Source organism: Massilia sp. DJPM01, assembly GCF_030348125.1.
GTDB lineage: Bacteria > Pseudomonadota > Gammaproteobacteria > Burkholderiales > Burkholderiaceae_D > Telluria_A > Telluria_A frigida.
The window spans coordinates 57,672-171,433 of sequence record NZ_JAQOZV010000007.1; the positions used below are offsets into that span (position 1 = coordinate 57,672).

Sequence of the window (113,762 nt, forward strand, 5' to 3'; positions counted from 1 at the left end):
TGATGGGCAGCCTGGGCGCGGGGGCCGTGTGCGGCGCCTTCCTGCTGCCGTCGCTGCGCACGCGGGTCGGCAAGACGCGCTTGCTGAGCGGCTCGCTGCTGGTCTACGGCGCCATGCTGTGCCTGCTGCCATTCATCCGCTCGCTGGCCTTGCTGGTGCCGCTCATTGTCGCGGCCGGCATGGCATGGTCGGCGACGGTCTCGACCCTGAACGCGGCGGCGCAGCTGGCTTTTCCGGCCAGCATACGCGCGCGCACCCTGTCGATCTACCTGTTCGTGATGGCGGGCGGCTACACCGCCGGCAGCATGGTCTGGGGCGCGCTTGCGGACCGGGTCGGCGTGCAGGCCGCGCTGGCCATGGCCGGCGCTTGCGTAATCGTCAACGCCATCGCGCTCGCGACAGGAAAGCGGGAAACCGCCATCTGATCGTCGTTTTGGTGCGGCAAGTTTACCGATAAGCTGTCAGGATTGCCAAACACTGCGCCCAGCCCGATGACCACAGCCGCCCCCAGCCTGGATTTTGGCCCCTATCTCGACGTGTCGGTGCACTCCAGTGCGGGCGCCAACGCGCCGCCGCACCTGGAGAACCAGGATAATTACCTGGTGATCGACAGCACCGGCAGCGCCGTGTTCCTGCGCGAGCAAGCCGGGCAGCGCCAGCAGGTGGCCCACTGGCCCGCCGGCCACATGCGCGTGGCAGTGCTCGACGGCATGGGCGGCCATGGGCGCGGACGCGAGGCGGCCGAGGCGGTCGTGGCCGGCTTGCTGGAGCTTCCCGCGTGCCGTACGCTGGGCGAGCTGTCGGCCCGGCTCGACTTGCTGCACGGGCAATTGCAGCACCATTTCGGCTGCGATCCGAGCACCGGCAAGCGGCCCGGCACCACCCTCACCATGCTGGAACTGCGCCCCGGCAAGCCGGCGCTGCTGTACCACGTGGGCGATTCGCGCCTGTATGAAATGATCGATGCGCAGGTCACGCCGATGACGGTCGACCATGTTCCCGCGACCGCGTTTGCGATGGCCGGCTTGCTGGGCGAGCACGAATGGCAGCAGCAGGTGCATGGCGAACACCGTTCGCAGATTTCGCAAGCTTTCATTTTAGGCAATGCATTCGCCAATCCGGCCGAGCTGGCCGATGACTTGTATGAACTGTCGCCGCGCAACCTGCCCTCGTATCTGTACCACTTGCCGGACCGGCGCGCACTGGAACTCGATCCGCGCGCGGTGTACTTGCTGGCCAGCGACGGTTTCTGGGCGTGCGCCGACCCGCGCGCGTGGCTGGCCCGCTGGCCGCGGCTGTTCAAGGGGCACCACAGCGCACATGGCATGAGCGCGGCCCTGTTTGCGGAAATGAGCAGCAATCCACCACCCGAGTTGCACATCGATAACCTGACGGCCATCGTGCTGCGGCCCTTGTACAAGGACGAGACGGCGGCGCCGATATCGACCCAACAACTTTACCGAGGCGAGCCTTGATGCCCGGACAACACTCTGTTTCAAAACACAAATATTGTTGTATGGCATGGACGTTTGGCGTGCCACGCATCGTTAAAAGCGCGTAAGCTTTAACACTCATGAACGGCGAGTATTGCTATGAAAAAATGCAACAATCCCCTGCATCCGCATTGCACCTTCTGGGTCATGCCAGGGGAAAACGCCTGTTCGAACGGCCATGCCCAGTCGGCCATACCGGCCCCGGCGGGGCCCGCGAATTCCAGCTATGAACTGATCAGCGCCCTGCGCAGCTCGCGTCCGACCGCCAAGCCAGGGGCGGCGCCGTTCACCTACCCTGAGGAAGCGCCCGTGACGCAGCTGCGTCCGCACCTGCACATCTCCGGTTTCGATCCGCGCGCGGCGGGCGGACGCCAGGCCATCAAGGTCGAGCTGCGCGGCATGCCGCCCGATAGCGCGCCGCTGGTGACCATGCAATTGCAGTCGGCGCTGATCCCGCAGGGCAACGCGCGCCACTCCTTCGTGCGCACCTTGCGCGGCGACTGGCGGCCCCTGTTCATCGAATTTTCGTCGCGCGACAAGGAACACGGGCAGTACCGCATCGAGGTCGAGCTGTTCAACCTGCAGGACAACCGCATCCGCCATAAGTGGGTGTGCACGCTGGTCATCCTCGTACCGCGCCCCGATGCAACCCTCACCGAAATCCACCAAACCTTCCTGTCGACCCACAAAAACGTACGCGTGATGGCCGATGACGCCTCCATCGCCCGGGTCAACGCCCAGGCTGGCGGCGGACGCCTCGATATCGACGTGCACGCACGCAACGCCTCGATCGCCAACCTGAATCTCGACGCCAAGCCCGGCAAGGTCGACCTGGGCTTTTCGACCATCGCCTGGGACGAAGACCTGATCGAAATCGACGTGCCCGAGGATGCCGATCCGCATCCGCACCCGACCGCCTGCGCCTGCCTGGTCAACGCCGCGCCCGAAGCCGGATCGCAGCGCCAGGTGCGCCTGTTCGCCATGGCGGAGTGCGTGCTGGGCCGGTTTGAACTGTACGACCCCGAGGCGGACGTGCTGCTGACCCACTTTGGCGACGATGGCCAGGACCGTGACGGCCTCACGCGCCGTCTGTCGGGGCGCCACGCGCTGATTCGCCGGGGCCTGAACGGCTTTGAAATCGAAGATGTGTCGCGCTACGGCATCTTGCTCGACGGCGTGTGGCCGGGCAAGAACAAGCCGGTGCCGCTGCGGCTGGGCATGCGCATCGAGCTGTCGGCCAGCATCAAGGGGATCGTGGAACTGAATGTGACGGCGATCATGCCGCACGGCGTGATCGTGCACCGCATCGACCAGGGTGCGCATGCGGAGTGCTTTTATTTCCTGGAGCCGGGGCGGCATCCGGGTTTCCCGCTGGCGCCGTTCGGTGCGGCGCCGAGGGCGTCGGCGATGCCGGTTATATATCACCAGAATGGCGGTTTCTGGCACCTGGACCCGGCGACCGGCAAGGAAAGCGCGCTCAGTCCCGGCGCCGCGCTGGACCGGCTGGCCCAGTTTCCCCGCCATACGCGCTTTGCCAGCGAGTCCTATCCGGAATGCTGGATCGTGCGCTCGGCCTTGAAATCGACGCATGGCGCGGCGGAAATGCAGACCGCTTGACGCTAGCCGCGCTCCTGGATGCGGCGTAGCTGCGCCGCCTGATAGGCGCCGAATACATCGTTGAACAGGCAGCGGATCAAGGGATCGTCCACCAGTTCGGCGTCGAGCAGGTCGGCTTCGGTCTGCGCGTCGAATACCGCGTCATTCATCCGCAGATACATCGACGTCAGGGCCTCGCCCAGTTCCAGCGCCGCATACAGCCGCGCGAGCGGCACCTCGGTCGTCCACGACAGGACATCCGGCACGCCGGCCAACGGCGCGATATGGTCGCCTTCGATCCGGTAATGAAAATGCCGGCCCTGCCCTTCATGGTCGAATACCGATAAACGCCACACGCGCGGCGTTGCGAAAAAACTCTCTTCGGGCAGTTCCATGGCGCGGTATTTGTCCAGCAGGCCCGCTTCGCAGTAGCGCATCACGCGCTCGTGCTGCGCCGCCGTCAAGGGCGGAAAATGGCGCGCGATATCGGCCGTGCGCGGCGCCTGCGCGTGCCCCTGATACTGGTAATCGACATCCTGCTCGCCCACCGGCACCACCCAGCTCAAGGGCGGCGCGGCGCTGAGCGCATGCTGGCCCAGCACGAACGACACCGATGGATTCATCCTGACGATGCGCGCGTCCGGCAGGGCCGCGCCCATCTCTTCGCCGAACTGGCGGTACGTGACCGGGAAAAACGCGTGGTTATACCAGGACCATGGCTCCTGCACGAACTGGCAGGAACTGGGCACCACATAGCGCGGCTTGAGTGCGGCCAGCTGTTCGAACCACTCTTGCGGCAGGTGCACCGGCGCGGCCACGGCGCGCGATGGCGACAGGACTTCGATTTCGCGCATGGTCTGGAATGGCCACAGCACCATGTCCCACGGCGCAAAATGCGCCAATGCCGGCAGGGTCGCCGGATCGATCCACGAATCGACGACGTTGAGCACATTCAGGCCCGCGGCCTGGATATGGAACATCGAGTCGACGTCCGCATCCATGGCTTCGCGCGGGGTCACCGAGAAAGCGCCGATCGGCACCGGCACGTCGATGCGCAGCGGGTGAACGTGGACAAAGCCAAGCTCGCGCACCATGGCGAACAATTCGTCGAAAACGCAGTAGATATAGATGGGCGTGGCGCGGTCCAGCAAATCCAGGCTGTCGAACGAGCAGTGGTCGTCATGGAAATGCGAAATGAAGACGGCGTCGAAGCGCAGGTCGCGGATTTGCGCATGCTCGAAACGGACGTCGGGAAAGGCGTGGCAGTTGCGGCTGAAGGGATTTTCGAAGACCGGATCGCAAGCGATCAGCGTGCCCTCGCATGCGAATACATAGCCGGCGTGGAGAATCCTGGAGATTGTGAGCGTCATGCCGGCCATTATCTCACGCGGCCGGCCCACGCTAAACGCTTGCCCTGCCCCGCGATCGCCTATGATGGCGGTATTGGCCGCGCATCGCGGCCGCCGAACTCCTGTAAGTGGACAAACAATGACGATCATCGAACTGCCGTTTCGGGCGACAACAGAACAAGCCTGCGGGTGGATGGAACAGCAAACCGGTTCGCCCTGGACCCTGGCGCGCCTGATAGAACATGCGCTCACGCCTTATGTGTGGCTCGATTACGACGCCACGTATCCCGACCTGTTTGGCGACGCCAATGGCGGTTATGCGGCGCCGATCTTCTTTGAAGGCGATACCGCGCGCCTGGTGGCCGGCAGCGACGATGTGCTGATCACGATTACCAAGGACGCGTACAAGATCGTGGTGCAGCTGCCGGCGCCGGGTTTCCGGCGCGAGCTGCACGAACTGCGCTTTCTCAAGAAGGAGCTGGAAAAGCTGGTCGCCAAACTGAAACGCGATGCGGAACCGAAGCCGGTGGTGCTTGAAACGGCCCAGGAAGCGCGTGTTGGCATCAGCAAGGATGAAGCGATCGCCGCGTTTGCGGGCATGCTGCGGATCGATATCGGCAAGGCGCTCGATGAGGCCGGCGGCATCTTCGGCGATGAAGGCGCGCGCATCAAGGGCAGCGCCAGGAAATCGAAAAAGCACGCGATGTGGAACCCGGTGACCCTGGCGCTGGGAATGAACGACCTGTACCGGGTGCCGGTATCGCAGCTGAAACGGGCATTCCAGGGCCACGATTTCCTGCATCCGTGGCTGGGGCAATGGAATGCATCGCTTGCGCTGCTTGGCAAGTGAGCGATAGGTTAAACTACGGCTCTATCACCTACGACCATTAAGCACTGAATCTATGACCACGAAAAAACAGCCTTCGGTAAAACGCGTACCCGAGGAAGCAGTCGGCCGGCCTGAAAATCCGTTCATCAGTACCGAATTTTTCACCCGGATGCGCGATTACACCGAGCGCGATGCGGCCTTTTCCAAGGAAATCAAGGCGATCGGGGAACGCGGCGCGGGCAAGCTGTCGACCGATGCGCGCACGGCGCCGTCGCTCGAAGCGCTGCGCGGCGTGATCAAGAAAGGCTTGCCGCTCAATGATATGTTCGGCCGCATCGTGCAGGGCGTGGAATCGGGCCTGTGGGAGCCGTGGCTGAGCAGCTTCGGTTTTGAATTGCGCGGCGTGAATTACGCCAAAACGGGGGCGCGCAATGCCCGCCTGGCGCTCGATATCAGTCTCGCATCGAAGGCCACCACGGTGTTTGCCAACGCCGGCATTCCCAACTGGCGCAGCCTGGTCGCGGAAGACTGCGCCCAGGTCCAGATTGAAAAGCCGACCGAGAAAACGCCGGCCAAGGCCTACGCCATTTTCTGGCTCGACGCCGCCGAGTGAAGCCGCGGGTCGTCCGGTCCGGGCGACTCCCGCCGCTGTACCGGGCCTGCCGGCAACGCCCTGCGTGAGCACGGCGCTATTCCGGCACGCCGCCTCGCATGTCTATTTTTATGAAGGCTTCCAATTGAAAATCAACGCGAATCGTGCAGGCTTCCCCGTCATTGCCACATTACTGGGCCTGGCCTGTGTCATGGGAACGGGCAGCGCAGTTGCCGACAGCAGCAGCGCCAAGGCAAATTTGCAGGCGAACCTGCGCCGCGCCGGGGTGACCTTGCCGGACCTGGACGCGCCGGGCGTGGTCACCGTGCCGGCCATGGTGAAGGGCATGTATGGCATCTACACCGCCGACGGGAGAATCGTCAGCCTCACGAATGAGGCGGGAACCATCACCGGCAAAGGAACCGGCCTCAGTACCGTCGGGCTGCAACCCGGAAAACCGCGCCCGATGACCCCTGAGCAGCTGGCCGAGTTGCGTAACGAGATCATGGCCAATCTCGCGTACGACAAGCTGATCAAGGTCTCGTATGGAAATGGCGGAGGCCGCAAGATCCTGATGTTTACGGCTGTCGATTGCCCAGCCTGCAATCAGCTGGAAAAGGATCTGCGCAAGGCGGCACCGCTCATGAACACGACCTTCTACCTGGCGACTGGCTCATTGCGGGACAGTTCGGCGGGCGGCTTGCCTTTCCTGGACAAGGTTGCCCGGATACGATGCGACGACAATCCCGGCCAGGCATGGCAGACCTACTGGGCGAACCGGTCCGTCCCGCCAGCGCGCGCATGCGCGATCACCGCAGCGAGTGCTGAATATGACTTTTACTTGCTGTTCCGCATTATGCAAGCTGTGAAAGCCATCAAACCGGCTATTCCCATGCTGGTATCCGAGGATGGGACGGGGCTTCCCCTGTTTGCGGGGCTGACACCGGCCAAGGCGGCGGCGGCGTTTGGGCCGGAGCGCAAGACATCCGCACTTCAACCGACGACGCAATGGCTGGCCGCAGCCCAGGCTAGCAAGCCGGCCCAGCCAGCGCCGGGCGGCAAAGCCAGGTAAGCGGGGCAAGCCGTTCGCCCTCGCAGCAACCGCCCCTGGCGCGGTTGCGCAATGATTTTCCCGTATCGCTATTTTGTACGTTCAATTAAAAGAGGCAATCAAGTGAAATCACATGTGCATCGCGCGGCAATTGCCTCGTTCAAGGTGCCCGGTGGCACCACCCGCCCATCCATTGCCGCTTTGCTGGGACTGGCTGCGGTAATGGCATCGACCAGCGCATTCGCCGATGGCAACAGCGCCAAAGCCAAGCTCCAGGCAAACCTCCGCCGGGCGGGGATGACAGCGCCGGACCTCAATGCCCCGGGTATCACCGTATTACCGGCGCTGGTGAAGGGCATGTACGGCATCTACGCTGCCGACGGGACAGTGCTCACCGTCACCAACGAGGCGGGAACCATCACCGGCAAAAGCAAACCAGGCTATCACACAGTCGGGCTACAACCGGGCAAACCGCGCCTGATGACGCCCAGCCAGCTCGACGAGTTACGCGCCGAAGTCATGGCCAATATCGACTACGACAAGCTGATCAAGATTACTTATGGCAATGGCGGAGGACGCAAGATTCTCATGTTCTCCGCTGTCGATTGCCCAGCCTGCAACCAGTTTGAAAAAGGCTTGCAGAAGGCAGCAGCCGTCATGAACACGACCTTCTACCTCGTGCCCGGCACATTGCGGGACAGTGCGGATGGCGGCTTGCCCTTCCTCGAAAAAGTGATCCGGATAAAATGCGACGGCGATCCATCAAAGGCATGGCAATCCTACTGGGCCACACGGTCCGTGCCGCCGGCGCGCGCATGCGCACTGACGCCTCAACGCGCGGAGCAGGATTTTAACTTGCTATATGGAATCATGCTGGCTGTGAAATCGATCAAACCAGTCATCCCCATGCTGGTATCCGAAGATGGCAAGTGGCTTCCCCTGATTGCGGGGATGACACCGGCCAAGGCCGAAGCGGCCTTCGGTGCGGAACGCAAAGCGCCAGCGATTCAGCCAACGACGCAATGGCTGGCGGTAGCCCAGCCGGCGCCGTCCGGCAAGGCCAGGTAGACGGCACAGGGCGGTCGCAATCCGCGACCGCCCTGCTGTCTCCCTCGTACGCAATTACTTCATCGTGAAGCTTTGCAGGGCGGTGTCGACCGCATAGTTACGCGTGGTATCCCAGTACGTGAAGCTGTACTTGACCACATCGCCCGCCTTCAGGCCACCTGCCGAGTAGGTGTTATTGCCCGCGTCCTGGCGCATGCGCAGGTTTTGCTGTCCACCAGCGTTGACCGTGTAGTGCACGTCCGCCCAGCTTGACGTGCGCACTGCAAATTGCAGGGTTGTCGGGCCGGTCTGGGTGGCGCTGACCGAAACAGGGGTTGGTGTCGGCGTTGGCGTCGGCGTTGGCGTCGGGGTTGGTGTCGGGGTTGGGGTCGGTGTCGGGGTCGGGGTCGGCGTTGGGGTCGGCGTTGGGGTCGGGGTCGGCGTCGGCGTTGGCGTCGGTGTACCCGACTCCCACACAATATCGTCGATCGCCATCTGGAACGGCGCGCTCGGCAATTGCGTCGCCTCGCTCGAAAACTGGAACAGGTCCAGCATCGACTGCAACGCGACTTTCGGCCCGACCAGGGTCGATACCGGAATCGTCGCCGTCGCCCACTCACCGTTACGCACCAGGCCATACGTGGTCGCATTCGCCGGGAACTTGACCGCGTTCTGATTGGTGTAGGTATCCTGGATACTTACATTGAACGCCACATTGGCGGGAATCTTGATCCGGAACTTGAGATTGCCATTCCTGAAATTGCTCATGTCATGCGCCTGGCGCGACTGCACGCTGCCGCCGAACCACTGGTTGGGCGCGGTGTAGTTCAAGGCCATGACATTGCTACCCTCGTAAGGCGGAATATTACCGCCGGACATGGACGCGTTATTCCACACAAAGACGTCGGAACTGGTGCCGGCCACCTGCTTGTTATTGACTGCGGTGTTATCGGTGAACACGCCGAACTTGCCCACTTCCGGCGTGGTCTGGCTGCCCAGCTTGACCGCGCCCTTGCCATCGAGCTGATACACGCGCACGTAATCGACATACATCGTGCCCGGCAGCGGCGCGGTGACTTGTCCCGGCGAAGCGGCATCGGTAAAGTTACCGCCCACCGCCAGGTTCAGCAGCAGATAGAACGGCGCCTGCAAGGCGGTCGAATTGACCGGCAGCGGGTTATCGTACAAATTGTGCTCGACGCCGTTGTCGATCGCTGTGAAGCGCATCTGCGATTCGGTCCAGTACAGGCGGTAGGTAACGAAGCGATTGGCCATCGAGGTGGGGGCGATGTACCAGTTCTTGGTTTGCCACGCGGTCGACGCCGCGCAGCTTTCATTGCCCGGCACGCAGGCGGCCTGCTGATAGGTGATGACGTTCGAGCCAACGAAGTGATCGATCGGCGCATTGCCGGCGGCGGCGCGCGAACTGGCGCGGTGGCCCATCTCGACAATATCGATCTCGCCGTTGCGCGGCCAGCTTTGCGGGCTGGCACCGAGCAGCCACGCGGCCGGCCACAGGCCATTGCCAAGCTGCGGCGTGCTCACGCGAATCTCGACCATGCCGTACTGCACCTGCACCTTGCCTGCCGAGGTAATCTTGCCGGAGGTGAAGGAGTTGCTTCCAACCGTTTGTTGCAGGGCCTTGATCGCCAGGGCGCGCGAATTGGGCTCGAACGGCACATTGACGATGGACAGGTTGTTCGGGCTGTAGTACTGGAGTTCCTGGTTGCCGTAGCCGCACAGGTTGATCTGGCAACCGTTGCCGTCGTCCGCCGTCCAGACCGAGGTGTTGAGGCTGGGGCCGTTGAACTCTTCCGACCACAGCAACTGGCCGATCACGGGATTGGTCACGCTGGCGCTCGCACCGGCACCATAGATGCCCAGGATACTGCCCGCGATGGCGGACAGGACGAATTTGCGTTTCCGGCTGACCAGCTGCTTGTTTCGATTATTCACAATGTCTCCTCGTAACTACTCTTCATAAAATGCGGCACCGTGCCGGAAGCGATTTGGTAGCGCTTCCGTCAGCGTCGGCATCGCGCTGTGCCAGGCTACGCGAGCTGCATGCGCGGTCGGGCAAGATTCAGGTCGAACATGCAGCTGGCCCTCTGCGAAGTGCGCGGCCCGGGCTGCATCGGGCGGGACAATCGAGGCGCCGGGGCGCCTGTGGCGTGAACGGTTTCACGCCGGACATCGGTCTCCTTGGCGGCCAGGCCGCATGCCTGCGCACGCAGTTTTTTTGGATGTATTGGAGAGTGGAAACTTACCGCTCCCCTGATTATGGAAACGCTTCCAAATCAGGAATGTGAAATATATGCCGATTGAATTTTGATGTCAAGATAAAAAGATATGCATGTTGTGCCTCGCCTTGGCGCCTCGCCTTGGCGCCTCGCCTTGGTGCCTCGCCTTGGCGCCTCGCCTTGTGCCGGCCTCGGCGCGCCCGCGCTACGGCATCGCCCTGTGCCGGCAGGTCGACGCGCACGACAAGCATGTGCTCGTGAAAGAAGCCGCTGAGCTACTTCCGAAGGATCCCCCTTCCGAACCGCTGCAGTTCACGTTCTACCGGGGAAACAGTGTGCGGGTTCCTTCGCGATAGCTGAATTGAGACGAAAAATTTTCCTCTTTAACGCGAGCCCTGATATCGAACAAATTTTCAAGGTATCAGCAGCCTACTCTCGAACATGCAGCCAGGCGCGGTAACTGATCGATCGATTGGGCGCTTTGCAGCGTAGCAGTCGTAAAGATGTACTCGAAGCAGCACTTTTCAGGGGCAACATCATGAAACTCAGAATCAATCATCTTGCAAAAACGATGGCATTGTGCGGGGCGCTTTTAGGCGCAACTACCACCGTTTATGCGGCGAATCCCCATTTTGTCGGGCGAGTGACGTCGACGCTGGTCGGAACCAGTGTGCAGACGTGCTTTAAAATAGCAGGATTGGGCGATAATGCTACTATCACCGTTAACGCCAGCGCTAATGCAACAGCGACCTTCGTTTGTCAAACTAAAAATGGAAACTGCCCCAGCGCAGCAAATAAGACCACGGTTAACACGGCAGTCTCGACATCCGGGAATTTCGTCAGCGATAGAAACGGCAACGTGTCAGGCTGTCTTACTCTCAATGCTCCAGGTCCTGGCAACTTTACCTGCCCACCTGGACAGAACTTGGTCCTGGCGAACGTCACCTTCTCAAATATCACCGTCCAGTCCGGCCCGACGGGATCCGCGACTGCAAACCCACCGGTACAAAGCGCCGACTTCCGGGCCTGCACTCGCCGATAAGCAAGGTTTTTCACAGCACGCGACGCGCTCGCATTCGTCCTGCTTCCGGGTGGGACCGCCCTCGCGAAACGCGTAAGCGTCTTGCTCGCACCGTCTGGATGTAACCAGGCGCGCCCGTAAAGTAGTTCCCACTCCTTTTTGATGGGAACTACTTTCGACACAGAAGTAAAGCCGGGCAAGCGCAAGGGCAAGCCGAACCAGTCACGCCGAGGTGCGCTACCAGCGCGACGCGTGGTCTTCGGTCACCCCGGCCAGACGTGTCACGGTACGGCGCGGCCCATCCGCACTCGCCCTCACCCACCCGGAAAACGTACCGATCGGCTGCACATAGCGGCTGGCCGCCACCAGCAGGTTCTTGTCCTCGCGGCGCGCCCCTTCCGGCGTGAAATGCAGGTCGAGCAAGCCGTCGTCGGTGAACACGTGCCACGGTGCCATCGGATCGCCCTCGACGAACTCGAACGTGGCGGCGCCAAGTCCGATCAGGCGGCCATCCAGCCACAAGGCGTTCTCGTGCGAGCCGAAATAGCCGGCCTGCAAATTGAAGCCCAGTTCCAGGCTGTGCGCCGACGCCCAGCGCCACGCCGTATTGCGCGCCAGTAAACCGTTTGAATAGTCGAAGCTGGCAACGCCGCCACCGAGCTGGTACGCGCGCTCGCCGACGCGCACCGTGCCCGTGAGTGCAAGGCCCGATGATTTCTGCGTCGCATGCACCGCCCCGCCCTGCACCGGCCCCACGGCCAGCAACAGCGGCGCGCCCGCTGCGCCAAAGGCGGCATCGATCCGCACGTCCTTGCAGCGCAGCGACAGCGTGCTGGCCGACATGGCGATGCGGCTGCCGGCAAAACTGAAACGGCTCTGTTCACCCGCGTGACCGGCCAGGCGCGCCGTCAGCCCCGGAATACCGTCGCGCGAAAAGCCCGCGACCAGCGCGCCCTGCCCGCGCTCGAACACATACGCAAAGGCCGTGTTGGTCCAGCCGACATCGACGATGGCTATGCCGCAAAACAATTGATCGGTAGCGAGCGCGGTGTAGTGCCAGCGCTTGTGGTGGAAGCGGCGCCACCAGCGGCTGCGCGCGTGCGGCGCGGCCAGGCGAGCCCAGTCGAAGCACGTGGCGGCGCCGGCAAAGCGGCCGAAGACGGGCACGCCGTCCGGTGCGGGAACGGTCAGGGGGGCGGCGGGAAGTGGCGTCATCGGATGGGCGTGGTGAGCGGCATGCCGCGGTCGCCCAGCCTAGCAGATGCGCGCGTGCGGCGGCAAGTTTCTGCGCCGGAAACGACAAGGCCCTTGCCGCACAGCGCAAGGGCCTGGTACCTGTTCTTGCGCGGGCCGCTGACGCCCGCCGCTGCTTACTGCACCGTGAGAATGACTTTCACGGTATCGTCCACGGCCGACTTGTCGATGTAGCCGATCGCGCTCACATCCGCCGCGACCGCCTTCTTCACCTCGGCGGCCGAATGATATTCCTTCGGCGCCGTGCCCTTGCCGGTAAACACCAGCTTGGACCAGATGGCCTTGACCTGCGCCGGCTCCTTCTGCAGCACCTTGGTATAGAACTCGCTGCGGATGGCCGCGCCTTCATTGAACTCGATCGGGGTGAACAGGGTCGATTTGCCGATGAAGAACTGGGCCGCCTGTTCGCTGAACATGCGCGTGGCCGGGTTCTTGGGGTTGACGATGACCACGATTTCCGCCAGGGCGGGCACGGTGGCCGCGAACAAGCCAGCCGCAAGCAGCATCTTGCCGATGATAGTGTTCATGCTGCTCTCCTTAAAATACGAAATCGATGCCGGCGGCATACACGTTCACCGTGTCGTGAAAGCCTGGCTTGGCTCTCAGGAAGGTGCCGGCGCCATCGCGTGGCTTGATGCGGTCGACCTGCACCTTGAGCGAGGCGGACTTGCTGAAGTCCCAGCGCACGCCGACCGCATTGGTCGATTGCTGCGCCGCCTTGACCACGCCGTTCACGCCAGCGGTCAGCGGCGCCAGCGGGCCGCTGGTCGGCAAGCCGGCATACGTGCGGGCGCTGTCCTGCTTGGTGTCGCCGTAGTAGTAGTACGGCGTCACCTTGCCGAAGCGATAGCCGAACATGGCGTAGTAGGAATTGGTGTCCACGATGATGAGCGAATCGGTCCTGCGCATCGCATATTCGGCCTGCACCAGGATGTTCTTGTAATCCATGGTGAAGCCGGCCGAGGTGAAGGAGCCGTCGACATCGGTAATGCTGAGGTCTTGCGCGACCTGGGTCAAGCCAACCCGGCGCAAGGTGGCCAGCAAGCCGTCAAGCGCCTTGTTGTCTTCCACGGTGACCTTGGCATCGGCACGGCCGAAGCGCACCGTGAACGGCCCGTTTTCGGCCACGATGTGAATCGCCGTCGCCGGCTTGTACGTGACCTTGGCATCGTCGGTGCTCTTGGCCTTCATATTGCCGATACCAGCCTGCGCCGTCACCGTGGTGTCGCCGAAATTGTGCTGATACACCACATCGACGCCATCGAAGGAATCGCCGTTCACCTGGCGATACACTTCGGTGGGTGGACGGATCATGGTGTTGGCGTAGCCGACCTGGCGGAAATCCGAAATCATGTAGATCGGCATGCCGATGCGGCCGACGCGGATCGATATCTCTTCATTGACCTTGAACTTGGCGAACGCCCAGCTCAGGTCGGCGCCCCAGGCATCGCGCGCATTCTTGCGCGCCAGACCCTGCACCGTGAACGACAACCAGTCATTCATCTTGGCCGTGCCCTGGATGCCGACATTGGAATCGACACCCGGACGCGGGCTCTTGCCCACCCCTGCCTGCTGATTCGGGCGCGCGAATTCGACGTCGTCGGTATCGGTCGCGGTCAGGGCCGCGGTACCGAATCCGCTGATGGTGACGGTCGGGCCATCGGCCGCGTGCGACGACATGCTGAAGGCTGCCAGGATTGCAGAGACCAGGGCAAGACGCAATGGTTGATTCATACTTTCTCCTCAATGGTTCACTCGTACTGAGGCTTCAGTGTGGGCCACGAGTAACTATTTGTGTACCGCGCACGCGTTCAATTTCACGAAAGCGTTGTATCGAAGGAACACAGGCGGGCATTGATGCGCTTTAATCTAGCCTAAGACATAAGCTTCTTCTCGAAAGGTAATTTTATGACATGCCAAAGTGAAAAGTTCCAGGCCTGGGCAAGCGCCTGCGTGTGTTACGCACCGCAATCAATCGCGAGCCACTAGGAAATAAATGATGACGGGAGGGATGCAAGGAGGGGATGCGCCGGCCGCAAGGACCGGCGCGATGGTGACGCCGTGTGACTGCCAGCCGGGCGCAAGGGCCCGGGCCGCAATGGCTTACTGCACCGTGAGGATGACTTTCACGCTATCGTCCACGGCCGACTTGTCGATGTAGCCGATGGCGCTCACATCCGCCGCGACCGCCTTCTTCACCTCGGCGGCCGAATGATATTCCTTCGGCGCCGTGCCCTTGCCGGTGAACACCAGCTTGGACCAGATGGCCTTGACCTGCGCCGGTTCCTTCTGCAGCACCTTGCTGTAGAACTCGGTGCGGATGGCCGCGCCTTCGTTGAACTCGACCGGCGTGAACAGGGCCGATTTACCGACGAAGAACTGGGCCGCCTGTTCGCTGAACATGCGCGTGGCCGGATTCTTCGGGTTGACGATGACCACGATGTCCGCCAGGGCGGGGACGGTGGCCGCAAACAAGCCGGCTGCAAGCAGCATCTTGCCGATAGTTATCTTCATGCCGCTCTCCTTAAAATACGAAATCGATGCCGGCGGCGTACACGTTGACCGTGTCGCTGAAGCCTGGCTTGGCCCTGAGGAAGGTGCCGGCGCCATCGCGTGGCTTGATGCGGTCGACCTGGACCTTCAGTGCGGCGGACTTGTGGAAGTCCCAGCGCACGCCAAGCGCATTGCTCGTTTGCAGGCCAGCCTTGATGGCGACGTTGACGCCGGCGCCGAGCGCTGCCAGCGGGCCGCTGGCCGGCAAGCCGGTGTACGTGCGTGCGCTGTCCTGCTTCACCGTGCCGTAGTAGTAATACGGCGTCACCTTGCCGAAGCGGTAACCGAGCATCGCGTAATACGAGCTGGTGTCCGGCAGGGTGAGCGAATCGGTCTTGCGCACGGCATATTCGCCCTGCACCAGGATATTCTTGTAATCCATGGTGAAGCCGAGCGAGGTGAACGAACCGTCGACATCGGTGACCGACAGGTCGTTGGCGACCTTGCTCATCCCCACCTTGTGCAGCGTCGCGATCAGGCCGTCGATCGATTCGCTGTCTTCCACGCTGACCTTGGCGTCGGCACGGCCGAAACGCACGGTGAACGGGCCATTTTCAGCCACGATATTGACCGTCGTTGCCGGCTTGTACTTGATCCGGTTGTTGTCGGTAATCCTGGCCGACATCGTGCCGACGCCGATCTGGGCGGTCACGGTGGTATCGCCAAAGTTGTGCTGATACATGGCATCGACGCCGTCGTACGAGTCGCCGTAGATCTGGCCATACACTTCCTGCGACGGACGGATCATGGTGTTGGCGTAGCCCACCTGGCGGAAGTCGGAAATCATGTAGATCGGCATGCCGATGCGGCCGACGCGGATCGAGATCTCGTCGCTGACCTTGAACTTGGCGAATGCCCAGCTCAGTTCGGCGCCATAGGAATCGCGGGCGTTCTTGCGGGCCAGGCCCTGCGCGGTGAACGACAGCCAGTCATTCATCCTGGCCGTGCCCTGGATGCCGAAGTTGGAATCGACACCGGCGCGCGGGCTCTTGCCGACGCCGGCCGCCTGATTGAAACGCGCGTATTCGACATCATCCGTATCGGTGGCCGTCAGGGCGGCCGTGCCGAACCCGCTGATGGTGACGGTGGGCGCGTCGGCGGCGTGCGACGACAGGCTGAACGCTGCCAGGATCGCGGTCGCCAGGGTCAGGCGCAGTGGTTGGTTCATACTAGTTCCTCAATGGGTTGCTGAATGCTGGGGACGTATTATGTCCCATTGGCAACATATTGTGTATTGAGGAAACACTCAAATCCGCGATAACGTTGTATATCGGAAACATCACCGCGTGTGGGCGCTCTTGACGAGGGCCTGGCGACGCCGCCTTGTCATGAAGCCGGCGGCGGCAGGTGCCGCCGGCATGGCGGGCTCAGCCGCCGGGGAGAAGTACCAGGAACACCATCGCCACGCCGAACAGCAGCGCCGCCTGCAGCGTAAAGACGATAGCGGGAATTTGCAGCTCATCAGGAATCTTCATGACCGCCTCCACGGTTTGTTGACGTGAAAGTTTAGACCGCTGCCCCGCCGCAAAGTTCCCTGTCAGCGCTTCGGCAAGGGAATGAACTCGGTCTCGCCAGGCACCTTGTCGAAACGCTGCTGCTCCCAATCGTCGCAGGCGCGCGCGATGCGCTCCTTGCTCGATGACACGAAATTCCAGTACATGGTGCGCTGGCCGTCCAGCGGCGCGCCGCCGATGACCACGAACTGCGCGCCGGCGCTGGTGTACACGCTGGCGCCGCTGCCGGCGTCGAGATACGCCATCGTGTGCGGCGCCAGCAGATCGCCGTCGATCGCGATCTCGCCCGCTACCGGATAGATCGCCGCTTCGGGCGGCAAGTCATCGAGTTCGATGCTGCGGCCGGCGTCGAGCGCGATGTCGAGGTACAGCGTTTCGCTGAAGGTCGCCACCGGCGAGGTCTGGCCGAAGGCGCTGCCGATCAGCACCCGCACCAGCGCGCCGTCGAGCTGCGCCAGCGGGATGTCGCTCGCCGCTGTGTGCGCGAAGCTGGGCGCGTCTTCCTCGTGCGCGCGCGGCAGCGCGGCCCACAGTTGCAGGCCGTGCGAGCGGTGCGGCTTGCCGGCCAGGTCAGGCGGGGTGCGTTCGGAATGGACAATGCCGCTGCCGGCCGTCATCCAGTTGATCGCCCCCGGTTCGATGCGCTGCACCGAACCGACGCTGTCGCGGTGCTCGATCGCGCCTTCGTACAGATACGTCACCGTGGCCAGGCCGATGTGCGGATGCGGACGCACATCGTGATTGGCCTCGGCCGGCGCGTCGAGGGGACCGAAGTGGTCGAAGAAGATGAACGGCCCGACCGCCTGCTTGGCCGCGGCCGGCAGCACGCGGCGCACGCGAAAGCCGCCGCCGATATCCTTTTCGTGCGGCTTGAAAAAATAGGCGATGCTCATGGCTGCACCAGGGTGGTGGTGATTTCGGTGGTCACGCCGGTCATCAGCTTTTGAATCGGGCATTTCTCGGCGGCGGAAAGCAGGTCGGCGCGCTGGGCCTCGGACAGGTCGCCGCCGAATTGCAGCGCGGCCGAGAGGCGGTACACACCCTTGCGCTCGTCGCTGGCATCGCGCTCGATGGTCACTTCGATGTCCTCGACCGGAATGCCCTTGCGCTTCGCGTACCAGACCACGGTGAGGGCCTTGCAAGCGCCCAGGGCGGCATCGTACAGGTCATGCGGCGAGGGGCCGGCATCGGCGCCGCCTTCCTCGACCGAGCCATCGGCCGGGATCAGGTGGTTGCGCACGTGGACGATATGGCGCATCGGTTGCGACAGATCGCGCTTGACGGTAATGGACATGATGTTCCTTCTTGATGAGGGCGGGTGTTGGCGGAATTTACACCCTTTCACGGCATTGCGCATCCCACGGAATGGGGGGAAGGCCACCATTCACAGAATCGGATTCAGCAGGATTGAGCAATCAGCCCTGCCTTCATCTTGCTGGCGGCTGCGAACGGCTCCATCCATTCCTTCAGATAGGATATCCATTCGTCCGGCGACGGATACCAGTTGTTATACATGGATGCCGGTGCGATAGATCGCAGGTTCATCTTCTCGAATCGGGAGATCAGCGCCGACAGGGAATCGAGAAATGGATCAACACTTTCAGGGGCGAATGCAAACAACAAAAGACCGCAGTATCCGGTAAATCTCGGCGCATCGACCAAATCGTGATGAGAGTTCGCCTCGCCTTCGACCCCTGCCCAAAAAAATTCTTCAAAAACGCGGTCGGCGCAGGCCCGTTCCCCATCGTTCGTCATCAGGGGGCGGATCGCCTCCTCATAATAATCGCCTGCCCGATAAGCAGCCTTCCAATTACTTAAATGACGGCACTCCTCTTCCAGACGTTGGCACCAATGCGGTTTACTCACGCTCAATGGAATACCGCATTCGGCCTCGAAAAAATACGTCGTAGCGTCGTCAATGATGTCCATGACTTCGTCGCCTGATCTTGGCAGGGATAAATACGGCCAATCCGTCACGAAGAAAAGCCTAACCCCAATACCCATCGCATCTCCTGACTGTCGATTTTCCAAAGCCGCGCCACATGCCCTGTGCGCTCAAGACCTCATTCTACAGAATGATGTCCATGCCGGATCGAATAGACGGATGGGGCAGCGAGGCAATCCACCCAAGTTAAGAGAATTGTGTGCATTTATGTAATTTATTTTCAATATTACCAAGTCCGTACTTGACACCAAATTAAAAGCGCGGTCGTCAGTGTGAATTTTTATTTCCACTGTCTGCCATGTCCGTTCTGTCCATGCTGTTTCAAGATTTCGCTGCCCGACTATGCTCAACAGAATTTTTGCAGGAAGCGCTCCACGCCGGCCATCCAATGGCGTTCTCGCGCTGTCGCAAGCTTCCCTTGGGGACGCTGGTTGCCATCATGCTGACGGGCATGCGGATGAGTATCCAAGCCGAATTGGACACCTTCTTCGCCCATCTGCGCCAACAAGCCCAGCTCGTTCACGAGGTGTCCGAGCAGGCTTTCGCCCAGGCGCGCGCCAAACTATCCCTGACTGCCATTCCGGGTCTCAACGACTGGCTCATCAAGCGCGCCGAAACGGACGGTTTTGTGCCGCGCTGGCGCGGGTTGCGCCTGGTCGCCGCCGACGCCTCGACGGTGCGTTCGGGCTGCGGGCCAGCCATGTGAAGCGGGCCGCTCTGGCCGATCAAATCCTGTTCGGCCTGTTCTTGCCGGGGCCTGACCTGATGCTCGCCGCCGCCCTGCACAACGTCCATGAATGCGGCGAACGCCAGTTCCTGCTCGAACACCTGGACCTACTTTCCCCGGACGACCTGTTACTGCTCGATCGCGGCTACCCTTGCCGCTGGCTGGTCGCAGTGCTGAACCACCGCGCCATCAAGTTCTGCATGCGCGTCGACAATGCAAGCGGCTTCACCTGCGTGCGCACGTTTATGCACTCGAAGGCGCTTGAGCAGGTCGTCACGCTGCCTGCGCCGAACAAGCCGGACGCGCTCGACTACGAATGTCCGCGCAAACCGCAGCGTGTCCGATTGGTCCGCAACGTCTCTCCCAGCGGCGAGCAACGCGTTCTGATGACCAATCTCTTCGACGAAGAAATTTACCCGGCAGAATGCTTTGCCGAGCTCTACCATAAGCGCTGGGGCATCGAGGAAGCGTTCAAACGGCTCAAGCACCGGCTCAATCTGGAGCACGTCACCGGCTTGAGCCAGCAAGCTGTGGCCCAGGATGTCGCCGCCAAAATCGTCTGCGATAATCTGCAGGCCATCGTTGCCCTGACCGCTCATGCCGACGCGGATCGGCCCGAGAGCACGCGCGTCAATCATGCCTACGCCCACACCGCGCTCAAGCCATTAATGCCCATTTTTCTGCTTGGCGGACAGATCGGCAGAAAGGTCGCCAGGCTGCTGCGGGGACTGCTCGACTTGATTGCCGGCCGGACATATCGCCACCGGCCCAATCTTTCAAGGCCACGAAATCCGGGCCCAAAACCGCACAAAGCCATGAGTCAGAAAAATTGCTGAAATGTCTTAACTTGGGTGGATTGGGCAGCGAGGTGGCGCAATGACACGTACGCTGCGCAACTCGCATGCCGGAACCGTCCACGCCGCCGGGAGCCAGCTGCAGACATACGTCAGGTGAAAACGAATGGCTTGGTATAGGGTGTCCGGTAAGGCGGTCCAGAGACATCCTCGCCGTTTTTGTACACGTACCAGTTTCCCCAACTCCGATAAGGATGAATTGAAAGATAGCCGTCGCCAAGTTCCAGATGAATCGGAAAGGTATCATCCTCCTTATAAACGAATACCTGCACCGCATCGCCCGGTAACAATTCGAACTCTTGGGGCGCCAGCTCCAGATAAAGCGTGATTGGGGTCGAGAGTTTATTAACAAACTCGAAAACTGGAAGGAAATCGGGAGGTGGATTAGCAGGTAACATTATCTTTAAGGTGGTGAAGTGCCGCATGATGAACAGCATCTGGACATTGAAACGACCAGTATCGGGCTGGCGGCGCACCCGTGGCAAGGTAAACTGTCAGGGCGAGATGATATTGCGCGCTACGCGAAACCCGACAATATCGTTACTGAGCTGCGCCGAGAATCCATTGCGCAGCGCCGCGCGCAGATAGCGCGGGTTATACAGCCACGAGCCGCCGCGCAGGATGCGCCGGCTCTGGTCCCCGCCCTGCTCCCACGCCTCGCCGGTGTGCGGCGCGCCTTCATAATTGTCGTGCACCGTGTCCTGCACCCACTCCCACACATTGCCGTGCATGTCGTACAGCCCCCACGGATTGGGCGCAAACAGCCCGGCGCGCGTGGTGCCCTGGCGGTACTCGCCCTTGGGACTGCCGTTGTAGGTGTAGTTGCCGTCGTAGTTGGCCAGCGTGGTATCGATCTCGTCGCCGAAGCTGAATGCGGTTTTGGTGCCGGCGCGGCAGGCATACTCCCATTCCGCTTCGCTCGGCAGGCGGTAGGTCTGTCCGGTCTTCCCGCTCAGCCAGCGCACATACTTCTGCGCGTCGTGCCAGGTCACGCCCACCACCGGATGATCGTCGGTTTGGGCAAACCCCGGGTCGGCCCAATTAACCTCGCCATGCGGTTGCCAGCCGGTGGCGCGCACGAACTGGCGCCACTCGCCCACCGTGACGGGATAGCGCCCCATTGCCAGCGGATGCACGATGCCGACCCAGTGCTGCGGCGTTTCGCGCTCCACCCACGATTGCTGCGAACCGGCCCGCATCGCGACTTTCCGCTCATGCTCCGGTGACCCCATCTGGAAGCGCCCGGTCGGCAGCAATACCAGCTCCGGCCCCTTGCCCGTCCCGTCCAGAAAGCGGTCCCGCAGAACCCCTTCGTTGTCGGGCACTGGGCCGCCTGCTTCCGGCAGTTGGAGCGGGACTTCAGCTGTCTGTTCGGTCGGGCCGCGTTCGGTCGGGCCGCGTTCGGTCGGGCCGCGCTCGGCAGCGCTGCGTTCGGCCATCTCTTCGCGTGCACGCTGCTGCTCGGCGCGATACGCCGCCACGGCCTTGGCCTGCATGGCCTTGCGCTGCTGTTCCTCGCGCGCCTTGCGCTCCTTCTCGAAGTCGGCCTCGCGCCGCTCGCGCAACTGCTGGCGCAGCGCTTCCTTGCGTTCGCGCTTGGCCGCATCGGCTTCCGCGCGCTCGATCGCCTCCTGCTCCTTGCGCTGCTTTTCCTTGAGCAGGAGGGCTTCCGCCTCCGCCTTGCGCTGCACCGCGAGCTGCCGCGCGCGCTGTTCATCGTGCGCGCGCAACGCCGCCTGCTGCGCCGCTTGCGCCGCCTGCTCCTGCGCGTGCTGCGCGGCCTGCTCCTGCGCGTGCTGCGCGGCCTGCTGCACCGCCAGTTCCTGCGGCGACGGCCCCACCGCCCCACGCAAGGAGGCCAGCAGGTCCGGCACCGTGGCCGGCCGCTGGTCCGGATCGAAGGCAAAGCCACTGCGCAACGCATCCCACTCGCGCGCCGACAGCGCCTCGGGACGCGGCGGCTCGTGACTGGCGCTGCGCGGCCCGTCGAACGGCATGTGCCCTTCCACCATCTGGTAGATCATCACCGCCACCGCATACACGTCGAGCGCGCGGCTCGGCTGGCGTTGCAGGGTGCCAGCCTCCGGCGCGCGATAGCCGGCCGTACCCGAGTTGCCGGGCGCCTCCAGGCCGATGCTGCTTGCGCTGCTGCGCGCACGCGCGGCGATGCCGAAGTCGAGCAGCTTGACCTCGCCCTTTTTGGTGACGAATACATTGCCCGGCTTGATGTCGCGGTGAACCAGCTTGTGCTTCTGCCACGCGTACTGCAAGGCCTCCGCAATCGGCGCCAGCAACTCCTGCACGCGCGCCAGGCTCAGGGTGCCTTCGCGCGCCAGCAGGCTGTCGAGGTCCTCGCCTTCGAGGCATTCCATGATGATGAAGTAGCTCGACGTGGCCGGGTCCTGCGCCCACTCGTAGACCCGCACGATGTGTTCGTGCGCCAGGCGGCGCGCCTGCGTCGCTTCTTCGATCAGCAGCTTGGCGTGGGTGGCGCTCTGGGTCAGCTGCGGCGGCAGGATCTTGAGCGCGACCATCGCGCTGTGACCGAGTTCGGCGTGGGTCGCCAGGTCGGTCGCCTGCCACACCTGGCCCATGCCGCCCTGCGCGATCAGCTGTTCCAGCCGGTAGCGGCGGTTTTGCGGGCCGATCTCCTGGCCCGCCATCAGCCCGATCTCGGTGCCCTGGCGGATGTGAATCGCCGGCGGCGCCATGGGCGTGCCGCTGCCGCCGGGCGGGGCGTATTCCGCGTCCAGGATGGCATTCTTGCGGCTGTCGAACTCCTGCTGGCTTAACAGGCCATCTTCGTGCAGGCTGCGCAGTTCGCGAATCTTGTCTCTTGCCGTTTGCATCTGTCCTGTCAAGCTTGGATCGCCGCGCCGCACTCGGCGCAGAATTTATCGTTTGGACCGGCCCGGTGCCCGTTGGGACACATGCGCACCACGGGGCGCGGGGCCTGATCATAGCGTACCTGCGCGCCGCCCTGCGCCACGCCGGTGCCGAGCGCCGACTGCGAGGCCAGCGCCGCCTTGTTCACATCGTTCTGCATCCCCAGCAAGTCGAGCTGGTGGCGCCGGTCCTTGTCCACTTCGGCGTCGCGCAGCGCGCGTTCGCGGTCGACCCGTTCCTGCGCGCCGCGCGCCGCTTCCGCCGGCGTCACGCTGTAGGTCGCCGCCACCACCGACGCCAGCGCCGCCAATTGGTGCGGCGTCATGCTGGCGTGGACCTGGGTTTTCATCACGTCGGCCAGCGCTTGCGCGTTCGGGCCGGCCGCCAGCGCCACCTTGCCGGTGTCAGTCAGGCTACCGATGGTCGACACGCGCGAAATCTCGATGCGCGCCAGCTCCGCTTCGTGCGCCTGCTGCGCGAACTGCGTTTCGCGCTCGTGGCCAAGGCGCTTGAGTTCCTGCTGCCAGGCCGCCTCCTGTTCCTGCTGGCGCAGCGCGTGGCGCCGCTCTTGCGCTTCCAGTTCGATCTGCTGCGACTGGCGCGCATGGCGTCCGTCAGCCTCGATCGTGCGCAGCAGCTTTTCGTGCTGGGCGATGGAGTCCTGCTGCGCCCCGCCACGGCGCAGGGTCTCGATCTTCTGGTTGATCTGCTCGGCGTCCGCCTTGGCGCCCGTCTCCTTGAGCATGTCGGCGCGCAGCAGGTCGCGCTTGCGGTCCAGCGCCAGTTGGTCTTCCCATTCCGCGATGCGCTCGGCCTCGCGCTTGTGGGCCGCATTGGCCAGCGCCAGCGACTGCCAGCGGGCCTTGTGCTGCTCCGCTTCCATCGCCATCTCGCGCTCGTTGGCTGCTTGCTGCGCCTGGTGCAGGCGCGCCAGCTCGGCGCGTTTGCGCGATTCATCCTCGATCCCCAGCGCCTGCGCGATCTTGTTCTGGATCTGCTGCTGCAGCAACTGGTGCGAAAAGCGCTGCTGCGCGAGCTGGCGCATCTCCAGCGCGCCCTGCTGCGCCACTTCGAGTTCGGTGCGCATGCGAAGCTGCGCCAGGTGGCGCAGGTGCGCCCACTCGGTCGATTCGTCCTCGCGCGCCGCCCCCTTCTTGGCCAGTTCGTGTTCGAGTTCATTCACGATGTCACCCGCGCCCCGTTCCAGCGCCTGCTTGCGGCTCCTGGAGTCGACGATGCGTCCATACAGGTCGATCTCGCGCGCGCGCAGCGCTTGCAGGCGCTCGGCGTTCTGCAAGGTCAGCTCGGCTTTTTCGATGCTGTCGTCCTGGCGCAGTTCCTGGCGCCGGTAGCGCAGGCGGTTTTCCTGTTCTTCGACCCGCAGGCGCTGCCATTGCTCGTCGTTGTACAACTGGTCGAGCTGTTTCGCGTGCTCGAGTTTCACGTGACGCTCGTCGGCTACCAGCCACAAGGTGCCGATGCGCGCCTGGTGGGCGTCGAATTTATCGTGGCGCAGCGCCAGCGTGTCGACCTGCGCCACCGCCAGCCCGTACTGGGCCAGGCGCAGCTTGAGCGAACCTTGCAGGCGCTCGTCGAGCTGGGGCCGCAGGTCGCGGTTGCCAGACATGTCGCGGATCGACTGGCCGGCGATGAATTCGGCCGCCAGCTGGCGCACCGAGGGCGCCAGCAGCTCGCGCAACTGGCTTGAGGTAACCGCGCCCGGCATGGTCATGAAGTGCTGGGCAAAGGCGCTGACCTGTTCGATCCTGATGCTGACCGTGAAACGCGCCCCGATGGCCAGCTGTTCGGCGGTCAGCAAATCGTCGAACGAGAATTCAACCGGCATGGCGGCGGTGCGCGTGATGAGGATTTCGGCGTGCTGGTTGCGCAGCAGGTGATTGAGGCGCGTGAAAAAGCCCTCGATCTCGTACTCGCCCTGCGGCACCTCGGTCGCCTTGCCCGCCTGGAGGATGTAGGCGCGCGTGGTGGCAGGCACCCGCAAGGTCTTTACAAACAGGCCGGAAAGCTTTTCGACGCCGAAAAACACGGCCAGGTCGTCGGGGCCGGGAATCCAGCGGTTCTCGCGGAACACCGGCTCGTTGCGCGGCGCGCCCAAGGTCAGAGCGCACCTGGCGCAATAGCCGGAATCGCCGGCATTCTGATGCTCGCAACGCGGACAGGCCACACCGCCAAAACCAAACATCTGGAACATATCGACTCCTGGTTGTTCAACTTGCACTACTTTTCACCAAACCCACCCAGCCTGCCCGATTTTAGCAGGGGACGGGGCGCACGACCGTCGCGCACGCCGCTGGGCTAAACGCGTGTTCAGATAATCCCGATCCGCTCGACCAGCGCCACGCTGGCGCCCCGCGCGCGCACGGCATCGAGGAAATCCGGGGCCAGCGCGCCTTCCCATGCCTTGGGCAGCAAAATCCGGTCGCCGGCGACGGCCTGCTGCAACATCAGCGCGCATTTCGGCACGCAGCCTTCGACCGCATCGACCCGTCCCGCATGCCAGGCGCCCGAGCAGCCGCTCGCGATGACCCGCCCGCGCGCCAGGAATTCGCGTCCGCGCGCCATGCGGTCGGCCATCACCAGCGCCAGCTCGAACGAAGTGCCCTGGAAGCGCGCCTGGCCGAAGCGCACCACCGTGCGCCAGCGCCCCAGCGCACGGCCGTCGAAATGGCGCGCCCCGGCCAGCGCCTGGCGCACCGCCAGCAGCTGGACCGGATCGAGCCCGGGGGCGCTGATCGTCTCTTCCTCGTCAACACCCGCTTCGGCCAGCGGATACACATTCACCTCGACCCAGCACAAGCTGTCGTTGATGCCGCCGCTGTGCAGCGGAAACCAGGCGCGCGCCGAGGCCACGCTGGCGGCGCTGTCGGACTGCCCGGTCAGGGCGCCCAGCCAACCCAACCCCTGCGGCCCGCCCAGCAGCGCGTGCGCGGGGGCGTTGGCCACGTCATGGCCGCCGATGCGTCCCAGCTGCCACTGCTCCGACCAGCCGTTGGCCAGCACCGGACCGGTGGCCTGCCACACCCCGCGCACCATGCGGTCGGCCAGCACCACCGCCAGTTCCCAGTCGCGTTCATGGCGCCCGGGGGCGCGGTCGATGCTGATGACGACCTGGTCGCGGCTGTCGAAGCAGCCTTCGGTCAGGCGCGCCAGGCGCACCACCTGCTGCATGCGTTCGGCCAGGGCGGCGTCGCCGGCGCCGCTGCATTTGACGTCGGCGCGGCCGGCGCGCGGGCGCAAGGTGGCGCTGACGGTGAGCAGCGCGCCACCGGCCAGCACGCTGCGGCATTCGGCGCTGTGGCGCTTTTCGGTCGTGATGCTCATGCCGGCTCGCTTTCAAGTAGCGCCACGCGGCGCCCCGCGCATGCGTGTTCCAGGTTGGCGATGATGCGGTCGGCATCATCGAACAGCGGCGCCAGATCGGCATCCGCCGCCAGCCCCAGGCGCGCCAGCAAGGCCCAGGCATCATCGAGCGCCGCACTGGCGCGCAGGCTGTGGCGCGTGCGGGCGAGCTGGCGCTCGGCCGCCAGCGCTTCGCGCGGCGCGGACAGGGCCAAAGCCGGCATGGTATTGACCGACAGGCTCACGCTGTCGAGCCTTTGCAGCAGCGCCATGTGCTGCCGGAACAGCGCCTGGCCGGGTGGCAGCACCGCCATGCGCAAGCCATGCATCACGCAGGGTAGTTCCAGGAACAGGCGGCGCAGCGCCTTGGCATCGCTGGCATGGGCATCGAACGGCGCGGCGGCGGTCATTGGCACCGGCTGCGGCGCCGGCACTTCCGGCACGCCCACCGCGCGCGCCAGCAGCTGCGCGGCGTAGTCGACGCGCTCGCCCAGATCAACCGGCATGCAATCGTCGACACTGATGCCGAAGCGGGTATATAACAGTTGGTTGAAGCCGCCGCGAAAGGCATTCCACTCGTCCAGCGTGGTGCATGGCGGCAGCGCCAGGTGGCCCAGCGCCAGCTCCTGCTGGAGCGCGGCCTCGATGGCGGCGGAAAAGCCGTCCAGTCCGACCACATCGCCCGCTTCGCTGGCCAGGTACAGGTCGAAGCGCTGCTGCGCCACGCGTGGATCGGGACCATCGACCGCGAACGACAGGTGCAGCCCCAGTTCCGGCGCCGCCGCGAACGGCAGCAGGTCGACGCCGTACGGGCCGGGATGAAAGCAGAATGCGTTTTCAATGTCGGCCAGGACGATGCAGGTGTTTTCCGCAACGCGGCGGGTATGCCCGCCCTTGTCGGCCACCACGCCGATGCAGCCCTTCGGCACCGTGCCGCCGGGACCCATGCGCAGCGCCAGCGTGGCCGTGCCCAGCGCCGACGTATCGGACGGCGCGGCTTTGGCCTGGCGCTTGAACAGACCGATCATCGCATTCCTCACGCGGGCACCGGTTCGACCGCGAAGCGCGCGCCGAACCGCTGGAAATGCGGTGCCGGCGCGCCGTCGAAGGGCCAGCCGCATTCGACCTCGCCGTCGGCATCGAGCCGGCCTTGCAGCAGGATCGCGGCGCCGCCGTCGAGCACGCGCAGCATCGGCTGCTCGCGCAGCAGGCGCGCGGCGAATGGCGCGGCCGCGTCGAGAGACAGGATCAGGCGCCATCCGTCTTCGTGCATCACGAAATGCAGCGTCCAGTAGCCGTCGTCGGTCAGCAGGCGGGCCAGATCGGCGCCATCGGCGGCGGCGCGCAGCATGCCGGCGCTGCCGCTCCAGGCATCGTCATTGGCCGCGCGTGCGCTTGCGCGGCGCTCCAAGGCCAACTGGCGGAAGCGGCGCAGCGTCAGGGGCGAGCCGCGCAAGGCGGCCAGTTCGGCACCGTTCAAGGGATGATTGCCCTCGATCGCGGCGAGCAGCACGGCATCGGCCAGCATCAGGCGGTCGCCTTCCACGCGGCGCGACAGCAGCACGCGCTCGATCAGTTTGCGGTCGGTTTCCTGGTTCGTTTTCACATCATTCTCCTTCATGGAACTGCCTCCAGCAGGCTGGCGATGGCGCAATCGCGGCGCTTGCGCAGGGTCGGCAGCGATATCTGGTCCAGCAGCGCCAGTTGCTGCATGGTCGGCAGCTCGCCGGTGGCCGGGTCCAGCCATTCGCCGGGATAGCTGTCATCGAGCCCGCCCAGCATGTTCAGGTACACCGCCAGCCGCACCGGCAGCGAATATGCCGCAAGTACGCGCGCGCCCCAGCTGCCGTGGTCCTGCGCCGCCCACGCCAGTTCCATGAAGCGGGGGGGCAGGGAAAGGCTGGCGGCAATGGCACTGTCGTACGGTGCCGGTTCGGGCGCCTCCGGCGGGGCGGGATCGGGGGGCGGGTCATCGTCCTCGCTCTCCGGCGCCGGCAGGATGCGGCTGTCTTCCCCCTCGACGGCGGCGTCGGCGACGCGCCATAAATCTTCGAGCCAGTTGGCCGCTTCTCCGGCGTCGTGCAGCCAGTCGCAATCGCGGTTGGACGACAATTCTTCGTAGTCGCCGATTTCGGCGAGCATCTCGGCGATCTTTGCGACGTTGTCTTTCAGGTTGGCGAAGCGTTTGGATTTGGTATGCAGGGGCCCGGCGCCGCCGCCGAAGCGCACCAGCGACTCGCTCCAGCGCAGCACCCACTCCGCCTTGCAGGCGCCGATGGAACGCATCTGGCGCACCTCGATCGGCATGGCCGCCACCTCTCGCCCCAGGATGGCCGCCACCTGCTGCGCGTGCTCGCGCCAGGCACCGAAGATGCGCGCGATGTCGCTGTACGCCGTATCGAGCATGCGGTACGCATACATCTTGTTGGGACTACAACTGCGGCCGCACGCGGCCTGGAAATTATCCGAATCGACCTTGTCGCGCACGCCCGCGTACATATCGTTGACCTTCTTGCGCAGGATGGCGTCGCCGCCCGGCGTGGCCCAGAACGCGCCGATTTTCCGGTGTTCGTTGGCCACGGCGGCGCACAGCGCGGCCCAGTCGGCGGGACGCGCCTGCAACTCGTACAGCAGGCTCAGTGACAGTTCCAGCACGCTGTCGCCATAGCTGTTGGCGGGAGCCTCGGCGCGCGCCGAACGGGCGCACGCGCGCAGCGCCTGCGCCGTCAGGTCCACGTATTCGGACAGCGTGTCGGGCGCGTCCAGCAGGCGCGCGGGCGAACTGGCGGCGAACGCCTGCAAGGAACAGTGCCCAAGCAGCTTGCGCACCTGTTCCCAGCCCTGTTCCTGATACCGGGTTCCCGGCAAGCGCATACCATCCCCATCGTTGTGTCAGCATCAAAATGATGCCATAGACCGGGAATCGGCAAGGCGCGCTTGAAACCCCTGTTTACCCTTCTGTTCCGGATTCCGGGCCGCCATCGCCCCCAGCACCGCCGCCACGATGGGCGCCGCGTGCTCGCCGCCGGTCGCGTCGGAATGGCTGACAAAAGCCGCCACCGCCAGGCGCCGGGTCTGGCCCGGCAGGCTGCCCGGTTCCAGCCAGCCGGTGAACCACACCGTGGCCAGGTCGCGCCCATCGGCCACCGATGGCGAGGTGCCGGTCTTGCCGGACAGGCCACGCCGCACCGCGTCCAGCCCCGCTCCGCGAAAGGCACCGGCCGCCGTGCCGCTGTCGACCACGCCCTTCATCCCGGCCCGTACCCGGTCCAGGCGCACGCCCAGCGCCGGCCGCTCGCCCGCAAGCGCCTCGCGCCCGTCGAGCGAGAGCAGCAGGCGTGGCGCGATCACCCTGCCCTCGCCCACTGCCCCGGCCACCAGCGCCATTTGCAGCGGCGTGACCTGCATGCGCAGGCCAATCGCCATCTGGCGCAGCTCGTGACGGGTGTGAATCGGGTCGATGTGGGCGGGACTGGCCTGCAAGGCATCCCAGGCCGACCACGCAAAATCGGAGGGCAGCAAGCCGCCATCGAGGCGCGCGGCCTGCTCGAAGCCGAGGCGGTGCGCCATCGCCACGATGGGGCGCACGCTGTCCAGGGCGCCGCCGTCGAGTGCCTGGAGGTCCGGCGCGCCGCCATCAGGGCGGCCAAACAAGCTGCGGTCGCTCAGTTCAGCGGACCAGGCAAACCAGGTATTGAGGCTGTAGGTCAGCGCCTGCGACAGCCCCAGGCGGCCATCCTGGGCGCGCTTGTCGAGATGCTGGTCCTTGTAATTGGTGATGTGGGCCAGCCTGGTGTCGAGCGGATAGCTGGCCGCGTTGGTCTGGAAAGCGAAGCCTTTCGACTGCGCCATGCGGTTAATCGCCGGCAGCGGCAAGCCGGCCAGCAGCGCTTCGAGCTGCGGATCGCGTCTGGCCGCCAGTTCCAGGCCCAGCGCGCTGATCACCTTGAAGGTCGAGCCGGGACTGCGGTGGGCGCCGCCATCATGCTGGAACGCCGGCAGGCGCAAGGGACTGCGGGCCGGATTGGCGCGGTCGAAATCGCGTACCTCGTTCCAGTTGGCCGGGGTAACGGCGCCGCTGCCGGCGCCGGCCGCCGCCAGCACGTCGCCGGTGGCGGTGTCGAGGATGACCAGGCCCGCCTGGCGGCCCGCCACCACGGCTTGCGCGCCGCTGCACGTGCTGCCGTTCCAGTGGCCGCGCCGCAGGCCGATGCAGTCGAGCGCCTGCTGGCTGGCCGTTTGCAGGGCCAGGTCGAGCGTCAGGCGCGCGCTGTGCGACACGCCGTCCGGCGCCGGCACACGGGCCAGCATGCCGGCCACGCTGTTGGCGTGGGCCGCGCGGATGCCCAGCAGGGGCGCCAGGCCGGCATCGAGTGCCGCGCGGGTCGGCTCGCCGCCGCTCCACACCACCGTGCCATGGCGGTCGGCCAGCGTCACGCCCGTGCGCGGCGCGGCGCGCGCGGTGACGCTGTTGGCGGCCAGCGGCTGCCATGCGAGCTGGCCGCCGGCCATGCGCAGATGGCGGTATTGCTGGTCGCCCGCCAGCCCCGCCATGCGCAGGGGCGCGGCCGTGAGAGTGACGCTGCGCACGCCCGCTTGCAGGTCCAGCACCAGCGACTGGACCGATGCCGGCGACGGGCAATCGCGCCCGCTGCAAGCGTCGCGCGGCTGGCCGCGCAGCTGCGCGCCGTCGAGCGAGACCAGGCGTCCGACCAGCATCAGCTCGATCGCCTGGCCCGCTTGCGCCGCGCGCGGCAGGGCCAGGGTCAGGCGCGCGGGTGCGCCGGCGGCGGCATCCGGCCAGGCCTTGACGCGGCTCCACGGCGCCCAGCCTTGCGGCACATCGGCGAACAGGCGCGCGGCGGCGGGCGGCATCGACGCCGTGGTGGACGCCGGCGCCGCAGCGACGCTGGCCTGCCATTCGCCGCCCTGCTGCGGCTTGAGGCGCCATGCCAGCAGGCGCCGTTCGCTGTTGAACACCTGGACCTGCGCGCGCACGTAGTCGCCATCGGCCATGCGGTACAGGCGCTTGAGCAGCTTCAGGGACTGCGCATCGAGGCGCGCTCCGGGCCAGCCGGCCAGTTGCGCGGCGCGCGCGCCGTCGCCGGACGCCTGCCACGCCGCCAGGTCGCGCGGCGCCAGTTCAGCCAGGCCGCTGGCGCCAAGGCGCACCAGGCCATGCTGCTGCAAAGCCAGGAACAGCGCCTGGTCTTCCAGGCTGGCGCGCGGCACTGCCGGCACCTGATAGCGTCCGGGCGACAGCCATGCCGACAAGACCGGACCGTGAACCGGAAATGCCACCACCAGCGCCTTTGCGGCGGGCGTCGCGGCGCCGCTGCGAAACAGCTGGACCAGCAGCTCGCCCGCCTGCGGGCAGCGCTCGCTGGCGCGGCGCTGGAAGCGCAAGGCGGCATCGTTCCATACCAGCCAGCCCTCGCGGTGCAGCGCCACCGATCCGCGCGCGCCGCGTACGGCGCCGCTGGACTCGCCCAGCCAGTGCGCCCCCGCTTCGGCCCCGGCCCAGTCGAGCCGCAATGCCGAACCGCGCACGTCGGCGAAATCGGGCAGCGCCACGCCGCTCAGCTGGACTTGTGGCATACCCGCCACGTCGGGGCCAGCCAGGGCGATGTTACGCAGCGTGACCGGATTGGCCGACGCGTCATTGCGCGCGACCCAGCGCGCCACGTCGGCGAAGCGATAACCGATGCGCAGCGGGAGCAGGCGCGCGTTGCCGCTGTCGAGCATCTGTGTGCACAGATCGATGCGCACCGGCGGCGCGCTGCGCAGCCCTGATGCGATCAGCAAGGTCGCGCCGCCATGGATGGCCACGCCGATGCCGGGCTTGTGCGGCACGCTGAACTGCGCCCCGGGCGCGGCCGGCTGCAAGGCGTCGACCGACACCGGCAAGCCGGCGCCGTGCAGGACGGCGGCGCCGGGGTCGGACGACGCGCCCAGATGACGGGCGTGGACGGCGATCAGCAGCGCGCCCGCGCCAGCGGCGACACCCCCGGCGGCGCCGATCCAGTGCGCGCAGGCCGGCGCCCACGTCCGTGGTGACGAAAGCACGCGCGAACCCTGGCGCAAGTGGCGGGCCCGCCGCGCTGCCGTCCAGCGCCGTGACCACGTCTGCACAACCGTATCGAGCCAGCCTCTCATCACTTCTCCGCAAATCACGTGGCACGCCGCGCGCGTGGCCTGCCCAGCACTAGCGGGGGGCGCGGCAAAACCACGAAACGTTGCCAACTGCGCAAGATTGCCGCCCGACGTTACGGAACTTACGTGTTGCCCTGATTGTGTTTCATTTGTAAGCAGGTGAATCAAAGTTCCTGAAGCGCCACCTCGCTTGCTATATTCAATTCATAGGATTTCACAAGGAGAAGTAGAAATGAAGCGCACCCTGACCTTTGCAGCACTGATCACCCTTGGCGCCGCCGGTTTCATGCCTCTGCCGTCGGTCGCTCAAACGGATTTCCGTGTCATCATCAATACCGCTCCACCCGCACCGCGCTTCGAGAGCGTGCCGGCGCCACGCCGCGGCTATGTGTGGGCGCCAGGCTTCTGGAACTGGGAAAACAACCGCCACGTCTGGACTGCCGGCCGCTGGGAGAGCGCGCGCGACGGCTACACTTACCAGCGCAGCGAATGGATCCGCGATAACGACAGCTATCGCCTGAACCGCGGCGGCTGGCAGCAGGTGTCGCAGCGCGAGTACACCGTGGTGCAGGTCGCCCCGCCGGCGCCACGCCACGAACGCGTGCCGCGCCCCCGCGCCGGCCATATGTGGGTTCCCGGACACTGGGAATGGCGCGGCAACCGCCATGCATGGGTCGGCGGCGAGTGGGTGCGCGAACGTGCCGGTTATATGTATTCGCAGCCGACCTGGGTCCAGCGCGATGGCAGCTGGTACCTGGAACCGGCCCGCTGGAGCCGGCATGGCGAAGGCCGCGACCGCGACCGTGATGGCATTCCCGACCGCCTCGAAGGCCGCGACCGTGACCGCGATGGCATCCCGGACCGCCTGGAAGGCCGCGACCGCAATCGCGACGGCGTGCCCGATCGCATGGAACACCGCGACCGCGACCGTGATGGCGTGCCCGATGCCTATGACCGCGACCGCGATAACGACGGTGTCCCGAACCGCGTCGACCGTGACCGCGATGGCGACGGCGTACCGAACCGCCGCGACAGCCGTCCCGACAATCCACGCCGCGATTAACGTGTAGTCAAGCTTGACCAAGCGCCAGCCCGGCTCCCCCGGCTGGCGCCTTTTTCATGCGCCATCGGGCGCTATGCGCGCCAGATAGGCGGCCCTGCCCTCCTCCCCGCGCAGGTCGCAGGCGACTTTGCCTTCCTCAAGCACGATGATGCGTTCGGCCGAAAGGATGGTTTCGCGCCGGTGCGCCACGATGATGCGGGTCATCGGCAAGGCACGGATGGCGGCGTTGACGGCCTGCTCGCGCTTCACGTCCAGGTGGCTGGTGGCTTCGTCGAGCAGCAGCAGGACCGGCTCGCGGTACAGCGCGCGCGCAATCAGGATGCGCTGTTTCTGCCCGCCCGACAGCACCGTGCCCATGTCGCCGATCAGCGTATGGAAACCCATCGGCATCGCGTTAACATCCTCTTCCACCGCCGCGCGGCGGGCGCATGCGCGGATGCGCTCCATCGACGGCGCGTCGGCAAAGAAGCTGATGTTGTCGGCAATCGAGCCGGCGAACAGCTGGTCGTCCTGCAGCACCACGCCGATCTGCGCGCGGTATTCGCCAAGGCCGCCCCGGTTCAGCACGCGCCCGTCGACCTCGATCTCGCCCGAAACCGGTTCGAGCAAACTGGCCAGCAAGCGCAGCAAGGTGGTCTTGCCGCACCCGGAAGGACCGACGATGGCCACCGATTCGCCGGCCTCGATGCGCAGGTCGATCCCGTCGAGCACCCACGGGTCGCTGGCGCCGTAGCGAAAGCGCAGCTCGCGCAGGCGCAGCGCCATCGGCGCGTGCCGCGCGTCCGCGGCGAGCGCCAAATGGCACACCTCCGGCGGCGTCAGGGCGATATCGGCCAGGCGCTCGGCGTGCAGGCGCAGCATGAACAGGTCGAGCGTCTTGTTGATCAAGGCGCTCACGCGCCCCATGAACTGGTCCTTGTAGCTGATAAAGGCGAGCAGCATCCCGACCGAGAAGGTGTTATCGAGCACCCGCCCGGCCCCCAGCCACACCACCAGGATCGCAATGACGCCGATCAACAGCGCATTCACGGTGCTGAACATCAGTCCCATTTTTTGCGTCGTCACCTGGCGGTTGACGGTTTCCACCAGCAGGTTGAGCCAGTGCGCCTGGCGCGATGCCTGGGCGTTGAACAGTTTGATGGTGCGCATGCCGCGCAGCGTTTCGAGGAAATGGCTGTCGCGCTTCGCGCCCCACACGATCGCTTCGACCGACGCGTTGCGCAGCGCCGTGTAGGACGCCGCGCGCAGCAGCGCATACAGCACGCTGCCGCCGACGACCAGCGCCGCCAGTTCGGGCGCGTAAAACAGCATCACGCACAGGGTGATGGCCGCCATCAGGCCGTCGAGCAGGATTTCGACCATGTCGGTGGTGATCGCTTGCAGGATCACTTCCTGGGAGCCGAAGCGCGACATGATGTCGCCCAGGTGGCGGCTTTCAAAGTAGACCGCCGGCAGGCCGACCAGATGGCCGAACAGGCTGGCGCGCCCGGCCACCTTGATGGTGCTGGAGATGGCGATCAGGGTGGCGCCGCGCGCGGCCGTCAGCGCCACCCGGATCATCAGCAGGAACGCAAACCCCAGCGCGAGCGTGAGCAGCAGGTCGCGGTCGGCGCTGACCAGCGCTTCGTCGACCACCCACTGCATGAAGAACGGGCTGACCACGGCCAGCACTTCGATCGCCAGCGCCATGGCGGCCAGCGCCAGCAGCGACTGCTTGATTCCCGACATGCGTCCCAGCAGTGCACTGAGCCGCACGCGCGGGGCCGCCTGGCCCGCTTCGAACGACGCCGTGGGACTGAGTTCGAGCGCCACGCCGGTAAAGTGTTTGAGCACGGTGGCGCGCGGCAGGCGGCGCACGCCGACCGCCGGATCGTGGATCACGACGCCCGTGGCGCTGACCTGCTTGAGCACCACGAAGTGGTTCAGGTCCCAGTGCAGGATGCACGGGGTGGCCAGCAGGTCCAGTTCTTCGGGTTCGAGCCGCAGGGGACGCGAGGCCAGGCCGAGGTGGACCGCGATGCCGACCAGGTCCTTGAGCGTGGCGCCGCGCAGCGACATGCCGAAACGGCGCCGTAGCTGCGCCAGGTCGGTGCCGTTGCCGTGGTAGGCGGCGATCATGGCCAGGCAGGCAAGAGCGCACTCGGCGGCCTCGGTCTGCAGGATCGACGGCAGGCGCACGCCCAGGCCGGCGGCGGCGTCAAATGGTTTGCTCATCGTCCCAGCCTCCCGGTGATGGTGTAGACCGGATCGAGCACCCATTCATACAGGCGGCGCCGCTCCAGCAGGATGTCGGCATCGAGCTGCATGCCGGGGGCCAGCGGCATGCGTGCGCCGTAGGCCGTCACGTCCTGGCGCGCCAGGGTCACGGTAATGCGGTACAGCGCTTCGCCCGGCATGCCGGCGCCCGCCGCCGCCCGAAACTGGGCCGGCAGCTCGGCCGGCTCGATGCCGGTGCGCGAGATGCTCTTGATGGTGCCCTGGTAGTGACCGAATTTTTGATACGGGTAGGCCAGGTAGCGCAGCTGCACCGGCTGTTGCGGGCGCACGAAGCCGATCGCGCGGCTCGATGCGTACAGCTGGGCCTCCAGCGTGGCGCCGCGCGGCACGATGCTGAGCATCGCCGTGCCGGTGCCGACCGCCGCGCCGCGCGAGATATGGATCGCGGTCACGGTGCCGGCCTGCGGGGCCGTGACCAGCAGTTCGCGCTTGGCCGCCACCTCGGCCAGCTCGCGGTCGATGGCGCTGGTGTTGCGCGCCGCCAGCGCGTTCTGGGTGGCCAGCTTGAGCGGCATGTCGTTCAGTTCCGATTCCAGCGCCATGCGTTCGCGACCGAGCGAAGACAAGGCCCGTTCCAGGGAGCGCAGCTTGCCCGCCTGGTCGAGCGCCGCCTCGGACGTGGTCTGCACCTGCTGCGCGGAAATGAAGCCGCGCGCCCTGAGTTCGTCGAGCCGCTTTTCGGAAGTGCGGGCCAGCGCCACGCGGCGCTTTTGCAGGGCGATTTCCTGCACCATGTTGTCCTGTTCGGCGCGGGCGGCGGCGATGCGTTCGGCCAGCATGGCGCGCTGCTGGCCGAACGACTGCGCCGCGCGCGCCTGCTCGGCATCCAGGCTGGCGCGCTGGGCCTGCAGTTCGCGTGCCACCCTGGCATTGGTCTCGCCCACCGCCACGCTGCGCTCTTCGCCCGACAGCGCCACCAGCGCCTGGCCGGCGCTCACCGGATCGCCCTCGCGCACCATCAGGCGCGTGGCCACGCCGACGCGCGGCGAATGCACGCGGATCATGCCCTGCTCGGGCACCAGCCAGCCGGCCACGCGCGCCTTGCGGGTATAGCTGGCCATCAGCAGCGTGGCCGCGATGGCGGCGACGATCAGCAGCGAGAAGGCGGCGTACCAGCGGTGCGCCAGGCGCGGCTTGACCGCCACCGTGCCGAGCCAGCAGGTTTGCTGTTCGCTCAGCACCTGCGGCCGGAACAGCGCTTGCTCCGCCACCACGGCCGGGGCACCGGCCTCACTCTTCGATGAAGTAGTCTCGGACATCGTAAGTGACCTCGATCATGCGGGCGATCTTTTTGATGCGCAGGACTTTCCGGATGCGTGGATTGGCGAAGTCGCGCATCAGCGGCGGGCGTGGCGCGTTGAAGAAGTAGCCCGGATCGGTGGCGACGACCGACTTGGCCACCAGATCGAGTTCGTCGCGCGAGCTGACGGTCTGGATCACGCAGGGCGCGTGCGAGATGCCCAGTTCGAGCAAGGCGCAGGTGCGGTGATAGCCGTTATTGAGGACCAGGCGGCCGCTGTCGTCGTCACACACGGCGTTGAGAATGTTGGCGCTGTAGCCGACCACCAGGCCGACCACGCCGGCCACGGTACCGCAAGCGCGGTAATCGTTCAATTGGTCGGGGCGCAGCAGCACCGGCTCATGAAAGCGGAAATCGGTCGATTCGGAGCGGAATACATAGCGTTTCGAGCCTGCCTCGCGGATCTGGACCGGCGCGCGCACTTCGTCGGGCGGGAAGCAGAAGCGAAACAGTGCCTGCGGATCGGGATGGGGACCGAGTTGCGCCTTGAGTTGATCGACGAAGCTGCGCGTGACGTGATTCTGGCACACCACCATGCGCCCCAGGTCGACCATCGCAATCCGGGTCGGCAAGCTGTTGAAGGTGCGCGTGTACTGGGGGCTGGCGCACACCTGCGCGGCCAGCGGCAGCATGGCGGCGGGCAGCGCGGCGCAGTCCAGGTGGTCGGCCACGCCGGCCTCGGTGATGGCCAGTTGTTCGTAATACAGCTTGGCCGCGCCCCATTCGCGGATCAGCGCCGGGCGGATGGCTTCGGGCGATTCGGCGCACAGGTCGTCGGCGAAATCGAGATACTTCTGCAGCGGCGCCTGGCCGAGCAGCCATAATTCTTCATGGGTGGCACGTTCCGGCGCAGCGATCGCTGTTGATGTGTCGAGATTCTGCATTTTGCAACCTCATTGGAAAGTTCAGTCCGCCGCCGCGTCCGACGGCAAACTGAAGAAGCCAGTTGCGCCAGTTAGCGCAACGATGGCCCGGCACAGCGGTTAAGCAGGAAACGCATTACAGCAGCCATCCGAGCAGGCCGCCGCAGTTGTGCGACTTGCTGCCGCAACCCCGGCTTTTGCTCTTGCTTTTGCTTTTGCTCTTGCAACGGCTTTTGCTCTTGCTCTTGCTGTGGCACTTGGTATGGCAATCGGATTTGCCACCGCCATACACGTGTTGCAATTCAGTGCTGGTCAAGTTACGCATGACGTTCTCCTTTAATAAATTGAAACTGGTCGAGCGGCAATTCCCACTCGCCCTCGTGCGGACCGCTAAGGGCCATACTAGGCACTGTCGGGCTCTGCAGTTTGATGCGTCACAATCGTGCGGATGCGTGAGTTCGGCCGTCGCCAGGGAGTGATTTTGGCAATATGTTGCCGTTGCGGTTATGCTGTCGCCATGAGCGAACCGACCCACGCACTGGCCCAGTTAATCGCGGCGGCCTTCAAGGCCGAACGCGGCGCCGGCCGCAAGCTGGCCGCGCGCGACGGCATCAGTGAAGAACAAGCCTTGCGCGCCACGCTCGAACAGCGCGCCGGCGCGCGCGGCCTGGGCGCCCTGCTCGCCGAACGCGCCGCCCTGCTGGCGGCCGCCACGGCGCGCCTGGCCGCACGCGACGCCAAACGCGCACTGGCCCGCAGCGCCAGTGTGCACCGGCACGCTGGTCCGCCCGCGCCGTGGCGCGCCTGGTTCGACGGCTCGGCCCATCCTAATCCGGGACGCTGCGGCATCGGCGCCCTGCTCACCGGCCCGGATGGCGAACGCGTCGAAATCTCGCGCCCGGCCGGCTACGGCAACAGCAGCGAAGCCGAGTACCAGGCGCTGATCGCGGTCCTCGAAGCGGCCGTCGCGCAGGGTGCGCGCGGCCTGACCGTGCATGGCGACAGCCGCGTCGTGATCGACGACGTGAATGGGCCGGAGCTGGCGGGAGCGCCCTCGCTGCACGCCTACCGCGCACACGCCCAAACCCTGCTCGGCCGCATCGACGGCGCCTGCGTGCGCTGGCTGCCGCGCCAGAAAAACCAGGCGGCCGACGCCCTGTCGCAGCGCGCCGTGGCCGCTTTCGGGCCGGCCGGCATGGCATAATCGCGCTCCGACCAAGGAGCATGCAATGACCACCGACGAACTGACAGCATGGCAGCCACGCTTGCAGGCACTGGCCAGCGCCGCCTGCGGCGACGACGGCGCCCACGACATCAATCACCTGCACCGGGTCTGGCGTAATGCGCAGGCGCTGCTGGCCAGCCATCCGGAAGCGGATGCGCTGGCCGTGATGGCGGCATGCTATCTGCATGACCTGGTCAACCTGCCCAAGAATCATCCGCAGCGCAGCATGGCGTCGCGCCGCTCGGCCGAACTGGCGTGGCGCGAACTGGCCGCCATCGGGTTCCCGGCCGCGAAGCTGGACGCGGTGGCGCACGCCATCGAAACCCACAGCTTTTCGGCGGCGCTGCCACCCCACACCATCGAAGCGCAGCTGGTGCAGGATGCCGACCGCCTCGACGCCCTGGGCGCGGTGGGCCTGGCGCGCCTGTTCTATATCGCCGGCCAGATGGGCAGCGCGCTGGCCCACCCGAGCGACCCGCTGGCCGTGGACCGGGAGCGCGACGACCGCGCCTATGCGCTCGACCATATCGAGGTCAAGCTGGCCAGGCTGCCAGCCATGATGCAGACCGCCGCCGGACGCGCACTGGGCGAAGCGCGGCTGGCGCAGCTGACCACCTTCCGCGCCGCCTTCGCGCAGGAATGGACTTTGTAGGCACTGCCGCGTTCGCACAACTGCGCAGTGCGTTAAGATGTGGTTCCGCCCATTCGCGCCCGGACCCGGGCTATCCTCCATGAGCAGCAACCCCGCCGCCGCACCCGCCGCCCCGGCATCGCCTGGCAACCTCAATTTCGTGCTGGTGGCGGTCTTCATCGACATGCTCGGGATTGGCCTGATCATCCCGGTCATGCCGGCCCTGGTCGGCAAGTTCGTCGACGGGCGCGATGAACAGGCGTTCTGGTTCGGCGTGCTGGCGATGGTGTTCGGGCTGATGCAGTTCATTTTCATGCCAATGCTCGGCGCCATCAGCGACCGCGTGGGACGCCGTCCCGTGATGCTCTATTCGATGGCCGGCATGTTCCTCAATTTCCTCGCCACCGCGTGGGCCCCGAGCCTGGCGTTCCTGTTCATCGGGCGCGTGATCGGCGGCATGTCCTCGGCCAGCATGTCGGTCGCCTCGGCCTATGCATCCGACATATCGACCCACGAAACGCGCGCCAAAAGCTTCGGCAAGGTGGGCGCCGCCTTCGGCCTGGGTTTCATCTGCGGTCCGGCGCTGGGAGGCGCCCTGGGCGAAATCAACCTGCAACTGCCGTTCTACGTGGCCGCCGCGCTGTGCGCCGCCAACTTCGTCTACGGTTACATCGCGGTGCCCGAATCGCTGCCGCTGGCGCGCCGCTCGGCGTTTTCGATGACCAAGATCAATCCCTTCTCGTCCCTGCTCAAGCTGGTGCGGCGCACCGATATCCGCGCCGTGGTGATCGTGTACGCCCTCTCCACCTTCGCCCAGATGATGCTGCAGTCGACCTGGGTGCTGTACACCACCTTCCGTTTCAACTGGACCCCGGGCGACAACGGCAGCGCCCTGTTTTGCGTGGGCTTGTCGGCGGCGGTGGTTCAGGCCGGCCTGCTCGGCATGCTGATGAAGCGCTTCGGCGAAGTGCGCCTGTCGCTGATCGGCCTGGTATCGGGCTGCATCACCTTCGTGCTGTACGGCCTGGCTACCCAGGGTTGGATGATGTACGTTTTCATTTTGTGCAATTTGTTGTCGTATACCACCGCGCCTGCGCTGCAAAGCATCATTTCGCGCGGTTCGGACGCGAATTCCCAGGGCGAACTGATGGGCTCGCTGCAATCGATCAGCAGCCTGGGCGTGATTTTCATGCCGCTGCTGGGCACGGCCATCCTGGGCCTGGCCAGCCACCTGCCGCCCGACGACTGGCGCATCGGCAGCACCTTTTTCCTGTGCGCGGCGATGCAGGCGGTGGCGATCGGCGTTGCAGTTTTCTATTTCAAATCGCATCGGATGCGCACATGAGGCGGGCATGCGTTAGAATTGGGACATGGGTATACCCTCTCCTCGCAGCGCGGCGCGCGCGGCCGCGTTTGTCATTGCCGTCCTCGTAGCGGGCGCCGGCGCCCCTGCGCTGGCCAATTGCGAGCAACCGTTCCTGGTGCCGGTCGCGGTGCGCTCGATCCGCGACCTGCTCGCACGCAAGGAGCTGCGCGTGGTGCTGGTGCGCGGCTTCGACTACGGCGACGCCTACCTCGACATGATCGATCAGTTGTCGGCCCAGGGCCGCCTGCTGCTCGAAAAAGATGGCGCCGCCGTGGCGCGCGTGCTCGACGCCGGCATTGCCGACGTGACCTTGATGGCGCCCACCGTATTCGCCGGCGCCATTTTGGAGGACAAGCGCTTCACCTGGATGATGCCCAAGCTGCGCATCGAGCCGCTGGAAGAACTGCCGTGGGGCGAAAGCGGCATCTACATCTCGAAGCAGACCGTCGCGGCGAGCGACCGCGCGGCCCTGCAGAACCTGTTCGCCGCCGCCATCAAATCCGGCGCCGTGTACGAGAACCTCAAGCGCTACTACCCGCCCGCCATCCTGGCCGGCGGCGTGCGCCCACGCTGACGCCCCCCGGCGCCGCCACGGCGACTATTTTTCAGGCGATTGGCCATCCGGGGCACCGGAAAGCGCTGCACAGGCGCGGCGCGCCGTTATAATTGCCCATCGTTTTTTAAACAGGTTGAAGCCCGTGTCCGATCGCATAAAAGTCATTCCCCAATATTTACTTCCCAAGCAAGGTCTGACCAGGTTCGCGGGCCGCGTCGCCGGTCACAAGGGCGGCCAGTACACGACCACCCTGATCCGCTGGTTCGTCGGCCAATATGGCGTGAACATGGACGAAGCGGCCAATCCGGACATCGCCAGCTACGCCAGCTTCAACGAATTTTTCACCCGTCCGCTGCGCCCGGGCGTACGCCCGCTGGCCAAGGCCGATTTCGTGTGCCCGGTGGACGGCGCGATCAGCCAGTTCGGCGCCATCGACGACGACCAGATCTTCCAGGCCAAGGGCCACAAGTTCAGCACCACGGCCCTGGTGGGTGGCGATGCGGCGCTGGCGGCCCAGTTCCAGCACGGCAGTTTCGCCAACCTGTACCTGAGCCCCAAGGATTACCACCGCCTGCACATGCCGTGCGACGGACGCCTGACGCGCATGATCTACGTGCCCGGCGCGCTGTTTTCGGTGAACCCGACCACCGCGCGCGGCATTCCCGGCCTGTTCGCGCGCAATGAGCGCGTGGTGTGCGTGTTCGAGTCCAAGCAGCATGGCACCTTTGTGCTCACCCTGGTGGGCGCCACCATCGTCGGCAGCATGGCCACGGTCTGGCACGGGCTGGTGAACCCGCCGCGTCCGGGCGTGGTCAGGGAATGGCGCTACGACGACCAGAACATCGTGCTCAAAAAAGGCGACGAGATGGGCCGCTTCCTGCTTGGTTCGACCATCGTCATGCTGTTCAAGAAAGACACCATCGACTTCAATGCCGAATGGGCGCCCGAGCGCCTGGTGCGGCTGGGGGAAGCGATGGGTAACAAGCCAGCCGCCAAACGCGCCTGATTTCACAAGGAAGCGGCATGAGCGACGTAGTGGACGACATCGCCGGCCCGCCGGCCCTGGAACAGGAACAGGAACAGGCAAGCGTGGCCGCGCCCGCGCCGCGCGCCAGCGTGCTGGCAGCCTGCGACTGGCTGCGCGAAGGCGCGCGCTCCATGCTGCTGCTTGCACCGCGCTGGAAGCGACTGGTGGCGTCGCCCTGGCAGATGGCATTCCAACTGCTTTTTCAGTTGGGCCTGGGCATGCTGATGCAGCGCGCCTTCATCGAGGGCGACGCCGTCTTCATATGGCGCGCGCTGTTCGCCGGATGGTCGAATACCCTGTTAACCGTGTGGCTGTGCTACCTGATTCAGCCCGACCCGCGCCTGACGCGCAGTCCCCATGCCGCGCCCGGCGCGGCGCACTTGTACACGCTGCTGATCGTACAAACGACAATGTTTTCGATGCTGGGCTGGGCGCTCTATTTTCTTCTGATCCGGACCAAGGCCGTTGATGCGGCCAGCACACAGGCGCAATGGACTGTCTGGCTCGGGCCGACGCTCTGGGCGGTGCTGGCACAGCTGGCGGTACTGATGCGCGCCGCCCGTCCGCTCGCGCCGGTGCGCACCATTGTCACGATCGGGGTGATCGTTCTGACCACTGCAATGAGCCATTACCTCGCGCCCTCGCCGATGGCCTGGCGCGCAAGGGCGGCACCCGAGGCGCCCGAGGAAGAGCCGTTCGAGGTAAGCCAGGAAATGATGGAAGCGCAGCTGCCCTTGCTGGGCGATCAGCTCGACGCGCTCAAGCCGCAGCGCCCGGGCGTGATCGACATGTACACGATTACCTTCGCGCCGTACGAAGGCGAGGAAGTGTTCCGGCGCGAGAGCACCATGGTGGCCGACGTGATGGCGCGCCGCTTCGATGCCGCCGGGCGCGGCCTGCAACTGATCAACCACCGCGAGACCGCCGAAACGCTGCCCTGGGCCACGCCGCTGAACCTGCGGCGCGCCATCGAAGGGATCGCCGAGATCATGGACCGCGACGAGGACGTGCTGTTCATCCACCTGACCTCGCACGGAGCGTCGGACGGCGAGCTGGCGGCCAATTTCTGGCCGATCGAGGTGGCGCCGGTGATGCCGCCGGAACTGAAGGGATGGCTCGACCAGGCCGGCATCCGCTACCGCGTGCTGTCGATCTCGGCCTGCTTCGCGGGCAACTGGATCGCGCCGCTGGCGGCCGACGGCACCCTGGTGATGACGGCGTCCGACGCCGACCACACCTCCTACGGCTGCGGCAAGAAATCGGCGCTGACGTTTTTCGGCCGCGCGATGTACGACGAACAGCTGCGTACCACGACGCGCTCGTTCAGCGAGGCGCATGCGGCGGCGCGCAAGATCATCCTGCAACGCGAGACGCAAGCCGGCAAGGATGACGGCTATTCGAACCCGCAGATCAAGGTCGGCGGCAAGATCATGCCGGTGCTGGAGCGGATCAACAAGCGGCTGGCGGGAACGCCGTAAGCAGGTGGCGCCGCGCGCGTCACGCGTTTTGGATCGGCGCTACAATGAGATACTGGGTTGGTTCATCAACCTTGTCGTTCGGTAGTGCATCATGGCTAAGCATACTCAAGCACCAAAACCCATCGTTAGTGCAAGGGAGGCGACGCCTCCCGCCAGCCCGATGACTCAGCGCATCACGGCGGAGGGCAAGGCGATGACGGTTGTTACGATGGGCAATGTCACGGTGGAAGTTCCCACCCCATCGGCGTCGGAACTCGAAAAAGCACTTGCAGAAAGCCAGCGAGTTTCTCGCGCATTTGCCGAAGCTATTCCACGGCACGGCGTCCGCCTCAATCTGCCTTCGACAACGCCGTTGTACGAAGCGGATTCAAAAGATCCGAATCTGGTCATCAGAAAGCTCGGCAAAACGCGGACGCTGGGACGCTTCAACAAGAACGGCCACTTTATCAGGGTCAAGCGATGAAGCGCGTTTCAGTCGACGAGGCGATGAATATCGCGTTCCACCATGAAGGAAGGCCGTTCGCGATTATCCTGGCTGGACACAATGGATCAGGAAAATCGACCTTGTGGTACAAGCACCTGGTAGATCGCTTGCGCGTTCCGTTGATAAACGCCGACCGGATGATGTTATCCATCCTGCCCGAGCCGCCCAAATCCGGACAATTGCCCGTTTGGGCTCAAGAACTGCGTGACACCAGTGAAGCATGGATGTACGTATCCCAGCAGGGAGTTACCGGATTCACCAGCGCGGCGATGGGACGCCGCATTCCCTTTGCTATCGAAACGGTGTTTTCGCATTGGTCGATCAATCCCGATGGCTCAATATCGAGCAAGATCGATCTCGTCAAGGATTTGCAAAGCAAAGGCTACTTTGTGTGATTGGTGTTTGTTGGTCTGTCCAGTACCGGCCTCTCGATCGGACGCGTAAGAACGCGTCAAAATCAAGGCGGTCACGCAGTCCCCTACGAAAAGCTGCTTGAGCGTTTTCCGCGCACCCGGCAAGCTATCAAGGCCGCACTCGCAGTAGCCGACGCTTCCATTCTGTTCGATAACAGCCGGAGTCAAGCTCTCGCATTCACCCCGGTACATATTCGCATCAACAACAAGGTGGCTTATGACATCCGCGCAGCCTGGAAGCAGCGCCTGCAGCCAATCTCATCGTGGCTCGACCTGATTGCGCCCCAATAAACGTTGGGAGCGGCAAGGCGCTCCCAACGCACGCCCGAATGTCACAAGAAAATCGCGTCGGCCCCTTGTTTAAGCCAGTTTCGTGATGAACTGCGCGCTCGGACGGCGCACTTTTTTCAAGTCCACCAGCCAGTCGCCCTCGGCTTCGCGGTAACCGAGCGCCATGATCGCCACCGAGCGCAAGCCACGCGCGCGCAGGCCGAGCAATTCGTCGAGCTGATCCGGATTGAAGCCTTCCATCGGGGTCGCATCGACCTGTTCGAAAGCGGCCGCCGTCAAGCCGATGCCCAGGCCGATGTAGGCCTGGCGCGCGGCGTGTTCGTAGTTGACCTTGGGGTCGCGCGGCGGGTAGGTCGCCAGGATGAACTTGCGGTAGGCTTCCCAACCTTCGTTGACCATGCCGCGTTCCTCGTTGACGAGGTCGAACATCATGTTGATCCGCTCTTCCGTGTAATTATCCCAGGCCGCAAACACGACCATGTGCGACCCATCGGCCACCTGGCCCTGGTTGCTGGCGATCGGTCGCATCTTCGCGCGCAGGTCGGCATTGCTGACCACGATCAGCTCGAACGGTTGCAGGCCGCTCGAGGTCGGCGCCAGGCGCACGGCTTCCAGAATACGGTTGACTTTGTCTTCCGACACCACCTTGGTGGCATCAAATTTCTTGGTGGCGTAGCGCCAGTGCAATTTTTCAAGCAGCATGGAATTTCCTTTAAGTTGGATGGATGAACTTCACAGCCAGGGCGATCTCAAGATAGGCGTCGCGGCGGGCTCATTATCAACGATTCCGCAATCACGCGTATCCGGACGGAAAATTCCTGCCCTAGACCATCCCCATGCGCTTGCGCGCATCGGCGCAGCACAGCCCTTCCATCATGTCGAGGAAAGCGCGGGTCTTGGCCGGCATCAGGCGCCGGCCAGGGAACACGGCCCAGCCGGTCACCAGCGGCAAATCCCATTCCGGCAGCACCCGCACCAGCTCTCCCTTGGCCACGTGCGGTGCGGCGAACAGGTCGGAACTGGCGGCGATGCCGGCGCCGGCGCACGCCACGCGCGTGAGCAGGTCGGGCGAATTGGCGCTCAGGCGGCCCGGCAGCGCGCGCTCCCACACCGTTTTGCCGCGTGTGAGCTTCCACGGCGACGGTCCGCCGCCGCGGCTCAGGAGGCACAGCAGATCGTGTTTCAGCAAGTCGTCCGGATGCTCCGGCAGCCCGCGCAGCGCGATGTACGACGGCGCCGCATACAGCGCCATGTGTTCCAGCGCCACCCGGCGCGCGTTGAGGGAAGCGTCGTCCGGCAGGTCGCCCATGCGGATCGCGATGTCGAAATTCTCGCTCACCAGGTCGACCCGGCGCGGTGACAGGTCCAGTTCCAGGGTGATGGCCGGATACTGCGTCATGAAGTGCGTCATCACCTGCGTCATGCCAAGGCTGGCGAAATCGGCCGGCATCGAAATGCGCAGGCGCCCGCTCGGCGCCTGCTGGCGATGCTGCACCAGCGCGCCGGCCGCCTCGACCTCTTCGACCACCTTGCGCGCGTGATCGAGCAGGCTGGCGCCGAATTCGGTCAGCATCAGCTTGCGCGTGGTCCGCTGCAGCAAGCGCTCGCCCAGTTTCGCTTCCAGCAGCGCGATCCGGCGCGAGACGGTCGACTTGGGCAAATCGACCCGCAACGCGGCCTGGCTGAAGCTGCCCGCCTCCACGATCCGCGCGAACAACAGCAAGTCATTCGGTTCCACATCCATTTGATTGTCCCACTGACTGAATAATGATATCCATTTTAACGCCTTCCGCATTGATTTTGGAACGCGTAAAGTCACTCCATCGCAGTTCAACTCATAAAAAGGAAACAAAATGAACATCTTGCAAATCAATTCCAGCGCCCGTTCGACCGGTTCCGAGTCCACCCGCATGGCCGACGCCATTGTCGCCAAGCTGCAAGCGGCCAACCCCGGCGCCCAACTGACGCGCCGCGACCTGGCCAGCAACCCGCATCCGGCGCTCGACGAGCCGACCCTGGGCGCCCTGTTCACGCCAGCCGACCAGCGCAGCGCCGAACAAGCGGCCCGCGTGGCCCTCGACGACGCCCTGATCGCCCAGGTGCAAGGCGCCGACGTGCTGGTCATCGGCGCCCCGATGTACAACTTCGGCAGCTCGGTGCAGCTCAAAGGCTGGTTCGATGCGATTGCCCGCGCCGGCGTCACCTTCGCCTACACCGCCAGCGGCCCGATCGGCAAACTGACCGGCAAAAAAGTGTACGTGGCGTTCGCCCGCGGCGGCATGTACCGCGATACCCCGAACGATACCCAGACGCCGCACCTGAAAATGCTGCTCGGCTTCCTCGGCATGACCGACGTGACGTTCGTGTATTCGGAAGGCATGGCCATGGGTCCGGAAGCCGTGACCAAGGCGCAGTCGCAGGCCAACGCCGACATCGAGGCCGCACTGGCCTAAGTCAACCCGGACGACGCTCTATACAAGGAGAGAAACATGACACAAGAGTTGAAGATGGTGCGGCAGCCGGTCGAGGAGCGCGTGCGGCAGCCGCGCGGCGTCGAGCGCCTGGTCAACGGGCAGTTCGTGATGGACGGCGCCGGTGTCAAGATCAACCGCGTGCTTACGCAAAACCTGCAGCGTCGCCTGGATCCGTTTTTGATGCTCGATGCCTTCGGCAGCGACAAGCCGGGCGACTATATCGCCGGCTTTCCGGAACACCCGCACCGCGGCTTCGAGACGATTTCGTACATGATCGCCGGCAGCATGCGCCACCGCGACAGCGCCGGCAACGAAGGCCTGATCACCGACGGCGGCGTGCAGTGGATGACGGCCGGGCGCGGCGTGGCGCACTCCGAAATGCCGGAGCAGACCGACGGCATGATGGAAGGCTTCCAGCTGTGGCTTAACCTGCCGGCCAAGGACAAGATGAGCGCGCCGTGGTACCGCGACATCCCGAACACCGACATCCCCCGCTTCACCACCGGAGCGGGGGTAACGGTGCAAGTAATCGCCGGCGCCAGCCACGGCGTGCCGGGCGCGGTGCAGCGCGCGGGCACCGAACCGCTGTATCTCGATGTCGAACTGCCGGCCAACGCCACCTTCGAACAGCTGCTGCCGCCGGGGCACAACGCCTTCGTCTATGTGTTCCGTGGCCAGGTGCTGATCGACGACAAGCCGGTACCGGTGGGGCGCATGGCGATCCTGGCCAATGCACCGCAGGCTGACGGCGTGCGCATCATGGCCGCCCAGGACAGCCGCCTGATCCTGATTGCCGGGCGCCCGCTGAACGAACCGATCGCCCAATACGGCCCGTTCGTGATGAACACCCAGGCCGAGGTATTCCAGGCGGTCGACGACTTCCGCGCCGGCCGCTTCGCCGCCTGAGGCACCCGCCGCAGCGCGCCGTGCCAAGGCCGGGCGGCGGGCCCGCAACCACAAGGAGATCGTCTTGCGCTACACTGGGGGCATGTTCCCAATCCTGACCCAGGCCCTGGCCTACCTGAGCCGCGTATGCGGTTTTGAAACCGTCGATTCCTTCCCTCCCGGGCACGCCCACGCGCGCACCCACTGGAGCGGAGCCCATTTCGACATCGCCTCCGACCTCAAGCCCGACCAGATCGAGCGCGCGCTGTGCGAGAAAATCGCCAACACGCCGCTCATTTTCGCCAATATCGCCAACCCCACGCCGGCCATGCAGCGCGTGATCCTCGACCTGATCGGCACGCGCCTGCGCCATTCGGGCGGCCAGCCGGTCGACCTGGTGACGCTGCTGGTCAATGCTTACCGCAGCCCGTACACGCAGGAAGCGGTGCCCGGCCTGCGCGCGGCCATCGAAGACAGCGGCGGCGACGCCCGCAGCGTACTGGCCTTCCTCAGCGAGATGCCGGCCGCCTTCGACGTGATCGACGCCAGTCCACGCCAGCGCGGCTTGAAACTGGTCGGCCGGTAGCGCGGGCGCGCTCCGGCGGGCGCCGGCGATGTCCGATAAAATAGGTTCCCCACCCATTTTCCAGGCCACTTCCGACCATGACCACCGCCCGCGAGCTGCAGTTCAAATCGATCAACTACACCGGCCTTGGCGCCGGTCCGCGCCTGATCGTCACTGGCGCCGTGCATGGCAACGAGACCTGCGGCAGCAAGGCGATCCTGCGCGTGATGGCCGACATCGACAGCGGCGCACTGCACCTGGCGGCCGGCAGCGTGACCTTCGTCCCGGTGACCAACCCGCTGGCCTACGCGCTGGAACAGCGCTCGGGCGAGCGTAACCTGAACCGCAACCTGTTCCCCAACCCGCAGCCGCAAGACTTCGAGGACCGCGTCGCCAACTGGCTGTGTCCCCTGCTGGCGCAGCACGAGGTACTGCTCGACCTGCATTCCTTCAATGCGCAAAGCCAGCCCTTCGTGATGGTCGGCCCGCGCAACAACGACGGCACCCTGCAGCCGTTCCGGCACGCCGAAAAGGAACGCGCTCTGGCGCGCCGCCTAGGCGTGCGCCGCTTCGTCGACGGCTGGCTGGCCACCTACGGCCAGGGCGTGCGGCGCCGCATGAAGAGCGGCGACGAATCGACCCTGGACCTGGTGCTGCGCTACGGGATGGGCACCACCGAATACATGCGCAGCACCGGCGGCTACGCGCTCACGCTCGAATGCGGCCAGCACCTTGATCCGGCCGCGCCGGACGTGGCTTACCGCGCGATCGTCAACACGCTGGCCTTCCTCGGCCTGATCGACGCGCCGCAGCCGGAGCCGATCGCGCTGGACCAGATGGAAGCGCTGTCGATGGTGGTGGTGCACGACAAACTCGATGCGGGCGACCGCTTCAGCCGCGTATGGGCCAGTTTCGACGCGCTGGCCACGGGCGACCAGATCGGCACGCGCGCCGACGGCACACCCGTGGTGGCCGAATTCGACGGCAAGATCCTGTTCCCCGATGTGAACGCGGGACCGAACCAGGAGTGGTACTACCTGACCCGCGCCAATCCGGATTTCGAGCGCTTTGCCGATTAGGCGAGCGCGCCGCCGCGCACTGACATGAAAGCCACAAACGGGTGTGCTTCCACCTAAAAAGGCGCGCCATCCGCCCATTTATGCGGGCGGCATGAGGGGGGTGACAATGTGTGAACTTGGGCTCTTTTCGAAGGGCTAAGGTGGGATGGTCGCCGGGCGCAGCGCCCGGCGGCCATCCCGCCCGGATGTTCCTGGGCGATCAGTCAACCCAATGGAGATCATCATGCCAGTGCAGGAAGCGTTGTCCTTCAATGATCTGACTTACCTCAATTCCAGCCCCTCCGCCGTCAGGGCCTACTTCGAGACCGCCTACAGCAAGAACCCGGACGGCATCAGCCTCAATAGCGAGACCTATTACAACGCGGTGACCCCGGCCATCACGGCGCAGTACGGGCACCCGTGCTACAAGACGCTCGGGCCATTCAACTACGTCACCAATCCGGGCGCGCCGCCGACATCGGCCATCGTGGGCAGCAATTACGCCATCAACAATGGCGACGATCCGGCGCAAGTGAGCCTGACAGTGGAAGGCGCATGGTCCGACGCCACCAGCTGGTCGTCGGAATCGACCACCGGCCTGACGCTGTCGGCGGAGTTCACCATCGAAGGCGTGTTCAAGACCGGCGCCTCGTTTTCGGTGTCGACCACGGTCGGCCAGTCGTCGTCGCAAAGCACCTCGCGCTCATCGTCGTCCACGGTGACGGTCACGGTGCCGCCGCACAGCAAGCGCAAGGTGAGCATGGTCGGCACCATGTCGGACGAATCGATGTCATTCACGGCGCCGATTGCCGTGCAGGGCTACTTCGGCGCCAACTTCCCCGACCGCGTCAACGGCCACTACTTCTGGTTTGCCGACGCCGCGTCGGCGCTGCCTAAAACCAGCGGCACCATCCAGGGCACGATCCGGCGCACCTCGGTGTTCAACGTGCAGACCGAAATCGGCCCGGTCGAGTCCTTGTCGTAGGGGCGCGCCGGGCGCAGCTCAGGGAATGCCCCATACAAAAGGGTCGCTCTCGTCGAACAGCAGCTGCGCCCGGGCGTTGACCCAGGCCTTGCCGCGAATGCTGGGCATGACGCGATCGCCGGCGCGCCGGTAGGAAGCGTCGAACACGCTGCCGATGATGCTCTCCTGGCGCCATTGGGCGTGTTCGGCCAGCTTGCCGTCGGCTGCCAGGCAGGCCAGCTTGGCGCTGGTGCCGGTGCCGCAAGGCGAGCGGTCGTAGGCCTTGCCGGGACACAGGACAAAACTCTGGCTGTCGGCGCCCGTGGTCGATGGCGCGAACAGTTCGATATGGTCGATCACGGCGCCGTCGTCGCCGCTGATGCCGTTCGCTTCGAGCGCATCGCGCAGCGCCACCGCGTAGGCGGTCAGGGCGTCGACGTTGGCGCGCCGCAGCGCCAGTCCGTGGCCGGAAACCAGGAAAAACCAGTTGCCGCCCCAGGCCACGTCGCCCGTCACGCTGCCCACGCCTTCCACCTCCAGGGTGACGGCGTGCCGCGTGCGGTAGGACGCCACGTTATCGATGGTGACCGCGCCGTCGTCGTGCAATTCGGCTTCGACCACGCCGACCGGCGTATCGATGCGGTGCCGCCCGGGCTTGATGCGGCCCATGAACGCGAGCGACACCACCACCCCGATCATGCCGTGGCCGCACATGCCGAGGTAGGACACATTGTTAAAGAAGATGACGCCGGCGGCGCAGTCGGGCGCGAACGGTTCGCACAGCAGCGCGCCGACCAATACGTCGGAGCCGCGCGGTTCGCACACGACGGCGGAACGCACATGGTCGAAGTCGCGCCGGAAGCGCTCACGCCGTTCGGCCAGCGGTCCGCTCCCGAGATCGGGGCCGCCGTCGATGATCAGGCGGGTCGGTTCGCCGCCGGTATGGGAGTCGATGATGGAGATCGTTTTCATCCAACCAGCATACGCCTGGACGCCGTCCTTGTCTTGCACACGCCACGGCACGGCACGGCGAATTTGGCACAATCGGGCGCTGGCGCCCGGCGCCGTGTCAGGCCGGCGCGAGCAGCTTCAATCCCAGGATGCCGGCCACGATCAGCGCGATGCAGCCCAGGCGCATGGCGCCGGCCGGTTCGCCCAGCACCAGCATGCCGAAGATCGCCGTGCCGACGGTGCCGATGCCGGTCCAGATGGCATACGCGGTCCCCAGCGGCAGGTGGCGCAATGCCAGTCCGAGCAAACCGACGCTGCCGGACATCGCGGCCAGCGTCAATACGGAGGGAACGAGACGCGAAAAGCCGTGGGTGTATTTCAGGCCGACGGCCCACGCCACTTCAAGCAAACCCGCAACAAACAGATAGATCCATGCCATGACAAACTCCCGGATTGGCAAGGTCGTCCAAGCCTGGCTCCGTGTGCGGCGGGGTCGTCCCCGCCGGAGAAAAAGGTGCTTCAAGTATACCATCGGCCGCGCCGGCGCGTGCAGTCCGGCCAGCGCCGCTATTCGTCGTGATGCGACTCACACCAGCAAAGCCGCGGCGCGCCGGTACGCGGTCTTGTAAGACGGCTGTTGCGCGGCCAGGATGGCGAGCAGCGCCGCATGCCCTTCCCTGAATGGATCGAGCACGTTCGGGTCTTCCGCAGGGCCGGCCAGCGCCAGCGCCTTGTCGACCAGGGCCAGGTCGGCTTCCAGTTCGGCCAGCGGCATGCCATTGCGCTCGCGCATGGTCCCCAGACGGAAGTAGCACGAGCGCAGGGTGTGGCGGATCACGTCATGTTCGGGCAGATAACACCACAGCGTTTCCGGCTCCAGGCGCGCCATCGACGCGGTAGCCGGGGATCGCATCGAGCGCGCATTTGTACCGGCCGATCGCCAGTTCCAGCAAGGCGCGCGTCTTGTACATGCCCGGCAGCCAGTGGTCGAATCCATAGTGCTCGCCGTGGGCGATGGCGGCCGCGATCAGGTCGTCGTCGATCAGTTCCGGCGGCACTTCATCGAGCCGGCGCGCGTCGGCAGTCACGCACGCCAGGCACAGGGCCTTGTTCACATACGGCGGCGGCACGCTGGCAATCGACTCGCCGCACTGCACCGCCCTGACACAAACGTCGAAGTCGATGACGGCCGCCGGCACCTGCGCCAGCGCGAAACCCGACGTGCCGGGACGGGCCAGCAGCACCAGCGCCTTGTCGATGAAGCGCGGCGGGATGTTTTCCAGCCAACCGGGCGAGGACGCGATCAGGGTTTCGGCAATCTCGCGCGTGAATGCGCTGTCGGGAAGATGTTTGGCGTAGCCCAGCTTATCCGGCCCGCTCGCGCGCACCACTTCGCGGCACAAGGCGTCGCTGCGATACTCGTCCGGCACGCGTCCGAGCGAGGCCGATTCGTCATGCAGCATGTAATTGAGCCAGTACGCCTCGTCCCTGGCGGGCAAGGCGATGCCGGCGGCGTCGATCTGGTCCCAGTCGACGCGCTGGTCGGCTTGGTACAGGAAACCGGTGTCGCCATGGGTGTCGTAGGATACGGCGTAGCGTTTGTCGTAGCGGCAGGCGGCGGCGTGATCGGCGTTTGCCTGTTCAAGTTCATTGCGCTGGTAGTGCGCAAGGCCCTTGAGCCAGCGCGCCGATTCGAGATGGCGATCGAGTTCCAGCGCCTGCTCCAGGTCGGCCATGGCGGCAGCGACCTGGCCCGACATCAGATACGCTTCGGCGCGGTAGCGATATGCCTTCCCCGCTTCGCTTTCCTTGTACTCGGACTCCTGATTGTGCTCGATCGACATGCTTGCCAGCTCGATCGCCAGGCCAGGCTGGCGCGTGTGAAGCGCGCACAAGGCCGCGTGATTCAGTGCCGTGTTGATCATGCCGGTCTGCTCCTTCGGGAACAGCGTGGCGGCCTTGCGGTACACGCCCAGCGCCTGTTCCCACGCGCCCTCGCGCAGCAGCGCGTACCCCATGCCGAACCAGGCTTCGTAGTAGGCCGGCGCGATGGCGGCCGATTTTTTATGCAGCAGATAGGCGTTGCGATGGTCGCCCGCCGCCATCGCCGCCTGCGCGGCCTGGTGGAACGGATAGCAGGCGATGTCGTAGCCATCCCTGTAAATGGTCCGGCCGCGCTTGAGGGCGGGGATGATGGACGGGCTATGCCAGCAATAATCGTCCGACCCATCGCACAAGACGCCGGCGACGAAGCGCCCGTCGAGTACATGCACCGCATCGTGCCACGCGAACACCGGATTGGGCAGGTCGAGCTTGGCGCAGTAGGCGCCGCTACCCAACATGAAAATGACCGCGCCGGGATTGAACGTGAGCTGGTCGATCCGGTAAAACCAGGCGAACAGGAATTGCGTGTCGAGGCGCAGTTCGGGCGCGCGGCGCATGGCGCAATCGTCCTCCGCCAGCAGCCAGGCGGATTTGGCCACGACACGCCCGCGCACCGCGTTGCTCTGCATGCCGTCGAGCCGGATCGCATCGACATACAGGTCGCCGCCGACAAAACCCACCTGGCCGAGCGGGTCGCCCCATCCCAGGTCGGCGCCGCCATCGTCGATATGCAGGTCGCCGTCGACGACGATGCGGCTCCAGGCCTGGCCCTCGGCTGCCTCCAGCATCTGCTTGCCGATGCTGACATTGCCGGTCACCAGCAACCACGGCAAACCGCTGTCGTCCCCGCGTGCCTCGTCGTCCTCGTCGCCCTCGTCCTCGTCCTCGTCGGGATCGTGGAGGCGGCGCTGTCGAATGCCCGCGTCGGGATAGCGTTCGCGAAAACCGGCGCCCGAAAGGCGCGTGAAGCCTTCCCATGTCGTCAAGGGAGTGATGTTCTTTGTCATGGAAGCCTGAAAAGTGGACAGCGAAAGAGCAAGATATGCGAAAAACATTATTGCAACGTCAACACCCCTTTCTTCCAGAAGGCCGCCGTGCTCCGCCATTCGCCACACAGCTTGCACGCGGTTACACTAGCTATCCCACAATCCATAACAAGGAGCCATCAATGGCCATCGCCGCACAAGTATTGATCGGTTTGATCCTGCTGCTGCACGTGTACTTCGTCCTGCTCGAAACGGTCCTCTTCAAGACGCGCGGGCGCCGCGTGTTCGGCCTGACGGCCGAAAAAGCCGAGATCATGGCGCCCGCCATGTCCAACCAGGGCTGCTACAACGGCTTCCTGGTGGCGGCGCTGGCGCTCGGCCTGCTCCATCCCAATCCGGAGATCGCGCCCGCCTTCCTGGTGTACGGCCTGGCATGCATCATGGTGGCCGGGATCTGGGGCGCGCTGACGGTCAAGAAAACCATCCTGTTGTTCCAGACCGTGCCTGCGGCGATCGCGCTGGCCCTGGTGTATCTGTCGCACTGAGTCCCGCAGTCCCTCGTTTTAGTCCCTGCCAAGCAGGAATTTTTTATATATCGTAATATGACGATATTAGATTCGGAAAAACCCGATATGCAAATCGACGCCATTCACAAGGCATTGGCCAACCCGATGCGCCGCCAGATTCTTGGCTGGCTCAAGGAGCCGCATGTGCACTTCGCACACCAGCAACACAACCTCGATGTCGGGGTGTGCGCCGGCCTGATCGATGCGCGTACCGGGCTTGCCCAATCGACCGTATCGGCCCATCTGGCAGCGCTGCAGCGCGCCGGGCTGATCAGCTCGCGCAAGGTCGGTCAGTGGATCTATTACAAGCGTAACGAGGAAGCCATCAAGGCTTTCCTCGACCATATGAACGAGGGACTTTAGGAGTGAAGCATGACGACATTATTCGACCCGATCACCATTGGCGATCTGACGCTGAAAAACCGCATCATCATGGCGCCGCTGACGCGCGCCCGCGCCATTGGCGGCGGCCGCGTGCCGAACGCGCTGATGGCCGAATATTACGTGCAGCGCGCTTCCGCCGGCCTGATCCTGAGCGAAGCGACCTCGGTCAGCGCGCAGGGCGTGGGCTATGCCGACACGCCGGGCATCTGGTCCGGCGCGCAGGTCGAAGGCTGGAAACTGGTGACCGACGCCGTGCACAAGGCGGGCGGCAAGATCATGCTGCAACTGTGGCACGTGGGCCGCATTTCGGACCCTGACCTGCTGAACGGTGACGCGCCGGTGGCGCCGAGCGCGATCGCGGCCAAGGGCCATGTCAGCCTGCTGCGCCCCCTGCGCGACTATCCAGTGCCGCGCGCGCTCGAGCTGGAAGAAATCCCGGGCATCGTGGCCGCTTACCGCAAGGGTGCCGAGAACGCCAGGCTGGCCGGTTTCGACGGCGTGGAAGTGCACGGCGCCAACGGCTACCTGCTCGACCAGTTCCTGCAAGACAGCACCAACCAGCGCACCGATATCTATGGCGGCTCGATCGAAAACCGCGCCCGCCTGATGCTCGAAGTAACCGACGCCTGCATCGCCGTCTGGGGTGCGGGCAAGGTGGGCATGCACCTGGCGCCACGCCGTGACGCGCACGACATGGGCGACTCCGATCCGAAGGCGACCTTCGGCTACGTGGCGCGCGCGCTGCGCCAGCGCGGCATCGCCTTCATCTGCGCGCGCGAAGGCCTGGGCGACGACCGCCTCGGCCCTTACCTGAAGCAGGAATTCGGCGGCGTGTACATTGCCAACGAAAAACTGACCAAGGACAGCGCCGAACAGCTGGTGGCCGCCGGGGAAGCCGACGCCGTCGCCTTCGGTCAATGGTTCATCGCCAACCCCGACCTGCCGCGCCGCCTGCAGCTCGACGCGCCGCTGAACCCGGTCCGGGCCGACAAGTTCTACGCCTCGAACGAAGAAGGCTACACCGACTACCCTGCCCTGCAGGCGTAATTACTCGGCCACGGCTTCCACCTGGATGCGCAGCTCGACATCCATCTTGAAGCCGTAATCCTTGCCGGCGGTGAGGCCGAATTCATCGCGCTTGAAGCTGCCGTAGGCGTCCGCACCGCACATCTCGCGTTTGAGCATGGGGTGCTGGATGCATGTGAAGCTCCTGATCTGCAGGTTGACCGGCTTGGTCACGCCGTGCAGGGTCAGTTCTCCCTGCAGCTGGGTCGGCGCGCCATCCTTGAAGCCGCTCAGCTTGCCCTTATAGCGCGCCGCGCCGAACTTGGGCACGTCGAACAGGTCCGGGCCAGCGGCCCACTTGTTCAGCGCCTCCTGGCCGAAGTCCACGCTGGCCGGATCGATGCTGATATCGACCAGGCCGTAGCCGGCCGTCTTGTCCAGCGTGACCTTGCCCGAGTTGCTGTTGAATTTCCCGCGCCACACGGACACGCCCATGTGGTCGGCCTCGAAGCTGGGGAAGGTGTGGTCCGGATCGATCTTGTAAGTGACAGACGCGGCCAGCGCGGCCCCGCTGACGCTGGCCAGCAGGAAACTGAGCAGGTGTTTTTTCATGGTTGCTAACGTTGACCAAGGTTGCGGGAATGTCCCGAAAACTTTCAAAAACTCTCTTAAGCGGGGTCAGACCCCGACCCACGGCCCATAACCGGGGTCAGACCCCGGTCTGGCTAGTTCAGCTAGGCCTGCGCTGCTTTCACAGTGGCGAGGTATTTTTCGTATTCGTCATACATGCCGCCGAAGCCCTGCTGCATCGAGCCGTGGCCAGCCTTGAAGGTCTCGATCTCAACCGCGCTGGCATTGAGCGGGGTCGAATGCAAATGGAGCGTGGTCTTGCCGCCGGCCTCGGTCAAGGTGGCGCTGTTGAGCACTTCCAGCGGCCACGTCGGACTCATCGCGTAATGGATGCGCTTGCCCTCGGCATCGGCGAAGCCGTTGATAAATACCAGGCGCTCGGACGGCGTGATCTCGCGGTACTCGAATTTTCCATACATCTCGACGCCCGGCCCGAAACGCATGCAATAGTGGAACACGCCGCCCGGCTGCGGCTCGTGGCGGATCACCTCGATGGTGCAGCCCTGCGGCCCCCACCACTTTTGCAGGTGCTCGGTCTCGATCATGGTCTTGAACACGAGTTCGCGCGGCGCGTCGAATACGCGCGTCAGTACGAAATCGACGCTGGGGTCAGGGCTGGTCATCGTTGTGCTCCTTTGTTTGCAGGGTGGTGAGATAGTCGTCGAGCCGGTCGAGGCTGCCTTCCCAGAAGGGGCGGTAAGGCGCCATCCAGTCGGCCGCCGCGCGCAGCGGTTGGGCGTCGAGTTTGCAGGGCCGCCATTGGGCTTGCCGTCCGCGCGTGATCAGGCCGGCGCGCTCAAGCACTTTGAGGTGCTTGGTCACCGCCGGCAAACTCATCTGGAACGGTTGCGCCAGCGCGCTCACCGATGCCTCGCCGTCCGCCAGCCTGGCCAGAATGGCGCGCCGGGTCGGATCGGCCAGGGCCGCGAATGTCGTGCTGAGGTGGTCTTGGCGCATACTAAACCCGGTGGTTAATTAACCTGACGGTAAATTATCAGCGTGCGCTCCGGGTGTCAAGCGCGCTGCGCGCAAGCCGGCGCTCCGGGGCCGGCAACAAGCCATCGATTTTTTTTGCTCCGCTAACTTTGACATTCCCGGAATCGTTGCTATAATCTTGTCTTTCGCGGCTGTAGCTCAGCTGGATAGAGTACTTGGCTACGAACCAAGGGGTCGTGGGTTCAATTCCTGCCAGCCGCACCATTATTCGCAAGATCGAAGGCCTGAAGCGTAATCTTCAGGCCTTTTTTCTTTTTTAACAACAGTTTTGTTGTAGTGTCACATTCTCTTACACTTTAGCCTCCGAGCTCCAATCCGCGATTTACCCGAAGAAGGCGTACTCTTCCAAGGAGATGCGCGCGCGTTGATGTAGGTATTAACCTACACATAATAAATCGGTGCCCAAATATTTGTAAATATGCATTAGAATCGGACGCGCTCCCCTATGAAAATGTAAAAATGGACTTATAGGGGAGCAATTAATTGGCCGGTGGAAGAAAGCAGCGGCGTTGCGCGCACGTCGCGTTGCAACGCCGATGTTGAACGCGCCTTTGCTAGCATGAAGCTCCCCGATTCTGATAACCAGGCCGTCTTTGCACGGCTGATTTTTTCTTACGAGGTAATATTTATGAAACATATGAAATCCCTGATTGCTGCCGCTGTCCTGGCAACCGCATCACTTGGCTCGACGGCGGCCTTCGCTGCTGACATTTCGCACGGCACGCAAGCGTTGTCGGTGATCGACAACAGCGCAAACTTCGGCAGCTCGTTCGTCCAGAACAACCAGAACAATACGTTCATGGACAAGTTCAGCTTCTCGATCACCCGCGTCCCGCATGACTTCGATGCGATCGTCACCTCGTTCACCCGCAACGCGACCACCGGCATGGACATCACCAACATGAGCCTGTTCAGCGGCGCAGGTACCCTGATTACCGCTGGTTTTCAGGAAAGCACGGGCGCTACCGATGTATGGAGCCTGCGTGCGGACAGCCTGGGCCTGGGTAACTACTACCTGCAGGTCAGCGGCAAAATGGTCTCGGGCACGGCCGGCAGCTTCGGCGGCACCGTGATGCTGGCACCAGTACCAGAACCAGAAACCTACGGCATGATGCTGGCAGGCCTGGGCGTGGTCGGTTTCCTGGCACGTCGCCGCAAGGCAGCCAAGCAAGCGTAATTGTTTGCTTGTCGCATAAAAAAAACGGAAGCTTCGGCTTCCGTTTTTTTTGGTCCCGCCAAAAGCGCCCTACCCGCGCACTTTCTTGATCACGCTGCGGTTGCTCAGGATCTCTTCGATCTGCTCGAAGCGCACCGGCTTGACCATGTGATGGTCGAACCCGGCCTCGAAAGCCAGCTGGCGGTCCTTTTCCTGGCCCCAGCCGGTCACCGCGATCAGCAGGGTCATCTGCCCGCAGGACAGGCGGCGGATGCCGCGCGCCAGGTCGTAGCCCGACATTTGCGGCAGGCCGATATCGAGAAACGCGTAATCGGGGCAGAAGCGCGCGGCCGCCGTCAGCGCGTCCGGCCCGTTGTGGGTGATCACCACGCTGTGCCCCATGGCCGAGAGCAAGGCGCCGATACTGTTGACGAAGTCGACATTGTCGTCGGCCAGCAGGATGCGATAGGTTTCCGAGGTCATGAAAGCGGCCGGACTGGTCTTGGTCGGCATTTCCGGTTCGACCACGATCGGCAGGCGCACCACGAATTCGCTGCCGCGGTTGATGCCCGCGCTATGCGCTTCGATACTGCCGCCGTGCAGTTCGACCAGGCGCCGCGCCAGCGACAGCCCCACCCCCAGCCCGGCATTGGTGCGCTCCAGGGTCGAATCGACCTGGACAAACATTTCAAACACGTGATTGAGCATGTCGGGCGCGATGCCGATGCCATTGTCGGCCACCTGGATCACCAGGTCGCGCTCTTCCACGCGCGCGCTCAGGCTGACCCGGCCGCCGCGGTTGGTGTACTTGGCGGCGTTGTTGAGCAGGTTCGAGAGGATCTGCGCCAGCCGCGTGGCGTCGCCATGCAGGAACACCGGCCGGTCGGGCAAATCGATGGCCAGTTCGTGGCCGTGCAGTTCGATATAGGAACGCACCACTTCGAGCGCATCGTTGACCACCGCCTTGAGTTCGACGCGGCCCATCTTGATGGCGAACTTGCCGGTGTTGATGCGCGACACGTCCAGCAGATCGTCGACCAGCCTGACCATCTGGCGCAGCTGGCGTTCCATGATGTCGGTGGCGCGCTGGGTGGCCTGGGCGTCGCCGCTGCGGATGCGCAGGATATCGAGCCCGGTGCGGATCGGCGCCAGCGGATTGCGCAGCTCGTGCGCCAGGGTCGCCAGGAACTCATCCTTGCGGCGGTCGGCCACCAGCAGCGCTTCCTCGGCCCGGTGGCGCACCTGCATTTCGTGCTCCAGGGTCAGGTTGGCTTCCTGCAGGGCGTGCGAGCGGCGTCCGATCTCGGCCAGCATATCGTTAAAGGCCGCCACCAGCACCCCGATTTCGCCCGAATTATTGCCCGGCACGCGCAGGCTGAAGTCGCGCCGCTGCATCACTTCGCGCGCCACATTGGTCACCGCCAGCAGCGGACGGGTGATGCCCTGCTGCAGGCGCGACGCCACCAGGGCCGCGATCACCAGCGAGATCAAGAGCACGATGCCGAGGATCGCCGCGTAATTGAGCAAGCGTTCGACCAGGCCGAAGCGCGCGCGCAGATACACCGTGCCCAGCACTTCGCCATTGTCGACAATGTTGTGGTACACCACCAGCTCGCCCTGGTCGATGGTGTAGCCGGGCCGGCCCGGCTTGACCGGATACGATGGTTCCAGCGAACCCTGGGTGTAGGAGGCAAAGCGCACGCCGCTGCTGGTGTACAGCGCGCCCGACAGGATCTGCGGGCGCACCCGCAGCACGGCCAGGTTTTGCTGCGCGCTGCGGGCATCGTTGAAGGCCAGCGCCGGCGCGCTGACGCTGGCGATGATGTCGGCCTGGGTCATCAGGTCGTCGACCCAGTATTGCTGGAAGGTGCGCAAGTCGTACAGCAGCATGGCGATCGAGGCCGCCAGCAGCGCCACGAAGGTGGTCGAGACAGCCATGAGGATGAGTTTGCTACGGACGGAGCCGGTATCGTGTTGCATCACGGTGCTCCCTTGTGAACGTGATTGGCCACTGTCAACAGGCGCGAACTGAGCTTGACGCTGTTCCGGTCGGCCGCTTCGAGCGAGACGTCGAAGCGCACGCGCTCTTCGACGATCCTGAAATTAATAACACTGCCTTGCTGCAATCCCTGTTCCGATTCGGTCACCACCAGGATAGCTCCGGTGCCGGGCGCGCGCAGCGCATTGCGCAGGCGCACCGTATCGTCGCCGCCGATGAACAGCAGGTGCACCCCGGCCGGCGCTTCCTGCTCGCGCAAGGTGCGCACCACCACCGGCCGCCCCTGCACCACGCGTCCGGCCACGATGCGGGTCAGGTCGGCCGCCAGTTCGTCGGCCCCGGCCACGCCGATCACCAGCGGCGCGCCCGCATCCGCGAAGGCCGAGGCTGGAAACTCCGCGTAGCCCAGGAACTTATACAGGAAAGCGGCCTTGATGCTGCGCTCGAGTGACGCGGCGCCGCCCGCCGCCAGCGCCGCCTGTGCACCGGACAGGCCCGCCAGGATCGTTAACAAGCAGGCCGCCAAGCCGCGCAACAGGGCGCGGCGCGGCGGGAGAGGAGCGCGGCCGGGCATGGCGGGGGCCTCGTTCAAAACCGCGAGCTCAGCTGGAGCGTCACGGCACGCTCGATCAGGCGGCGCGTGGCGGCCGGTCCGAATTCGGCGTGCGAGCGATGCAGCAGGTTCCGGCCGCTGAGCGCCACCTCCACGTTCGGACGCGCTTGCCATGCCATTCTCAGGTCGAGCTCGTAGTAGGCCGGCACCAGCGGTTGCGGCAGCTGGCCGACCCGGCGCAGCGCCAGTTCGGCCTGCAACCGGCCGGACAACTCGTGCGACGAGCGCAGCGACCAGTAGCTGGCCGGATCGTTGGTGCCGAGCCCGATCGCGCCCGAGAGGTCGCGGCTGCCGGGCGCCAGGCTGGCATCGATATCCTGCAGCACGATGCCAGCCACCACGCGCCAGCGCGGCGTGGCCTGCCAGCGGCTCCAGAACTCCAGCCCGCGCGTGTTCGCTTCGCCCATGTTGGCGAACTGATGCCCCGGCGCAGGGGCGCCCGGCGTGGGGGCGCCCGGCCCGCCGGCGCGCGGCTCCAGGGTACGCAAGCGGTCATAATCGCTGGCGAACACGGCGAGCGAATACGCGAGGCTGGGCAGCGGCTGGGCGCGGTACCCCAATTCCGTCACGCGCACCGTTTCGGCGACAAAATCCGGACCGCCCTCGATGCTGTAGCCGCCGCCGCGCACATACAGATCGCGGTCGAAGCGGGCCGGCGCGCGCACGCTGCGCGACACGGCCGCCCACAGCACGCTGCCCGGCGTGGCGTTCCAGACCATGCGCACGCTGGGCAGCTTTTCCATGCCGGTGTAGGTGTTGTGTTCCAGTTTGACTCCGATACTCATCCGCAATGTACTGCTCAGTTGTATCTTATCTTGCGCGAACACATTCGCCCAGCGCAGATTCTTGTCCGCCGGAAAAAAGGCCAGCTGCGTGCCGCCGCTGACCCGGTCCAAGGAATAACGGTAGCCGCCACCCCAGACCAGGTTGTGCGAGGCGCCCAGGCGCATGCCGTGCTGCATGTCGAGGTCGAGCGTGTCGAGCCGCTGGGCGCCGGTGCCGGGCTGCACCCGTTCGGTATGATCGAGCGAGGCCTGCAGGCGCCAGTCGCTGCCGTTGGCCAGGATGCCGCTGGCGCGCCCCAGCAGGTTGGCGCCGCTGCTGCGCGTTTCGCCGCCGCCGCGCCGGTGCGCACTGCTGCGGTACACATCGGCGCTGACGCTGGTGGCGCGCGTGCCGTGTTTCCAGTCGCCGCGAAAGCCCGCCTGGCGCCGCTCCAGGCCGCCGCCTGGGGCGTCTGGAAAGTCGTCGATATCGCCGGCCTTGGCATACAGGCGGTAATGGCCGCCGCCATCGAGCTGGCCGCCCTGGCGCACGGTGGCGCCGCGTTCGCGCCGGCCGCCATCGAGCGCCAGCAGCACGCCCTGGCTGCTGGCGGCGTTGCGGGTGATGATATTGATCACGCCGTTGACCGCGTTGGCGCCCCAGATGGTCGCGCCCGGCCCGCTGATGACCTCGATGCGCTCGATCTCTTCCATCACCACGTCCTGGGCATCCCAGAACACGCCCGAAAACAGCGGCGAGTACACGCTGCGCCCGTCGATCATCACCAGCAGCTTGTTCTCGAGGGTGGTGGCCAAGCCGCGCGCGGTAATCGCGTAGGTGCCGCCATCGCTGCGCGCCACCTGCAGATTGGGCGCCAGGCGCAGCGCTTCGGGCAGGCTGCGCGCGCCGGCGCGGGCAATGTCGGCGCCGCCGATCACGTACAGCGACACCGGGGCGTCGGCCAGGCGGGCCGGCTGGCGCGACACCGAGCTGACCACGATGTCGGAGAGCTGTTCCAGCGAAAAATCGAGCAGCGACATCTGATCCACGTTGGCACGCGCGCCAGCGCCATGCAGCAGGCCCGCGCATGCGATGAAAAGGATCAGAAATGGCTGTTTACGCATGCTTGCTATCGTAGAACATTTTCTGTCATGAACAAAGCAGCGCACGTTAACAGCTATTTGCACTTGTTGGTTTATTGACGCTCGTGGCAGTTTGCCCACAACAAACCTGCGCCAGCTCAACGCACGCGGCCGCTTACACCCCGAATTCCGCCGCCGCCTTGGCGGCCCACAAGGCTTCCTGATAGCTCGGGTAGGGAATGTCGTCACTGTCGACCGCGCCATCCTCGCCGATGAAACTGGTCCACCAGCCGTCGGCGGCGGCCGCGATCGCGATATCGCCCGGCTTGCAATGCTCGCCGATGGCTTCGTCCTGTGCGAGCACGACGATGTTGACCTTCCGGTGTTTCACGATATTTGCCATGGAGCACTCCTTGTGTATGGCGAGCTATAAATAGAACAGATAACTGACATCACAAACATCAATTAGATTTATTTTCTGCAGTGCAGCATACTGCATCTGTCTCCTCTATTCTCCTCCAAGAAAATAGATTCAGCCCGCTCCCTGAGCGGGCTTTTTTTTTGCCTGTCAATTTTTTAAGCGGCGCCAACATGGCAACGGCTGAACGGCGATGCGCTTTGGCCCGAGAGGGCGCTCCCGGCAATCGGCGAGAAAGTCCTGCGCCACCGATTCAACAGCGGCGAACGACTGTTCAAAAGGGAGTGCTTGCGTGCCGTACACCAGCGGCATGAGATGACGGTGATAGCAGTCTTGCAGCTCGCCATTATTCCTGGCAGCGACCAAGGTACGCTTGAGTACGCCGAAAGGATCGGTATCGAACGCTGGCCGTAGCTTGGCTTGACGGCCATGTCATACGCATTCTGGCTTACCCCCAGTTGGCGCTTTGCCAGCCGCCCCAGGAACGATCGCTGTTCGGGCGGCGAAATCCGCAACGGAGAACTGATCCACGCCATGGTCAGTCCATCGTGCTCCAGATCTCCGGACACATCGGCATTTCCATATTGGAACTGGCGCGTGCCATCGGCAAGGCGGGCGATGCCCGGCGATGTCGTCACTTGCCGCGAGTACCGGACCACTGAATTGTTCATCCATGCAGATGGATCGGTGGCTTGCTTCCAGTTCTCGCGCCAATCGACGTGGCCCGCGAGGAACGGCAGCGTCGTGATGTTCGTCTTTCAGGAAGCCGGCGTCATAGCCCATCAGGCCGATGGCGATCTTGAACCTGGACGCCGCTGTCACGCGCTGCGCGCAGTCGCCACGCTGCACCAGGACCTCGCCGGCCCGGGTATCGGCAACTGCGGTACAAATGTCATGTGCGCCCACTGTGGCGTGGGTCAAACTGAGCGCCAATGCGCAGGCAAGGGGCTTGATCAGCGTCATTCTTCTTCCCATCGGGTGATTAGAAATTGGCTTCAAAGACGAGGCGCAGCAGTGTGTGCGTACCAGCATCGGTGCGGGTCTGGCGCCAACCGTCGGCATCTTCATACCGTTCCACATTGATGCGGTCTTGCCGCAGCAGGTTGGCCAGCGTCAGGCGCAGTGTTCTACCGGGATGCAGTTGCCAGGCCGCGCGCAGGTCCAGTTTGCGTTCATGCGAGGCAGTGGCCAGCCTGTTTGCGGACGCGCGGCTGTCACCTCCGGCCTGGAAGTTGACATCCGCGCCGAGCGTCAGCCCCTGGCGACGGTAATCGAGCGACAGGTTGGCGCTCAATGGGATCTGGCTGTCCAGTCGGTTATGCGGTCCTGGCACGCTACTGGTGCGGGAACGATTCAGCGCCAGGTTGCTACGCATGCGCAAGGCCGGCGTCAGTGCCAGTTGGGCTTCCAGCGCAAAGCCATAGACGTCCGCATGGCCGTGGTTAGCGTTGACGGCCACCCAGCGACCAGCCTCCAGGCCGACCCGCTGCAAGACGACATCATCAATGCGGCGGGCAAACATGCTGGCACTGAGCGTGGCGTCTTTTCCCAGATGGTGGTCATATACCGCATCGAGGCCCCAGGCCAGTTCCGGACGCAGTTGCGGGTTGCCGCGCAGGTCAGGCGTAGTGGGACTATTGTTATTATCGATGGTGTAGCGGCGCGGGATCAAGTCCAGCATGATGGGTGCCTTGTAGGTCCGGCTGCCCCCCAAGCGCCATAGGCTACCGGATGGCAGCTTGTGCAGCCACTGCAGCACCGGGCTCAGTACCCGCCTGTCTTGCTCGGTCAAGGCGGCGCTATTGCTGCCGCCAGCGCCGGTACGCAGCGTTTCCCAGCGCAGGCCCAGGGACAGCACCTCGGCATTGAACTCCCATTCGTCCTGGACGAAACCCGCCAGTCGCCGGATCGTCCCGTGGTAGCTTTCGCCGCTGCTTGAACGGATTGCGCCGCTGCCATCACGTTCCAGTTCATCGCGTGTTTGGCGGCGGCGCACAGTGGCGCCATCCCAGCCCAGCACCAGCGAATGGCCGCCGGCCAGTTGGCGGGCATATTTGCCTTGATGGGTCAGGCCGGTCTCGCTGATATCGGAACTCACGTGACGCACAATGGCGGGACCGGCGCCGTTCGCCCCGGTGAAATCGAATGCGGAACTGCGCGGGTTGCGGGTGCCACTGAGCTTGAGCTCCAGTTTGCCGTCGGCCAGCGCATGCTGCCATGACCAGTCACTGCGCAACAGTAGGGAGCGCGTGCGCAACAGACTGGCGGCCTGCGAAAAGTCGCCCGCTGCGCCCGCCAGCACGGTGTCGTCTCCGGCAAATTCAATCCTACGACGGAACAGGTTGATGAAGTTCTGGACGTTGATGCTGTCGCCATTGCCGGGCGTCCAGTCGATGCGCGGTGTCAGGTTGAGGGTATCGCCAACGTTCGATTCATGCACCAGAGAGGTACGCGCGCCCGTGATCGCGCCGTGCGCATCGCGGACGGTATCGCGTACGGTCCGATCTTCCGGCCTGCCACTACGCACCAGGTTCGCACCAACGCTGTATGACCAGCCTGGTGCCTTGCCCGTTCGCTGGCCGGCAATGCTGGGCGAATCGGTGCCGTTGATGCGTTCCCACCCGAGCCTGAACTCCTGTTGCTCGCCCCTCGAGTTCTTGCGCAGGATAATATTGATGGTGCCCGCCACGGATTGGGCGCCATGCTCGGCCGATGCGTTGCGTACGACTTCGATGCGTTCGATCAGGTCTGGCGCCAGCGCATCGAGTGCAAATCCGGCGGGCGCAGGCACGCCATTGAGCAGCAATTGGGTGTAGCCCCTGCCCAAACCACGCATCCGGATCTCCACGCCACGGCCGTTGCCTTCGGTAACGGTAACGCCAGGCAGGCGCCGCAATGCTTCCGACAAGCTACGGTCGCCATTGGCCGCCAGTGTGGCCCGGTCCAGCACCAGCATGGCGGCAGTGTCTTGGCGGCGCTGGTCGTAGCGTGCAGACTTGATTTCCACAGTCGGCTGCTGGGCCGCTGCATTGTCGAAGGCCATGGCTAGCGCCAGGCAAATAATCCTGTATTTCATGCGATTCTCTAGGGTGAGCGCCGCCGCTGCCGCAGCGGCAGGGCTCAAATGGCGTGGGTTGAATTAACGGGAGCGCTGTGTGTCGCGGGCGTTCCTGGCACTGTCAGTGCCATCCTGGCTGCCAAGCAGCAGCTCAGGATCAAGCTTGATGTTATTGCGGTGGATTTCCACGTGCAGATGGGGACCGCTGACGCGCCCGGTGGCGCCGGTGTGGCCGATAAGCTGCCCCTTTGCCACGGCCTGCCCCACTTTGACGCTGCGCTGCTTCAAGTGAGCGTAGACGGAGCGCAGCCCGGCGGCGTGTTCGATGGCGATCGCCTCTCCGTACTTGGCTTCGCCCTGGAAGAGATCGGTCGATGCGGTGACTGTGCCAGACGCCGGTGCCATGATCGGTGTGCCCGCCCGCGCCGCCAGGTCGATCCCGCCGTGAGGCGTGGCGCCGGCTGTCCTGACGGTGCCAAAATAGCTGGTAATGTGCATGCGCTGCAGGGGCGCCAGCCATTGGGGGAGCGATTCCGCGGCCGGATTGACAGGATGCGGCGACGTATCGACGGCCCGCAGGGCGAAGGCCGGCTGCAGCATGCGCTCCAGTGTTTTGCGGGTGGAGGAAAATGACCAATGCAGCTCTTCCTCAGCATGTTGATGGATCGCGCGCGCGCTCAGGGGATGCTGTTTCCACAAACACTTTAACAGGCTCAACTCGGTAATGGATGGAATGGACATGGGACGTCTCCTTGTGGCGAATGCCGCAATGTTGCGACACATGTCGCATGTTTGCAAGAAATTTGTGCGACAATTGTCACACACGGTGTGTTTCCCGTATTACTTCAAGCCGACAGCCCTTGCCTCATCCGTCACGCCACGCCAGGTCGCAGCGGACGCGCGCGGGTGAGCAGGGAATTGGCGTGGCATGCCACGCCCCTGCGTAAGGTGCCCGCTTTCGCGCACGCGAAAGTGCTTACCTTCCAGGGCTTCGCTCAGTTCCGCTACTACTTGTGGAGCGGTGACCTTGGCTTTGCCTGCTATCTGTGGGACTGCCTGCGCGCCGAAGCGCAATTTCCCACACTCGACGTTTTTTACGCTCCCCCACATGAAGGTGAACAGCATGCTGAAAAAATTACTCCTGGCGCTCGCTCTTGGTATGACGCCAATCCCTTCTGTTCACGCTCAATCGATTGCCTTTACCTTCGATGACGGGCCGGAGCTGGCCGAGACGCCGCGCATGTCGCCCCAGCAGCGCAACCAGGCCATGCTCGACGCCCTTGCAAAGCACAAGGTCAAGGCCGCCCTGTTTGTCACCGTGGGCAATGGCGCCGACCGACCCGCCGGCCTCGCGCTGGCACGCGCCTGGGGACGGGCCGGCCACGCGGTGGGCAATCACACCATGACGCACCCTGATTTCCACGATGCCCAGGTCAGCCTGGCGCAGTTCCAGCAGGAACTGATCGATTGCGACGCGGTGATCAGCACGCTGCCCGGCTACCAGAAGTGGTTTCGTTTTCCTTATCTGCGCGAGGGGAATGTGCCCGAAAAGCGTGACGGCATGCGCGCTTTCATGCAAGCGCAGGCTTACCGCAACGCCTATGTGAGCCTCGATACCAGCGACTGGCGCTTGAACGACAAGCTGATTGAGGTGCTGGAAAGCGGCAACGCGGCTGCCGTCGGTCCGATCCGGGAGGCCTACCTGGCACACCTTCGCCAGCGGGCACAGGCCTACCGGTCGCTGTCGCACACCTTGCAGGGCAGGGACATTGCGCAAGTGATCCTGCTGCACCATAACCTGATCAACGCGATGTGGCTCGATGACGTGATCGCCATGTTCAAGCAGATGGGGTGGACCATCACAACGCCGGAAGCCGCGTTCGCCGACCCGGTTTACCAGCTCGTTCCCGAACGCGAAACAGCCGGGCAAAGTCTGTTGCTTTCGATGGCGCGCAGCCTGGGTGTCGGTAAGCTCGAAGCCTGGTCGCGCCTGGTCGATGATGGCGATCACGAGATCGCCGCGCTGAAGGCGCAGGGCATCTGACTGCCTTCACCTTGCAGCGCCAATTGTAAGAGCGCGCAGCCGTCCCGGAGTTCACGGTCACGCCCAATTTTTTCAGGGTTTCAGTAGCAAGCGTGTCGAGACTGCCCGCCGGGATCGCTGCCCCGGTAAGCGAACTCTTGCGTGTTTTTCCGGTCGTCGAGTTTCATTGCCCCGCTCCCTCCAATGCTCTCTCTCCGAGTATATGCACCCTCTCCCATTTGTGAAGTATTATCCTTTATAAACAATACCTTAGAACTTCGCACATGGCCGACAAACCCGGTCTTTGCAGGTGAACCGGCGGGACCAACGCTGTGCCGCCCGCATCGCGGCGCAGTCGCATGCGCACCCAGCTAACCCTGCAAACAGTCCAATCCCCGCCCATTTGGTGTACGATTCACACATGTTTTCGTTTCTACAACTTCGCATCGTCAATTTTTCATGAAACAGGCTTCTCATGCACGACACTGGTAACGCCGCCGCAGCCGCCAGCGCCGACTGGAGCGCCACCGACCTGGGTGACCCGCTGGCCTGGCCGCAGGCCCTGCGCCTGTGCGTCGACATCGTCCTCAACACCCCGCTGCCGATGCTGCTGCTGTGGGGGCCGCGCCACATCGTGGTGTTCAACCAGGCCTACGCCGAGCTGGCCGGTCCGCGCCATCCACGCGCTCCCGGCGGCCGGGTGCCGGCGGTCTGGCCGGCCCCGCTCGCGGCCAGCCAGGCGGCGCTCGACAGCGCGTTCGGCGGCGACATGGTGCGCCTGGCGCGCCAGCGCCTGAGCTTCCCGCGCGACAGCGGCTTTGAGGCGGCCGACTACGACCTGTACTTCACCCCGGTGCGCGACGCCGACGCCGTGGGCGGCGTGCTGTGCGCGCTGGCGCCGAGCGCGTCCGCGGCCGGCCGGCCGGCCCCGGCCGACGGCCTGCGCATCCTGGTGGTGGAAGATAATCTCGATTCGCAATACCTGGTGGTCGAGATGCTGCGCGCCTTCGGCCACCAAGCCGAGGGCGTGGGCGACGCCGAAAGCGCGCTGGCGCTGCTCAACCGCAATAGCTACAACGTGCTGTTTTCCGACGTCAGCCTGCCCGGCATGTCCGGGGTCGACATGGCACGCGAAGCGTTGCGCCTGCAAAGCGGCCTGAACGTTATTTTCGCGTCCGGTTACGGCGACGCCCTGCTGCGCCACGTGGAGTTCGCCCACCAGTCGCTGCAAAAGCCGTATGAACTCGAACATCTGCAAGCGGCGCTCGCCACCGTGTCCGGGCGGCTCCATAGCGGAGTATGATCGTTTCAAGTGTGTGCTTCGATGCGGCGCCGGTCGGCTAAAATCGTCAGCGCGCCACTCGCCGCCTGCGCGGGAGACGTTGCGGGGCGGTCCCCGCCCATTTCTTCACGATTGCCGAAATCCAGATGATGATTCCCACCGAGCCGATCGGAAGCATACCGCGCCCGCCCTCCCTGATCGCCGCGGTCGAAAGCGGCAAGCACAGCGAGAGCGAACTCGACGCGCTGTACGAGGAAGCCGTGCGCGACACCGTGGCGCGCCTGGAAGCGACCGGCTCGACCGTCATCAGCGACGGCGAGCAGCGCAAATACCATAACTTCCTGACCTACTGCGTGCACGGCTCGCCCAACACCGCACCGGACGGCTTCCAGATCCCGTTCGCGGACGGCCACATGCGCCGCATGCCGCGCCTGATGCGCGCCCCGTTCCACTACGAGCGCTACGCCGACAGCTACCTGGCCACGGCCCAGCGCTATGCCACGGTGGCGCTCAAGCAAGCCGTGATTTCCCCCTCGGCCCTGTCGCTCATGTACCCGCCCGAAGGCTTGCCCGGCTACTCGCGCGACCAGTTCATCGACGACCTGCTGGGCGAGCACGAACGCGAAATCCGGCGCTGCCTCGCGCAGGGCGCGCACAAGGTCCAGGTCGACTTCACCGAGGGCCGGCTGGCCGTCAAGCTCGACCCGAGCGGCGCACTGCTGTCGAGCTTCATCGACCTCAACAACCTGGCCCTGAACCGCTTTTCCAGCGCCGAGCGGGCCCTGATCGGGGTCCACACCTGCCCCGGCGCCGACCGCGATTCGACCCACAGCCTGGATGTCGACTACGCCCAACTGCTGCCCAGCCTGTTTGAACTACAGGTCGGCAATTTCTACATCGCCCTGGCGAGCGAACCGGACCCGGTGCGGGTACTGAAGATCATCGCCAGCCACCTCAAGCCGGGCCAGCGCGTGTTCGTCGGCGTGATCGACCCCATCGATCCGCTCATCGAAACGCCGCAACTGGTGTGCGAGCGCATCTTGCTGGCGGCCCAGTTCATCCCCCCCGGCCAGCTCGGCAGTACCGACGACTGCGGCTTTTCACCGTTCTGCGACGACCGCTCGACCAGCCGCGAGACGGCCTTTGCCAAGATCGCCGCGCGCGTGGCCGGCACCGCGCTGGCCAGCGCCATTCTGCGGGAGCGTGCGTGAACGACGACCACGACGAAACCGAACTGATGCGCGCGGTGGCCCTGCGCAACGCCAGCAGCGTGCTGGCGGCGCGCCAGCGCGCCCAGCAAGAGCTGATGGAAACCAAGGATGCCCTGCGCCAAGCCAACACGCGCATGGAAAACATGCTCGAAAGCCTGACCGATGGCTTTTGCGCGGTCGACCGCAGCTGGCGCATCACCTATATCAACGCGCGCGCGCTGCAACTGCTGTCGGCCCGCGGCAAGACGCGCGACGCCCTGCTCGGCCGCGTCATCTGGGATGAATTCCCCGAACTGCGCAACAGCGCCATGGAACAGCAATACCGGCGCGCCATGGATTCGCAGGAAACGGTCAGCTTCGAATTCTTTTACGCCAGCCTGGGCAGCTGGTTCGACTTGCGCGCCTACCCGTCCGACGATGGCCTGACCGTCTACTTCCAGGACATCAGCAAGCGCAAGGCCGACGAACAAGCCCTGCTCGACGGCAGCAGCCGCCTGCAAGTGGCGCTCTCGGCCGGGCGGCTGGGCGACTGGCGCTGGGACGCCGGCGCCGACCGCGTGACCCTGGGCACGCGCGCCGCCGACATCTTCGGCCTGCCCGCCGAAACCCCGCTGCCCTGGGACAGCCTGCGCGAGCGCCTGCACGCTGGCGACAAGGACATGGCGCGCACCGAATTCCTGCAAGCCTTCGCCCAGCACACCGACCTCAACATCGAATGCCGGGTCGACCGGCCCGATGGCGACCAGTGCTGGATCGGGGTGGTCGGGCGCGCCGATTACGAGCGCGACGGCACCGTGCTCGGCATGACCGGCGTGGTGCAGGACATCAGCACCCGCAAGAGCGCCGAGGATACCCTGCGCGAGAGCGAGGAAGTGCTGCGCGCGCTGGCCAATTCGATTCCCCAGCTGGCCTGGATGGCCCAGGCCGACGGCGCCATCGTCTGGTTCAACAAGCGCTGGTACGAATACACCGGCACCACGCCCGACCAGATGGTCGGCTGGGGCTGGCAATCGACGCACGACCCCGAGGTGCTGCCGCAAATGCTGCTGCGCTGGCATGAGTCCATCCGCACCGGCAATCCCTTCGAGATGGAATTCCCGATCCGCAGCGCCGACGGCGACTACCGCTGGTTCCTGACCCGCGTCAATGCCGTGCGCGACCGCCTGGGCCACGTGGTGCGCTGGTTCGGCACCAATACCGACGTCGACCAGGTCAAGCGCGTGCAGCAAGCCCTGCGCGACGAATCGAACGTGCTCGAACTGCTCAACAGCACCGGCAGCGCGCTCGCGTCCCAGCGCGACCTGCGCTCGCTGCTGCAAACCGTGACCGACGCCGCCACCGGCATCAGCGGGGCCCGCTTCGGCGCCTTCTTTTATCACGGCAAGGACAGCGATGGCGACCTGTTCACCCTGCACACCGTGGCCGGGGTCGCCCCGGCCGAGTTCGAGACCGATGGCGAGCTGCGCGCCAGCGCCCTGTTCGGACCGAATTTGCGCGGCGAAAGCGTGCTGCGTTCGGACGATATCGGTGCCGATCCGCGCTACGCCCCGCTGCAGGCGCAGGAGGGCATGGCCGCCGAGCAGATCGGCGTGCGCAGCTACCTGGCGGTGCCGGTCATCGCGCGCTCGGGCGAAGTGCTGGGCAGCCTGTTTTTCAGCCACCCGGAAACCGCCATTTTCAGCGAGCGCACCGAGCGCATCGTGGGCGGCATCGCGGCCCAGGCCGCCGTGGCGATCGACAATACGCGCCTGTACGAAGCGGCCCAGCACGCGGCCGAGGAACGCAAGGTGCTGCTCGAAAGCGAACGCTCGGCGCGCGCCGAAGCCGAACGCACCAGCCAGATGAAAGATGAATTCCTGGCCACCCTGTCGCACGAACTGCGCACGCCGCTGTCGGCCATTCTCGGCTGGGCCCAGGTGCTGCGGCGCGGCAGCCGCGACCAGGCCGACCTGCAGCGCGGCCTGCAAACCATCGAGCGCAATGCGCGCGCCCAGGCCCAGCTGATCGAAGACTTGCTCGACATGAGCCGCATCACCTCGGGCAAGGTGCTGCTCGACATGCAGACCGTGGCGCCGGCCGGGTTCATCGACGCCGCCATCGAAACGGTGCGCCCGGCCGCCGACGCCAAGAATATCCGCCTCGAAAAATTCTACGCCGCGGGCGTGGGCATGATCGCCGGCGACCCGGCCCGCTTGCAGCAAGTGATCTGGAACTTGCTGTCGAACGCCATCAAGTTCACCGCGCGCGACGGCATGGTCTGCATCACCCTGCGCGGCGCCCCCGGCCATGTCCAGATCGCCGTCAACGATAGCGGCGCCGGCATCAAGCCCGAATTCATGGCCCATGTGTTCGAACGCTTCCGCCAGGGCGACGCCTCCACCACGCGCAAGCACGGCGGGCTGGGACTGGGCCTGTCGATCGTCAAGCACCTGATCGAGCAGCACGGCGGCACGGTGCGCGCCGACAGCCCCGGCGAGGGCCACGGCGCCACCTTCACCATCGAGCTGCCGGCCGCCAACCGCCAGAGCCCGGCCGCGCGCACCGGCCGCGCCTTTGCCCTGCCGGTGGCCCCGCTCACCCCCGAGATCCTGCTGCGCGACCTGTCGCACCTGGACGTGCTGGTGGTGGACGACGAACCCGACGCGCGCGACCTGATCCGGCGTATATTGTCTGATTGCAATGCCAGCGTGCGCACGGCGGCCAGCGCGGCCGAGGCGCTGGCCGAGTTCCGCAATACGCCGCCCGATGTCCTGGTGAGCGACCTGGGCATGCCGGACGTGGACGGCTTCGAGCTGCTGGCGCAGGTGCGCGCGCTCGGCCATGCCGGCGGGGGCGATGTGCCGGCGGTGGCGCTGACCGCGTTCGCGCGTTCGGAAGACCGCCTGCGCGCGCTGGAAGCGGGATTCATGGCGCATATCGCCAAGCCGGTCGAGCCGAGCGAACTGATCGCTACGGTGGCGTCGATGGGAGAAAACCGGCCGCGCTGACATACAATGGGATTCCTACTGCCGCACGCGGCGCTGTCCTACAAGAAATGTTCGATACACTGTTACACTAGCAAAACGTTAACATCGCGCGTGCACTATTTGCCGCACGCCCCTCCGCCTTGACCGAGACAACGCATGCCAAGCCGAGAAGACATACTGAACGCAAAAATCCTCGTCGTCGACGATTCGGCCGACAATGTCGAGCTGATGGAAGAGATATTGCGCGAAGAAGGCTATAACTGCGTCAGCTCGACCATGCTCCCCGAACAAGTTTGTCCGCTGCACCGCCAGCATTGCTACGACCTGATCCTGCTCGACCTGCAAATGCCGGGCATGAACGGCTTCCAGGTCATGAAGGGCTTGAAGGAAATTGAACAGGGTGGCTACCTGCCGGTACTGGCGCTCACCGCCCAGCCGAGTTTCAAGATCGCCGCGCTGGAAGCCGGCGCGCGCGATTTCATCAGCAAGCCCTTCGACTTGCTCGAAGTGCACAAGCGCATCCATAACATGCTGGAAGTGCGGCTGCTGTACAAGGAACTGGCGCAGTACAGCCGCGCCCAGCAGGAACTGGCGCTGCACGATCCGCTGACGGGCTTGCCGAACCGGCGCCTGCTGGAAGACCGCATCGAAACCACCTTGCAGCACGCCAACCGCAACCACCACAAGGCGGCCATCATGTATCTCGACCTCGATGGCTTCAAGGCGATCAACGATACCTATGGCCACGCCTATGGCGACGAAGTGCTCAAGATTGTCGCCCAGCGGCTGGTGGCCTCGTCGCGCAAGGAAGATACCGTGGCGCGCCTGGGTGGCGACGAATTCATGGTGGTGCTGGGCGAAGTGTCGGGCCTGGCCGATGCGCACGGGCCGGCGGCCAAGCTGGTCGAAGCCGTGTCCGAACCGTTTTTCATCAACGACCTGACCTTGCGCCTGTCGACCAGTATCGGGATCAGCATTTATCCGGACGATGCCGAGACGGTGGAAGCGCTGATCAGCATTGCCGATTACGCGCTGTACGAGGCCAAGCGCGGCGGCAAGAACCGCTTCTGCGCCACCTCGGCCACGCCGGCCGGCGCGCTGGCGCAGGAAGCGCTGGTGGTGGCGCCACGGCGTTAACGTCGCCCACCTGTCTCCACGCTCTCTCCAGTAAACGAAAAACCGTCGTTCCTGCCATTGGCAGAAACGACTTCCTGCCATGGGCGGAAACGACGGGATAGGGACTTTTGCCTAATCAGTCACCAAGAAACGGGAGAAGGCATCACGCCCTCCCCCTGACCAGAACTACTTGGCGGCCTTGGCGGCCTGCTTGGTATTGGCCTCGATCGATTTCGCATGCTGGTGATCGGTGCTGGCATTGACCATTTCAGGCGGCACTTCGATGCGCGTGATGCCGGCATCGACCGAAATCGGATCGCTGGCCGGAAAGGTCATTTCGACCGCATCATCGAGCAAGGTTTCCTTGGCGGCTTGCTCTTCGGTATCGCACTCTTCCTCGGCCAGCACGTTGATCGCGCTGGCCCACTTGACGAACTTGAGATTCGCCAGATCGCCGATGGTGGTGATATTAAAGGCTTCCTGCAGCGCCTTGGCATCCTTGGTGCTCAGGCCACGCATGGCCGAGAGCGGCGCATTGCGCAGGTCACGGAAGCATTTGCCGGTAAATTCGGTGTCGACGATGGTGTTGATATTCATGGCTTACCCTTTCAATGTGCCACGCCACGATGGTGGCGATGTAGCGTGCCGTACGGCCGCGCCATACGGCAGCGCTTGTCCTGATGTCACTATCGCATACGCCCCTGCCCACGTATGTGCGTTAGCGTACCTTGCATGCATGTGAGCTGTACGCTTGCATTTTGACATTGGATTACCCGATTGATATGATGAACGCCACCGCCTCACGACAGCCGCGTTCGCTGTGACCAGAGGCAAATTTCCGGTTCTGCTATCCTGTCGGCAGCAATGCTCCAGACCTGTTTCAACCACCAACGCAGCGCAGGAATGACGTGACCACCATAGAAAAACCGAAGATTCTCGTCGTCAACGATGACCCGGCCAGCCTGCTCGCGTTGACCAGTCTGCTGGACCAGTGGGCCGACGAGTCCGGCTACTCCGTCCTGTCCGCCCGCTCGGGCCAGGAAGCCTTGCGCCAGGTGCTGCTGCACGACTTCGCCGTGATCCTGCTCGACGTCAACATGCCCGGCATGGATGGCTTTGAAACGGCCGAGGCCATCCACCAGCGCGCGCGCTCGGCCGACATTCCGATCATCTTCATGACCGCCTTCCTGGCCGACGAAATCGACCGCCTGAAAGCCTACCAGCGCGGCGCCGCCGATTTCCTGTTCACGCCGGTCATCCCGCAAATCCTGCACGCCAAGGTCCAGGTGTTCGTGGCGCTGGCCACCAAGAACGAGGAACTCAAGCGCCAGACGCACAAGCTGAGCCAGCGCACCACCGAGCTGACCGCCACCAACAAGCGCCTCACCCGCGAAATGGAAGAGCGCCAGGCGGCCGAAGCCAAAAGCCACGCCAAGGATGAATTCCTGGCCATGCTCGGGCACGAGCTGCGCAATCCGCTGAGCGCCATCAGCAGCGCCGCCTCGCTGATCGGCCTGCCCGGGGCGCCGGCCGACACGGTCAGCCGCGCCAGGCAGATCATCCAGCGCCAGAGCCAGCACCTGTCGCGCATCGTGGACGACCTGCTCGACCTGTCGCGCGCCATGTCCGGCAAGATCTTGCTCGACAAGCAAAACGTCGACGTCGCCGCGCTCGTCTCCGCCTGCCTCGACACCTTCAAGGCCACCGGCCGCAGCGCCAATTACCTGCTCAATGTCGACCTGCAAGCGGGCTCGGTCGATGGCGACCCGACCCGCCTCGAACAGATCGCCACCAACCTGATCGACAACGCCCTCAAGTACACCCCGCCCGGCGGCACCATCGACATCACGGTGGCCGACAACGGCAAGGACATCGTGCTCGAAGTGCGCGACACCGGGGTGGGCATTTCGGCCGAACTGCTGCCGCACGTGTTCGACGTGTTCGTGCAGGGCAGCATCACGCTCGACCGCGCGCAAGGCGGCCTGGGCATCGGACTGGCCCTGGTGCGGCGCCTGGTCGAACTGCATGGCGGCACGGTGTCGGCCCACAGCGAGGGCGCCAGCGCCGGCTCCACCTTTGTCATCCGCCTGCCGCGCGCCGCCCCGCTGGCGGCCGCCGCCAGTAGCGCGCCGGCCGCCCTGGCACAAGAGGGCAAGCCCGCCATCCTGCTGATCGAAGACAACGACGACGGCCGCGAAATGATGGCCACCATGCTCGGCGCCTACGGCTACCCGGTGCGCCAGGCGGCCGACGGCGTGCAGGGCGTGCAGATGGCGCGCAGCTTCGTGCCCGACGTCGCCCTGGTCGACATCGGCCTGCCCGGCATCGACGGCTACGAAGTGGCGCGCCGCCTGCGCCAGGGCGGCGACACTTGCCACATCAAGCTGATCGCCCTGACCGGCTATGGCCTGGCCGACGACCAGCGCCGCGTGCTCGAAGCCGGCTTCGACAAGCACCTGGTCAAGCCGGTCGAGATCGCCCACCTGCTCGACGCCATCGGCCAGTGCGCCGCCACCACGCACGACTGAGCCCGGCCACCGGCGGCGGCCGCGCATGGCCACTGCACCATGCGCGCCTGCGCCGCGACAGGCGCGCGCAAGCTGTTGTATGATTTGGGAAACATTCTAAGAGTCCAGCATGAGCTTACCGCCCTCCCCTCCGCATGACGCCGACCCGGACCGCCAGCTTGCCGAACGCAATGCCGACCTGAGCGAACTGCTCGGCCATCTGACGACTTGCCGGGATGACGAGCGGCGCTTGCTGGCGCGCAAGCTGCACGACAGCCTCGGCTCGTCGATGACGGCCCTGACCATGCACCTGGCCCTGCTGACCCAGCAACTGCCCAAGGAAAAGGCGCTGCAAGAGCGCACCGCCCAGATGAAACAGTTGCTGATGACCATCATCAACACCAACCGCGACATGCAGCTGTCGCTGTGGAACGACAAGCTGGAGTTTCTCGGCATCAAATCAGCCATCGCCGAGCTGGTCAGCGACTTTGGCAAACAGCACCATCTGGTGGCGCGCTGCAGCCTGCCCGACGAAGATGAAAGCTATGCGCGCGAACACGGGGTGGCATTGCTGCGCGCGCTGGAAGAAGGCTTACGCAATATCGCCGCGCATGCCGGGGCCACTGAAATCGATGTGATTCTGGACGATGGCGGCGACGAGCTCATGCTCACGGTGCGCGACAATGGCGTGGGACTGGGCCAGCGTTCCGCTGCCTCGTCCGGCTGCCACGGCCTGCGCCTGCTGCGCGAGCGCGCGCGCTACCTGGGCGGCGCCCTGTCGGTGATGCCGGCCGGCCAGCGCGGCACCGTCATGATCCTGACCCTGCCCAAGGTGCCGGCGGCGCAGGCGGCGCTCAGCGGCTAAGCCGCTGGCGCGAGCCTTGCCATCCCGGCATCAGCCAGGTCTGCGGTTGCGCAACGGCGCTGCCATCCTGAGCGCGCTCTTCGGCGCAGAAATGGCCTTGGAGCACGTGCGCGTCAGTGCAGCTTCACCTGGGGCGTGCTGCGCTTGATCAGGAAGCGCGCCAGCGCCAGCACCCCGGTCCGCACGTGACCGAGCACGGCCGCGTGATGCATCAGGTGCAGGCTGACATACATCATGCGCGCAAAAAAGCCTTCGACGAACCAGCTCAAGCCCTTTAGCGAACCCATCAGGCTGCCCACGGTGGTGGTCTGGCCGAACGACACCAGCGAACCGTAATCCTTGTATTCGTAGGGCTTGCTTTGCGCCGCCTTGCCAGCCTGCTGGCGCAGGAAGGTGGCAAGCAGGTAATCGGCCTGCTGGTGCGCGGCCTGGGCGCGCGGCGGCACCATCTTGCCTGCGGCGTCGGTGCAGGCGGCGCAATCGCCCATGGCGTAGATGCCGGGCGCATCTTTCACGCGCAGGAAGCCGTCGACCTCGATCTGGCCGCCCTTGGCCAGCGGCAAGCCGAGCGTGGCCAGGAATTCGGGCGCGCGGATGCCGGCCGCCCACACGCACAGGTCGGACGGGTAAACATTGCCGTTCTTGTCGGTCACCTGGCCAGGCGCGATGGCGGTCACGCGGCACTCGTTGACCACCTTGATGCCGCGTTCGTGCAGCAGCTTGAGGGCCGCGTCCGAAACCCGTTCGGGCAGCGGCGCGAGAATGCGCGGCGCCCCTTCGAGCAAGGTGAGGCGCACATCCTGGCGCGGCTGGAGGTGCTGGAAACCATAGGTGGTGTACACCGCGCTCGCCTCGCGCAGCTCGGCCGCCAGTTCCACCCCGGTGGCGCCGCCGCCGATGATGACGATATCGAGCCCGGCGCCGGGCTCGACCGCCTTGCGCGCATCGGCCCGGGCCAGCAGTTTCAACAGTTGCAGGCGGAAGCGCTCGGCGTCTTCGGTCGCGTTCAGGGAAATCGTGTATTCCTTGGCGCCAGGCACGCCGAAATAGTTGGACGTGCTGCCGACGGCAATCACCAGCGAACCGAATTCGAGGGTGCGCTCGGGCAGCACTTCCTCGTCCTGGGGCGTGCGGATGGGGCCGATGGTCAGGCGCCTGGCGGCGGCATCGAGCCCGGTCAGGGCGCCGTACACGAAGCTGAAACCGTTATCGTGGGCCAGCATCTGGTAGGACAAGCCTTCCTGGTGGATGTCGAGCGTGCCGGCGGCAACTTCGTGCAGGGAGGGTTTCCAGATGTGCGACAAGCGGCTATCGACGAGAAACACCTTGGACGGACCCAGCTTGCGGCCCAATTTGCTGGCCAGCTCCAGCCCGCCAGCTCCACCACCGACAATCACAATTTCGCCGCGCAAAAGTATCTCCCTGAATTATTTGACAACGCCAGTCTACTGCGTTCCGGGAAATCGCGCCCACGCTGTACCGGTGGACGCCCGCGGCTTGAGTAGCGTCGGCGGCGCGCAGGCGGGCGACCCGGGCTGCCTGCCCGGCCGCGGGCTAAGGCTCGGCATTGGGTCCCGCCTTCGCGGGGAGTCGTTCCTGCCAGTGGCAGGAACGACGATGTGGAGGTCCCGGGCAAGCGGGGGCGCTAGTTTTTATCGTGGCCGCGACCGTGGCCATTTCCGTGGCCGTTGCCGTTGCCGTTGCCATGACCATTCCCATGACCGCGTCCATGGTCCCGGTCACGCTCCTTGCGGTCATGGCGATCGTAGCCATCATCGCGGCCGCGTCCATGGTCCCGGTCGCGTCCGCCGCCGCGCATCTCGCGGTAGCGCGGCGCATAGGTATTGGTGTACCAGTCGTCACGCACGAAATACACCTGGCGCCCGCAGGCGTCGTAGCGCGCGCAATGCTTGCTCCACTTTTTCATGTGCCCTGGCGGCACCCGCAGATACAGCGGCTCCGGCGCCACGCGCGCATAGCGTTCGATCACCACCGGCTGCGTATAGACGACCGGCGGCCGGCCGAAATCGCCAAGCTCGATGCGTCCGTAAAACCCCGGCTGCCCGATATTGATGCTGACATTGGTCTGGGCCTGCCCGGACAAACTCGCGCCCAGCAGGACGGCGGCGATGATTACGCTTTTCATGGTTGCCTCACAAAGAAAGTCAACGCGCCCGGCAGGCGCGCCGTCAGCCGCCGGCGCCACGCGCCGTGCCACTCACATTCATTAGTTTAGCAAAAGCAATAGCCAAGTCGGTACGCCAGCGCACACAGGCTGCCTCACATGGCCCGGAACAAGGCCATGAACGGCTGGCTCACGGCCAGCGTCTCGGGCCGGGTGCGCAGGCGCACCACCCCGCGCCCGCTCTCGTCGCGCGCCACCGAGGCGATCGCCTTGAGGTTGACGATGGTCGAGCGATGGATCTGGCGGAACATGGCCGGATCGAGCACGTCGAGCAGTTCGCGGATCGGTTTGCGCAGCAGCGCCTCGCCCTGGGCCGTCATCACCACCGTGTACTTGCTGTCGGCCTGAAAATAGGCGACATCCTCGACCATGATCAAGCGCGTTTCGGCGCCCGCGCTGGCGGTCAGCCAGACCAGCGGTTCCGGCCTGGCCGGCGGCGCCAGCTCGCGTCCCAGCTGGCGCAGCAAGGCCGCCAGCACGCCGGCGTCCGCCGTGCCGCTGGCCAGGCGCGCCTTGACCCGCTGCACCGTGGCGGCCAGGCGCGCCGGCGCCACCGGCTTGAGCAGGTAGTCGAGCGCGCCGCGCTCGAAGGCATCGATCGCGTACTGGTCGTAGGCGGTCACGAACACGACCTGGGTACGCGGACTGAGCTCGGCCAGCGCGCCGGCCACTTCCAGCCCGCTCAGTCCCGGCATGCGGATATCCAGGAACGCCACCTGCGGCTGGTGCGCGGCCAGCGCTTCGAGCGCGCTGCCGCCATCGTCGCAGGCGGCCACGATGCGCAACTCCGGCCAGGCCCCGGCCAGCTGCTGCACCAGCGCATCGCGCAACAGCAGCTCGTCTTCGGCAATGATGCAATCAACCATCACGCCGCGCCTCCGCCAGCGCCGTTGCCGTTGCCGTTGCCGCGGCCGGATACGGCACGCTGATCGTGGCCGCCACCCCGCACGGATAGTTGGACACGATGGCAAACCCCGCAGCGCCGCCGTACGCCAGGCGCAGCCGTTCGCGCACATTGCGCAAGCCGATGCCGGTACCGCCCCCTTCGGCCGAAAAGCCGCGTCCATCGTCGGCCACCGTCAACGCCAGCGCGCCCTCGTGCACGCGCGCGATGATCCACACCGTGCCGCCGCCCGGTTTCGGCTCCAGCCCGTGCTTGATGGCGTTTTCGACCAGGGTTTGCAGCATCATCGCGGGAAACGGCGCTCCATGCAGTTGCGCCGCCACCTCGACTTGCAGGCGCAGGCGCGGCCCCATGCGGATCACCAGGATGTCCAGGTAAGCCCTGGCGCGTTCCAGCTCCTGGCCCAGGGTCGAGAGCGCATCGTCGGTGCGCGGCAGCGAGTTGCGCAGGTAAGAAATCAGGTTGCCCAGCATCTCGTCGGCGCGGGCCGGATCGCTGCGGGTCAGCAATTGCGCGCTGGCCAGGGTGTTGTACAGGAAATGCGGTTCGACCTGCGCATGCAGCAAGCTCAGCTTGGCGACGGTCAGCTCCTTTTCGGTCGCCGTCTGGATCGCCGCCGCCTGCTCGCCGCGGCGCCGCTCGGCCACCCGGCGCGCCACGGCGCGGCCGATGGCATCGGCGTTTTCCAGGTTGCCGCCGGCATCGACCAGGAACCAGTCGGTCCAGGCCCCGCGTTCCGGCTCGCAGATCAGGGTGACGCTGCCGGCATCGCCATTCGGGGTGACGGTCACGATGATCTGGTTGCCGCCCGGGCTGGCGTGGCCCGTGAACAGCCACGCCGCGCCGCCGCTGTAGGGCGGCACCGAGCCGATCCTGGCGCGCACCTGCAGGCTGTCGCGCGCGCTGTCGACCTGGCCGGCGCCGGGCAGTTCGCGGATGGCGGCGTCGATGATGTCGAACGTCTCGCCGGCCTCGAACGGCACCTCGATCTGGCGCCGCTGGCGGCAAGCCAGGGTGGCGCGGTCGACCTCGCCCGTGAGCAGGCGCACCCGGCGCACGTGCGAAAACGCGGTCACGGCGGCAAACGCCATCACGCCCAGCACCAGCAGCAACAGGCCGCCACCGCTATCGCGCTCGCTGAGCAGCGTTTGCGCCACGGTAATCGCCAGCACCGTGGCCACGATGGCCCACGCCAGGGTGATCCGGAAGATAAAAAAGAAACTTGTCATGGTCGGCAATCCAGTCAGGGAGGGGTGGAAATGACTATAGCAAGCGGCCAGTGCCGGGCGGGACCGGATCCGACGAAACCGCGCCGGCGCCGACGAACGCCGCTTTGGGCGCCGCTCCGTGCGTTTTCCGGAACGCAAGATAGCACACCCACCAACATTGCTCCAAGCCGCACGCTGAACCCCAGGCACGCCACCACGGCGCGGCAATAGCGCAACATCCCGACGCCAATCCGCCACCCTCTTTAGATACATATCAAGCTTTGCCGCAAGGCGCGACGGACGCGGTTTTCCGATGAAAAATCGCAGGTACTATTCCCTTGCAGAAAGAGCTTCTGCAAAGAAAAAAACCCACCCGAAGAAACCAAGGAGCTGGAATGAACACAACGATCAATCAGCAGCGTACCCTGTCGACCCTGGCCGTACTCGCCGTCATCGCCGCCGGCCTGGGCCTGGGCGCACCGGCGTTCGCCGCGCAGGCGACGGCCACCGCCGGCGGCACCGTGGTCACCCCGATCGCCGTCGTGGTCGGCACCAACCTGGCGTTCGGCACCTTCGCCGCCGCGGCCGGCGGCACCATCACCGTCAGCACCAGCGGCGTGCGCGCCGTCAGCGGCGTGGTGGCGATGGGCGCCTCGGCCACCTCGGCGGCCAAGTTCGACATTACGGGGGAGCCGGGTGCCACCTACGCCATCACCCACTCGGGCACGGCACTGCTGACCAACAGCGGCGGCGGCGGAGAAACCATGGCCCTGGCCAAATTCAGCGACCTGACCGGCGCCAACGCCACCTCGGGCGACGCCGCCACCGGCACCCTCTCGGCCGGCGGCACCCAGTCGCTGTATGTGGGCGGCACCCTGACCGTGGCCGCCAACCAGGCTCCTGGCACCTACGCCGGCAATGTCATCGCCACCGTTGAATACAACTGACGCGCGCCGCCGGTGCCTGCGCCTGTTGCGGCGCAGCGCTGCGCTCGGCGTGGCTGCCTGCCTGCTGGCAGCCACGCCGGCGCGCGCCCAGTTGAACGTGGTGGCCGCCGGCGACCTCGCCTTCGGCCGCTTCGCCGCCCTCGCCGCCGGCAGCGTCCATGTCGGCACGGGCGGCGCGCGTTCCGCGGCCGGCGGTGTGGTGCTGCTGGCATCGGCCGGCGCGCCGGCCAGGTTCACCATCAGCGACAAGCAACCCGCCAACGCCGACCTGGTCTACATCATCAGCCTGCCGGCCGGCGCCCTCATCAGCGACGGCGCCGCGAGCATGGCCCTGAGCGACTTCGTCAGCGTCCCGGCCGGCGCCGGCATGCTCTCCGGCGGCACCCAGGTGCTCGCGGTGGGCGCCACCCTGCAAGTCGGGCCCGGCCAGCGGCCCGGCAACTACAGCGGCAGCTTCCCCATCACCATCGAATATCAATAGCCGATCACCGTCCCGCGAGGCCCCTATGCACTCCACCTTCTCCCTTGCGCGCGCCGCGCGCCTGTTCCTGGCAGCCATCCTGGCGGCCGCGCTGCCCTTGCAGGCGCTGGCCGGCCTGATGCTCAACCCCACCCGCGTGGTATTCACCAAGAACCAGCGCGCCGCCCAGGTCGAACTGATCAACAGCGACAGCAGCCCCGCCACCTACCGTATCAGCCTGGTCAACCGGCGCATGACCGAGAGCGGCGAATTCACCGGCGCCGACGCGGCCGGGCCGGACGACCGCTTCGCCGACGCCATGCTCAGTTTTTCGCCGCGCCAGGTTACCCTGCTGCCGGGCGCCGCCCAGGTGGTGCGCGTCATGCTGCGCAAACCGGCCGCCCTGGCCCCCGGCGAATACCGCTCGCACCTGCACTTCGAAAAACTGGCCGACACCACGGGCGCGAGCAGCGTCGAACAGCAAGGCGCGGGCGCGCGGCAGATCGGGGTGGTGCTCAACACCCTGATCGGCGCCTCGATTCCCGTCATCGTGCGGCACCAGACCGAGGGCGCCAGCGTGACCCTGGGCGCGCTCGACGTGCAGCGCGGCCCCGCAGGTGCGCTGCTCTCGTTCCAGATCGGGCGCAGCGGCGACAGCTCGGTGTACGGCGACGTCAGCGCCGCCTTCGTGGCGCATGGCGGCGCAACTGAACACGTGCTGGCCAAAGCCGCCGGCGTGGCCATCTACACCCCCAATCCCCTGCGCAAGGCCAGCCTGAACCTGACCATGCCGCCCGGCGTGACGCTCGCGCGCGGCACCCTGCACCTGCGCTTTCGCGAGCGCGCCGAAGCCGGCGGCGCGGTGCTGGCCGAAGCCACGCTCGCCCTGCCCTGAGCGCAGGCGGCCGGCGTCGCCATGCGCTCTCACCGCCTGCGCCGGCACGCCTGCCGGCTCGGCATCGTGCTGCTGCTGGCCGTGCTGGCACTGGCGCGGCCGGTGCGCGGCGCCGGCGCCGACGGTCCCGACCTGGTGCTCGAAGTGCGGCTTGGCGACTACCTGGTATCGGACGCGCTGGGCGCCTACCAGCATGGCGACGACGTCTACCTGCCGCTGGGCGAACTGGCGCGCCTGCTCACCATCGCCATCCGCAGCGAGCCGGCCGAAGGCCTGGCCAGCGGCTACATCCTGGATGAACAGCGCGGCTTCCGGCTCGACCTGGCGCAGCGCCTCGTGATCGAAGGCGAGCGGCGCGCCACGTTCGACCCGGCGCACGTGAAACGCCAGGCCGACGACCTGTACGTCGCCAGCCGCCTGCTGGCGCAATGGCTGCCGGTCGATCTCGAGATCGACATGGCCAGCCTGGTGCTGCGCGTGCGCGCGCGCGAAAAACTGCCGCTGCAAGCGCGCCTGGAACGCCAGTCGCGCGGCGGCACGGCGCGGCACCAGGATGGCGGCCCGCCCCCCGTCTACGCCCGCCTCGACACCCCCTACGCGCTGGCCGCCCTGCCCTTCATCGACCAGACCGTGGCGCTCGACGCGCACTGCGGCGCGACCACGCTCGACTACAGCGCCTACCTCACCGCCGACCTGGCGGGCATGGAGGCCGCGCTCTACCTGCACGCCGGCCGGGCCGCCGGCGGCGCCAGCGCGCGCCTGACCCTGGCGCGCAACGACCCCGACGCCGGCCTGCTCGGTCCCCTGCGCGCGCGCACGCTGCAAATCGGCAGCGTGCTCGCCCCCGGCGTGGGCGACATCGCCCTGGCCAGCGGCAACGGCAGCGGGTTGGCCATCTCCAACCGCACGCTCGGCCAGCCGGCGCGCACCGACCGCCACACCCTGCAAGGCGACCTGGCGCCCGGCTGGGATGTGGAACTGTACTTCAACGAGGCGCTGATCGGCTTCCAGCAAGCGCGCCCGGACGGGCGCTACCGCTTCGACGACCAGCCGCTGATCTACGGCGCCAACGAATTTCGCCTGGTATTCCACGGCCCGCTGGGACAATTGCGCATCGAGCGCCACAGCTTCCTGATCGACCAGGCGATGCTGGCCCCGGGCGACGTCGCCTACAGCGCCAGCATCCAGGCCGGCCAACATGGCGCCGCCCGCGCGCTGGCCCAGGCCGAAGTCGGCCTGGCGCCCCAGCTCAGTGCCAGCGGCGGCGTGGTGCGCCTGGCGCTCGGCAAGCAGGACAAGCGCTACGCCAACCTCGGCCTGCACGGCTACTGGCGCGCGCTGCTGGTCGACGCCGCCGTCGCGCGCGCCGACGACGGCGGCAAGCTGGCCCGCATCGGCCTCAAGACCCGGGTCGGCGGCGTGGCGGTGAGCGCCAGCCATGCGCGCCTGGACAGCTTTGCCAGCGAACTGTTCTTGCCCGGTCCCGACCCGCTGCGCAGCCGCGCCGAACTGCGCCTGGACGGCATGCTGCCTGGCGTCGGTCCCATGCCCATGCCGCTCTCGGTGCAGCTGCGGCGCGAGCAGCTCGCCTCCGGCGCCACCCGCAACGAAGCCGGCGCGCGCCTGTCGGCCTTCCGCCGGGGCACCGCGCTCAGCGCCGGCGCCCTGTGGCGCGCGCTCGACGGCGTGCGCCATGCCGACGCCAGCCTGCAGGCGAGCCGGCGCGTGGCCGGGGTCGGCGTCAGCGGGCATCTGCAAATTGCCATCGTGCCCGACGCCGGCGTCTCCGCGCTGGCGCTGGCGGCCGACAAATTCGTCGGCGACGGCTACCTCCTCAACACCGCCGTCACCCGCACCTTCGCCGACCAGCAGCTGCGCTGGAGCGCCTCGCTCAACAAAGGCGTGGGCAGCGTCGGGCTTGGCGTGAGCGCGTTCTACACCAGCCGCAGCGACTATGGCGGCGGGGTGCAGCTGTTCATGGCGCTCGGCCAGGAACCGAGGAGCGGGCGCTGGCTGCGCGACGCCGTGCCGATGGCGGCGGCCGGCGCGGCCTCGGTGCGCGTCTTCCTCGACAAGAACCGCAACGGCGTCATGGATGGCGACGACGAACCGATCAAAGGGGCCGGCTTCGCCGTCAACGGCGGCACCCACCTGGCGCGCAGCGACGCCGACGGCGTGGTCTACCTCAACCGCCTGCCGGCGCACCAGCACGTCGACATCGCGGTCGACCCTGCCACCCTGGAAGACCCGCAATGGCAGGCGCGCGAACCGGGGCGGCGGCTGCTGCCGCGCCCGGGCAAGGTCAGCCGGCTGGACATCGCGATCGGCATCACTGGCGAAATCGACGGCACCACCTACCTGGCCGGTGCGGCCGGCCAGCGCGGCATGGGCGACTTCGAGCTCGAACTGCTGGACCGGAGCGGCACCATCGTGGGCAAGACCAGCAGCACCGCCGACGGCTACTACGTGCTGGGCGGCGTGGTGCCGGGCGACTACCTGCTGCGCCTGGCCCCGGCGCAACTGGCCCGGCTCGGCCTGCAATACAGCGGCCTGCACCTCATCACCATCGACGCCGCCGGCAGCGTCGTCAACGGCAAAGACTTCCACGTCACCAAATAATGCTCAACCGGGGTCAGAGCTCTGACTCGAAACATTTCCTCCCCCCCCACACCCCCCAACCGGGGTCTGACCTCTGATTAGCAACATTTAACAGTTAACGCGTACATCGGAGCCAGTGCGGTCCATTTATGGCGCCGGACGAGTGCCGTACCGCTGCCGGCAGAGCGAAGGAGCAATGGCGCGCGCACCAGCGTCGGTCGAGCCAGCCTCGTCGGATTTAACAATCTTTCGAGTCAGAGGTCAGACCCCGGTTGTGGGGGGTGTCTGACTCCGGTTAGGAAATCATCAGGTCGCGGCGGCCTGGGACTGGTCGGCGATCCATTGGTCGATGATCTTGCCGAGCACGTCCAGCGGCACCGAGCCGTTTTTCAGGATGACGTCGTGGAACGCCGGCAAGGTGAAGCGCTCGCCCAGTGCCAGCCGCGCCTTGTCGCGCAGTTCGAGGATGCGCAGCATGCCCAGCATGTAGGCGCAGGCCTGGCCCGGCCACACCACGTAGCGCTCCACCTCGGCCGCGCCGATGCCATAGTCGATCGCTTGCTGGCGCGTCCAGCCCTTGCTGTGCAAGCCCGTGTCGACCACCAGCCGGCGCGCGCGGAACAGTTCGGATCCGAGCGCACCGAGCAACCCGGGCAGGTCGCCTTCGTACCAGCCCTGCTCCACCGCCAGCCGCTCGGTGTACAGCGCCCAGCCTTCGGAGTGCGCGCTGCCGCCGCCAAAAATGCGCTGCGTGCGCCATGCCGGCAAGCCGCTCAGTTCCTGCTGGATGGCCAGCTGGAAGTGGTGCCCCGGCACCGCTTCGTGATATGCCAGGCTGCGCATGCGGATCATGTCGAACGACGGCCCGCGCAGCGGCACCCAGAAGATGCCGGGCAGGCTGCCGTCCGGCGCCGGCACGCTGTAGTGCGCCGAGGCGCTGCCCTCGGTCAGCGCCGGTTCGCGCCGCACCTCGACCGGCGCGCGCGGCTTGAGATTGAACAGCTTGGCACTGCGCTGTTCGGCGTCGCGCACCATGGCCGCGTAACTGCTCAGGATCGCCGCGCGCGGATCGGGTCCGGCAGCCGGCTGAAAAGTCTTGTCGAGCGCTTTCATGCGCGCATCGATGCCGCCCTCGGTGTACCCCAACTGGCGCAGGTGGCGGTCCATCTCGCCTTCGATGCGCGCCACTTCGCGCAGCCCGATCGCGTGGATCTGGGCCGCGTTCAAGGTGCTGCCGGTGTAGCTGGCCAGCGCCTGGCTGTAGGCGGCGGCACCGTCGGGCAGACGCGCGATGCCGGCGTCGTCGCCGGTCTTCGGGTGCAGTTCGGCCAGCAGCGCCCGGGTCCTGGCGTAGGCCGGCAGGATGCTCTTGCCGACGATGGCGGCCGCTTTGTCGATAGCGGCCGCGCGCGCCGGCGGCGTCAGGTCGGCCAGCACGGCGCTGCGCTCGGCCAGCGAGAGCACCAGCACGTTCTGGTCGGCGGCCGGCTTGAGGAAGGCCTCGACCTGTCCCTGCGCGCGTTCGAGGATGAAGCGCGGCGGCAGCAGGCCGCGCGCGGCGGCGGCGCGGGCGCGCGCGTTGGCCTGGTCCATGCGCTCGCCAATCTGCGCCAGGCGCGCCAGGTAGCTGTCGACATCGGCCGCGCGCCGCATCGGGTGCGCCGCGCTCATGAAGCTGACCAGCGCGATATGCGTGCCGCCGAATTGCGAGAAGACGAAAGCGTGGTCCTCGAAACGCTCGCCCGCCAGGTGGTTGGCCAGCGACCAGCGCATGGTCTCGGCCGAGACGCGCCGGGTGCTGTCCAGCGACCCGGCCAGGAAGCGGTCCAGCCGCGCCACGCCCGCCCTGGCCAGCGCCGTGTATCTGGCGCGCTGGGCGACGGTCATCGGCGTGAGCTGGCGGTCCAGCGCCTGCTGTTCGGCGCCGCTGAAATACTGGTCGATGGTGGCGCGCTGGGGCGACAGCCGCACCCAGTCGGCGGCGAAACGGTCAGCCCATTGGTCGAAGGCGGCGTCGCGCTGCTGCACCCCGGCTACAAAGGCGGCACCGGCGGCCAGTACCGGCACGGCGGCGCCGCCACAGGACAAGGCCAGCAGGGCGGCGATCAGACGGGGCGCGATGGCGCGCCGGAACGGGGTAGGCATGCGGGAAACTCCTGAATAGCGGTTGGTGGGGCGGCTTGCGGACGGCCGCGACGGAATTTATCATGGATTGCGCTTGGAAACCACCAGCCCGGCACGCAACGGCGCCCGTCAATACAGGCGAAACGCCTTTTTCAATCGATCCCGGCCGGCCCGGGCGGGCGACAAAAAACGACAATTGCTTACCTTTCGGGACTGGCTTGGCGGCCCCGACTGGGGTAGCATGGCGGGCCACGATGCCCGAGCATGTCGCCGCCGGCCCGAGCCGGTACAATGCCGCCATCCCCCAGTCATTCTTCAAAGGTCATTGCATGTACATCAAGAATATCGCCCTGGCGGCCGCCGCCCTGTTGCTGGCCGCCAGCGCGCAAGCCGAGATCGCCGTTACCGCCGAAGTCGGCACCACCGGCGTCGGCGCCCACCTGATTTTCCCAATGGAAAAGACCCTGAACGCCCGTTTCGGCGCCAGCTATTTCCAGCGCAAGTACAACGATACCGCCAGCACCGTCAGCTACACGATGAAGGCCAAGCTGCAAAACATCGACGTGCTGTTCGACTGGCACCTGATCGATAACAGCCCGTTCCGCCTGACCGCCGGCGTGGTGTACAACGGTAACAAGGTCAGCATGGTGGCGCGCCAGGATTCGAACGGCAACTACAACATCAATGGCAAGAACTACGCAGCCAGCCAGGTCGGCATTCTCAACGGCGGCATCGAGTACAACAAGGGCGCGCCTTACCTCGGCCTGGGCTGGGGCAATGCCTTGAGCACCGACAAGAAGTGGCAATTCAGCGCCGACGTGGGCGCACTGTGGCAGGGCCATCCGAACGGGCGCCTGGTGCAGTCGGGCTGTACCGCCACCAGCGCCGCCTGCACCCAGCTGGCGCGCGACGTGGCCGTCGAGCGCGTCAAGATGGAAGCCGATGTCCAGGCCTACAAGGTATATCCGGTGCTGCGCGCCGGCGTAAGCTACCGCTTCTGACAGCGCGTCGCGACAGCGCGCCGCAACAGCGCGCCGCCCGGGCGTGGTTTTGGGTAGCATCGGACTTTTATGAGGGATGCGCCATGAAACCACGCTTTCACCCGCTCGCGGCCCTCGCCGCCTGCTGCCTGCTCGTGTTCTCTGTGGCCGCCTGCGGCGACAAGCACGAACCGACCAAGCCGACCGTCGCGCACACCGTGAGCGCCACGCGCTAGGCCTTTTGCGCCCCGGCGATCGCCGGACAGGGTAAACTACGCCCTTGTTCTTTTGCCGCAAGGTCGCTTCCCCATGTCTTTTGATTCCCTCGGTCTGATCGATCCCCTCGTGCGCACGCTGGACGCGCTCGGCTACAGCACTCCCACCCCGGTGCAGGCGCAAGCCATTCCCGCCGTGCTGGCCGGACGCGACATGATGGCCGCCGCCCAGACCGGCACCGGCAAGACCGCCGGCTTCGCCCTGCCCCTGCTGCAGCGCTTGACGCTGCAGGGCCAGGTCGGCGCCAACGCGGTGCGCGTGCTGGTGCTGGTACCGACCCGCGAGCTGGCCGAGCAGGTGCACGAAAGTTTCCGTGCCTATGGCGCCGGCTTGCCGCTGCGCACCCACGTCGCCTATGGGGGCGTCAGCATCAATCCGCAAATGATGAAGCTGCGCAAGGGTCTCGACGTGTTGGTGGCCACGCCCGGCCGCCTGCTCGACCTGTACCGCCAGAACGCGCTCAAGTTCGACCAGCTCGAAACGCTGGTGCTCGATGAAGCCGACCGCATGCTGGACCTGGGCTTTTCGCGCGAGCTCGACGCCGTGTTCGCGGCGTTGCCGAAAAAACGCCAGACCTTGCTGTTTTCGGCCACGTTTTCGGACGAGATCCGCGCGCTGGCCGGCAAGCTGCTGATCGACCCGCTAAGCATCGAAGTCAGCCCGCGCAACAGCACTGTCAAGCGCATCCGCCAGTGGGTGGTGCCGGTCGACAAGAAACGTAAACCAGAACTGTTTTTGTATCTGCTGAAAAAACACCGCTGGGGCCAGGTGCTGGTGTTCGTCAAGACGCGCAAGGGCGTGGACCAGCTGGTCGAGACCCTGCAGGCGCAGGGCATCGCGGCCGATTCGATCCATGGCGACAAGCCGCAGCCGGCCCGCCTGCGCGCACTCGACCGCTTCAAGGCGGGCGAGGCGAAAATCCTGGTGGCCACCGACGTGGCCGCGCGCGGACTGGACATCGACGACTTGCCGCAGGTGGTCAATTTCGACTTGCCGATCGTGGCCGAGGACTATATTCACCGCACCGGCCGCACCGGGCGCGCGGGCGCCTCGGGCGAAGCGGTCTCGCTGGTGTGCGCGGACGAGGTGGACTTGCTCGCCGCCATAGAAATCCTGACCAAACAGACCCTGGAGCGCATCGAGGAGCCCGGCTTCTCGCCCGAGCACCGGGTGCCGCTGACCAATACCGCCGGCGAAGTGCTGAAAAAGCCCAAGAAACCCAAGAAAGCCAAGGTCACGGGTGACGTCTCGAGCGTCGACGTGCGTTTCCGCCCGCGTTAAGCGCCGATCCGGGCACGCTTGAGCCACATCAAAACTTGCTAGTAAGTCATTGATATCCTGAATGATTCGCCGTGTCCGGCGTCCCGAGCAGGAACTCCATGGCAAGCACAGCGCACGAGGTGGCCATCCATGGCGGCCTGAGCGAAGCGAAAGCGGCGCGCCGCCTGGCCGCCGACGGTCCCAACGCGCTGCCGGCCGCCACCCGCCCCGGCCTGTCCCGGCTGGCGTGGGAAGCCGCGCGCGAACCAATGTTCCTGCTGCTGTTCGGCGCCGCCGCGCTGTACCTGGCACTGGGCGAGCTGCGCGAAGGCATTTTCCTGCTGGCCACGGTCGCCCTGACCGTAGGCCTGACCTTATTTCAACAAAGCAAAACCGAAAAGGCGCTGGACTCCTTGCGCGAGCTGGGCAGCCCGCGCGCTGGTCGTGCGCGACGGTCACAGCCGCCATCTGGATAGCCGGGCGCTGGTGCGCGGCGACCTGATCGTCGTGGCCGAAGGCGACCGCGTGCCGGCCAATGCGCGCCTGCTGGCCGGCCACGGCCTGCGCGTCGACGAGTCGCTGCTAACCGGTGAATCGCTGGCGCTGGACAAGGCCGCCGGCGACGACGAGCGCCTGCCTGTTCGCCGGCACCGTGGTGGTCGGCGGCCACGCCACGGCCACCGTCACGGCCACCGGCACGCACAGCCGCAGCGGCGCCATCGGGGCCTCCCTGGGCCAGCTCGCGCCCGAAGCGTCGCCGCTGCAGCGCCAGACGCGCAGCCTGACGCTGCTGTTCGCGGGGCTGGGACTGGCCCTGAGCGCGGCACTGGTCCTGTTCCACGGCCTGCGCGGCGGCCAGTGGCTGGCGGGGGTGCTGGCCGGGATCGCGCTGGCGATGGCGATGGCGCCGGAAGAATTTGCCGTCGTGCTGGTGGTGTTTCCAGCCCTGGGCGCGTGGCGCGTGGCGCCACGCGCGTGCGCGCGTACTCACGCGCCGCCTGGCGGCCATCGAGACGCTCGGCGCCACCTCGGTGCTGTGCGTCGACAAGACCGGCACCCTGACCGAAAACCGCATGCGCGTGGCGCGCCTGCATGCCGTCGGCACGGCCGTGGCCCCCGACGCGGCACTTGCTGCGGCCATGCGCGAACTGCTCGAATACGCGCTGCTGGCCAGCGCTACCAACCCGTTCGACCCGATGGACCAGGCGCTGGAGCGGCTGGCCCGGCGCGAGCTGGCCGGGTCAAGCCAGCTGCATCCGGACTGGCGCCTGGTACGCGAAGAAGCGCCGCGCCCAGCCCTGCGCGCCATGCTGCAAGCCTGGCGCGCACTGGCCGCCGCATCCGGCGCGCCTGGGCTTTACTTTGCTCGGACTGGTGGCCTTGGCCGATCCCCTGCGCGCCGGCATCCCGGAAGCGGTGCGCGCCCTGCGCGCGGCCGACATCCGCGTGCTGATGATCACCGGCGACTATCCATCGACCGCGCAAGCCATCGCGCGCCAGGCCCGCCTGGCCGAGGGCACGCTGCTGACCGGCGACGCGCTGGCGGCGATGACGGCGCGCGAACTGCGCGCCTGCATCGCCGGCATGGCGCTGCTGCCGCTGCTGCTCGGCTGGCCGGTGCTGCTGCCGATGCATATCGTGTTCCTCGAACTGATGATCGACCCGGCCTGCACCCTCGCCTTCGAGAACCATGGGCCCGATCCGGACAGCATGCGCGCGCCGCCGCGCGCCCCCGATGCGCCGCTGGTGGGCGGCGCGGCCCTGCTGCGCGCCGGCCTGCACGGCATTGTGGCGCTGGCCCACGTGATCGCCGCCTGGCTGTGGGCCAGCGGCGCGCTGGCGCCGGAGGCGGCGCGCGCTTTTGCGTTCACCGCGCTGGTCGGCGCCAACCTGGCGCTGATGTTCGCGCACGCTGCGCGGCGCCAGCCCAACCCGATGCTGTGGATGATCGCCACGGGCACTCTCGCGGCACTGCTGGCCGTCATCTACCTGCCAGCGCTGGCCGCCGTGTTTCATTTCGCGCCACTGAGTGTCGCGCAACTGCTGGCGGGCGCCGGCGCCGGACTATCCCTCGCGGTATGGTCCTTACTGTTGAAACTTGCACAACGCCTGCGGTGATAATGCGGCATTATCGTTGGCAATATGCCATCTGTACCGGGGAAAATGCGGCAACTGCGCCGGTATTGGCCTGTGCGCCATGGTTCCACTGGGGTATCATACGGATCAAGCCACAAACCGTCAGACCCTATGCCTCAGCCTCTTCCATTCGTTCCCGCAGCCTTGCTGAACGTCGCCGCGCTCAAGGCCAGCTGCGCGGGATGCAGCATGCACCAGCTCTGCCTGCCGATGGGCCTCGACGAGGACGACATTACCCGTCTCGACAGCATCATCGGCAAGCGCCGCCGCATCTTGCGCGACGAACGCCTGTACCAGATGGACGAACCGTTCCGCAACCTGTACGCGATCCGCTTCGGCCACTTCAAGACCTACCAGGTCAATGCCGGCGGCGAGCAGCAGATCACGGGGTTCCAGATGGCCGGCGAGCTGCTGGGCATGGACGCCATCAGCGGCGAGCGCCACCATTGCGACGCGGTCGCGCTGGAAGACAGCGAAGTGTGCGAAATTCCCTTCGCGCGCCTGGAAGAATTGTTCGGCCAGGTGCCGACCCTGCTGCGCCACTTCCACCGCATCATGAGCCAGGAAATCACGCGCGAGCAAAATGTCATGCTCTTGCTGGGAAATATGCGGGCCGAGCAGCGCTTTGCCGTGTTCCTGATCAACCTGTCGGCACGCTACGCGGCGCGCGGCTATTCTGCCACCAGTTTCCAGCTGCGCATGTCGCGCGAGGATATCGGCAACTACCTGGGGCTGACCATCGAAAGCATCAGCCGCCTGCTGTCGCGCTTCAAGAAGCAGGGCTGGATCGGCGTCGACAAGCGCGAAATGACCTTGCTCGATCCGGCCATGCTCAAGGCGCTGGCGGCCGGCACCGAGCAGTGCAGCCCGATGGCCTGAGACCCATCAAGCGTGTGGGAATCAGTTTTCAAGAGGCGATATTGATGCACATAAGGTAATTATCAGGGCGTAATTACCGGTTTTCCTCGTTGCCAGCCCATATGGTCAAGTATACCGTTCGCTGTTCGCCCACCCGAAACCGGTGCGCGATCTGATCACGGACTTTACTTCCATCAAGCTGCTCGACGAGATCCCGCTGTCTTCCTTCGAGCGGGTCACCCCTGCTTATGTGAGCGAGCGTTTGTCGGCGCGCCAGGACGATATCGTCTGGCGTGTGCGGATCGGCGAACAATTCCTGTACCTGTACATCCTGCTGGAATGCCAGTCCGGCGTGGGCCGCTGGATGGCCTTGCGCATGCAGACCTACATCGGCTTGCTGTACCAGGACCTGGTCAAGCGCCACGCATTGTCGCCGGGCTTGCAGGCGGTGTTTGACGATGGCGCGACATCCACTTAGCCGGGCTATGTCGTGCGCCTTGGCCCGGCGCACGACATAGCCTGCCTAGAACGGCGGATGCGGATCGTCCGGCACCACCAGCAGATAGTAGGTCAGCATGCTGGCCAGCGCGCAAAAGGTCCAGAAGAAGAAAAAGCCGACGGTGTACACCGCCATCGGCGTCAGTGCCAGCTCGCCCACGTGCAGCGCTTCGCGCGGGTCGAACAGCGCAAAGAAGCAGCCTTCGGCCAGCATCGCCGCCAGGAAGGCGGGCCACAATACTTTCATCGCAAGTCGCATCTACCCTCCCCCCTGTCAGTGCACAACGGCCGGGGCATCGGCGTCGATCGCCAGCGCCTGCTGGCGCGGCCAGTGCCAGGCCGCGGCCAGGCGCCAGTCACGCTTGCCGCCTTCGACCACCACCTGCCAGCGCGCCCGTTCCAGCAGCGGCAGCGCCACCGAAAAATGGCCCGCCGCATCCGGAATCACGTCCAGCTTGCGGTCTTTCTGCGGCTGGGTGGCGTGCGCCAGGTGGATGCTGAACGGCGCGGCCAGGGCCTGCCCGCCGCTGCTCAAGGTGCCGGCCAGCTTTTCCGTGGCCGGATCGTAGGCCGCACTGAACGACAGGCGCATGGCGCTGGCTACGCGGTCGCGCCGCAAGTCCTGGTTGATGGCCTTGCCCTGCTTGTAGTAGTCGTCCACCACCATCGCATCCTGGCCCATATAGGCCACGAAACCGAGGTTGACGCCGGCCACCACCACCAGCGCGGGACCGAGCATCAGGAGCCATGGCCAGCGGTGCTTGTACCACGGGCCGATGGAGGGAGTCAGGGGTGAGGCGGTTTGCATGCGGTCTCCTTGTTTGCTTTATTTTGGCACGATGAACACGGCTTTTTCACGCACGCTGAGCGACGCGTCGTCCACCGCCGTCAGTTCGAACTCGATATGGTTCGACCCGGGCGCCGCCGCGCTGCGCTGGACCTGCACCCGCACCGGCACCGCGCGCGTGCTGGCGCCATCGAGCACCGCCTGGTCGGGTGTCGCCAGCCGCACCGAATCGATGCCCGACACCTTGATGCGGAAGGTATGCCCGGCTTCCGCCGTGTTCATGATTTGCAAACGATACACGTTTTCAATCATGCCGTCGCCCACTTCGCGCCCCATCGAGCCGCGGTCGCGGATCACGTCGAGCTTGAGCGGGGTGCGCAGCGCCAGCGCGGTGCCGAAGCCGGCCACGATCAGCACCAGCAGCCCGGTATAAATCAGCACCCGGATGCGCAGGATGCGCTGGCCGATGCGCCTGGCCGACCATTTTTTATCCATCGCATTGTCGGTCGAATAGCGAATCAGCCCGCGCGCCAGGTCGATCTTGTCCATCACGCCGTTGCAGGCGTCCACGCAGGCGGCGCAGCCGATGCATTCGTACTGCAAGCCCTTGCGGATGTCGATCCCGGTCGGGCACACCTGCACGCACATATTACAGTCGATGCAATCGCCCTTGGCCTTGGATTCCTCCGCCGTGGCCTTGGGATTGAGCGCACCGCGCGGCTCGCCGCGTTCCTGGTCGTAGGTGACGATCAGGGTGTCCTTGTCGAACATGGCGCTCTGGAAGCGCGCATACGGGCACATATATTTGCACACCTGCTCGCGCAGCCAGCCGGCATTGCCATAGGTGGCGAAGGCATAAAAGCCGATCCAGAACCACTCCCACGGTCCCAGCGCGAAGGCGCCGATATTGGCCAGCAGCGAGCGCACCGGAGCAAAATAGGCCACGAAGCTAAAGCCGGTAAACAGCGCCACCACGCCCCAGGCCAGGTGCTTGGCGCTCTTCCTGGCCAGCTTGTCGGCAGTCCATGGCTGGCGGTCGAGGCGGATGCGGGCGCTGCGCGCGCCTTCGATCTTGCGTTCGATCCACATGAAGATTTCGGTGTAGACCGTCTGCGGACAGGCGAAGCCGCACCACACCCGTCCCGCGATGGCGGTGACCAGGAACAGCAGGTAGGCGGCGATGATCAGCAACGCCGCCAGGTAGATGAAGTCCTGCGGCCACAGCACCATGCCAAAGATGTAGAACTTGCGCGCCCCAAGGTCGAACAGGACCGCCTGGCGGCCGTTCCAGTTCAGCCACGGCAAGCCGTAGAACACGATCTGGGTGATCCACACGCACGCCCAGCGCAAGCTGGCATAGCGTCCCTTTGCTTCGCGCGGGTAGATTTCCTCGCGCGCGGCATACATCCGGATCACAACCGGCTTGCTGGCGGCCTCGCTCATTTTTGCGCCACCCCCGGCGCCGCTGCCAGGTTCGCTGGCGCCGGATCGTTGGACAGGCTCCATACATAGGCGGCCAGCACGTGCACCTTGGCTTCGCCCAGGAACTCGTGGAACGAGGGCATGGTGTTGGTGCGGCCCTTGCGGATCGTTTCCATGATCGTCTCGGCGCTGCCGCCGTACAGCCAGACCTTGTCGGACAGGTTGGGCGCGCCCAGGGCCTGGTTGCCGACCCCGCCGGCGCCATGGCAGGCGATGCAGGCGCCGAACTTGGACTTGCCGAAGGAGACCTTGATCGGATCGGCGGTCAGCCCGGACAGGCTCTTGACGTAGTGCGCCACGTTTTCGATATCGGCTTCCGAGCCGACCGCCGCGCCCATCGGCGGCATCATGCCGTTACGGCCCTTCATGATGGTTTCCTTGATCACCGACGGCTCGCCGCCATGCAGCCAGTCCTTGTCGGTCAGGTCGGGATAGCCCTTGTTGCCGCGCGCGTCGGAGCCATGGCACTGCGCGCAGTAGGTCAGAAACATGCGCTCGCCGATCGCGTGCGCCTGCGGGTCGGCCGCCACCGCTTTCAGGTCCTGGCTGGCGTATTTGGCGAACAGGGGACCGTAGTCGGCATCGGCCTTGGCCAGTTCCTGCTGATATTCGCCGCTCGACTTCCAGCCCAACTTGCCGGCGTAGCTGCCCAGGCCCGGGTACAGCACCAGGTAGACGAGCGCGAACACGATGGTGATGTAGAACAGCCACATCCACCAGCGCGGCAGCGGGGTATTGAGTTCGGTCAGGTTTTCGTCCCACACGTGGCCGGTGGTGCCGTCGCTGCCCGGTTCGACCTTGTGGGTCGACTGGGACCACAGCAGCACGCCGCAGCCGAGAATGGCCAGCACCGTAATGACGATGATGTACAGGTCCCAGAAACCGCTGGTGAAATCAGCCATGACCGCTCTCCCCCGTCTTGCCGCCAGCGTTATCGCCGGTGATGTCGTCCGCGAACGGCAGCGCCGCCTGCGTCTCGAAGTCCTTGCCGCCCTTGAGGACGAAGGTCCACAGCAAGATGCCGAGGAAAGTGGTGAAGCTGATGACGGTCATGATGCTGCTCGCGCTGTCAAAAATATGTTCGATTGCCATGTCAGTTCCTCGTCTTGATCTGGATGCCGAGGCCCTGCAAATAGGCGATCAGGGCATCCTGTTCGGTCTTGTCGGCCAGTGTGGCCGGCGCCTGGGCGATGTCTTCTTCCGTGTAGGGCGTGGACAGGCGCTGCAGGGCGCGCATTTTCGGAATCACCTCGGCCGGCACCAGCTTGGTTTTGGCCAGCCACGGATAGCCCGGCATGTTCGATTCCGGCACCACGTCGCGCGGGTTGTCCAGGTGGGTGCGGTGCCATTCGTCGCTGTAGCGGCCACCGACGCGCGCCAGGTCCGGGCCGGTGCGCTTGGAACCCCACTGGAACGGCCGGTCGTAGACGAATTCGCCGGCCACCGAATAGTGGCCATAGCGCTCGGTCTCGGCGCGGAACGGACGGATCATCTGCGAGTGGCAGTTGTAGCAGCCTTCACGCACATAGATGTCGCGGCCCACCAGGCGCAGCGCCGAATACGGTTTCAGGCCGGCCACCGGCTCGGTGGTCGATTTTTGGAAGAACAGCGGAACGATTTCCACCAGCCCGCCGAAGGAAACAACCAGTAAAACCAGTCCGATCAGCAGCCAGGGATTCTTCTCGATTAATTCATGTGAAAATTTCATTACAAGCTCCGAAATCAGGCGTGTGCAGGTAAAAGGGTGGGAATGCGCGCGTCTTCGCTGACAGTGCTGCGCATCGTCCGGTACGTGTTATAGGCCATCAGCAGCATGCCGGTCAGGTACAGCAAGCCGCCGCCGACGCGAATCACGTAGTACGGATAGGTCGCCTTGACGCCTTCCACGAAGGTGTAGGTCAGGGTGCCGTCGCTGTTTACTGCGCGCCACATCAGGCCCTGCATCACGCCGGCGATCCACATCGACGAGATGTACAGCACGATGCCGATGGTCGCGACCCAGAAGTGGGTATCGATCAGGCGCACGCTCCACATCTCGGTCTTGCCCGACAGGCGCGGGATCAGGTAGTAGATCGAGCCCATGGTGATGAATCCGACCCAGCCCAAAGCGCCGGCGTGCACGTGGGCGACGGTCCAGTCGGTGTAGTGCGACAGCGCGTTGATGGTCTTGATCGACATCATCGGGCCCTCAAACGTGGCGATACCGTAGAACGAGAGCGACACGATCAGGAATTTGAGGATCGGGTCCGAACGCAGCTTGTGCCAGGCGCCCGACAGGGTCATGATCCCGTTGATCATCCCGCCCCACGATGGCGCCAGCAGGATCAGCGAGAACACCATGCCGATCGATTGGGTCCAGTCGGGCAGCGCGGTGTAGTGCAGGTGGTGCGGTCCGGCCCACATGTAGGTGAAGATCAGGGCCCAGAAGTGGACGATCGACAGGCGGTACGAGTACACCGGGCGCTCGGCCTGTTTCGGAATGAAGTAGTACACCATGCCGAGGTAGCCGGCGGTGAGGATGAAGCCGACCGCGTTATGGCCGTACCACCATTGAATCATCGCGTCCTGCACGCCGGCGTAGGCCGAGTAGGACTTCCAGAAGGAAGCCGGCATGACCGCGCCGTTGACGATGTGGAGGATCGCCACGGCCAGGATGTAGGCGCCGAAGAACCAGTTGGCCACGTAGATGTGCTTGACCTTGCGCTTGACGATGGTGCCGAAGAAGACGATCGCGTAGATCACCCAGACCACCGTGATCAAGAGCGCGATCGGCCATTCCAGCTCGGCGTACTCTTTACCGCGCGTGAAACCCATCGGCAGCGTGATGGTGGCCAGCACCAGGATCGCTTGCCAGCCCCAAAAGGTCATCATGGCCAGCGTGTCCGAGAACAGGCGCACCTGGCAGGTGCGCTGCACCACCCAGTACGAAGTCGCAAACAGGCCGTTGATGCCGAATGCGAAAATGACAGCATTGGTATGCAGCGGACGCAGGCGCCCGTAGCTTAACCAGGCGATGTCGAAATTGAGGGCCGGCCAAGCCAGCTGCGCGGCGATGAACACCCCGACCAGCATGCCGATGACGCCCCAAAAGACGGTGGCGATCGTAAAGTACCTGACGATCTTGTTGTTGTAGTTTAAAGCTCTGTCCACAAAGGCTCTCCTGAGAATGCAACGATGACAGCAGAAGAGTAAATTTCTGGGGATCAAAAATCCTTGATGTGAATCAAAAACGCCGGAATCATGCAAGATCGTTGCTTGGGGCTTTCTCGACAGGGTCCTCGTCGTCGAGCAGGATGCGCATGCCGGGACCATCGAGGTCGTCGAACTGGCCGCTGTCGGCCGCCCCAAAAAACACCCACACCGCCAGCACGACGATGAACACGCTCAGGGGGACCAATAGATACAAGGATTCCATTCAGGCGCCCTTCATGCGCCGCAGGCGCAGCGCGTTGATGACAACCACGGCGGAACTGAGCGACATGCCGGCCGCCGACAGCCACGGATTGATCAGGCCAAAGGCGGCCGCGGGGATCGCCACGCAGTTGTAGACGCTGGCCCAGGCCAGGTTCTGGCGGATGATCTTGAGCGCGCGCGCCGCGCCCGTGGCGGCATCGTCCAGCGCCGCCAGGCGGTTTGACAACAGCACGCAGTCGGCGCTGAGCTGGGCCAGCGCGGCCCCGCCGCCCATGGCGAACGAGACGTCGGCCGCGCGCAGCACGGCGGCGTCGTTGATGCCGTCGCCGACCATCGCCACCACCGCGCCTGTTGCTTGCAGCTGCTGCACGTAGGCCAGCTTCTGCTCCGGCAGCTGCTGGCCGATGGCGCTGTCGATGCCGAGCGCGGCGCCGGTGCGGCTGACCACCGCCTGGTCGTCGCCGCTCAATAGAATGACGGTCTGGCCACGCGCGCGGAAGCGCCGCACCACCTCGGGCGCATCGGCGCGCAGCGCGTCGGCCAGCTCGAAGCGCGCCAGCACGATGCCGTTGGCGCCCAGGTAGACGTTGCTCACGTCGGGCCAGACCGCCACCGGGGCCGCGCCCGCGTAGCCGTCCCGCCCGAGGCGATAGCGCACGCCGTCGACGACGCCTTCCACGCCCTGCCCCGCTTCGCTGTGCAGCTGGTCCGCACGCAGGCCGCCATCCGCGCCGGCACTGCGGATCGCCAGCGCCAGCGGATGGGCGTTGCCCGCCTCCAGCGCCGCCGCCAGGTGCAGGCAGCGCGCGGCGCTCAAGCCGGCCAGCGGCTCCACGTGGCGCAGCACCGGCCGGCCCTCGGTCAGGGTGCCGGTCTTGTCGAACACGATATGGGTGGCGCGCTGTAGCGTTTCCAGCACGTGCGGCTGCACCACCAGCACGCCGCGCCGCACCAGCGCATCGGTGGCGGCGGCCAGCGCGGTCGGCGTGGCCAGCGACAGCGCGCACGGGCACGACACCACCAGCACCGCGATCGCCACCTGCCAGGCGCGCGCCGGGTCAACCAGTTGCCAGCCGATGAAGACCGCCACCGTCAGCAGCAGCAGCCCCACCACGAACCAGGCGGCCACCTGGTCGGCCCACTGGGCGATCCGCGGCTTGCCCTGGCCGGCTTTTTCCACCAGCTTGACCAGGCGCGCCAGGGTGCTGTCACTGGCCACGCGGGTTACGCGCAGCACGATGGCCTGGGTGGTGTTAATCGCCCCGCCGGGCAGCTCGTCGCCCGGCACGCGTGCCTGCGCGCGGCTTTCGCCCGTCAACAGCGCCAGGTCGACCTCGGTATGCCCTTCGAGGATGATGCCGTCGGCCGCGACCGCGCTGCCCGGTTCGACCAGGATCACGTCGCCCTCGGCCAGGCTGGCGGCGGCCACCATGGTTGCCTGGCGCGAGCCGGGCCACTTGGAGAGCCGCTGGGCCGATGCCGGCAAGGCGCGCTGCAAGTCTTCCAGTGCGCGCGCGGCTTTGCGGCGCGCCATCTGTTCGAGATAGCGGCTGGCCAGCAGCAGGAAGATGAACATCGTCACCGAGTCGTAATACACCTCGCCGCTGCCGCGCAGGGTGGCCAGCACGCTCGCGCCGAATGCGGCGCCGATGCCGAGCGCCACCGGCAGGTCCATGCCCGGCATGCGCGCGCGCAGGCTGGCCCAGGCCCCGCGGAAAAACGGCTGGGCCGAATACAGCACCGCCGGAATGGTCAGCAGCAGCGAGGCCCACTGCATCAGCGCCGCCATCGGCGCGTCCATGGTGCCCTCGTCGGCAATGTAGGCCGGCAGCGCGTACATCATCACCTGCATCATCGACAGGCCGGCCACGAACAGCTGGCGGAACTGCTTCTTGCGCTTGCGTTCGAGCTGGGCGCCGTGCTGCGCCGCTTGGTAGGGATAGGCGGTGTAGCCGATCCCGCGCAGGGCCTGGACGATGTCGCTTGGTTTGCACAGCGCAGCGTCCCATGTCATGTGCAGGCGCTCGGTAGCCACGTTGAGCTGGGCTTCGCGCACGCCCGGCAGGCGCGCCAGGCGCCGTTCGATCAGCCACACGCAGGCGGCGCAGCGGATGCCGTCGAGCGAAAACACGCCCTCGCGCGACTCGCCCGCAGTGGCTGGAACGGCGCTGTCGTACAGCGCCAGTTCGGGCGGCACCAGGTCCACGCCCTCGGCGCGGTCGGCGAACACGCTGCGGGTGCGGTAGTAGTCGGCCAGGCCGGCCTCGACGATGCCGTGCGCGACCGCTTCGCAGCCCGGGCAGCACATCGGGCGCGGCGCGCCATCGATGCGCACCGACCAGGTGGTGCCAAGCGCCACCGGCAGCCCGCAGTGGTAGCAGGCGGCGGTGAATGGCTGCGCGCTCAATGCACGCCTCCCGTGATGCACAGCGCGTCGAGCCAGCCAGCCTGCCCGCCCATGGCTGCGCGCGCAAGGCCCAACAGGCCAAAGGCCAGCACCAGGGTGCCGGCGCCGATCCGTACCGCGCGCTTTTGCAGCGCCGCGCGCAGGCGCTCGCCCGCCATGCCCATGGCCAGCAGCATTGGCAAGGTGCCCAGCCCGAAGGCCAGCATCACGATCGCGCCCTCGGCGCCGGATCCGGTAAACATGGCTGTCATCAGCATACTGTACACCATCCCGCACGGCAGCCAGCCCCACAGGGCGCCCAGCGCCAGCATCTTGAGCGGATGATCGAGCGGCATGATGAAACGCATCAGGGGGCGCGCACGCTGCCACAAGAGCTGCCCCAGCGTTTCCAGCGCCGCCAGGCCGCGCCAGGCGTCCATCAGGTACAGGCCGAGGATCACCAGCATCAGGTTGGCCAGCCAGTAGCCGCCCGCCTGCAAGGCGGTCAGCCCGGCCAGGGTGCGCGCGCCGCCCGCCAGGCCACCGGCCAGCGCGCCGGCCAGCATGTAGCTGCCGATGCGGCCCGTGTTATAGGCCAGCACGCGCAGCGCGCCTTCGGCCGGGGCGCGCACGGTCATGACCGCGACCGGAAACGGCCGCGCCGCTGCGCTGGGTGCGGGCACGGATGAAAACGCGCCGACGATCCCGCCGCACATGCCGACACAGTGGACGCTGCCGAGCAGCCCCACCGTGAACACCGGAACCAGGTTCAATACGCTCACGCCTGCCCCGTCAGATCGTCCGCGAGTAGCGCGGCACCGGAGCGGCCTGCTGAAGGTAGCGGTCGAACACCATGCACACATTGCGGATCAGGAAGCGCCCTTTCGGCGTCACGCTGAGCCATTCTGGGCCGATGCTCACCAGGCCGTCGCTCTCGAGTACCTTGAAGCGCTCCAGTTCATCCGCGAAGTAGCTGGCGAAGGCGATCGGGAACGCCTGTTCGACGGATGGCATCGACAGCTCGAAATCGCACATCAAGGTCTGGATGATGGTGCGGCGCAGGGCATCGTCCATGGTCAGGCGGATGCCGCGCGCGACCGGCAGTTCGTTCTTGTCGATCAGGCCATAGTAGGCGTCGAGCGTCTTGACGTTCTGGCTGTAGGTGGCGGCCACCGCGCTGATGGCCGACACGCCGCACGACACCAGGTCCATGTCGGCATGGGTCGAATAGCCCTGGAAATTGCGGTGCAGGCGGCCCTGGCGCTGGGCCACGGCCAGGTCGTCCTCGGGCTTGGCGAAATGGTCCATGCCGATGTACACATAGCCGGCCTGCTCCAGCCGGCGAATCGACCGGCCGAGCATGTCGAGCCGCTCGTCGGCGCTCGGCATGTCCGCTTCGTTGATGCGGCGCTGCGGCTTGAACAGGTGCGGCATGTGCGCATAGTTATACAGGGCGATGCGGTCCGGGTCGGCCTTGATCACCTTCTGGATCGTCTGCGTCATGCTCGCCACGCTCTGCTTGGGCAGGCCGTAAATGAGGTCGATGCTCACCGAGCGGAAACCGGCCTCGCGCGCGGCGTCGATGACGGCCTGGGTTTCGGCCTCGGGCTGGATGCGGTTGACCGCCGCCTGCACCGCCGGATCGTAATCCTGCACCCCCAGGCTGACCCGGTTGAAGCCCTGGCGGCGCAGGCTGAGCACGCGCTCGCGCGAGACCGTGCGCGGGTCGATTTCGATCGAATACTCGCCCGTGCCGTCGGGGGCGAACTGGAACCAGCGGTGCAGGTGCTCCATCAGTTCTTCCATCTGGGCGTCGGTGAAGTAGGTCGGGGTGCCGCCGCCCAGGTGCAGCTGCTCGACCTGGTTCATGCCGGCGAACAGCCTGCCCTGCATCTCGATTTCGCGTTTCAGGTAGCCCAGGTAGGTCACCGCCTTGTCGTGGTTCTTGGTGACGATCTTGTTGCAGGCGCAGTAGTAGCATACCGATTCGCAGAACGGAATGTGCAGGTACAGCGAGAGCGGCTTGACCGAGCCGCGCGTGCGCAGCCCGGCCACCGCCTGCAGGTAGTCGCGGTAGCCGAAGGCTTCGCTGAAACGGTCGGCGGTCGGATACGAGGTGTAGCGCGGACCGTTCTGGCTCAGCTTGCGGATCAGGTCGGGATCGAAATCGATGGGACGCGCATTAGTGATGGGGATAACGTTATGCAGCATGATGGTGGGCTCCTGGCTATGGGGACCGAGTGTAGGGATCAGGGCTCGCGAAATCCTTGACCTGCATCAAAAACGGCTGAGTCGGCGCGGCCTGGCCTCTGGGGGCGCGGCCGGCGCCCCCGGCTTTCGCCGCCGAACTGGAACACTGCGATCGCCTGCGCCAGGTTCTCCGCTTGCCCGGCCACACTGGCGGCGGCGCCGGCCGATTCCTCGACCAGCGCGGCGTTTTGCCGGGTGATCTGGTCCAGCTGCGCCACGGCCTCGTTAACCTGGGCGATGCCGCTCTTTTGCTCCACGCTGGCACGCGTGATGTCGCTCATGATGCTGGTGGCGCGCTGCACCGAGTCGACCACCCCGGCCATGGTGCCGCCGGCTTCCTCGACCAGGCGGTCGCCGTTCCTGACCTTGGCGACCGAATCCTCGATCAGGTGCTTGATGTCGCTGGCGGCCGCCGCCGAGCGCTGGGCCAATGCCCGCACTTCGCCCGCCACCACGGCAAAGCCGCGTCCCTGCTCGCCGGCGCGCGCCGCCTCGACGGCGGCGTTGAGCGCCAGGATGTTGGTCTGGAAGGCGATCCCGTTGATCAAACTGATGATATCGACAATCTTGGCGGCCGATTCACTGATCTGGCCCATGGTCGCACCCACCTCGGCCACCGCCTGGCCACCCTTGCCTGCGATCGACGATGCCGACAGCACCAGCTGGTCGGCCTGCAGCGCGCGCGCCGCGTTCTCGCCCACGGTGACGGCAAACTGCTCCATGCTGACGGCGGTTTGCTCCAGGCTGGACGCCTGCGACTCGGTGCGCGTGGCCAGGTCGGCGTTGCCGACGGCGATCTCGCGCGTGGCCACGCCGATCGAGGCCACGTTCGAGCGCACGTCGCCGATGATGGCGCGCAGGTTGAGCGTCACCTGGCGCAGGCCGCGCAGCAGCTGGCCCATGTCGTCGGTACGCGCGTTGGCGCACACGAAGGACAGGTCGCCGCCGGCCAGCGCCTGCACCGCCTCGGCGGCCTGGCGCATGGGGATGACGATGGCGCGCCGCAGCGCCACCCAGCCGCCCAGCGCCAGCAGCGCGCCGAACCCGCCCAGCGCGGCCAGCACGGCGCTGCCGGACGCCCCGCCGACGCCCGCCAGCAATGCCGCGAGCGACGCCATCATGATCCCGATCCGTACCCCGATCGGCAGGTGCAAGACGGTGCGCAAACGCGCGGCGATGCCGGTGCGCACGCCTGCGCCGTCGACGATGGCCAGGCCATCGGCCCGCCCTTCCTTGAAGCGCTGGTACAAGGCGCCGGCGCCCTCGATCTGTGCGCGCGTGGGACGGGTGCGCACCGACATGAAGCCGGCCACCTGGCCGTTTTCCTTGACCGGCGTGACGTTCGCCACCACCCAGTAAAAGTCGCCGTTCTTGCGCCGGTTTTTCACCAGCCCGGTCCAGGGACGGCCCTCCTTCATGCTGCGCCACAGGTCGGCGAAGGCCTCGGCCGGCATGTCTGGATGGCGCACCAGGTTGTGCGGCTTGCCCAGCAACTCTTCCTCGGCAAAGCCGCTGACCTCGATGAAGGAGGCGTTAACATAGGTGATGATGCCCTTGGTGTCCGTCTTCGATACGATGGACTGGCCTTCGCGCAGTTCGTATTCGATCCCTGTTACCGGCAGATTATTGCGCACGGAGATACCCCTTTTGCCCTAAAGCATTAATTTGATAGAGAGAGTCTAGGGAGCTTGGAGGCTGAAATCCTTGATTTGCATCAAAAACGGCCGGGCGGCAGGGGCGGCCAGCGCCAGGGGGTGGCAGTGGCGCACAGCACCGCCTTCGCGCGGCACGTGGTGATCCTGGACGAGCCGACGGCGGCCCTGGGCGTCAAGGAAGGCAATATGGTGCTCGACATGATACGCCGGGTGCGCGAGCGCGGCCTGCCGGTGATCCTGATCAGCCATAACATGCCGCACGTGTTCGAGATTGCCGACCGCATCCATATCCAGCGGCTGGGCAAGCGCGTGGCGGTGGTCGACCCGCGCCACATCAGCATGTCCGACACGGTGGCGGTGATGACCGGCGCCAGGGAACCGGGCGAGCTGGCGGAGCTGGCCCATGCTTAAGAACATCGATCCGCTCCTGAGTCCCGAGCTGCTGAAGGTGCTGGCCGAGATGGGCCATGGCGACACCGTGGCCGTGGTCGACGCCAACTTCACCGCCACCACCCTGGGCCGCGGCAAGCCGGTGGTGCGCCTGCCCGGCGTTGGCCTGGTGCGCACCTGCGCCGCCGTGCTGTCGGTGTTCCCGCTCGACCTGCCCGGCCGGCCGGTCGCCTTCATGGCGGTCGGGGACCAGCCGCCGCACTATCGCTCGCCCTTGCAGCAAGACGTCATCGCCCTGTGCGCCAGCGCGGCCCAGGCCGGACCCGGGCAATGCCAAGCGGTCGAACGCTTTGCCTTCTACGACCTGGTGAAACGGGCCTACGCCATCGTGCAGACGGGGGAAATGCAGCCTTATGCCAATTTCCTGTTCAGCAAAGGCGTGCTCGCCGCCGCCCCCCATCAGGCGCCGCCATGATCGTCACCTTCGGCGCAGCTACAGTGGGCTGCGGCGATTGCTTCCTGGCGGGCCTGGTCGCCAGCCTGGCCGGCCAGGACCTGCTGTCGGCCGCTGCGCTGGACCGGGCCACGGCGCCGGCGCTGGAACAGGCGGGACGCTACGCCGCCGCCGTCGCCAGCCTGAACGCAATGCGTGAGGGCTGCGATCCGCCATCCAGGGCGGAGCTGGAGGCCTTCCCGCGGCAGGTCGGGCGCGCCGCGTGATGCCTGCCATGTGGCCAGCCTGGCGATGCGGGTGTTGTGGCGCGCCGCCATTGGCCGGCGCAACGATTTTCGAGACGTCCTGACAACGAGAACCGGCAGCACAAAGGGCGTTTCCTCGCACCGCTCCTCCGGCGCAGGCAGGCTGTCATTGAGCCTATCGTCATGCACCACACGCGTCCCGACACATGGACGCTGCGCTTCCCCGCCCCCGCTCCGCTCACAAGGGCAGGCGCATGTGAATGGAACCATCCTCGGTCGACTTGCTCACCGCGAAACCGAGTTTACGCGCCAGCTTGGCGATGCGGGTGTTTTGCGGCAGCGCTTCGCCGACGATCTCGCGCGTGCCGCGGCTGCGGCAGTAGTCGATCAGCTTTTCCATCAGCAGCTGCCCCAGCCCGTGGCCCTTGAGGTCGGAGCGCACCGTGACCGCGAATTCGGCCTCGATGTTATCCGGATCGCACACCACGCGCGCCACGCCCAGCGTTTCGCTGGCGCCGTCCGGCCCCGGACGGGTGGCGATGAAGGCCATTTCGCGGTCATAGTCGATCTGGGTGAAGCGCGCCAGCTGCGAGGGGTTCAGTTCGCGCACCCGCACGAACATGCGGTAGCGCACATCGTCGTCGCTCAGGGCGTTGAAGAAGGCCACGTGGGCCGCGCCATCCTCGGGACGGATCGGGCGCAGCAGCAGCGACTCGCCCTGCCAGTCGATGCGCTCTTCCAGCTCGTGCGGATAGGGCCGGATCGCCAGCCGGTCGAGCGTGCTGGCCGAATGGTCGGCGATGGCCACCCGCATGCGCGCGTCGAGCGCCAGCGCGCCGTCGCTGTCGACCAGCAGCGGATTGATGTCCAGTTCCACCAGCTCCGGCAGGTCGGCCACCATGTGCGAGATCCGCATCAGGGTGGCGATGATGGCGTCCATGCTGGCCGGCGGCCGGTTGCGGTAGCCGGCCAGCAGTTTGGCCACGCGCGTGCGCGAAATCAGGTCGCGCGCCAGCACCACGTTCAGCGGCGGCAGCGCCACCGCGTGGTCGGCCGTCACCTCGACCGCGATGCCGCCCTGCCCGAACAGGATCACGGGGCCGAACACCGGGTCGGTGGCCACCCCGACAATCAGTTCGTGCGCATCCGGACGGCGCGCCATCTGCTGCACCGAAAAGCCTTCCAGGCGCGCATCCGGCTGCAATTGCGCCAGGCGCCGGTTCATGCGCTGGGCCGCCGCGCGCACGGCAGTTGCGTCTTCCAGGTCGAGCACCACCCCGCCCATGTCGCTCTTGTGGGTGATATCGGGCGAGAGGATCTTGAGCGCCACCGGGTAGCCGATCGCGTTCGCCGCCGCCACCGCTTCCTCGACCGAGGCCGTGCTGCGCGTCTGCACCACGGCCACGCCATAGGCGGCCAGCACCGCCTTGGTTTCCGGCTCGCTGAGCAAGGTGCGTCCCTCGGCCAGCGCCTTGTGCACCAGCGCGCGCGCCGCCGCGGGGTCGGAGGCGGGGTCGGCTACCGCTTCGTCGCAGGCGGCCGGCGGCACCTGCATCAGCAGGTCCTGGTTGCGCCGGTACTGCACGATCTGCAGATAGGCGCTGACCGCTTCCTCGGGCGTGCCGAAGCTGGGAATGCCGGCCTCGGTGAAGATCGCGCGCGCCTCGGCCACGGCGTCGCCGCCCAGCCAGCAGGCCAGGATGTTGCGCGAGGATGCCTTGGCAATCGGCGCGATCGCGCGCGCGATGTCCGCGCTGGGCACGATCGCGGTCGGCGCGTGGATGAACAGGATGGCGTCGGCCTGCGGGTCTTGCAGCAGGATGTTGAGGGCGTCGACATAGCGCTGGGCCGGGGCGTCGCCGATGATGTCGACCGGGTTGGCGCGCGACCAGGTCGACGGCAGCACCGCGTCCAGCCGGGCCACGCTGTCGGGCGCAAGCTGCGCCATGCTGCCTTTGCCGCATACCACGGCGTCGGTTGCCATCACGCCCGGGCCGCCGCCATTGGTCAGGATCACCAGGTTCTCGCCGAACAGCGGGCGCGCATGCGCCAGCGTGGCCACGGCGGCGAACAGGTCTTCGGTACTGAGTACGCGCAGCATGCCGGCGCGCCGGATGGCGGCGTCGTACACGTCGTCGGAGCCGGCCAGCGCGCCGGTGTGCGAGGCAGCCGCCTTGGCGCCTTCGGCCACCCGCCCGGCTTTGAGCACCAGGGTCGGCTTGCTGCGCGCGGCGGCGCGCGCGGCCGACATGAATTTGCGCGCGTGGCGCACGTCTTCCATGTACAGCAGGATGGCGCTGGTGTGCGGATCGCTGGCCAGGTAGTCGAGCAGGTCGCCGAAATCGATGTCGGCGCTGTCGCCCAGCGAGATGAACTTGGAAAAGCCGATCCCGCGCGACTTGGCCCAATCGAGCACGCCGGTCACCAGTGCGCCCGATTGCGAGACGAAGGCAATCTTGCCGGGCAGCGCGCCGGTGTGGGCGAAGCTGGCGTTCAGGCCGATGCCGGGCACCAGCAGGCCGACGCAGTTCGGTCCCAAGAGGCGCAGCGTGTAGGGCCGGGCCGCGTCCAGCGTGGCTTGCCTGAGGGTGCGGCCCTGGCCGTCGTGCAGCGCGTTCAGGCCGGCGGTCAGGATGATGGCCGCGCGCGTGCCCGCTTCGCCCAGCTGGCGCACCAGGCCCGGCACCGTGGCCGGCGGGGTGCAGATGATGGCCAGGTCGGGCGCCGCCGGCAAGGCCGATACGCGCGCGTACACGCGCAGCCCGGCCAGGTTGTCGTACTTGGGATTGACCGGATAGACCGCGCCGGTAAAGCCGCCCTCGATGACGTTGCGCAGCACGGTCGCGCCGACGCTGTTGGGACGCGCCGAGGCGCCGATGATGGCGACCGAGCGCGGCGCAAACAGCTGATGCAAATTCCTGACGCTCATGGTGATCCCTTTTGATTGTGCCTGACGATGGGCGCACAGCGTAGACGGCCCTGCCGCAGCCGCGCTTGATGTGCATCAAATTAAACAAAACAAAGGTTTGCGCAGGCCGGACAACGCTGGACGGACGCCGTGCCAGGGCCTACGCTGGAGTATCCAAGCCAACAGGAGCCGCCATGCCGTACAAGACCATCCTCGTCCACGCCGATCATTCGCGCCACGCCGAAGCGCGCCTGCGCGCCGCCACCACCGTGGCGGCGGACTGCAACGCCCATCTGGTGGGCGCGGCCATGAGCGGCGTGTCGCGCTATATCTACCAGGATGGCGGCACCGACCTGATGCAGACGGTGCTGGCCAGCCACATGGAAGAATTGAACCGGCGCGCCAACGCCGCCCTCGACCAGTTCGAGCGGGCCGCCGCCGGCGCCGCCGTACGCTCGTTCGAGCGGCGCCTGGTCGACGACGAACCCGGCGCCGCGCTGGCGCTGCAGGCGCGCTATGCCGACCTGGTGGTCCTGAGCCAGTCCGACCCGGACGATCCGGTCGCGCGCATGACGCCCGGCCTGCCCGAATACGTCATGCTGGCCAGCGCGCGCC

General features: G+C 65.7%; 107 protein-coding genes, 1 tRNA gene and 4 pseudogenes (2 of these 112 cut by a window edge). 54 read left to right on the forward strand and 58 right to left on the reverse strand.

The annotated features are described in order from the left end of the window. The 3 genes from PO883_RS06970 to PO883_RS06980 form a co-directional block, all read left to right on the forward strand. Positions 1-425 carry the final stretch of an MFS transporter gene (locus PO883_RS06970; protein WP_289309099.1) on the forward strand. It extends 829 nt beyond the left edge of the window, so the window shows 425 of its 1,254 coding nt (coding positions 830-1,254); the start codon falls outside the window, past its left edge; the stop codon is at positions 423-425. A gap of 66 nt (positions 426-491) precedes the next feature. After that, a complete protein-coding gene (locus PO883_RS06975) occupies positions 492-1,475 on the forward strand; it encodes a PP2C family serine/threonine-protein phosphatase (RefSeq protein ID WP_289309100.1) in 984 nt (327 codons plus the stop codon). A gap of 117 nt (positions 1,476-1,592) precedes the next feature. Next, positions 1,593-3,110: an FHA domain-containing protein gene (locus PO883_RS06980; RefSeq protein ID WP_289309101.1), complete on the forward strand. Its 1,518-nt coding sequence runs from the start codon at positions 1,593-1,595 to the stop codon at positions 3,108-3,110. A 2-nt stretch (positions 3,111-3,112) separates the two neighbouring features. Here the strand turns inward: PO883_RS06980 and PO883_RS06985 are convergent, their stop codons facing one another. Continuing rightward, a complete protein-coding gene (locus PO883_RS06985; protein WP_289309102.1) occupies positions 3,113-4,459 on the reverse strand; it encodes an MBL fold metallo-hydrolase in 1,347 nt (448 codons plus the stop codon). 118 nt (positions 4,460-4,577) lie between these two features. Between PO883_RS06985 and PO883_RS06990 the strand changes: the two genes are divergently transcribed. The 4 genes from PO883_RS06990 (at position 4,578) to PO883_RS07005 (ending at position 7,978) form a co-directional block, all read left to right on the forward strand. After that, positions 4,578-5,288, forward strand: a complete 711-nt coding sequence (locus PO883_RS06990; protein ID WP_289309103.1) for a hypothetical protein — start codon at positions 4,578-4,580, stop codon at positions 5,286-5,288. A gap of 52 nt (positions 5,289-5,340) precedes the next feature. Beyond that, positions 5,341-5,880: a hypothetical protein gene (locus PO883_RS06995; protein ID WP_289309104.1), complete on the forward strand. Its 540-nt coding sequence runs from the start codon at positions 5,341-5,343 to the stop codon at positions 5,878-5,880. Between the two features lie 64 nt (positions 5,881-5,944). Further along, positions 5,945-6,931 carry a hypothetical protein gene (locus PO883_RS07000; protein ID WP_289309105.1) on the forward strand — a complete coding sequence of 329 codons (987 nt, stop codon included), beginning with the start codon at positions 5,945-5,947 and terminating at the stop codon, positions 6,929-6,931. Positions 6,932-6,982: 51 nt separating this feature from the next. Beyond that, on the forward strand, positions 6,983-7,978 hold the full coding sequence (locus tag PO883_RS07005) for a hypothetical protein (RefSeq protein WP_289309106.1): 996 nt from the start codon (positions 6,983-6,985) through the stop codon (positions 7,976-7,978). 54 nt (positions 7,979-8,032) lie between these two features. Here PO883_RS07005 and PO883_RS07010 read toward each other — a convergent pair whose 3' ends face one another. Further along, on the reverse strand, positions 8,033-9,913 hold the full coding sequence (locus tag PO883_RS07010; protein WP_289309107.1) for a glycoside hydrolase family 16 protein: 1,881 nt from the start codon (positions 9,911-9,913) through the stop codon (positions 8,033-8,035). Positions 9,914-10,735: 822 nt separating this feature from the next. Here PO883_RS07010 and PO883_RS07015 point away from each other — a divergent pair. Then, on the forward strand, positions 10,736-11,239 hold the full coding sequence (locus PO883_RS07015) for a hypothetical protein (protein WP_167091486.1): 504 nt from the start codon (positions 10,736-10,738) through the stop codon (positions 11,237-11,239). 216 nt (positions 11,240-11,455) lie between these two features. Here PO883_RS07015 and PO883_RS07020 read toward each other — a convergent pair whose 3' ends face one another. The 8 genes from PO883_RS07020 to PO883_RS07055 form a co-directional block, all read right to left on the reverse strand. After that, positions 11,456-12,433 carry a DUF2804 domain-containing protein gene (locus tag PO883_RS07020; RefSeq protein WP_289309108.1) on the reverse strand — a complete coding sequence of 326 codons (978 nt, stop codon included), beginning with the start codon at positions 12,431-12,433 and terminating at the stop codon, positions 11,456-11,458. Positions 12,434-12,588: 155 nt separating this feature from the next. Continuing rightward, positions 12,589-12,999 (reverse strand): hypothetical protein, encoded by a 411-nt coding sequence (locus PO883_RS07025; protein WP_289309109.1) that lies wholly within the window; start codon positions 12,997-12,999, stop codon positions 12,589-12,591. Between the two features lie 10 nt (positions 13,000-13,009). After that, on the reverse strand, positions 13,010-14,206 hold the full coding sequence (locus PO883_RS07030; RefSeq protein WP_289309110.1) for a porin: 1,197 nt from the start codon (positions 14,204-14,206) through the stop codon (positions 13,010-13,012). 369 nt (positions 14,207-14,575) lie between these two features. After that, positions 14,576-14,986, reverse strand: coding sequence for a hypothetical protein (locus PO883_RS07035; protein WP_289309111.1), 411 nt, complete (start codon positions 14,984-14,986; stop codon positions 14,576-14,578). 10 nt (positions 14,987-14,996) lie between these two features. Further along, positions 14,997-16,193: a porin gene (locus tag PO883_RS07040; protein ID WP_289309112.1), complete on the reverse strand. Its 1,197-nt coding sequence runs from the start codon at positions 16,191-16,193 to the stop codon at positions 14,997-14,999. Between the two features lie 369 nt (positions 16,194-16,562). Beyond that, positions 16,563-17,432, reverse strand: a complete 870-nt coding sequence (locus PO883_RS07045; protein WP_289309113.1) for a pirin family protein — start codon at positions 17,430-17,432, stop codon at positions 16,563-16,565. Continuing rightward, on the reverse strand, positions 17,429-17,833 hold the full coding sequence (locus PO883_RS07050; protein ID WP_167091466.1) for an OsmC family protein: 405 nt from the start codon (positions 17,831-17,833) through the stop codon (positions 17,429-17,431). The genes PO883_RS07045 and PO883_RS07050 overlap by 4 nt, the downstream gene beginning before the upstream one ends. Positions 17,834-17,937: 104 nt before the next feature. Continuing rightward, the gene (locus PO883_RS07055; protein ID WP_289309114.1) at positions 17,938-18,468 is read right to left on the reverse strand and encodes a hypothetical protein; all 531 of its coding nucleotides are present in this window, start codon (positions 18,466-18,468) and stop codon (positions 17,938-17,940) included. A gap of 314 nt (positions 18,469-18,782) precedes the next feature. On the opposite strand from PO883_RS07055, the gene PO883_RS07060 reads away from it, so the two are divergent. Both PO883_RS07060 and PO883_RS07065 read left to right on the forward strand, forming a co-directional pair. After that, positions 18,783-19,190: a hypothetical protein gene (locus PO883_RS07060; protein ID WP_289309115.1), complete on the forward strand. Its 408-nt coding sequence runs from the start codon at positions 18,783-18,785 to the stop codon at positions 19,188-19,190. Beyond that, entirely contained in the window at positions 19,187-20,047 is an 861-nt protein-coding gene (locus PO883_RS07065) for a transposase (RefSeq protein WP_289309116.1), read from the forward strand. The genes PO883_RS07060 and PO883_RS07065 overlap by 4 nt, the downstream gene beginning before the upstream one ends. 110 nt (positions 20,048-20,157) lie before the next feature. Here PO883_RS07065 and PO883_RS07070 read toward each other — a convergent pair whose 3' ends face one another. The 8 genes from PO883_RS07070 to PO883_RS07105 all read right to left on the reverse strand — a co-directional run bounded on the left by PO883_RS07070 (position 20,158) and on the right by PO883_RS07105 (position 32,377). After that, on the reverse strand, positions 20,158-20,550 hold the full coding sequence (locus PO883_RS07070) for a hypothetical protein (RefSeq protein ID WP_167088276.1): 393 nt from the start codon (positions 20,548-20,550) through the stop codon (positions 20,158-20,160). A 9-nt stretch (positions 20,551-20,559) separates the two neighbouring features. Beyond that, complete coding sequence (locus PO883_RS07075; protein ID WP_289309117.1) at positions 20,560-22,914, reverse strand: SUMF1/EgtB/PvdO family nonheme iron enzyme; 2,355 nt, start codon at positions 22,912-22,914, stop codon at positions 20,560-20,562. Between the two features lie 8 nt (positions 22,915-22,922). Continuing rightward, positions 22,923-25,163 carry a hypothetical protein gene (locus tag PO883_RS07080; protein WP_289309118.1) on the reverse strand — a complete coding sequence of 747 codons (2,241 nt, stop codon included), beginning with the start codon at positions 25,161-25,163 and terminating at the stop codon, positions 22,923-22,925. Positions 25,164-25,279: 116 nt separating this feature from the next. After that, entirely contained in the window at positions 25,280-26,293 is a 1,014-nt protein-coding gene (locus PO883_RS07085) for a hypothetical protein (protein ID WP_289309119.1), read from the reverse strand. Beyond that, a complete protein-coding gene (locus PO883_RS07090; RefSeq protein ID WP_289309120.1) occupies positions 26,290-27,339 on the reverse strand; it encodes a hypothetical protein in 1,050 nt (349 codons plus the stop codon). Before PO883_RS07090 ends, PO883_RS07085 begins: the two co-directional genes overlap by 4 nt. 8 nt (positions 27,340-27,347) lie before the next feature. Next, positions 27,348-27,932, reverse strand: coding sequence for a hypothetical protein (locus PO883_RS07095; RefSeq protein ID WP_289309121.1), 585 nt, complete (start codon positions 27,930-27,932; stop codon positions 27,348-27,350). Continuing rightward, positions 27,929-29,185, reverse strand: coding sequence for a hypothetical protein (locus tag PO883_RS07100; RefSeq protein WP_289309122.1), 1,257 nt, complete (start codon positions 29,183-29,185; stop codon positions 27,929-27,931). Before PO883_RS07100 ends, PO883_RS07095 begins: the two co-directional genes overlap by 4 nt. Before the next feature lie 24 nt (positions 29,186-29,209). Beyond that, on the reverse strand, positions 29,210-32,377 hold the full coding sequence (locus PO883_RS07105) for a penicillin-binding transpeptidase domain-containing protein (RefSeq protein ID WP_373890041.1): 3,168 nt from the start codon (positions 32,375-32,377) through the stop codon (positions 29,210-29,212). 319 nt (positions 32,378-32,696) lie between these two features. On the opposite strand from PO883_RS07105, the gene PO883_RS07110 reads away from it, so the two are divergent. Beyond that, complete coding sequence (locus PO883_RS07110; RefSeq protein ID WP_289309124.1) at positions 32,697-33,527, forward strand: YXWGXW repeat-containing protein; 831 nt, start codon at positions 32,697-32,699, stop codon at positions 33,525-33,527. Between the two features lie 54 nt (positions 33,528-33,581). Here PO883_RS07110 and PO883_RS07115 read toward each other — a convergent pair whose 3' ends face one another. The 4 genes from PO883_RS07115 to PO883_RS07130 form a co-directional block, all read right to left on the reverse strand. After that, positions 33,582-35,741 carry a peptidase domain-containing ABC transporter gene (locus tag PO883_RS07115; protein ID WP_289309125.1) on the reverse strand — a complete coding sequence of 720 codons (2,160 nt, stop codon included), beginning with the start codon at positions 35,739-35,741 and terminating at the stop codon, positions 33,582-33,584. After that, a complete protein-coding gene (locus PO883_RS07120; protein ID WP_289309126.1) occupies positions 35,738-37,063 on the reverse strand; it encodes an HlyD family secretion protein in 1,326 nt (441 codons plus the stop codon). The genes PO883_RS07115 and PO883_RS07120 overlap by 4 nt, the downstream gene beginning before the upstream one ends. Beyond that, on the reverse strand, positions 37,035-37,988 hold the full coding sequence (locus PO883_RS07125; protein ID WP_289309127.1) for a hypothetical protein: 954 nt from the start codon (positions 37,986-37,988) through the stop codon (positions 37,035-37,037). The genes PO883_RS07120 and PO883_RS07125 overlap by 29 nt, the downstream gene beginning before the upstream one ends. 115 nt (positions 37,989-38,103) lie before the next feature. Next, positions 38,104-38,292 (reverse strand): hypothetical protein, encoded by a 189-nt coding sequence (locus tag PO883_RS07130; RefSeq protein ID WP_289309128.1) that lies wholly within the window; start codon positions 38,290-38,292, stop codon positions 38,104-38,106. Between the two features lie 192 nt (positions 38,293-38,484). Here PO883_RS07130 and PO883_RS07135 point away from each other — a divergent pair, with 192 nt between their 5' ends. The 9 genes from PO883_RS07135 to PO883_RS07175 all read left to right on the forward strand — a co-directional run bounded on the left by PO883_RS07135 (position 38,485) and on the right by PO883_RS07175 (position 45,438). After that, positions 38,485-39,171 (forward strand): ribonuclease HI family protein, encoded by a 687-nt coding sequence (locus PO883_RS07135; RefSeq protein ID WP_289309129.1) that lies wholly within the window; start codon positions 38,485-38,487, stop codon positions 39,169-39,171. Positions 39,172-39,196: 25 nt separating this feature from the next. After that, positions 39,197-39,844: an HD domain-containing protein gene (locus PO883_RS07140; RefSeq protein ID WP_289309130.1), complete on the forward strand. Its 648-nt coding sequence runs from the start codon at positions 39,197-39,199 to the stop codon at positions 39,842-39,844. 79 nt (positions 39,845-39,923) lie between these two features. Further along, the gene (locus PO883_RS07145; protein WP_289309131.1) at positions 39,924-41,168 is read left to right on the forward strand and encodes an MFS transporter; all 1,245 of its coding nucleotides are present in this window, start codon (positions 39,924-39,926) and stop codon (positions 41,166-41,168) included. Between the two features lie 25 nt (positions 41,169-41,193). Beyond that, positions 41,194-41,763, forward strand: a complete 570-nt coding sequence (locus tag PO883_RS07150; RefSeq protein ID WP_289309132.1) for a hypothetical protein — start codon at positions 41,194-41,196, stop codon at positions 41,761-41,763. 124 nt (positions 41,764-41,887) lie between these two features. Continuing rightward, on the forward strand, positions 41,888-42,751 hold the full coding sequence (gene asd, locus PO883_RS07155; RefSeq protein WP_289309133.1) for an archaetidylserine decarboxylase: 864 nt from the start codon (positions 41,888-41,890) through the stop codon (positions 42,749-42,751). A 17-nt stretch (positions 42,752-42,768) separates the two neighbouring features. Then, positions 42,769-44,250 carry a C13 family peptidase gene (locus PO883_RS07160; RefSeq protein WP_289309134.1) on the forward strand — a complete coding sequence of 494 codons (1,482 nt, stop codon included), beginning with the start codon at positions 42,769-42,771 and terminating at the stop codon, positions 44,248-44,250. Positions 44,251-44,341: 91 nt separating this feature from the next. Beyond that, on the forward strand, positions 44,342-44,713 hold the full coding sequence (locus PO883_RS07165; protein WP_289309135.1) for a hypothetical protein: 372 nt from the start codon (positions 44,342-44,344) through the stop codon (positions 44,711-44,713). Then, positions 44,710-45,129, forward strand: coding sequence for a hypothetical protein (locus PO883_RS07170; protein WP_289309136.1), 420 nt, complete (start codon positions 44,710-44,712; stop codon positions 45,127-45,129). Before PO883_RS07165 ends, PO883_RS07170 begins: the two co-directional genes overlap by 4 nt. A gap of 3 nt (positions 45,130-45,132) precedes the next feature. Further along, on the forward strand, positions 45,133-45,438 hold the full coding sequence (locus tag PO883_RS07175) for a hypothetical protein (RefSeq protein ID WP_289309137.1): 306 nt from the start codon (positions 45,133-45,135) through the stop codon (positions 45,436-45,438). Between the two features lie 69 nt (positions 45,439-45,507). Here PO883_RS07175 and PO883_RS07180 read toward each other — a convergent pair whose 3' ends face one another. After that, positions 45,508-46,140: an NAD(P)H-dependent oxidoreductase gene (locus tag PO883_RS07180; RefSeq protein WP_167088260.1), complete on the reverse strand. Its 633-nt coding sequence runs from the start codon at positions 46,138-46,140 to the stop codon at positions 45,508-45,510. Positions 46,141-46,261: 121 nt separating this feature from the next. Further along, positions 46,262-47,182 (reverse strand): LysR family transcriptional regulator, encoded by a 921-nt coding sequence (locus tag PO883_RS07185; protein WP_289309138.1) that lies wholly within the window; start codon positions 47,180-47,182, stop codon positions 46,262-46,264. A gap of 109 nt (positions 47,183-47,291) precedes the next feature. Between PO883_RS07185 and PO883_RS07190 the strand changes: the two genes are divergently transcribed. The 5 genes from PO883_RS07190 to PO883_RS07210 all read left to right on the forward strand — a co-directional run bounded on the left by PO883_RS07190 (position 47,292) and on the right by PO883_RS07210 (position 51,405). Continuing rightward, the gene (locus PO883_RS07190; protein ID WP_289309139.1) at positions 47,292-47,891 is read left to right on the forward strand and encodes an FMN-dependent NADH-azoreductase; all 600 of its coding nucleotides are present in this window, start codon (positions 47,292-47,294) and stop codon (positions 47,889-47,891) included. 36 nt (positions 47,892-47,927) lie between these two features. Then, complete coding sequence (locus PO883_RS07195) at positions 47,928-48,818, forward strand: pirin family protein (protein ID WP_289309140.1); 891 nt, start codon at positions 47,928-47,930, stop codon at positions 48,816-48,818. 64 nt (positions 48,819-48,882) lie between these two features. Then, the gene (locus PO883_RS07200) at positions 48,883-49,383 is read left to right on the forward strand and encodes a hypothetical protein (RefSeq protein WP_229423591.1); all 501 of its coding nucleotides are present in this window, start codon (positions 48,883-48,885) and stop codon (positions 49,381-49,383) included. Positions 49,384-49,460: 77 nt separating this feature from the next. Next, a complete protein-coding gene (locus tag PO883_RS07205) occupies positions 49,461-50,441 on the forward strand; it encodes a succinylglutamate desuccinylase/aspartoacylase family protein (protein ID WP_289309141.1) in 981 nt (326 codons plus the stop codon). A gap of 223 nt (positions 50,442-50,664) precedes the next feature. Next, complete coding sequence (locus PO883_RS07210; protein WP_289309142.1) at positions 50,665-51,405, forward strand: hypothetical protein; 741 nt, start codon at positions 50,665-50,667, stop codon at positions 51,403-51,405. Between the two features lie 18 nt (positions 51,406-51,423). Here PO883_RS07210 and PO883_RS07215 read toward each other — a convergent pair whose 3' ends face one another. The 4 genes from PO883_RS07215 to PO883_RS07230 form a co-directional block, all read right to left on the reverse strand. Next, the gene (locus PO883_RS07215) at positions 51,424-52,356 is read right to left on the reverse strand and encodes a 4-hydroxyproline epimerase (RefSeq protein WP_289309143.1); all 933 of its coding nucleotides are present in this window, start codon (positions 52,354-52,356) and stop codon (positions 51,424-51,426) included. A gap of 97 nt (positions 52,357-52,453) precedes the next feature. Beyond that, positions 52,454-52,774, reverse strand: coding sequence for a quaternary ammonium compound efflux SMR transporter SugE (gene sugE / locus PO883_RS07220; RefSeq protein ID WP_289309144.1), 321 nt, complete (start codon positions 52,772-52,774; stop codon positions 52,454-52,456). A 147-nt stretch (positions 52,775-52,921) separates the two neighbouring features. Further along, positions 52,922-53,248 (reverse strand): hypothetical protein, encoded by a 327-nt coding sequence (locus PO883_RS07225; RefSeq protein ID WP_289309145.1) that lies wholly within the window; start codon positions 53,246-53,248, stop codon positions 52,922-52,924. Continuing rightward, the gene (locus PO883_RS07230) at positions 53,175-55,226 is read right to left on the reverse strand and encodes a tetratricopeptide repeat protein (RefSeq protein WP_289309146.1); all 2,052 of its coding nucleotides are present in this window, start codon (positions 55,224-55,226) and stop codon (positions 53,175-53,177) included. Before PO883_RS07230 ends, PO883_RS07225 begins: the two co-directional genes overlap by 74 nt. A gap of 161 nt (positions 55,227-55,387) precedes the next feature. Between PO883_RS07230 and PO883_RS07235 the strand changes: the two genes are divergently transcribed. The 3 genes from PO883_RS07235 to PO883_RS07245 all read left to right on the forward strand — a co-directional run bounded on the left by PO883_RS07235 (position 55,388) and on the right by PO883_RS07245 (position 57,202). Continuing rightward, positions 55,388-55,750 carry a DUF1304 domain-containing protein gene (locus PO883_RS07235; protein ID WP_289309147.1) on the forward strand — a complete coding sequence of 121 codons (363 nt, stop codon included), beginning with the start codon at positions 55,388-55,390 and terminating at the stop codon, positions 55,748-55,750. A gap of 87 nt (positions 55,751-55,837) precedes the next feature. Beyond that, positions 55,838-56,134 (forward strand): helix-turn-helix transcriptional regulator, encoded by a 297-nt coding sequence (locus PO883_RS07240; protein ID WP_167088250.1) that lies wholly within the window; start codon positions 55,838-55,840, stop codon positions 56,132-56,134. 9 nt (positions 56,135-56,143) lie between these two features. Beyond that, positions 56,144-57,202, forward strand: a complete 1,059-nt coding sequence (locus PO883_RS07245) for an alkene reductase (RefSeq protein WP_289309148.1) — start codon at positions 56,144-56,146, stop codon at positions 57,200-57,202. Here PO883_RS07245 and PO883_RS07250 read toward each other — a convergent pair whose 3' ends face one another. The 3 genes from PO883_RS07250 to PO883_RS07260 all read right to left on the reverse strand — a co-directional run bounded on the left by PO883_RS07250 (position 57,203) and on the right by PO883_RS07260 (position 58,747). Next, positions 57,203-57,772, reverse strand: coding sequence for a YceI family protein (locus PO883_RS07250; RefSeq protein WP_289309149.1), 570 nt, complete (start codon positions 57,770-57,772; stop codon positions 57,203-57,205). It abuts the gene before it with no gap. A 122-nt stretch (positions 57,773-57,894) separates the two neighbouring features. Next, entirely contained in the window at positions 57,895-58,413 is a 519-nt protein-coding gene (locus tag PO883_RS07255) for an SRPBCC domain-containing protein (protein WP_289309150.1), read from the reverse strand. Continuing rightward, positions 58,400-58,747 (reverse strand): helix-turn-helix transcriptional regulator, encoded by a 348-nt coding sequence (locus tag PO883_RS07260; protein ID WP_289309151.1) that lies wholly within the window; start codon positions 58,745-58,747, stop codon positions 58,400-58,402. The genes PO883_RS07255 and PO883_RS07260 overlap by 14 nt, the downstream gene beginning before the upstream one ends. Before the next feature lie 166 nt (positions 58,748-58,913). On the opposite strand from PO883_RS07260, the gene PO883_RS07265 reads away from it, so the two are divergent. Both PO883_RS07265 and PO883_RS07270 read left to right on the forward strand, forming a co-directional pair. Continuing rightward, positions 58,914-58,990: transfer RNA gene (locus PO883_RS07265), tRNA-Arg, on the forward strand. A gap of 286 nt (positions 58,991-59,276) precedes the next feature. Next, complete coding sequence (locus PO883_RS07270; protein WP_289309152.1) at positions 59,277-59,963, forward strand: FxDxF family PEP-CTERM protein; 687 nt, start codon at positions 59,277-59,279, stop codon at positions 59,961-59,963. Positions 59,964-60,032: 69 nt separating this feature from the next. Here PO883_RS07270 and PO883_RS07275 read toward each other — a convergent pair whose 3' ends face one another. The 7 genes from PO883_RS07275 to PO883_RS07305 form a co-directional block, all read right to left on the reverse strand. Further along, entirely contained in the window at positions 60,033-61,922 is a 1,890-nt protein-coding gene (locus tag PO883_RS07275; protein ID WP_167088245.1) for an ATP-binding protein, read from the reverse strand. Continuing rightward, on the reverse strand, positions 61,922-62,515 hold the full coding sequence (locus tag PO883_RS07280; protein ID WP_289309153.1) for a YfiR family protein: 594 nt from the start codon (positions 62,513-62,515) through the stop codon (positions 61,922-61,924). The genes PO883_RS07275 and PO883_RS07280 overlap by 1 nt, the downstream gene beginning before the upstream one ends. A 14-nt stretch (positions 62,516-62,529) precedes the next feature. Continuing rightward, complete coding sequence (locus PO883_RS07285; RefSeq protein WP_289309154.1) at positions 62,530-64,443, reverse strand: TonB-dependent siderophore receptor; 1,914 nt, start codon at positions 64,441-64,443, stop codon at positions 62,530-62,532. Between the two features lie 133 nt (positions 64,444-64,576). Further along, complete coding sequence (locus PO883_RS07290) at positions 64,577-64,804, reverse strand: hypothetical protein (RefSeq protein WP_289309155.1); 228 nt, start codon at positions 64,802-64,804, stop codon at positions 64,577-64,579. Between the two features lie 173 nt (positions 64,805-64,977). After that, positions 64,978-65,568, reverse strand: a complete 591-nt coding sequence (locus tag PO883_RS07295) for a penicillin-binding transpeptidase domain-containing protein (protein ID WP_373890042.1) — start codon at positions 65,566-65,568, stop codon at positions 64,978-64,980. A 233-nt stretch (positions 65,569-65,801) separates the two neighbouring features. Next, the gene (locus PO883_RS07300) at positions 65,802-67,943 is read right to left on the reverse strand and encodes a TonB-dependent siderophore receptor (RefSeq protein WP_289309157.1); all 2,142 of its coding nucleotides are present in this window, start codon (positions 67,941-67,943) and stop codon (positions 65,802-65,804) included. A gap of 15 nt (positions 67,944-67,958) precedes the next feature. After that, entirely contained in the window at positions 67,959-68,618 is a 660-nt protein-coding gene (locus PO883_RS07305; protein WP_289309158.1) for a peptidoglycan DD-metalloendopeptidase family protein, read from the reverse strand. 280 nt (positions 68,619-68,898) lie between these two features. Here PO883_RS07305 and PO883_RS07310 point away from each other — a divergent pair, with 280 nt between their 5' ends. From PO883_RS07310 to PO883_RS07330, 5 genes are all read left to right on the forward strand, one after another. After that, positions 68,899-69,921: a polysaccharide deacetylase family protein gene (locus tag PO883_RS07310; RefSeq protein WP_289309159.1), complete on the forward strand. Its 1,023-nt coding sequence runs from the start codon at positions 68,899-68,901 to the stop codon at positions 69,919-69,921. A 454-nt stretch (positions 69,922-70,375) separates the two neighbouring features. Further along, a complete protein-coding gene (locus PO883_RS07315) occupies positions 70,376-71,203 on the forward strand; it encodes a response regulator (protein ID WP_289309160.1) in 828 nt (275 codons plus the stop codon). Positions 71,204-71,328: 125 nt separating this feature from the next. After that, positions 71,329-72,393 (forward strand): 5-methyltetrahydropteroyltriglutamate--homocysteine methyltransferase, encoded by a 1,065-nt coding sequence (locus tag PO883_RS07320; protein ID WP_289309161.1) that lies wholly within the window; start codon positions 71,329-71,331, stop codon positions 72,391-72,393. Further along, entirely contained in the window at positions 72,390-75,380 is a 2,991-nt protein-coding gene (locus PO883_RS07325) for a PAS domain S-box protein (RefSeq protein ID WP_289309162.1), read from the forward strand. The genes PO883_RS07320 and PO883_RS07325 overlap by 4 nt, the downstream gene beginning before the upstream one ends. 135 nt (positions 75,381-75,515) lie before the next feature. Continuing rightward, positions 75,516-76,496: a diguanylate cyclase domain-containing protein gene (locus PO883_RS07330; RefSeq protein WP_167088235.1), complete on the forward strand. Its 981-nt coding sequence runs from the start codon at positions 75,516-75,518 to the stop codon at positions 76,494-76,496. Positions 76,497-76,661: 165 nt separating this feature from the next. Here PO883_RS07330 and PO883_RS07335 read toward each other — a convergent pair whose 3' ends face one another. Continuing rightward, a complete protein-coding gene (locus PO883_RS07335; protein WP_289309163.1) occupies positions 76,662-77,072 on the reverse strand; it encodes a hypothetical protein in 411 nt (136 codons plus the stop codon). 311 nt (positions 77,073-77,383) lie between these two features. Between PO883_RS07335 and PO883_RS07340 the strand changes: the two genes are divergently transcribed. After that, complete coding sequence (locus PO883_RS07340) at positions 77,384-79,003, forward strand: response regulator (protein ID WP_289309164.1); 1,620 nt, start codon at positions 77,384-77,386, stop codon at positions 79,001-79,003. A 109-nt stretch (positions 79,004-79,112) separates the two neighbouring features. After that, positions 79,113-79,847 (forward strand): sensor histidine kinase, encoded by a 735-nt coding sequence (locus PO883_RS07345; protein WP_289309165.1) that lies wholly within the window; start codon positions 79,113-79,115, stop codon positions 79,845-79,847. 113 nt (positions 79,848-79,960) lie between these two features. Here the strand turns inward: PO883_RS07345 and PO883_RS07350 are convergent, their stop codons facing one another. From PO883_RS07350 to PO883_RS07365, 4 genes are all read right to left on the reverse strand, one after another. After that, entirely contained in the window at positions 79,961-81,259 is a 1,299-nt protein-coding gene (locus PO883_RS07350; RefSeq protein ID WP_289309166.1) for an NAD(P)/FAD-dependent oxidoreductase, read from the reverse strand. 233 nt (positions 81,260-81,492) lie between these two features. Next, on the reverse strand, positions 81,493-81,993 hold the full coding sequence (locus PO883_RS07355) for a hypothetical protein (RefSeq protein WP_289309167.1): 501 nt from the start codon (positions 81,991-81,993) through the stop codon (positions 81,493-81,495). A gap of 134 nt (positions 81,994-82,127) precedes the next feature. Beyond that, a complete protein-coding gene (locus tag PO883_RS07360; protein WP_289309168.1) occupies positions 82,128-82,898 on the reverse strand; it encodes a LytTR family DNA-binding domain-containing protein in 771 nt (256 codons plus the stop codon). Further along, entirely contained in the window at positions 82,891-84,165 is a 1,275-nt protein-coding gene (locus PO883_RS07365) for a histidine kinase (protein ID WP_289309169.1), read from the reverse strand. Before PO883_RS07365 ends, PO883_RS07360 begins: the two co-directional genes overlap by 8 nt. A 374-nt stretch (positions 84,166-84,539) precedes the next feature. On the opposite strand from PO883_RS07365, the gene PO883_RS07370 reads away from it, so the two are divergent. From PO883_RS07370 to PO883_RS07385, 4 genes are read left to right on the forward strand one after another with little or no spacing between them, the layout of a single operon-like run. Then, positions 84,540-85,091 (forward strand): DUF4402 domain-containing protein, encoded by a 552-nt coding sequence (locus tag PO883_RS07370; protein ID WP_289309170.1) that lies wholly within the window; start codon positions 84,540-84,542, stop codon positions 85,089-85,091. Then, the gene (locus PO883_RS07375) at positions 85,078-85,572 is read left to right on the forward strand and encodes a DUF4402 domain-containing protein (RefSeq protein ID WP_289309171.1); all 495 of its coding nucleotides are present in this window, start codon (positions 85,078-85,080) and stop codon (positions 85,570-85,572) included. The genes PO883_RS07370 and PO883_RS07375 overlap by 14 nt, the downstream gene beginning before the upstream one ends. A 25-nt stretch (positions 85,573-85,597) precedes the next feature. Next, positions 85,598-86,446, forward strand: coding sequence for a molecular chaperone (locus tag PO883_RS07380; RefSeq protein ID WP_289309172.1), 849 nt, complete (start codon positions 85,598-85,600; stop codon positions 86,444-86,446). A gap of 21 nt (positions 86,447-86,467) precedes the next feature. After that, on the forward strand, positions 86,468-89,065 hold the full coding sequence (locus PO883_RS07385; protein ID WP_289309173.1) for a hypothetical protein: 2,598 nt from the start codon (positions 86,468-86,470) through the stop codon (positions 89,063-89,065). Positions 89,066-89,350: 285 nt separating this feature from the next. Here the strand turns inward: PO883_RS07385 and PO883_RS07390 are convergent, their stop codons facing one another. Further along, positions 89,351-91,189 carry a DUF885 family protein gene (locus PO883_RS07390; RefSeq protein WP_289309174.1) on the reverse strand — a complete coding sequence of 613 codons (1,839 nt, stop codon included), beginning with the start codon at positions 91,187-91,189 and terminating at the stop codon, positions 89,351-89,353. Positions 91,190-91,497: 308 nt separating this feature from the next. Between PO883_RS07390 and PO883_RS07395 the strand changes: the two genes are divergently transcribed. The 5 genes and pseudogenes from PO883_RS07395 to PO883_RS35060 all read left to right on the forward strand — a co-directional run. Further along, positions 91,498-92,169 carry a hypothetical protein gene (locus PO883_RS07395; RefSeq protein WP_289309175.1) on the forward strand — a complete coding sequence of 224 codons (672 nt, stop codon included), beginning with the start codon at positions 91,498-91,500 and terminating at the stop codon, positions 92,167-92,169. An 83-nt stretch (positions 92,170-92,252) separates the two neighbouring features. Beyond that, the gene (locus PO883_RS07400; RefSeq protein ID WP_289309176.1) at positions 92,253-92,384 is read left to right on the forward strand and encodes a hypothetical protein; all 132 of its coding nucleotides are present in this window, start codon (positions 92,253-92,255) and stop codon (positions 92,382-92,384) included. Positions 92,385-92,457: 73 nt separating this feature from the next. Continuing rightward, positions 92,458-93,705, forward strand: a complete 1,248-nt coding sequence (locus tag PO883_RS07405; RefSeq protein WP_289309177.1) for a DEAD/DEAH box helicase — start codon at positions 92,458-92,460, stop codon at positions 93,703-93,705. Between the two features lie 98 nt (positions 93,706-93,803). Continuing rightward, positions 93,804-94,160, forward strand: a complete 357-nt coding sequence (locus PO883_RS07410; RefSeq protein ID WP_289309178.1) for a cation-transporting P-type ATPase — start codon at positions 93,804-93,806, stop codon at positions 94,158-94,160. A gap of 10 nt (positions 94,161-94,170) precedes the next feature. Beyond that, positions 94,171-94,248: pseudogene (locus tag PO883_RS35060) on the forward strand (hypothetical protein); the annotation flags it as partial. An 18-nt stretch (positions 94,249-94,266) separates the two neighbouring features. Here PO883_RS35060 and PO883_RS07415 read toward each other — a convergent pair. Next, the gene (locus PO883_RS07415; RefSeq protein WP_289309179.1) at positions 94,267-94,404 is read right to left on the reverse strand and encodes a hypothetical protein; all 138 of its coding nucleotides are present in this window, start codon (positions 94,402-94,404) and stop codon (positions 94,267-94,269) included. On the opposite strand from PO883_RS07415, the pseudogene PO883_RS35065 reads away from it, so the two are divergent. The 4 genes and pseudogenes from PO883_RS35065 to PO883_RS07430 all read left to right on the forward strand — a co-directional run. Continuing rightward, positions 94,340-94,591, forward strand: a pseudogene (locus tag PO883_RS35065) (cation-translocating P-type ATPase); the annotation flags it as partial. The gene PO883_RS07415 and the pseudogene PO883_RS35065 sit on opposite strands and share 65 nt — an antisense overlap. A 221-nt stretch (positions 94,592-94,812) precedes the next feature. Next, positions 94,813-95,802, forward strand: a complete 990-nt coding sequence (locus PO883_RS07420; protein ID WP_289309180.1) for a cation-translocating P-type ATPase — start codon at positions 94,813-94,815, stop codon at positions 95,800-95,802. A 129-nt stretch (positions 95,803-95,931) separates the two neighbouring features. Beyond that, on the forward strand, positions 95,932-96,699 hold the full coding sequence (gene fnr, locus PO883_RS07425) for a fumarate/nitrate reduction transcriptional regulator Fnr (RefSeq protein WP_289309181.1): 768 nt from the start codon (positions 95,932-95,934) through the stop codon (positions 96,697-96,699). A gap of 109 nt (positions 96,700-96,808) precedes the next feature. After that, positions 96,809-97,156: pseudogene (locus PO883_RS07430) on the forward strand (Rpn family recombination-promoting nuclease/putative transposase); the annotation flags it as partial. A 45-nt stretch (positions 97,157-97,201) separates the two neighbouring features. Here PO883_RS07430 and PO883_RS07435 read toward each other — a convergent pair. The 12 genes from PO883_RS07435 to PO883_RS07490 form a co-directional block, all read right to left on the reverse strand. Further along, positions 97,202-97,423, reverse strand: a complete 222-nt coding sequence (locus PO883_RS07435; protein WP_289309182.1) for a hypothetical protein — start codon at positions 97,421-97,423, stop codon at positions 97,202-97,204. Between the two features lie 27 nt (positions 97,424-97,450). Further along, complete coding sequence (locus PO883_RS07440) at positions 97,451-97,984, reverse strand: FixH family protein (RefSeq protein WP_289309183.1); 534 nt, start codon at positions 97,982-97,984, stop codon at positions 97,451-97,453. 18 nt (positions 97,985-98,002) lie between these two features. Next, positions 98,003-99,406 carry a cytochrome c oxidase accessory protein CcoG gene (gene ccoG, locus PO883_RS07445; protein WP_289309184.1) on the reverse strand — a complete coding sequence of 468 codons (1,404 nt, stop codon included), beginning with the start codon at positions 99,404-99,406 and terminating at the stop codon, positions 98,003-98,005. Next, the gene (gene ccoP, locus PO883_RS07450; RefSeq protein WP_289309185.1) at positions 99,403-100,347 is read right to left on the reverse strand and encodes a cytochrome-c oxidase, cbb3-type subunit III; all 945 of its coding nucleotides are present in this window, start codon (positions 100,345-100,347) and stop codon (positions 99,403-99,405) included. The genes ccoG and ccoP overlap by 4 nt, the downstream gene beginning before the upstream one ends. Then, the gene (locus tag PO883_RS07455) at positions 100,340-100,537 is read right to left on the reverse strand and encodes a cbb3-type cytochrome c oxidase subunit 3 (RefSeq protein ID WP_289309186.1); all 198 of its coding nucleotides are present in this window, start codon (positions 100,535-100,537) and stop codon (positions 100,340-100,342) included. The genes ccoP and PO883_RS07455 overlap by 8 nt, the downstream gene beginning before the upstream one ends. Before the next feature lies 1 nt (position 100,538). After that, the gene (ccoO, locus tag PO883_RS07460; RefSeq protein WP_167088212.1) at positions 100,539-101,153 is read right to left on the reverse strand and encodes a cytochrome-c oxidase, cbb3-type subunit II; all 615 of its coding nucleotides are present in this window, start codon (positions 101,151-101,153) and stop codon (positions 100,539-100,541) included. A 14-nt stretch (positions 101,154-101,167) separates the two neighbouring features. Next, positions 101,168-102,595 (reverse strand): cytochrome-c oxidase, cbb3-type subunit I, encoded by a 1,428-nt coding sequence (gene ccoN / locus PO883_RS07465; protein ID WP_289309187.1) that lies wholly within the window; start codon positions 102,593-102,595, stop codon positions 101,168-101,170. An 88-nt stretch (positions 102,596-102,683) separates the two neighbouring features. After that, positions 102,684-102,860 (reverse strand): cbb3-type cytochrome oxidase assembly protein CcoS, encoded by a 177-nt coding sequence (gene ccoS / locus PO883_RS07470; protein WP_289309188.1) that lies wholly within the window; start codon positions 102,858-102,860, stop codon positions 102,684-102,686. After that, entirely contained in the window at positions 102,861-105,266 is a 2,406-nt protein-coding gene (locus tag PO883_RS07475; protein ID WP_289309189.1) for a heavy metal translocating P-type ATPase, read from the reverse strand. It abuts the gene before it with no gap. Further along, on the reverse strand, positions 105,263-106,027 hold the full coding sequence (locus PO883_RS07480) for a sulfite exporter TauE/SafE family protein (RefSeq protein WP_289309190.1): 765 nt from the start codon (positions 106,025-106,027) through the stop codon (positions 105,263-105,265). Before PO883_RS07480 ends, PO883_RS07475 begins: the two co-directional genes overlap by 4 nt. Positions 106,028-106,037: 10 nt before the next feature. Continuing rightward, positions 106,038-107,456, reverse strand: coding sequence for an oxygen-independent coproporphyrinogen III oxidase (gene hemN, locus PO883_RS07485; RefSeq protein ID WP_289309191.1), 1,419 nt, complete (start codon positions 107,454-107,456; stop codon positions 106,038-106,040). Positions 107,457-107,494: 38 nt separating this feature from the next. Continuing rightward, the gene (locus PO883_RS07490; RefSeq protein WP_289309192.1) at positions 107,495-109,129 is read right to left on the reverse strand and encodes a PAS domain-containing methyl-accepting chemotaxis protein; all 1,635 of its coding nucleotides are present in this window, start codon (positions 109,127-109,129) and stop codon (positions 107,495-107,497) included. Between the two features lie 102 nt (positions 109,130-109,231). Between PO883_RS07490 and PO883_RS07495 the strand changes: the two are divergent. The 3 genes and pseudogenes from PO883_RS07495 to PO883_RS07505 all read left to right on the forward strand — a co-directional run. Continuing rightward, a pseudogene (locus PO883_RS07495) lies at positions 109,232-109,561 on the forward strand (sugar ABC transporter ATP-binding protein); the annotation flags it as partial. Further along, positions 109,554-110,015: an RbsD/FucU family protein gene (locus tag PO883_RS07500; protein WP_289309193.1), complete on the forward strand. Its 462-nt coding sequence runs from the start codon at positions 109,554-109,556 to the stop codon at positions 110,013-110,015. The pseudogene PO883_RS07495 and the gene PO883_RS07500, both read left to right, overlap by 8 nt. Beyond that, positions 110,012-110,260: a hypothetical protein gene (locus PO883_RS07505; RefSeq protein ID WP_289309194.1), complete on the forward strand. Its 249-nt coding sequence runs from the start codon at positions 110,012-110,014 to the stop codon at positions 110,258-110,260. The genes PO883_RS07500 and PO883_RS07505 overlap by 4 nt, the downstream gene beginning before the upstream one ends. Before the next feature lie 217 nt (positions 110,261-110,477). On the opposite strand, the gene PO883_RS07510 is transcribed toward PO883_RS07505, so the two are convergent. Then, positions 110,478-113,168: a bifunctional acetate--CoA ligase family protein/GNAT family N-acetyltransferase gene (locus PO883_RS07510; protein WP_289309195.1), complete on the reverse strand. Its 2,691-nt coding sequence runs from the start codon at positions 113,166-113,168 to the stop codon at positions 110,478-110,480. Positions 113,169-113,341: 173 nt separating this feature from the next. Between PO883_RS07510 and PO883_RS07515 the strand changes: the two genes are divergently transcribed. Then, positions 113,342-113,762 carry the 5' portion of a universal stress protein gene (locus tag PO883_RS07515; protein ID WP_289309196.1) on the forward strand. It continues 410 nt past the right edge of the window, so the window shows 421 of its 831 coding nt (coding positions 1-421); its start codon is at positions 113,342-113,344; the stop codon falls past the right edge of the window.

Coding starts and splice junctions, on each gene's coding strand:
- PO883_RS06975 (WP_289309100.1), top strand. CDS start 492: ATGACCACAGCCGCCCCCAGCCTGGATTTTGGCCCCTATCTCGACGTG.
- PO883_RS06980 (WP_289309101.1), top strand. CDS start 1,593: ATGAAAAAATGCAACAATCCCCTGCATCCGCATTGCACCTTCTGGGTC.
- PO883_RS06985 (WP_289309102.1), bottom strand. CDS start 4,459: ATGACGCTCACAATCTCCAGGATTCTCCACGCCGGCTATGTATTCGCA.
- PO883_RS06990 (WP_289309103.1), top strand. CDS start 4,578: ATGACGATCATCGAACTGCCGTTTCGGGCGACAACAGAACAAGCCTGC.
- PO883_RS06995 (WP_289309104.1), top strand. CDS start 5,341: ATGACCACGAAAAAACAGCCTTCGGTAAAACGCGTACCCGAGGAAGCA.
- PO883_RS07005 (WP_289309106.1), top strand. CDS start 6,983: ATGATTTTCCCGTATCGCTATTTTGTACGTTCAATTAAAAGAGGCAAT.
- PO883_RS07015 (WP_167091486.1), top strand. CDS start 10,736: ATGAAACTCAGAATCAATCATCTTGCAAAAACGATGGCATTGTGCGGG.
- PO883_RS07020 (WP_289309108.1), bottom strand. CDS start 12,433: ATGACGCCACTTCCCGCCGCCCCCCTGACCGTTCCCGCACCGGACGGC.
- PO883_RS07025 (WP_289309109.1), bottom strand. CDS start 12,999: ATGAACACTATCATCGGCAAGATGCTGCTTGCGGCTGGCTTGTTCGCG.
- PO883_RS07030 (WP_289309110.1), bottom strand. CDS start 14,206: ATGAATCAACCATTGCGTCTTGCCCTGGTCTCTGCAATCCTGGCAGCC.
- PO883_RS07035 (WP_289309111.1), bottom strand. CDS start 14,986: ATGAAGATAACTATCGGCAAGATGCTGCTTGCAGCCGGCTTGTTTGCG.
- PO883_RS07040 (WP_289309112.1), bottom strand. CDS start 16,193: ATGAACCAACCACTGCGCCTGACCCTGGCGACCGCGATCCTGGCAGCG.
- PO883_RS07045 (WP_289309113.1), bottom strand. CDS start 17,432: ATGAGCATCGCCTATTTTTTCAAGCCGCACGAAAAGGATATCGGCGGC.
- PO883_RS07050 (WP_167091466.1), bottom strand. CDS start 17,833: ATGTCCATTACCGTCAAGCGCGATCTGTCGCAACCGATGCGCCATATC.
- PO883_RS07055 (WP_289309114.1), bottom strand. CDS start 18,468: ATGGACATCATTGACGACGCTACGACGTATTTTTTCGAGGCCGAATGC.
- PO883_RS07060 (WP_289309115.1), top strand. CDS start 18,783: ATGTCCGTTCTGTCCATGCTGTTTCAAGATTTCGCTGCCCGACTATGC.
- PO883_RS07075 (WP_289309117.1), bottom strand. CDS start 22,914: ATGCAAACGGCAAGAGACAAGATTCGCGAACTGCGCAGCCTGCACGAA.
- PO883_RS07080 (WP_289309118.1), bottom strand. CDS start 25,163: ATGTTCCAGATGTTTGGTTTTGGCGGTGTGGCCTGTCCGCGTTGCGAG.
- PO883_RS07085 (WP_289309119.1), bottom strand. CDS start 26,293: ATGAGCATCACGACCGAAAAGCGCCACAGCGCCGAATGCCGCAGCGTG.
- PO883_RS07090 (WP_289309120.1), bottom strand. CDS start 27,339: ATGATCGGTCTGTTCAAGCGCCAGGCCAAAGCCGCGCCGTCCGATACG.
- PO883_RS07095 (WP_289309121.1), bottom strand. CDS start 27,932: ATGAAGGAGAATGATGTGAAAACGAACCAGGAAACCGACCGCAAACTG.
- PO883_RS07100 (WP_289309122.1), bottom strand. CDS start 29,185: ATGCGCTTGCCGGGAACCCGGTATCAGGAACAGGGCTGGGAACAGGTG.
- PO883_RS07110 (WP_289309124.1), top strand. CDS start 32,697: ATGAAGCGCACCCTGACCTTTGCAGCACTGATCACCCTTGGCGCCGCC.
- PO883_RS07115 (WP_289309125.1), bottom strand. CDS start 35,741: ATGAGCAAACCATTTGACGCCGCCGCCGGCCTGGGCGTGCGCCTGCCG.
- PO883_RS07120 (WP_289309126.1), bottom strand. CDS start 37,063: ATGTCCGAGACTACTTCATCGAAGAGTGAGGCCGGTGCCCCGGCCGTG.
- PO883_RS07125 (WP_289309127.1), bottom strand. CDS start 37,988: ATGCAGAATCTCGACACATCAACAGCGATCGCTGCGCCGGAACGTGCC.
- PO883_RS07130 (WP_289309128.1), bottom strand. CDS start 38,292: ATGCGTAACTTGACCAGCACTGAATTGCAACACGTGTATGGCGGTGGC.
- PO883_RS07135 (WP_289309129.1), top strand. CDS start 38,485: ATGAGCGAACCGACCCACGCACTGGCCCAGTTAATCGCGGCGGCCTTC.
- PO883_RS07140 (WP_289309130.1), top strand. CDS start 39,197: ATGACCACCGACGAACTGACAGCATGGCAGCCACGCTTGCAGGCACTG.
- PO883_RS07145 (WP_289309131.1), top strand. CDS start 39,924: ATGAGCAGCAACCCCGCCGCCGCACCCGCCGCCCCGGCATCGCCTGGC.
- PO883_RS07150 (WP_289309132.1), top strand. CDS start 41,194: ATGGGTATACCCTCTCCTCGCAGCGCGGCGCGCGCGGCCGCGTTTGTC.
- PO883_RS07160 (WP_289309134.1), top strand. CDS start 42,769: ATGAGCGACGTAGTGGACGACATCGCCGGCCCGCCGGCCCTGGAACAG.
- PO883_RS07165 (WP_289309135.1), top strand. CDS start 44,342: ATGGCTAAGCATACTCAAGCACCAAAACCCATCGTTAGTGCAAGGGAG.
- PO883_RS07170 (WP_289309136.1), top strand. CDS start 44,710: ATGAAGCGCGTTTCAGTCGACGAGGCGATGAATATCGCGTTCCACCAT.
- PO883_RS07180 (WP_167088260.1), bottom strand. CDS start 46,140: ATGCTGCTTGAAAAATTGCACTGGCGCTACGCCACCAAGAAATTTGAT.
- PO883_RS07185 (WP_289309138.1), bottom strand. CDS start 47,182: ATGGATGTGGAACCGAATGACTTGCTGTTGTTCGCGCGGATCGTGGAG.
- PO883_RS07190 (WP_289309139.1), top strand. CDS start 47,292: ATGAACATCTTGCAAATCAATTCCAGCGCCCGTTCGACCGGTTCCGAG.
- PO883_RS07195 (WP_289309140.1), top strand. CDS start 47,928: ATGACACAAGAGTTGAAGATGGTGCGGCAGCCGGTCGAGGAGCGCGTG.
- PO883_RS07205 (WP_289309141.1), top strand. CDS start 49,461: ATGACCACCGCCCGCGAGCTGCAGTTCAAATCGATCAACTACACCGGC.
- PO883_RS07210 (WP_289309142.1), top strand. CDS start 50,665: ATGCCAGTGCAGGAAGCGTTGTCCTTCAATGATCTGACTTACCTCAAT.
- PO883_RS07215 (WP_289309143.1), bottom strand. CDS start 52,356: ATGAAAACGATCTCCATCATCGACTCCCATACCGGCGGCGAACCGACC.
- sugE (WP_289309144.1), bottom strand. CDS start 52,774: ATGGCATGGATCTATCTGTTTGTTGCGGGTTTGCTTGAAGTGGCGTGG.
- PO883_RS07225 (WP_289309145.1), bottom strand. CDS start 53,248: ATGCGATCCCCGGCTACCGCGTCGATGGCGCGCCTGGAGCCGGAAACG.
- PO883_RS07230 (WP_289309146.1), bottom strand. CDS start 55,226: ATGACAAAGAACATCACTCCCTTGACGACATGGGAAGGCTTCACGCGC.
- PO883_RS07235 (WP_289309147.1), top strand. CDS start 55,388: ATGGCCATCGCCGCACAAGTATTGATCGGTTTGATCCTGCTGCTGCAC.
- PO883_RS07240 (WP_167088250.1), top strand. CDS start 55,838: ATGCAAATCGACGCCATTCACAAGGCATTGGCCAACCCGATGCGCCGC.
- PO883_RS07245 (WP_289309148.1), top strand. CDS start 56,144: ATGACGACATTATTCGACCCGATCACCATTGGCGATCTGACGCTGAAA.
- PO883_RS07250 (WP_289309149.1), bottom strand. CDS start 57,772: ATGAAAAAACACCTGCTCAGTTTCCTGCTGGCCAGCGTCAGCGGGGCC.
- PO883_RS07255 (WP_289309150.1), bottom strand. CDS start 58,413: ATGACCAGCCCTGACCCCAGCGTCGATTTCGTACTGACGCGCGTATTC.
- PO883_RS07260 (WP_289309151.1), bottom strand. CDS start 58,747: ATGCGCCAAGACCACCTCAGCACGACATTCGCGGCCCTGGCCGATCCG.
- PO883_RS07275 (WP_167088245.1), bottom strand. CDS start 61,922: ATGCAACACGATACCGGCTCCGTCCGTAGCAAACTCATCCTCATGGCT.
- PO883_RS07280 (WP_289309153.1), bottom strand. CDS start 62,515: ATGCCCGGCCGCGCTCCTCTCCCGCCGCGCCGCGCCCTGTTGCGCGGC.
- PO883_RS07285 (WP_289309154.1), bottom strand. CDS start 64,443: ATGCGTAAACAGCCATTTCTGATCCTTTTCATCGCATGCGCGGGCCTG.
- PO883_RS07290 (WP_289309155.1), bottom strand. CDS start 64,804: ATGGCAAATATCGTGAAACACCGGAAGGTCAACATCGTCGTGCTCGCA.
- PO883_RS07305 (WP_289309158.1), bottom strand. CDS start 68,618: ATGTCCATTCCATCCATTACCGAGTTGAGCCTGTTAAAGTGTTTGTGG.
- PO883_RS07315 (WP_289309160.1), top strand. CDS start 70,376: ATGCACGACACTGGTAACGCCGCCGCAGCCGCCAGCGCCGACTGGAGC.
- PO883_RS07320 (WP_289309161.1), top strand. CDS start 71,329: ATGATGATTCCCACCGAGCCGATCGGAAGCATACCGCGCCCGCCCTCC.
- PO883_RS07330 (WP_167088235.1), top strand. CDS start 75,516: ATGCCAAGCCGAGAAGACATACTGAACGCAAAAATCCTCGTCGTCGAC.
- PO883_RS07335 (WP_289309163.1), bottom strand. CDS start 77,072: ATGAATATCAACACCATCGTCGACACCGAATTTACCGGCAAATGCTTC.
- PO883_RS07345 (WP_289309165.1), top strand. CDS start 79,113: ATGAGCTTACCGCCCTCCCCTCCGCATGACGCCGACCCGGACCGCCAG.
- PO883_RS07355 (WP_289309167.1), bottom strand. CDS start 81,993: ATGAAAAGCGTAATCATCGCCGCCGTCCTGCTGGGCGCGAGTTTGTCC.
- PO883_RS07360 (WP_289309168.1), bottom strand. CDS start 82,898: ATGGTTGATTGCATCATTGCCGAAGACGAGCTGCTGTTGCGCGATGCG.
- PO883_RS07365 (WP_289309169.1), bottom strand. CDS start 84,165: ATGACAAGTTTCTTTTTTATCTTCCGGATCACCCTGGCGTGGGCCATC.
- PO883_RS07370 (WP_289309170.1), top strand. CDS start 84,540: ATGAACACAACGATCAATCAGCAGCGTACCCTGTCGACCCTGGCCGTA.
- PO883_RS07380 (WP_289309172.1), top strand. CDS start 85,598: ATGCACTCCACCTTCTCCCTTGCGCGCGCCGCGCGCCTGTTCCTGGCA.
- PO883_RS07385 (WP_289309173.1), top strand. CDS start 86,468: ATGCGCTCTCACCGCCTGCGCCGGCACGCCTGCCGGCTCGGCATCGTG.
- PO883_RS07390 (WP_289309174.1), bottom strand. CDS start 91,189: ATGCCTACCCCGTTCCGGCGCGCCATCGCGCCCCGTCTGATCGCCGCC.
- PO883_RS07395 (WP_289309175.1), top strand. CDS start 91,498: ATGTACATCAAGAATATCGCCCTGGCGGCCGCCGCCCTGTTGCTGGCC.
- PO883_RS07400 (WP_289309176.1), top strand. CDS start 92,253: ATGAAACCACGCTTTCACCCGCTCGCGGCCCTCGCCGCCTGCTGCCTG.
- PO883_RS07405 (WP_289309177.1), top strand. CDS start 92,458: ATGTCTTTTGATTCCCTCGGTCTGATCGATCCCCTCGTGCGCACGCTG.
- PO883_RS07410 (WP_289309178.1), top strand. CDS start 93,804: ATGGCAAGCACAGCGCACGAGGTGGCCATCCATGGCGGCCTGAGCGAA.
- PO883_RS07415 (WP_289309179.1), bottom strand. CDS start 94,404: ATGGCGCCGCTGCGGCTGTGCGTGCCGGTGGCCGTGACGGTGGCCGTG.
- fnr (WP_289309181.1), top strand. CDS start 95,932: ATGCCTCAGCCTCTTCCATTCGTTCCCGCAGCCTTGCTGAACGTCGCC.
- PO883_RS07435 (WP_289309182.1), bottom strand. CDS start 97,423: ATGAAAGTATTGTGGCCCGCCTTCCTGGCGGCGATGCTGGCCGAAGGC.
- PO883_RS07440 (WP_289309183.1), bottom strand. CDS start 97,984: ATGCAAACCGCCTCACCCCTGACTCCCTCCATCGGCCCGTGGTACAAG.
- ccoG (WP_289309184.1), bottom strand. CDS start 99,406: ATGAGCGAGGCCGCCAGCAAGCCGGTTGTGATCCGGATGTATGCCGCG.
- ccoP (WP_289309185.1), bottom strand. CDS start 100,347: ATGGCTGATTTCACCAGCGGTTTCTGGGACCTGTACATCATCGTCATT.
- PO883_RS07455 (WP_289309186.1), bottom strand. CDS start 100,537: ATGGCAATCGAACATATTTTTGACAGCGCGAGCAGCATCATGACCGTC.
- ccoO (WP_167088212.1), bottom strand. CDS start 101,153: ATGAAATTTTCACATGAATTAATCGAGAAGAATCCCTGGCTGCTGATC.
- ccoS (WP_289309188.1), bottom strand. CDS start 102,860: ATGGAATCCTTGTATCTATTGGTCCCCCTGAGCGTGTTCATCGTCGTG.
- hemN (WP_289309191.1), bottom strand. CDS start 107,456: ATGCTGCATAACGTTATCCCCATCACTAATGCGCGTCCCATCGATTTC.
- PO883_RS07500 (WP_289309193.1), top strand. CDS start 109,554: ATGCTTAAGAACATCGATCCGCTCCTGAGTCCCGAGCTGCTGAAGGTG.
- PO883_RS07505 (WP_289309194.1), top strand. CDS start 110,012: ATGATCGTCACCTTCGGCGCAGCTACAGTGGGCTGCGGCGATTGCTTC.
- PO883_RS07510 (WP_289309195.1), bottom strand. CDS start 113,168: ATGAGCGTCAGGAATTTGCATCAGCTGTTTGCGCCGCGCTCGGTCGCC.